The sequence below is a fragment of the Filomicrobium sp. genome, assembly GCF_025698805.1.
In the GTDB taxonomy this organism is placed as follows: Bacteria; Pseudomonadota; Alphaproteobacteria; order Rhizobiales; family Hyphomicrobiaceae; genus Filomicrobium; species Filomicrobium insigne.
In genome coordinates, this window is the sequence record NZ_JAILWT010000003.1 from 399374 (window position 1) to 513575 (window position 114202).

The following is a 114202-nucleotide window of genomic DNA, read 5'->3' on the forward strand; positions in this document are numbered from 1 at the left end:
TTCATCTGCGGGCAATGTATGTGCGGCCGAGCTGCTCAGGGCCCCGAACTACGATTGGAGCGGACCTTACATTGGTGCGCATGTCGGCAAGGCTTGGGGCGAGACCGGCAACTCGTGGCGCAATACGGTCATTACTGACTGGCAGCCCGATGGAGACATCTCCTACGACGGTACGGCCTCAGGTTTGCACCTGGGCTATCTGTGGCAGCGCGGCTCACTTGTATATGGCATCGAAGGCGACATTACTTGGTCCTCGTTGAACGGCGACGACAGCCAGTTTGCAGGTTTGGTCAACGCGCTGGAGATGGGCTACGTCGGCACCTTCAGGGCCCGGCTCGGATTTTCCCACAGTAACGCACTGATTTACGCGACAGGCGGCGTCGCGTTAGGCGAGATCGAAAAGAAAGACCTAACCCTCGGTTCATCCAACTCAAATGACGCTGTTGGTTGGGCAATGGGAGGCGGTCTTGAGTATGCCTTGTGGGATAGATTGCGAGTGCGCGTTGAGTATCAGTACGTCGACTTTGGCTGTGTCGTTTCCAGCCTTGGTTACGATCATCGGGCAGATGACATAAATATTCAGTCAGTGCGCGGCGGCATAAGCTACGGCTTTTGAATGCCTTGAGCGGCGGCACCTCTTCGCCTGTCTGGACTGCAAAGCGAGCAGATCGCCGTGAGCGGCGATACTCCGAGCTTGTCGCTTTCTGCGGTCGTGACGCCACGCATAGGCGTCTTCCAACGTGAACGTGCCATAGTATCTGCCCTTCGTCCGTGCTCGTCACTTAGCCGAAGATCCTGGCCGGTTCAACCTAGCGGATGCTCATCACAGGCTCGTTGGCGGCGCGAATGCAATTCGATCAAGCCATCCTTGCAGGTGCTCCAGCGTCGGCCCCTTGCCATACTTCGGGCGCTGGTGCTTGTGACCCATTAAGGTCGCAATAATCTTGTCGGGCGGATCAAGTGCCGTTAGCCGATCCTCGAAACTATGCCGCAATGAGTAGAGCGAGTGCGCTGGCGTCGGCCGCATGCCGTGGTTTCTAAAGAACTTGTTGATGTTCGCTGATAGCGTTGCGCCCTTATCGAAGTAGCGGGGAAATCCTTTCGGTTGAAGCTTCATCGCCTCCAGGGCGCAGCCCACGAGAGGCATCACTCGTTCGCTGTCGTTCGTCTTGAGCTTCCGGCCTTCCGGCTTGATCTCCAGATGCGGCACGTCTGCATCGAGGTGGATGTGGCTGGGTCGGAGGTTCACGATCTCGCTTGGGCGCAAGCCGGTATTCGCCATAACAAAAACCACGCGCCGGGCTTCGGGGTGAAGCGCGTCGAGCGCCCCGTCAGCCAAGATCACCTCCTGAATAAACTCCGGATCAAAGGGAGCACGCGGCACCGTCTTCTCGCCTTCCAGGCGTAGCTTGGCGAATACATCCAGCGGAATGCCGATCTGCTGCGCGTTCTCTAACGTGCGCAGCATCTTTCCGATGTGGCCGAATTGTTTGTTTGCGGTGCCGATCTCGGCCTTACCCTTGATGACGCGCTCGCGCCAATGGTCACGAAAAGCGAGCGCATCGGCGCGAGTAAGCGCTGTGACGTTCTTGTCTCCGACGATCTTAATGAGGTCGTTGACGGCGCGGTTCTTGGGGTTCCGCCAGCGTTTGAGCTGATCCGGTGAGAGGGCTTTCAGGCTCGCCGCTTGCTCTTTTTCAAATGCCGCGACTAGCCTGCTCAGTGTCAACGGAGGCGGTGAGACAACGCCAACGACGGCGTCGTAAACCGCTGAGCTGGGCTTCGGCTTGAACCTCTTGATGAGGGCCACACGCTTTTTAATTTCGATGGGACCGGCTCGCGCCCTTGCTCTAATTCCCTCCAGCCTTGTTCAAGCACCTCGTTGAGGTGCGCGACCACCTGCGCGGCACGGATGCCGCGTGGATCATCCACAACTGGAATGCGCGTCGTGAGATAGACGAAACTTCTGGTGTCTAGGTGGCGATATTTCTTTGGAACTCTGCGGATCAGATACCAGATCCCGCCACGGTTGAACGGCTTCGGGGGTCGCATGATGTACCGCAAATGTTATGCACTTTACGGTAATACAGTGCCGAACTGTTGGCAATTTTTTGGATTTTTATCCTGCACACTCAATGCCTTAGGTGTCAGGGTTCCTGGCGGAGACGGAGGGATTCGAACCCTCGATACGCCGTTGAGCGTATAACGATTTAGCAAACCGCCGCCTTCAGCCACTCGGCCACGTCTCCGGAGGTCGAAGGCATCCGTATAGTTGGGCGACTCGGCGATTGCAACCCGCCTGATAGATATCTTGTTCGAAGGCCTCGCCGGACCTGCTCTTTCGCGCTAGGCTGAGGCCGGGCACCAGGACTTTGAATGCAGGTTTCAACCCAATAAAGCACATGCGATGTACGGATCAGCACACGTTATAGTTCTGCGTTTTTGGCTGTGCCGCCGGTGGGCGTGGTCAATTATGGTGCTTGCCATTTTATCGAGCGCTGCTCTCCCCGCGGCCGCAGAGGAGCAGTGTGTTACTTGCGAAGAGCCGTTTGCGGTCTACCGCTGCGCGTTCGATCCGCAAAGCTCCCTCTCGATGACCGCTTCTGCGGCCCCCTTGGTTTGTGCCAAGGAGTTGGCGCAACGCGGCGGGCATGCGCGCTGCAGCATCAGGCGCAACGCGTCTGGCCCCTGCGAGGGAGAACTTGTGGTTGTGGCACCCTCTGCGGATACTCAGATGCCGGTTGCACCGCCCGCGAACGTCGTAGTGCCCGGAACTGTGCCGCCCGCTATAGGCACTGGGCAGGAGGACCCCAAGCTTGCGCCCATAGAGCCAATCGAACCGGCTGCGGCACCGGAAGATGCGTCTCAGGACGTTCCATCCAAGCAAGAAGAGGCCGAAGCAGAGCCAAAGGGGCCTCCAAAGACGGTGGAGGAGCTTGCGAAGCGCACGGCCAAGTCGTCCAAGAAAGGCCTTGAGGACGCAGGCGATGCGGTCGTTGGCGTTGCAAAAAAAACTGGCGAGAAACTGGGTGAAGCCGGTGATGCCATTGGCGGCGCCGCCAAATCGACATGGCGCTGCCTGTCATCATTCTTTTCAGACTGCTAGCCAGCGCCTCTCCAGGACGGCCAGACGCTTACTGGCGCGCCAGCCACGCGCGCGCTTGGCGCTGTGCCTCGGCAATCTCGCTCCGCGTCATCTCCATCGCGACTTCGCTGCGATAGATGCGTGCTTCGCGATTGCCGCGAAGCGCAGCAATATTGAACCACTTGTGCGCCTGGATCAGATCGATGTTCCGGCCGCTGCTGTACCTCAAGCCACGCGCAAAATAATCCGGCGTCTCAGCTTCCCAACCGATCGAGACCAACGCAATGGCGTCCGTTGAGATGTCCTCGAAATAGATTTCTTCCCTAAGCATTTGTGCTCTCGCTATCTGCTCTAGTGCCCCTCGAAAAACGCTTGCAGGAGCCGTTGTCAGTAATGCCGGGAGATCCTCCTTGAAGGACCGCCCCTCCCGGTACTGATGATGTCGCCGAAGAAATGATAACTGGTAAACGCCAAGCAGCTTTATCCATTTGAATGCGCAGGAAAATTGTTGATCAACGAGTCCTTGTTGTTCCGCCTTGGGACGAATGTTTCAGAGCGTTCCGCAAGATAAGATTTTCTTCACAGACAGCCCATGCCAATTGGCAACGGTTCAAACCCGGAACCTGGGGTGCGGCAATTCGCGCCATCTATTCGCCACAAAGTCAGAGTGGGCGCGGCGCTCAGCGACCTGTTGTGTCAAATGATCCGTTCAGCGCCAATTCATACGAGATTGTTTACTACTTGCGTCAGCTCTGGAACGCTTTACCTTGGCGAAACGGTCGGTGGGGAATGCGGGCCGCATGGGACAACTGCCAGCGAATTGGCGTCAGCTAGAGGGGGGCAATCTCGTGATTTTGCGTGCGTTTTCGACGACGACTGCCGCCGTTTTCTACTGCCTGTTGGGGCAAACCGCATTGGCGACACCTCTCGAGACGGGCAGCATTCGTCAAGCCGTGTCTGTCGACATCCTCGACGGCACTGATGCTTCGCCGTCCAAAGACTACGATGTCGCAGATCTTGTCCCGCGGAAAACGCTCGCCGGCAAGATTCTCGCTGCGATCGCTCTGGAACGGGTTACCGGCCGGAAGCCTGATCCGAGCCGTTTTTCAGAACTCAACTGAACCGTTTCCTTGCCTGCGCGCTGACCGTACAGCGCGCTCCTCTCACGGTCAGTTCCTTCGTTCCCGCTATCTGTCGCAGCTTCCTTATGGTGCATCGTTAATTATCAAAAGCTTCCATTCGGTGGTTCGGTAGCCGTCCTCCCGCCACAGATGGTGCCACGGCACCGTCAGGGTGTCCGCTTCATCGACTGATCGTCCCTCCGGCAGCATCCGTCCCATGAACGTGTGAGCCTGCTTTTGTGGAATGTTGGCGCCCCACACGTAGGCTCGGGAGCCGCGCGACCAGTCGGCGCCTTCCGGCGTAAACGTGGGGTAGCGGCGCGTTACAATCGTCGCTTCGGGGAATTGCGAACGCAGGTTGCCCGCCAGTTCGTCATCTATGCTGATGATCGTTCCCTTGGGATCGAAGCCACGGTCCTGCATGCTTTGAGCAAGAGTTGAATACGGGATACCCCAGCGGCAGGTTTTACACACCGGATCGAGGATGAACATGTTGGCCATACGCGCGACAAAGGCGATCACGGCGATCAGGATCGCCAAGCGCGTGAAGCGCTTCACGTGCAACGGCGTGCCTGAGGCTCGCCGCGCGACGCCAAAGAGCCAAATCGTGCTCGTTATATAAAGCGGCATCAGAACGTGGACCGCCAGCCCATGGATTGCGAACGCGAGCGCTCCCACAATCGAAAGCGCGTAAGCGACCAGTGCCGTATGCAATATCCACTGTTCGAGATCGGGGGGATCTGACTTGGTCGGCGCACGGCCTAAGTCCACCCACGCGGTCGGCAAGTACCGCGGAAAAATCAGCGGCAGAATAATTATCAATGGCGAGAGGTAGGCGAGCGGGCCTCGCAGTGCATCTACGAAGCCATCAAGCGCATACTTCCAGTTGTATGGATCTGCGTTCGTCAGCCAGCGCAAGCGCCGCGGATCTGAAAGCAGCCACCAAAGATAGGGTGATGCAATTGCCACCGCGATGACCAGCGAAAGCAAAAGGGGCGCGCGGAATAGTCGTCGGCGCAGTCCCGGCTGCAGCGAAGCGGCGAGGCAGAGGCTCGCCAAAAACACCGTGTAGGCAGGCTCGGTGAGAAAGCCCAAGCCTGCGATCACGCCCAGCAGGATGAAGTTAGCGATCCCGCCGTCCTCAGCGATGCGCAGAAACACCCACAGCGTCGCAGTGACCGCGACCATAGCGCCGACTTCGTGGGTGAAGCCTTCGTGGAACCGCCAGCTGATCTGATAGATCAGCGCCAGCGACTCGACAGTCAGGATCGCAAAGAGACGGTCTTTAAATACACGCAGCGCGGATAGATACAGAAAGCCTGCCGTCGCTATGAGTGCGGTGTACTTGATAAGCAGGAAGCTCTCGATGTGCGGGCCCATGACCTGCTGCACACCCCAGAGCACCCAGTCGTATAGCGGTGGCTGGCGCGGGAAGGCGTCGTACCCAGCCTGGAGATTTTGGACGAGGATGTTGTCGACTACGTCATCTTCGCCGAGCACGTTGGACGCCAGAAGCCGGAAGCCGACATGCAGGAACGAGTAGGTGAGGACAGCGAATAGAACCAGCGCCAATCCTTGAAGCGGCCGCCGGTCCTGTTGCACGCCAACGTTTGCCGCGTTGGCCTGAGCTTCTTGCGATTGTGCCAACGAGGTCTCCCCGAACGAATTTAAGGTACCAGAACTGTAGAGCCGGTCGTTTTTCGCGCTTCGAGATCACGATGCGCGTCGGCCGCCGCGCTCAGTGGATAGGTCTGATTGACGTTAATCTTGACGTGTCCCGCCGTTACCACATCGAACAGGTCATTCGCGCACGCTTCAAGATCTTCGCGCGTCGATGTATAGGCGAACAATGATGGCCGCGTGGCAAAGAGCGAACCCTTTTGGCCGAGTAAGCCAATGTCGAAGCCGGTCACCGGGCCGGAGGCGTTGCCGAAGCTCACCCACAAGCCGCGCGGGCGAAGGCAGTCGAGCGATGCAGGGAAGGTATCCTTGCCGACGCCGTCATAGACGACATCGCAACCGCGCCCTTCGGTGATTTCCTTCACGCGATCCACAAAATTTTCTATGCGGTAGTTGATGACGTGCGTGCAGCCGTGCGCCTTGGCCAGCTCTGCCTTATCCTGTGAACCGACCGTGCCGATGATGGTGGCCCCGAGATACTTTGCCCACTGGCACGCGATAAGCCCCACGCCTCCTGCTGCCGCATGGAACAAAAGGGTCGTGTTGGCGTCGACCGGGAACGTCATGCGCAGTAGATAGCGCGCGGTCATCCCTTGAAGCATCATGGCGGCCGCCGTCTGGTCGTCGATGGAATCGGGCACCTTCACGACACGATCCGCCGGTATCAAGCGCTCCTCCGCATAAGAGCCCATTGGATTGGCGTAGGCCACGCGGTCGCCGACCTTCAGCCCCGGGACATTGGGGCCGATGGCAATCACTTCGCCAGCCCCTTCCATGCCGATCGTGGCGGGGAGATCGCCCACGGGATACAGGCCGGTGCGGTGGTAGGTATCGATGTAGTTCAGTCCGACGGCGGTATGGCGGATACGGATCTGGCCGTCCCCAGGCTCGCCGATCTCAACGGCCTCCCACTTCAGTTCTTCCGGGCCGCCGTAGGCATGAATTCGGATCGCGTGGACCATCGCTCAACTCCGCTAGGGTGTGAACAAGTGCCGTGAAACGGCTCTGCCGATTTGACTGGTCGGGCTGTTCGCAGCTTTTGGGTTACACTCCCGCCACGCACATGCCTTGACCGCGCCATTCCCGCCTTCTATGGGCTCGTGCTCAGCTTCACAAGGGGCGATGATGGCAGCATTGTGTTCGACCGGAGGGCCGGCTTCCGCCGTGAGATTATTATTGGTCGGTTTTGCTCTGATGGCGATGGCTGGCTGCGCGGGGCAAGGGCCGGGCGTGAGCTCTCCGACGGCAGGCTTATCCTGCGTCGATGACTCGCCTGATTGCGTCGCCAAGCGGCAAGCAACTCTGGAACATTTCAAGAAGGACGATCAGCGGGCCTGGATTGGGCAGTCGGCGACGCCGGAAGCCTATGCGTCAGGCGTGAGATTGTTCGCCTACAGCCAGAAGAAGAAGCAGCTGTCGTGCGATGAGCTGAAGCGGGGCAAGATTGAAGCCGATGCCGCGCCCCGGATCCTGCAAGGCGCCAGCGGCAAGCTCTCGCTCAACCAGATCTCGCGCGGCAAGATGCTGGCGCATGAAGTCTCGCGAGAACTCGGGCGCGAGATTAAGAAGAGGTGTTGAGGCGAGATATCTAGCGCCTCGCCTTGTGCAGCTAGTCGCGATCTCTCAAAACTTGGTTTTGAACGCCAAAGCCTGCCAGCTTCGGTCGGCGGCTGGAGATGGTGCGGGAGTTGACGCCGGCCCAGGAAATCTCTCCTGAAAGACGGCCGTATTCGATCTTGGGGCAACGGTTCATGACGACCTGGAGCCCGGCCGCTTCAGCCTCAGCAGCGGCAGTATCGTTGCGCACACCAATCTGCATCCAAATCACTTTGATGCCGAGCCTGTCTTTCTCCGCGATGGCCTGCCGCGTGACGTCTAGCGCATCGTCAGAATTGCGGAAGATATCGATGACATCCACCGGCGCGGGCAGATCCGCGATCGTCGTGTAGGCAAGGCGGCCCAGGATCTCTTTGCCGGCTTGGCCCGGATTGACCGGGTGAACAATGTACCCCTTGCCCAGCAGATACTTCATTGCGAAGTAGCTAGGCCGGCTTTTATTGGCGCTCGCGCCGACGAAGGCAAAGACCCGAGCCGCGGCAAGAATGCCCTCGATGTAGTCATCCGAATAGTGTTCGTCGTGATTCATGGCGCTTTCTTCGGTTTCGGTAGCTGCATGCGGCCGTTTTCATCCAGGGGACACAATGGATTGTAGGCGACTTCCCAAAGATGCCCATCGGGATCAGCGAAATAACCGGAATAGCCGCCCCTCACTTTGCGCGCGGGCTTGATGATCGTTGCCCCGCAGCTTTCAGCATGGCGTAGAGCTTCGTCGACCTCGCCTTCGCTGGAGAGATTTATTGCAAGACTTACACCGCGGAAGCCCGCCCCGTCATGCGGCACACCGGCATCCTCGGCCAGATCCTCCCGCCCGAAGACGGCCAACACGGAGCCCTCGAGTTGGAAGAAAGCAACCGACTCCTCCTCGATCCCCGCCGCCTCGAAGCCCAGCCGTTCGTAGAAGGCCCGCGCTTGGGCGACATCGGCAACGCCCAGCGTCACCAGCGTCAGTCGCTTCGGCAGCATGCCGCTTAGCATCCCTGCCAGGTTGGCGGGCGCTTCTCGAGGAATGCACCGATTCCTTCTTTCGCGTCGGCGGTCATCATGTTGCGGACCATGACGTCGGCTGCGTAGTCGTAGGCTTCCGGTAAGGACATTTCGATCTGGCGATAGAAAGCCTCCTTGCCGATCGCAACGGTGGCCGAAGACTTGGCCGCGATGCGCCGCGCCATATCGAGGGCTGTCGTCATGACATGCTCGATGGGAACGGCTTGGTTGACTAGGCCATAGTCAGCAGCCTCGGTGGCCGGCAACATCTCGCCCAGTAGCAGCATTTCCATGGCGCGCTTGCGCGGCACGTTGCGAGATAGAGCGACCATGGGTGTCGAGCAGAACAAACCGATGTTGACGCCGGGCGTGCAGAACTGCGCTTCGCGCGCGGCGACCGCCAAATCACAAGTAGCCACGAGTTGGCATCCCGCTGCGGTCGCTGTCGCGTGCACGGCGGCGATCACCGGCTTGGGGCAAGCAACAATTGTGAGCATCATGTCGGCGCAGGCTCGCATCGTCTTTTCATAGAAGGCGCGGCCGCCGTCGGGATCGTTGCGGTGGCTTGTTAATTCTTTGAGATCGTGTCCGGCACAAAAGGCTGGTCCTTCCGCCGTCAGAACGATCGCACGGACATCGGCATCGGTACCGAGCGTCTTAAATGCTGTCGTCAACTCGGCGAGCATCTCCAAGGATAAGGAATTGCGCGCCTTCGGGCGGTTCATCCGCAATATCGCAATTCCTGTTTCGGGCTTCTCGACAACGAGAAGAGATGACGTCTCGCCAGTTGCTGCGTCAGTAACGCTGGTCGAAGCGGTGTTTTGCATGCTGGCCTCCTTCACGCATTTTAGTACAGCGTTTCAGCATTTAAATTCCAACGAAAAGCGCCGGTCCTGCGAGAACCGGCGTTTCCGAAATCCCGATCCTTGCGCGGATCTAAGTGTCCGCGCGGATCTTGAGGCTATTCGAGCGACTTCTCGATTTCCTTGCGGTGCTTTTTCACCAGATCAACGTTACCGGGATATTTCAGCTCAGGCGTCGCCGCGATCGCGTCCTCGATTTCCTTGATCATATCTTTCTTTTCTTCCTCAACCAGCTTCTTGTCCGCTTTCACCTCAGCAAGCTCAGCGTCGAGCTGCTTGCGAGGATCGGAATACTCGCCAGTCTCGTCGTCAATACCGGCTAAAACGAGGGCAATGTTCGCAGCAACGTCATCAAGTTCCTCGTAGTCCTTGAAGCCGTGCTTGGCCGCGATAGCATCCAGCTCTTTCTCAAGCTTTTCATCAACGGCTGCGTTATCGCCCTTGGCATCTTCTGCAGGCGCTTCCGTGTTTGTGTCGACCTTCGCCAAGTCTCCTTGTGCCGCGATGAATTTCGAGATTTGTTCTTCCGTCAGCTCAATCTGCTGGAATTCCTGCGCCGTTGCCGCCGTGGCAAGGGTTGCGCAGGCCACAAATACCGACATTGCCATCGTTCGAATAATCGAATTGACTTGCGGCATACGCCTTCCTCCAAAAAGTTCTGCCGCACCGTCCGGCGGCATTTTTTCCCATGATCACCTCGGCCGTAAGCCAAGGTCTGCCTACATCACTCATCGACGTCGGCAGGAGACGGGGTGATGTCCCGAGTCCTGCAACCGCTGAACGCGGCTCCGGGTTCGGACCCGTCGCTTTTTTTGTTTGGAACATGTTTGCGGCAGCCGCAAGTCAGCTTACGTGCAATCCCGTCATCCTCGCTGGCTTACTTTAGTCTCTCTGTCTGCGGGGTTAGTGGCCGCGGGACACGATTGAAATTGTTCGCAGCTCAAATGTATAAGGTATCTTTATACCACAGCATGACGGTATCATGATACCTCAAACCCAAGGCATTGTATTTTCGTCATTTCTCTTGGTTCACATACCATTTTAGATTGACATGAAGCTATGATTCACGTAGTAAACGCGCATCATACAGGCGTTTCGTGCGCCCGATGCGCATGGTCCTTGGGCCATGCGCTTTGTTTTTCAACATTCCGACAGGCAGGAGTTCTGCCCCATGAAAACCTTCGTCGCCAAACCCGGCGAGGTGGACAAAAAATGGATCGTGATTGATGCGGAAGGCCTCGTCGTCGGCCGTCTCGCGGTCCTCATCGCCACCCGTCTCAAAGGCAAGCACAAAGCGCTCTACACACCGCACGTCGATTGCGGCGATAACGTTATCGTCGTCAATGCCGATAAGGTTGTGTTCACGGGACGCAAGTTCGAAGACAAGCGCTACTACTGGCACACCGGCTATCCCGGTGGCATCAAGCAGCGCAGCCCTCGCCAGATCCTTGAAGGCCGCTTCCCGGAGCGCGTTATTGAGAAGGCGGTCGAGCGCATGCTGGCGCGCGGTCCGCTTCAGCGCAAGCTCATGCGTAACCTCAAAGTCTACAAGGGTGCGACCCATCCACATGAGGCGCAGAACCCGGAAATTCTGGATGTTGCAAAACTTAGCCGCAAGAACGCGAGGGCTTTGACGCACAATGGCTGAAGAAACAAAAACCCTCGAAGATCTCGGCGCTCTAGCGACGGCTGGCGCGAGCGAGACACCCGTTCACGTGCAGAAGCTCGACCAGTATGGCCGCGCTTATGCGACCGGCAAGCGCAAGGACGCCGTCGCGCGCGTCTGGTTGAAGCCGGGTCGCGGGCAGATCACCGTCAACGACAAAGACTTCAAGGCCTATTTCGCACGGCCGGTGCTGCAGATGCTGCTTCAGCAGCCTATCAATGCCGCCGAGCGGGCTGATCAGTACGACATCATGGTTACAGTGATGGGCGGCGGGCTTTCCGGTCAGGCTGGTGCTGTTCGGCACGGCATTGCCAAGGCGCTGACCTACTACGAGCCGGAACTGCGCACCGTGCTTAAGCGCGGCGGATTCCTGACGCGTGATAGCCGTACCGTTGAACGTAAGAAGTATGGTCGTGCGAAAGCTCGCCGTAGCTTCCAGTTCTCGAAGCGCTAGCAAGCCCCCCCCCAAAGAGGGGTTCTCAGACTGGCATACGATGGCCACAGTTTTGTATGCGTGGAGCATTTTTGCCACACGCTCTTACACTGAGGTAAATGAACTCACAAATGTGCCCCAGCGCGGCTCCGCATAGCAGAGCTGCGCTGGAACGGCCGGTGGGTTGCCAGCACCTTGTATTGGCGCGGTACCGGTAACGGAGGGCCCAATGATGCAATCGAGGTGCTTTAAAAGATGGACTTTCTACTTAACGTAGATCCAATCGCAATTGCGCAGTTTATCGGCGTTGAGTTCTCGCATCTGGTGTCACCTCAGTGGTACCGGGAGAACTACGCGGCCCTGTTGCAGATCATTATGATCGACGTCGTGCTGGCGGGAGATAACGCCATCATCGTCGGCTTGGCCGCCTCACGTGTCGCGCCGGACATCCGAGGACGGGTGATCTTCTGGGGCATCGCGGGCGCCGTTGTTCTCCGAATTCTGTTTGCATCCGTCACGACCCAGATTCTCGCGATCGTCGGCCTGACGCTGGCGGGTGGCATTCTTCTCCTTTGGGTCTGCTGGAAGATGTACCGGCAGATTACCGGCGGAGAAGAGCACAACATCGACGAGATCGAGAAAAATCTCGATGCGAAGAGCACCACTGGTCCGCCCGTCAGCTTCTGGGCTGCTGTTTCGCAGATCATTGTCGCTGACATTTCCATGTCGCTCGACAACGTTCTCGCGGTTGCAGGTGCTGCGAAGGGCGAGCCGCTGGTTCTTGTTGTTGGTCTTGCGGTCGCGATCGTCTTGATGGCGCTTGCTGCTCATTTCATCGCCAGACTTCTGGTCCGCTACCCCTGGATTACCTGGATTGGTCTGCTGATCATCGTTTATGTTTCGTTGGACATGATCTATAGGGGCTCGCACGAGATTACCTGTGAGGTGTTCAATTTCGGCTGCAGCGAAGATCTGTTCAGTGCAATTCTGCACCGATTGGGCCTTGGGCCAGGCGTTAGCGGAACACCATAGGCAAACTGATTGATCGGTTACGTTTAGAAGTCATCCGTGGCGTATCCAGTGCAAGCTGGATACGCCATTTCCACACCACCTATTTCTCGGGATCTTTTTGCAGGATATGGCCAAGCAGCCGAAAGTCTTCATAGACGGTGAAGCTGGCACCACGGGTCTCCAGATCCGCGAGCGGCTCAGCGACGGTATCGATGTCGAAGTCATCAGCATTGCGCCAGAGAAGCGCAAAGACGCTGAAGCACGTCTCGACATGATGCGCGCTGCCGATGTCATTATCCTATGCCTGCCAGACGATGCTGCGCGTGAAGCCGTGTCGCTGGCAGATAATCTTGGAGACAATGCGCCCCGCATTATCGACGCCTCCAGCGCACACCGGACGGCTGACGATTGGACCTACGGTTTCGCGGAACTTGTCGGCGGGCACGCTGATCAAATTCAGAATGCTCGACGGGTGACGAACCCCGGCTGCTATCCGACAGGCGGTATCGCGCTGATCCGCCCCCTGGTCGACGCCGGGCTTATCCCTTCCGACTTTGGCATTAGCGTCAACGCTGTCTCGGGGTATTCCGGCGGCGGGCGGTCTATGATCGAAGCCTATGAAGCAGGCACGGCCGAGCCGTTCGAGCTTTATGGCCTTGGCCTATCGCACAAACACGTCCCTGAATTGATGCGGTATTCCGGCCTGACGCGCCGGCCGATCTTTGTACCGTCGGTTGGAAATTTCCGGCAGGGCATGCTCGTAAGCATCCCTCTCCATCTCGATCTGCTTCCGGGCAAACCGAGCCTGCGCGATCTCGAACTCGCTCTCACCAAGCATTATGACGGCAGCACGATCGTTTCCGTGGTGCATGAGCCGCTTGAAACGGTTGGCCAGCGCATTGGTGCGGTTGCACTCAATGGAACAGACAAGATTGAGTTGTTCGTGTTCGGCAGTGAGACGCAGAAGCAGGCCGTTCTTCTGGCGCGTTTAGACAACCTCGGCAAAGGTGCGGCGGGTGCTGCCGTTCAAAACCTGAAGCTCATGTTCGGTCTGTAGACTGTAATCCGCCTTAAGCGCGGGACGACAGTCGCGGCGGCAACCATCGCTCGTACTTTGTTCAATACAGGCGGGCGTAGAGCGTCGCCGTGTGCGTTGGGCGCATCCGCGATGTATCGACGTAGCGTGAAAGCTCACGCAAGCGCCGACGCGTGAGAGCGAAATGAACCTGGCTGCGCTGGCATTGGAAAACGCCCGCGCAATTTGGCTTCGGAACAAATGAGAGACGGTAGTGCTTCGGCATGAAAGCGCAGGCGCTCTTGCCCGATGTCAACGTCCAACAGATCATGTCGCGATTATAACCGGCGGACACCGATACCGACATTGCGGCGAGCAAAACAGCCGCAAGGACAAATACAATACGCATGTACAAATGCCTCCCGAGACGCGGCAACGAAAGCTTTTCCGCACTCGTCTTAACGGGAGGTGGGGGCAGGCACCAGTAACAGGGCCTCATTCATCAGCATATCCTGCAACGGGCGCTGCAAATGAGGCACAGTTTCAATCACTCACCGCAGTTTTCTTTGGCCCGCGGTGAGCAAACCTCTCCCGAAGATTACGCGTCAATCATTGCGCGTTGGTCCGAGTCATATTGTGGAGATGCCAAACGCAGGCCACGACGACAATCGCCGCTCCAGCCTGATGCAGCAATCCTAGCGAGATCGGAATATGCCCCGCTACGCCGGCTTCCAACAGGGTCCAGATTCCAAGTCCCGCTTGGCAGAGGAGCGCAATTACGAAGAGCCGTGACGACGCAATGATCCGTTCGTCGTCCTCACTCAATGCCAATCGGATCGCCTGATACCCTGCCAAAACGAGCAGGAGATACGCCAATGTGCGATGGATGAATTGCACTGTGGTGACGTTTTCGACGACGTTCATGTACCAGGGGCTGAGCGTACCCAGGCCATTCGGGATCAGCCGACCATCCATGAGCGGCCAAGTATTGTACGTCATGCCGGCGTTCATACCTGCCACGAATGCGCCAATGATCACCTGAACCAGTAGGAGTGCACCCATGGTGTACGCTAAGCGTCGTTGACCGGATGTCACTGTTTGAAGGCGGATGCGATCCGTGTCGCCAAGTGTGGACAGGTCGAGTACAAGCCACGTTAGAAGCGCGAGAATAACAAGCGCGGTCGTAAGGTGGAGTGCGAGCCGGTAGTGGCTGACATCAATCCGTTCCACGAGACCGGATTGAACCATGTACCAGCCGAAGAAACCTTGCAGTGCTCCCAACGCCAACAGACCCCAAAGCTTTGGCACGAGGACCGGGCGAAGGCGTCCCGTCAGCCAGAACAAGATCAGCGGGAGCGCAAACACCACGCCGATGAAGCGACCGAGGAAGCGATGGGACCATTCCCACCAATAGATGAACTTGAACTCGGCAAGAGACATGCCGTGGTTCAAGAGCTCGTATTGCGGGATCTGCTGGTACTTCGCGAAGGCATCCGCCCAATCTGCGTCATTGAGCGGCGGAATGGCGCCGAGCAGTGGCAGCCATTCGGTGATAGAAAGACCGGAGTCTGTGAGCCGTGTCGCACCGCCGACAACGATCATGGCAAATACGAGGAGCGCAACCACGATCAGCCATAGGCGCACAGCCCGATCAGAAGCCGGAATGGCTTCATGAGCTGGACGCGCGCCAATATTTGACAGGGCTGAGCGTTGCGTCATTGATCATCCTCCACAAGTCGCTAGCCTTTTGTTATGAGGCGGCACCTGCAAGATCAACGCACCAAAGGCCGCAGGCTCGTCGTCACCGGTCAAATGCCAGTGAGACGGCGCCCTCAACGCATATATGGAACGTTTTTATGACTAGCCGAACGCGGAAGCTGATCGGGGCAATCGTCTTACTCGTGTTTCTCGCGATCTACGCCTTATTGGCGCTTGCCGTCGCTATCGTTCTTCAGGTCAACACTACGAGCAAGTTTGTCGAACTCGCATTCTACGTCATCGCAGGATTGATCTGGGTTATCCCGGCTGCGTTTATCGTCTCGTGGATGTCTCGTTCGGACGATGATCTGAAGGCCGGCAACTAACGTTAAGGTTAAGCCCGGCGCCGGAAGGTCCCGATGCTCGATGCCTGCCGCGCTGCGTCGATTAGAGCGAAGGGGAGACCGGACAAGAGCGTCCGGACAAAACCGATCTCCTGGTAGTCGCCATTTAGCGAAACTCGGGGCAAAGCGGTCAGCTGCGTCGCGTGGCTCGCGTGGATGAGACCCTTGCGCGTGGTTACCGCAGTCAACATTCCCAGCTCACGCGCCAGATCAAACTCACGTTGACCCGCCGCGGCGTCGTTTCCGTAAGGGTAGCTAAAGTGGCGGCAGGGTCGGTCGAGTTCACTCTCGATCCGGGCGATGCTGCCCGCCATTTCGCGGCGTGCACGCTCGATGGGTAATTTTGCCAGAGCGTAGTGACCGGTTGTATGAGCTCCGATCGTCACCAACGGATCGGCTGCGAATTCGCGCAATTCGTCCCATGACATGACAAGGTTACGACACAGGCCTGCGGGATCATAGCCTGCGCGCTCAGCCAAGCCCGCTACAATGCTTCGCGCATCATCTTCTGCGACAGCACGGAGAGCCCAATACAGCTTGTGGAACGCTGCGTTTTTCTCAGCGTCAGTGCGTGTGGCCAACGCAAAGGTTCGACCATCGATGTCGCATCGCACCGAGGCAGCTTGACGGATGGCGCTTTCCAGGACGAGCCACCACAAGTCGCCCTTTCCATCGGCGAAGTCTTCCGGCACGTAAACGGCCATGGGAAGGTTGCGCGACTTGAAGATGGGATAGGCGAGATCCCGATTATCACGATATCCGTCGTCGAATGTGAAGCACACGAACGGTGGAGCGCCTTCGTGTTCCGAGATGCGGGCGGGGACCTCATCCAAAGAGATGATGTCGTAACCCCATTCGCGGACCTGATCGACAACGGCTTCCAGAAATTCCGGCGTTAAAGAGAGAATGCGATTTGGCGCAAAGCCTTCACCAGTATCGGGCGTTACCCGATGCAGCATAAAGATTGCGCCGATGCCGCCGGTGAGCGGCTCAGCGAGGCTGTCCGTGCGCGTTGTCCGCAACGTCCGCAACGCAGCTTGGAGGAGCTTTGTGTTGGTACGGCTCATATGCTTTTCCCGGCTCTTTGAGAGCGCACACCATGGCCCAGAAAATCAATCTGCACAGTGATTAATGCCAAACTCATAAGAAGAAAACCCGCTTCTCATCACGAAGCCTCAGGCGATGCTCGCGGCGCGCAGCGCTTGGTTCCATCGCTTCTCCGCCTTACCGCCGCGGCCCTCCATCACCTCTGTCTCATAACGCAAGAGTTCGATGTCGCTCACGGTGAAGCCCAGAAATGTTCCGTGCTCAGAGAATGCGGTGCGCCTCGTCTCCGCGTTGTCCATAATTATCGCGATATCGAAACGCCCCTGTATCGTTTCGAAAATGGCCCGCGCGGCCTGCGCGCGTGCGACGACGAGGATCTGGTCATATGCCTCATCCAGGGCATCGAGGATCATGTTGAGCTGATCGGCGTCGACGTTTCCGTCCGATGCATTCACTGCGCCGCAGGCGATGATATGTACGCCGCTATCCGGCAAACTGCGCACAACATCGCTGAACGTCACGGCCCCGCTGATCAACTCTGTAAACCCCGGCGCGCGTGACATCTGGAACGCGTCCGCTAATCCATCGCCATCGAAGCTGCCGTCGATAATGAGGGTTTGGGCTCCAGCTTCTGTCATAGCGTTCGCTGCATCACGCACAACGGCCACCGTCGTCGCTGGGTCGGCGTGACTTGCCAGGATCGTCCGCTGTCCTGTCCTCGCTGTTCCGGCGCTATGGACAAGATGTTCGGCCAGTGCATCTGGGGAGCGGAATGCAGGCGCCAAGTCGGCTGCCTCGGCTGTTTCCGGATTTGGCCTTGGGAGAGGTGGCGGACTAGCTTCGACGGGTGCTGGATCGGACGCGGCGACCACGGCGATTTCCTCACGCAACCGACGCTCGCTCTCGTCACCTTTACGCGCACCTGCCGCGAGGCCAGCCGTAATAACGATGGCCGTTCCGAGGAGAAGTGTGCCGACCATTACCAGGACGGTGTACGGCACCTTGCGTGGAAAGACGGGGACACTCGAAGGCCGTGCCAACGCGATGATCTGAGCTTCAACCGGAACGACCCCGCCGTCGGCCCGGGCACGGTTGGCTTCGAATTGTGCTTGCAGCCGCTCGAGTTCGCCGCGCTTTGCCGCGGCCCTGGCCTCGAGTTGCCGCAGCTCGACATTGTCGGCGCCGCTGTCTGCGACTTCGATTTTGACGGCGTCCAGACGTTTACGGATCGCGGCTTCCTGCTCTGCAGCGATGAACGCCTCACGGTCGAGGCCCGCTACCAGATTAGCGACCTCGGCTGATATTTGCTGTTTCACCGCGTTCAGGTCAGCGTTGAGTTGGCGGATCACTGGATGGGCCGGCTTCATTGTTGCCGAGAGCTTCAGAAGATCGCGCTCAACCGTCACCCGTTGTTGAATGAGATTCTGAATGATCGGAGAAGCTTGGACTTCCGGGATGGCCTCGGGTGCCCGTTTTGACAGCAGCTGCCGCGCCGCCTTCGCCCGTGTCTGAGCCGCAGACGTCGTTGCACTTGCCCTAGTCAGCTCGGATGCGATGTCACCAAGTTGCTGCTCATTCAGCGGCGTCTGCTGCGCGCCACTCCGCAGCAAGCCGGCTTTGGCCCGGAAGTTTGCGACCTCGGATTCGGCCTTGCTAACTTCCTCGCTGAGAGCTTCGATCCTTGGAGCCAGCGACTTCTGGACGGTGTCCGTTTCGGCGACCGTCGCTTGCGCCAATTCCTCGCGATAGGTCTCAGCAACAGTGTTGGCGACCTTGGCCGCTAGCCCCGGATCAACCGAGGTGAACTGTATGTTGATCACGCGGCTTTCCGCCGGGCTGTAAACGTCCAGCCGACTGAAGAACTCTTTTAAAGCTTCATCTTCGTCGGAGATTCCAGGACGACTACCGCCAAGACCAACCAGACGCATAACGGTATCGAGGGAATCTACCGGCCCCAACGAAGCGTTGAACTCTCTGCGGCTGTCGAGTTGCAGCTCCTTGATGACCCTCGCTGCGAGATTGCTCGAGAGCAGCGCATGGACGTGCGTGTTCACCGCTTCCTTGTCCATGCGTGAGGGTAAGGTGTCGAGGCCAGCAGTTGGATTGTTGGGATTGCTGAACGGATTGGCCGTTCCCTTGGCGACAATCGCCATCTCCGCCTGCGAGGTGTAGCGCGGTGCCATCATTGACAGCACGACATAAGTGAGGATCCCGGCGGCAAGCGTCAGCACAAGCAGCTTCGGCATGGCGCGACGCAGGGTCGCCCATAAGGCCATTAGGTCAATATCGTCTGGGGAGGCGAAGCTCTTGTCACGCATGCGGTATCCATCGGGCGATTAACGTCCAATACGTCAACGGGATTAGACCGTGCGTGAGTAAGCAATCTCTTAACCGTTCAGAAATTGAACATGAGGTGAGTCTTTCTTAACCCGGTGCGGGCTACACCCGAGCTAAACGAGTTTTATTCGACAAGGTGACAAGTGATGTCGTTGCGTCTTTCCTGTGTGCCAATGGCTTTTGCACTGCTGCTTGGCGGCTGTGCCAGCGGTCATGGCCCAGCGCCTTTCGGCGAGGACGTGCGCGCAGCTATCAGTGAGCCCGACGCCCGAGTTGAGTATGTCACTTGGGGCGAACCGACTGTTCAGCCCGGTGATTTTGCCGGTCCGCAAGCCGTTGCTGACAGCGACGGGCCTTACCTGCTCGATACCGGCGATCGATTGCGTATCTTTGTCTACGGCCAGCCAAATCTTTCGCGGATTTACGTTGTTGACCATGCCGGACGGATTTCGGTGCCACTGATCGGCAACGTCAGCGCTCGGGGGTTGACCACCGACGGCCTTACGCGGGTGATCACACGCCGGCTTGGTGCCGAATACGTGCGCGACCCGCAGGTCACGGTCGATCTGCAGCAGAACCGGCCGTTCTTTATTCTGGGCGAGGTCCGGAACGCAGGTCAGTTTCCGTACGTATCGGGCATGACCGTCGAGACGGCGATCGCGATTGCCGGCGGTTATAGCGAACGCGCAAGCACGCGCACGTTCCGTGTGACGCGTCGGATCAACGGCTTGGTCGAGCAGCTTGAGACATCCGCGGACTATGTCCTCAAGCCGGGCGACACCGTGTTCGTTTACGAGCGGTTTTTCTGAGGTTTGGAGAGCTAAAGCGTTTGAGGTGAAACAATGATGGGCTGGCCGTTACGTATCCTGCACATCCTACGCGCGCCCGTTGGCGGCCTATTCCGCCACGTCCGCGACCTCGCCCTTGAGCAGGCAGCCCTTGGTCACGAGGTCGGCGTTCTTGTTGACTCCACGAGTTGCGATGGGCTCACGGGTGACCGGCTCGTGTCACTCGAAGCGTCTCTCTCTCTTGGGCTGCATCAGACGCCCATGCCACGTTCGCCGGGACCGGGAGACCTTCCTGCTGTCCTTTTCACCCGTCGCCTCGCACGCAGCTTGGACGTCGACGTCTTACACGGACACGGCGCCAAGGGTGGACTCTATGCGCGCCTCGGCGGCCGCATCTTGCCATGGTCACGCCGCGCGCCTGTTCGGTTTTATACACCGCACGGTGGAAGTCTTCACTACTTCGGCGGCGGCCTGAAAGGCCGCGCGTACGTTTATACGGAGGCCGCCCTCGCACGGATGAGCGAAGGCGTCATTTTTGAAAGCGCCTTTGCGGAAAACATTTATACGCGCGGTGTCGCATCGGTCGGCGTTGCCCAGCGCGTCATCCCCAATGGCCTAAGCCCGGAAGACTTTGATGTTGTTGTCCCCCATGAGGATGCGGCCGAGTTTGTATTTGTCGGTGAGTTGCGCGACCTGAAGGGCGTTGACCTGCTCCTGCGCGCCCTCTCGCGGCTACGGTTTGCCAAACCGCCGCGTGCCGTGATTGCCGGCGACGGGCCGGATGCGATGCCGCTGCGTGCCCTTGCGCGCGAGCTTGGACTAGGCACGCGGGTTTCGTTCACAGGAGCTCTCCCTGCGCGGCAAGCGTTCACGATGGGGCGCGCGCTTGTTATGCCGTCACGCGCTGAGAGTCTGCCTTATGTCGCCTTGGAAGCTGCCGCCGCGGGGTTGCCGCTGATCGCCAGCAATGTCGGCGGCATGCCCGAGATCGTTCGCGGAAGCGCCACACGCCTCGTAGCTCCAGATAACGTCGAGGCGTTGGCCTGCGCCATGGCGGCAACACTGGACGATATGGAAGATTCACGTAGCCGCGCAATCCAGCTACGCGGCCTCGTTGCTCAACGCTTCACCGTCGCCAAAATGACAGGTGCGGTTCTCGACTTCTATCGTGAACAATTGATACGCACGGCCATGTTCGATGTGCCAGATCGAGTCGCGTTGTCAGATGATCTTTACCCTAATCGATAACGTTGACGCGGACTCCGGTATCAGCGGCTGCTATGGCACAATCACTGCTTGCCTTCAGGGCAGTTGTCCAAATTGGGACAATGCCCAGAAGAGAAGATCATGTCCAAGTCTGTTGCCCGCGTTTGCACCGATACACCAGTCACCACGCTCAAAGCGCCGCGTTTATGGGATTTTTCAGTAGACGCAAAGTCGCCGCTGATCTCCGCTAACGTTGTCAGCGATAGCGTACGCTTCATCGAGTTCACGTTGTGCGCTCTGACGGGGCTCATTGTTGCAGCGGCATATGTCTCAGATTTGAACACCGCCATGCACGCGAGCTATCTGATCGCTGCTTTTGCGACAGCTGGTATCTCCATTTTAAGTTTTCACTACCTGGGTTTGTATCGAATTGACCGGTTGGTCGCCGGCGTCCGCAATTTGCCGCGTATCGCTTTGGGATGGATGGTTGCGTTTGCATTTCTTGCGGCTGGTTTGTTCTTCGCAAAGCTGGGTGGCGAATTTTCCCGCTTTTGGATGGCCGCTTGGTTTGTCGCCGGTGGCGCACTCCTTATTGCCGAACGGCTCGTTGTCGCTTCGCTCGCACAGAGCTGGCATCGTAGCGGCCGCCTTAGCCGTCGTGCCATTATTTACGGAACAGGTCCCGTTACGGAAGCGGCGATTGCTCAGCTTGAGGACGACCTGAATAGCGATATCCGGATCTGTGGTCTGTTTGATGAGCGCGGTGACGGTCGTGCGCCGTTGAGCACGAATGGCTATCCCCTGCTGGGTAAACTGCAAGATCTCGTGCAATTCACACGCTCGACACGGGTTGACCTGATCATTGTTGCACTGCCGATCACGGCAGAGGCACGCATCGACCAACTCCTGACCGAGCTCTCTCAGCTTCCCGTCGATATCAAGATGCCGGCTGGCGCCTCGCGGCTGCGCTTTGCGCCGCACGCGTACTCGCGGATTGGCGACGTGGCCATGATCGACCTTATGGATAAACCGATTGCAGCCTGGGGCGGCATCGCGAAATCTGTGTTCGACAAGGTGATCGCCGTTGCGGCTCTTGTCGCCTTGGCCCCGGTCATGGCTGCGGTGGCAATCGCCATCAAGCTCGACAGCCGCGGCCCCGTGCTGTTCCGCCAGAAGCGCTATGGCTTCAACAACGAGTTGATCGAAGTTTTCAAGTTCCGCTCGATGTACACTGACCTTTGCGATGCGACAGCGAGCAAGCTCGTCACGAAGGGGGATCCGCGTGTTACCCGCGTCGGCCGCTTCATTCGCAAGTCGAGCCTTGATGAACTTCCGCAGCTGTTCAACGTGCTAAAGGGCGAGCTTTCGCTCGTCGGGCCGCGTCCCCATGCATTGTCTGCAAAGGCTGGGACCGAACTCTACGACGACGTCGTGAAGGGCTATTTTGCCCGACACAAAGTCAAACCGGGCATCACCGGATGGGCTCAGATCCATGGCTGGCGGGGTGAGACCGATACTGAGCTCAAGATCGTCAAGCGCGTCGAGCATGACATCTATTACATCGAGAACTGGTCGGTATTTTTGGACCTCTACATCCTCGCTAAGACGCCGTTTTCGCTTATCAAAACCGAAAACGCATACTGAGGATCTGGTTAGGTATTGTAGAGCGTATTCATGGCACCCGCAGACGCAGCGTTTATCGGCAGAAGGCCGCTCCCACAGTCGCTACGTTTCGCGCCTAAGGAGCGGTCTGCGAGCGTCGTTCATAAGTTATCTCTCGTCTGCGTCTGGCTCGCGATCGGCAGCAGCGGGCTGGTGTTTAGTGAGCCTGCGCCGGTCGATGCGCTTATGATGGGGCTCATCGTGCTTCTTCCGGTCGTCGGCTTGGTGAGGACTACGCCGGTTCTCGTGCTCTATCTGTCAGCATGGCTGTTTGTGGCGGCAGGCGGATACATATCTTCTGCGACCATTCCGGATATCCAGGCCTCAGTTACCTTCACGACGATCTCGCTCTACCTGAGCCTCGCCTCGTTCGTCTTCGCTGGCTTTGTTGCCAAGCGTCCGGATGCCCACACACGTCTCATCCTGAATGCCTGGACTTGTGCCGCGTTGGTGGCCGCCTGCGCGGCTATTGTCGGCTATTTCTCCGTCATGCCGGGCGCCTATGATCTCTTCACGAAGTACGGCCGCGCCGCCGGAACCTTCAAGGATCCGAACGTGTTCGGCGCGTTTCTGGTTGCGCCTGCCTTGTACATGCTGCACCTCGTGATCAATCGCCCGCTCCGCTCGGCAATTGTACCGCTCGCTATCGCGGGAATTCTGGCGCTCGCCATTCTTCTCAGCTTTTCCCGAGGTGCTTGGGTTAACCTCGCGATTGCCGTTCTCATCTTCGGGTATCTGGCCTTTGTCACGGCGCCGACCAGCGGCCAGCGCGCCCGCGTCATCCTGCTTGGCTCAGCAGGCGTGGCTGCTCTCATCGCCATCGTAGCCGTCGCCGCTCAGTTCGATGGCGTTTCAGACCTTCTCAGCCAACGCGCCAGCCTCAGCCAGAGCTACGATTCCGGCCCAGACGGGCGCTTTGGCGGACAGGCGAAAGCGCTCAAGCTCATCGCTGAAAAGCCATTGGGTATCGGCGCCTTGACGTTCAGCACGCAATACCACCGTGAGGAAGTGCACAACGTCTATCTGAGCATCTTTCTCAATGCCGGATGGCTTGGCGGTAGCGTTTACTGGCTCATTGTTGCTGTTACAGCCGCATTTGGGCTGCGCCACGCCGCGCGCAAAAGCGAAATGCGACCGCTATTCCTAGTGATCTATGCCGCCTTTCTGGCAACCATTCTGGAAGGTATTATTATTGATACTGATCACTGGCGGCACTTTTACCTGCTCACAGGTATGACGTGGGGGTTGATGGCCGTGGGACGAGGGCACTGCGCGTCTGATATCAGCAACAGGCGCTCACTTGATCATCCATAATTCGGAAAACATACCGTTTTACGGGACTTTCTGAGGTATACTCATCCAACCGGAGATATCGGAAGGGGGCCGGTCCGAGCAGATAGTTACAATTTAACTTAATGCTCAGACATGCCTTTCATACTGTCTTAAACATGTGTTTGCCCGGATTGACTTATGGCCTCGTACAGATCGCGCATCGACATTGAGCCCCTGCGGGCGTCGACCGGTCGCCCAGATGTGGAGGCCGAACGCGCGCTTGCAGCATTGTGCGAAGTTGCCTCCAACATCAGCGGATGTCCCCTCGCAGCCATTTCGTTGGTTGATTCCGACCGAGAGCACTTCGTTACGGGTGTCGGCCTCGATGCGCTGGCGCACCCGCGCAAGAACCCGTTTTGCGCTTATACGCTTACTAATCGCGGCAGGACGTTCGTCGTTGGCAATGCGGCGAAAGACGAGAGATTTCGTGCAAGCGCGTGGGTCCGTCACGATCCCAACATTCGATTTTATGCCGGACTTCTTTTGGAAACCGGCGCTGAAAATGGCGCTGCGATCCTTTGTGTGATGGATACGCGGCCTCGGCGTTTGTCTGCCGCAGCGCTGTCGGTTTTGCAGCGTCTGGCCGAAACGGCTTCCGGCATCCTGAAACTCCGCCAACAGGCCAACCGTTCGCCCAAAAGCCGTCCAGTTCCTGCGGCACCGACAATGAAGTCCGCTGCACTTGTTGGAAGGGCCTCTCAAGCCCCAGAGACGAAAGATCGTCCAGCGCCTCGTCCGCGTGCCGCGCGCGCTCAAATTTCCCGCGCGCTGAGCGACGGTGAGTTCGTTCCTTTCTACCAGCCGACTGTGGAGTTGAAGTGGGGCCGCACCGTCGGCTTCGAGGTCCTGGCCCGCTGGAAGCACCCAACGCGCGGCCTGCTCGCTCCTAAAGACTTTAACCAGGCAATTTCGGATCGCTCACTCACGCCTCTTTTGACGCGTGCGATGTTGAATTCCGCGTTGAAGGACTACGCTGTGTGGCGCGCGCAGGGCCTTGCACCCGGACGTCTTGCCATTAACGTCACATCTGCAGACCTCATGAATAAGCGCTTTGCCGACGAAATCAGCAAAGCGCTCGATATGTACCGCTTTAACCCACGTGACCTCGTCGTTGAAGCGACGGAAGGCATCGCGATGGGGGCACCTGAAGGCCAGATCCATAAGAGCCTTTCGGAACTCCGCAGCCAGGGCATTCACATCGCGTTGGACGACTTCGGCACCGGCTTCGCAAGCCTTCAGCATCTTCGCAACTGGCCGATCGATGGCTTAAAGCTTGACCGCGGCTTCGTGCGCAACTGCCTTTCGAATAAAGAAGACCAGATCATCATTCGCGGGATCGTTCAGATGTGTCGCGCGCTTCGGCTGAGTATTGTCGCCGAAGGTATCGAAACCAATGCGCAGTACCTTTTCCTGGCGAATGTCGGTTGTGACTATGGCCAGGGCTTTTATTTCTCAAAGCCTATACCGGCTGCTAATGTCCCGAATTTACTGAACGGTGCCTTTGCCTCGTCGGCCGATCTCATGCCGAAAGCCGTCAAGATACCTTGAGCATTGGCGAAGATATTCTTAATTTATGTATTTCCATTGGTTATCCTATTTTCTTTCAAAATTTGTTGAAGTTCGAATTGAAAGACCAGAAGAGATTGGTCATCAAATATTCTCAATGCCCATGCCCCTAACGTCGCGACGTTCGTTTCGTCAGTAGGCGACCGGTTGTCGGCTACTCGATTACAATAGTGCTTGGCACGGTGTGATCTTCGTTGAGATAATGGTACCGCACTTCCGCGCTCTGTTTTGCGCGCGGAACGCAATGACTGATTCAACTGGGCAGACGGGATGTCTCAAGGAAGCGAGTACCGCTCGCGATCGCTCACCGCTCATCTCGTCGGCTTCGCTCTGGCGCTGGTAGCACCGCTCCTGCTTTTCGCAGCACTCGGTGCCATGGTGTTCACGCGTGCAGAGATGTCGGCCAATGAGGAACGCCTGAAGCGTCTATCGGTTGATGTCACCAATGACGTTGATCGCGAGATTAAGGGCTTTGTGACTTTGCTCAGCGCGCTGGCGCTCTCTGAAAGTCTCGCGCAGGATGATTACGCAGCGTTTCATGCGCAGACTAAGGCTGCCCTGCGTCATGCTCGTACATATGTCCTCCTGTTGGACACATCGCTGAAGCCCATCGTCGATACGCGCGTGCCTTACGGGGCACCATCTCCACGTCCCTTCGATCGCAACGTCGCACGTCATGTTGGTGAGACTCCGGGAGTTCATGTGTCCGGACTCGTTGGTATGGGCGCGCCCGGTGATGGAGATGCCATCGTCATAGGACTTCCCGTGATGCGGGATGGCGCTCTGCATTGTATCCTTATGATGACGATTACGACTGCGCGCGTGCACGAGACCATCGCTACGACTGCTTTACCTACCGGGTGGGCGATCGCAGTAGCGGACAAGAAAGGAGAGGTCATCTCCCGCTCCCCCGATGACGGGAGCGGGCCGGACATTGACCTTGTGAGGCATCCCGCCGGCGTCATGGTGGAGAGGCGAGATACGGATGGGGTTACCCGTCTTGAGATGCAGGACACCTCTACCCTGACTGGCTGGCGTACGATCATCAGCGCGCCCAAAAATTTGCTTGAAGCTTCGCTTTGGCAATCGCTCGGCTGGCTTGCGTCCGCCGCCGTTCTCGCCGGCATCCTGACGACGCTTCTTGCGATATTGGTGGGACGGCGTATGGCTCGATCAATGGGGCGTGTTACGCTCGCGACACGCAAGCTCGCGTCCGGCGGTGTCGTTGAGGCAGAAGGCTTACCACTTACCGAAGCCGATCAGGTCATGAAAACGTTGAGCCTCGCTTCGATGCTGATCCATGAACGTACGGAAGCGTTGAAGATCAGCGAGGAACGCTCGCGAGAACAGGTTGAGCACATCAAGATGCTGATGCGTGAGCTTGCGCATCGCAACAAGAACCAGCTTGCCGTTATCCAATCCATGGCCCGCCAAGTCGGCAAGGGCAGCGCGAGTATCGACGACTTCCTCGATGGCTTTACGTCGCGCCTGCATTCCATGATTCAGTCTCAGGAACTCGTATTCGGTCGAGACCGTGGCGACGCTCCTCTCGCGCGGCTCATTCGCGAACAACTTAAGCCCTTTACTGACGTGGAGGATGGCGGGCGCGTCGTCATAGAAGGGCCAGAGGTCTCATTGACGGCGGATGCCGCCCAGACCATAGGCCTAGCGCTCCACGAACTAGCAACGAACGCGACGAAGTATGGCGCCCTTCGTGGTCAGGAAGGGACAGTCTACATCGACTGGTCTCTTCCTAATGAAAACAATGTGGGCTTGCGCCTGAGCTGGCGCGAAAGCAACGGTCCGGACGTTGAGCAACCGCAGCGATGGGGCTTCGGGCGTATAGTCATCGAACGGCTTGCAGCTCAGACACTCGATGGAAAAGTCGTTTATGAGTTTCCTTCGACCGGCGTGGTGTGGATACTGGAAGCGCCGCATACTGTCATTGCACCATCCCACCATCTCAAGCGGCGCATCTCCTAACCTGGCAAAGAGGGCCGGATAGACCGTGAGCGATAAACCTGTTCTTTGGATCACCCGCAAACTTTCGCCAGCTACGGAAGCGCGCGCCGCACGCGACTATGAAGTTCGGCTCAATCCCGAGGATCGGGTTTATTCCGGCGATGAGATCGTCGCCATGAGCAGTGAGATTGACGCGATCCTCCCGTGCCATTCAGAGATCTTTTCTGCGGACGTAGCCTCCCGGCTTTCCGATCGCGTCAAGATCATTGCCAACCACTCCGTAGGCGTCGACCACTGCGATCTTGCAGCACTCAAAGCGCGTGGGATTGTCGTCACCAACACGCCCGACGTTCTCTCGCAAGCGACGGCTGAAATCGCCACTTTGCTGATGCTGGCCGCGGCACGGCGCGCAGGAGAAGGCGACCGGCTCGTGCGTTCCGGGCAATGGACGAGCTGGAGCCCGTCCTTCATGGTCGGAACCCAACTTACCGGCAAACGACTTGGGATCGTTGGCATGGGCCGCGTCGGACTTGCCTTTGCGCACATGGTCAAAGGCTTCGACATGGAGCTTCACTACTACAATCGGCGTCGTCTGCCGCCGGAAAAGGAAATGAATGGCGTCTATCATGAAACAGTCGAACAGCTGTTAGGACACTGCGACGTCGTTTCCCTTCACTGCCCCGCGAGTCCCGAAACGCTCAACCTGATGAACAGCGCACGGCTCTCGCTGCTGCCGGACGGCGCCATTCTCGTCAACACGGCCCGTGGTAGCCTTGTCGATGAGGCGGCCCTCATTGACGCATTGAAATCAGGGAAACTGGCAGCAGCTGGTCTCGATGTTTTTCAACGCGAGCCCGGAGGCAATCCAGAGCTGTCGAAACTCGACAACGTTTTCATGTTACCGCACATCGGCAGCGCGACGCGCGAAACGCGAGATGCGATGGGCTTTCGCGCCCTGGACAATCTGGATGCCTTTTTCTCAGGTCATGAGCCAAGTGACCGGCTTGTGTAACTCAGCTTAGTTAGCCAGTCGTAGTTCAACCCTTCGATCCAGCTGGTACAGGTCCTCTCGGGAGAAGTTCGAACGGTCGACACCGGTAAATGGCTCCGTTTTACCCTTCGGCAAAAGTAGCAATTCGCCCGTGAACCCACCGGCGCGGAGATAGTTCTCCACGGTTTTGAGTCTGTCCATAGAGAGCTCCATGTTCAGTTCGGGCGTCCCGCGTTCGTCGGCGTGACCCGAGAGCGTCACCGTGTCCAGTTTGCGGCGCTTGAGATACTCGAGCAGCAAATCGGCCGCCTTCTCACCATCGTGTGTGAATATCGCCTCGCGGTAGACGAACTGGATCGGAATTGGAATCTTCTTGTCTTCGGCGACGAGTGGCGTGCGCCCTGGCTGTTCGTCCGACATTGCTGCGAGCTTCATGACTTCGTCCGCGTCCGTTGCAGCTGAGGCAACAGATCCCGCATCTGCCGGCCCGGTTTCCGCTTGTTCGGCAGCCGAAGTATCGACACCTGCTGGTTCACGTTTTGGGCCGTTCTCGCTTTGGCGCGCATCATCGACGAGCCGTTGGAGATCGCTCAGCATCTTTTCGTTGACGTCGCGCGCGGTCTGACCGGGTTTTGACGTGCCCGGTGATTGCTTCGACGCGTCCGCGTTAGATGACGCGTCATCAACGGCCGCCATCCGCGCGGAGGAGTTTCCGTCAGCGGAAGTGGATGTCTCTGCCGGGGCCTCTCCGACTTCCAAGCTAAGTTTTGGATCGTTGCTCGCGAGCTTGCGTTCCGTAATTAGAACCCACTCACCATTGTCATCGACCTTCGCCGTGCCAACCAACTCACCGTCAGCAAGCACGCGAACAAATTGGCGGGGCTTACCCTGACCGGCAAAAACAGAAACGCCATCAGGTTGTATCCGCGCAATATCAAAGGCCAATCCGTCGGCTAACTTTCCTGCGCGCGGTGTTGAATCGCCCTGTGCAGAAGCGCGCGAGGAAGGATCGACGGCCGCGACCTTCTCCGCTTCGGTCTTTGCTCTGGACGTAGTCTGAGAAGTCTTGGTCGACGCTGCCGGTGTTGGCGTCGCCGCAGAGGCGGCCGCAACCGTTTCCTTGGTGTTTGCCGGAGCCGAGGTGCCGGCGTTGTCGGTGAATCTCAGGTTATTCAGGTCATAGTAGCCTTGCTGGACGAGTACCGCGGCGCCGACCGCGGTCGCCAACAGCAAAACCACCACAACAACTACGAGCCTCTTCATAACACAACCCTGCACCTACCTGCGGATACGCACGCGTACCCATTGCTTTGCGAGATCGGGGAGACCTCGCCATAACAGGCAGCGCTGCCCCGTGGGGCCTATGCCCCCAGCGCTGACCCGTGGGCTTTAATAGGTGAATATGCCGTTGCTTGGTGCAACGCAATCATTGCCTATAAATTTGGGAAACATTCCGGGGTGCCACAGCGTGCGTTTGTGGCTTCTAGTCCACGCTCTCCGCACAGCGGCCAAGCGTTGCCGCTTCCATTTCAGGATCGGGAGAGATTTTCACGCAGCCTTTTAGCGTACACAGGCTCCAAGGTGCAGTCGCGCCTGACGCAGCCAAGTGGAGCTCCTTGATCGGAGCCAAGGGCGGCTTGTAGTGCCACCACCCTTTTGACAATACGGCACCTTCGGGCGGTTCCATTCCTGCACCGGAGCCCTTGACTCTGGCTTCGACGATTTCAAGACCACGCGGCGTTAGCTTCCAATCTTCTTCCCAGGCGATCCGCTCGACGGAATGTGTCCACGCGAGAGTGAACGCGCTGGCGGCGATCACGGTGAGCTTTCCACTCGCGAGCAGGCAAAGGCTCAACCTGATCCTCCCGGTTCAACGGATGTGTGGCCGGATGTCCTGCGCCAGTGCAAAAAGATGACCACAGCTGCAAGCGCAAAACCGACTTCATCAGTCACGGGAAGCGCCGCGATCATTGTGACGGCTGCTGCTGCTGCCAATATGCGTTCGAGAGCGGACATGCTCCCGCGCAGATAGCCAATGATGGCCGCGCCCCATAGGCCGACGGCAAGCACGGTCTTGCCGACAATGTAGGCGACAGCGGCGGGATAGCCGATGGCTTCGGCAAGCGGCCCACCGTCTTGCAGCATTAGGGCCGGGGTGTAGACCGCGATGAAGGGAATGACAAAGCCGGCGGCGGCGATCTTCACGGCTTCAATCGAGATCCTGAGACCGGACTCCCGCGCAATTGGAGCGGCTGCAAAACAGGCCAGCGCAACGGGAGGCGTCAAGTCAGCCAGAATACCGAAATAGAAAACGAACATATGACTGACGATCAGTGGCACGCCTAATTCCAGAAGCGCCGGACCGGCGAGCGATGAAGTGATGATGTAGTTTGGGATCGTGGGGATACCCATCCCTAAGATGATGCATGTGATCATCGTAAGCAGGAGTGAGAGGAACAGGTTGTGCTCCCCAACTGACACGATAAAGCCACCGAACGTTGTTGCGGCCCCCGTCAATGTCATCGTGCCGATGATGATACCGACGATCGCGCAGGCAACGCCGACGGACAGTGCCGTTTTTGCCCCTTCAGCAAGTCCGATCACAATGTCGCTGAGGGTTTCGCGACCACCTTTAGTTAGGAAGTTCCAAGCGATGAGCAGCGCGATGGCCGCGCCAACGATTTGCAAACCGTATTCAAGAAAGAGTGCCGCGATAATTCCCAAGCCGATCCAAAAGATCGAACGGATTACGATATTTGGAAGCCCTAGAGCGACCGAACTGCCAAGTATCAGCAATAGCGTCAGAACTAAGCCAACCGTTCCGGAATAAAGCGGCGTGTAGCCGGAAAAAAGCAAGTAGACGAGCGCGGCGAGCGGCAGGATTAGATACCACTGCTGTTTGATCGCATCGAGCGCTGATGGTACTTCGTGATCACCCAAGCCCATCAGGCCGCGCTTGCCAGCTTCGAGGTGCACCATCCAGAAGGCGGACGCGAAGTACAAGACGGCAGGGACAATTGCGGCTTTGACGACCTCCGCGTATGCGACGCCTAAAGTTTCAGCCATGATGAACGCGACGGCGCCCATAACTGGAGGCATGATCTGCCCGCCCATGGAAGCTGTCGCTTCGACCCCACCCGCGAAAGCCGCCTTGTAGCCAAAGCGTTTCATCAGGGGAATCGTGAACTGGCCTGTCGTTACGACGTTGGCCACGCCGGAGCCTGAGATCGTTCCCATAAGGCCAGATGAGAATACCGCGACTTTGGCGGGGCCACCTCGACTGCGTCCGAACAGGCCCATCGACACATCGGTGAACAGCTGGATCATCCCTGCGCGCTCAAGAAATGCGCCAAACAGGATGAACAGAAAGATATATGTCGAGGAAACGAAGACCGGAATGCCATAAATGCCCTCGGTCCCGAAGGCCATGTGGTCGATCACCTGTGTGAGATCGTAGCCGCGATGATTGAGCGGCGCGGGCAGATATTGTCCAAACAAACAATAAAGAAGGAACAACCCCGCAAGGATAGGTAACGCCGGCCCCATGACGACAATGGTCGCGAGGAACACGACGGCCAGCGAGATGATGCCGACAATTAAGTCGATGTTGTTGGGATCGCCGGCGCCCAGGAGAAGGGGCTCGTATTCCCACCACTGGTAGATGGCGACTGCGAAGCCCGCGAGCCCGAGAAGCCATGCCAGACCCGTCAGCGGCCATTTTACCCGCGCAAGCGCGGCTCCTAACGGGAGCGACAGAAGTACGAGAAAGCCAACGTGGAAGCTGCGTACGAGTTGGCTCGGCAGATCAACAACGTGAGCGGCGGTCGCCAACTGGAAAAGTGAAAAGGCGACAGCGATAGCAAATAGCAGCCAGCCCACGGGGCCATGGGGAAAGGTATGGCTCAACGCTTCGCGCGGACCGGAGGCCGGGGACGCGGGGCTGGCGACACCTGCGGTATCGCGAGGCACGTGGCTGCTCACGCTCGTAACCCTCCAAGGTTTCCTGGCGGAGATCATTCAAGCAAAATGACCGACGCCCGCACAGTGGCGGGCGTCGGCAAATATTATCAGGGCAGCAAACCCTTTTCCTTATAGTAGCGCTCCGCGCCAGGGTGTAACGGCACGGGAACTCCCTTTGTTGCAGTGTCGAGCTTGATTGCGGCCGCAGCCTTATGCGCTGCGACCATGTCGGGAAGATTTTCGAAGAGCTGCTTTGTCATCTGGTAGGCAATTTCGTCGCTGACGCCGGAATGGGTCACCAGAATATTGCGAACTGCCAGGGTGGGGACGGCTTCCGTCTGGCCATCATAGGTGCCTGCCGGAATTTCCGCCGCAACATAAGGTGCTCCCAGTTTTTCAGCAACTTCTGCTGGGACCGCCACCATCTGAATAGGAACGGACGCAGCCAAATCGCGGATCGAGGCAACGCCCAGGCCCGCCGACTGCAAGGTCGCATCGAGCTGGCGGTTTTTAATCAGCTCAACGGACTCGGAAAATGGCAGGTATTCCGTCTTACCGAGATCATCATAGCTCATGTTCAGAGCGCCAAAGATTGCGCGTGCATTGAGTTCGGTCCCGGATTTTGGCGCGCCGACTGAAAGACCTTTACCCTTGAGGTCCTGGAACGATTTTACGCCGCTATCTTTAGAAGCAACGATCTGGATGTAGTTCGGGTAGATCGCCGCAATGGCGCGCAGCTTATCAAGCTTTTGAGGAAAGCCGGCCTCAGCATTGCCTTCCCAGGCCAACTTGACGGAGTCACCCAGGGCAAATCCGATCTCTCCGCGTCCCTTCTGCAGAAGGTTCAGGTTTTCGACGGATGCTTTCGTCGATTGAACCTGGGTGCGTACATCAGGAATCTTCTCGCCGTAGATCTTGGATAGTGCAACGCCCAAAGGATAATAGACGCCGCTTGTGCCTCCGGTAAGAACGTTAATAAACGTCTCCGCGCGCGCGGAGACGGCGGTTGAGGCTGCGAACAGTATTGCAGTTAGTGCGCACGTAGCTGTGCGACCCACCCTAAAACACATACGTATTCCTCCAACATCGTTCGTAATCGTTTTGCTTGTCCGCTCCGATTGAAGTGGCTTCTCTGGCCGCAACCGATGACGAACAGACGTCAGTTTGCCGACGTGAGCGGAAATTGCAATTGAACCTTGCGCCCAAACGCCCTTCAATTGTGACGTGCGGTGCTCCAGAAGGATCTCAAGATGCTCGAGCCGGATACCAAGAAGTCCAATCAGGAACAAACAACCCCGTTCCAATGGGCTGATCCCCTGTTGATCGAGGGTGCCCTGGAGGACGAAGAACGGGCAGTTCAGGATAGTGCCCGGGCGTTTGCACAAGACAAGCTGATGCCGCGGGTTCTGGATGACAACCGGAACGAGAATTTCGACCGCAGCGTCATGGCGGAGATGGGGGCAATGGGGTTGCTCGGCCCCACCATCCCCGAAACCTACGGTGGCGCCGGCGTTAACTCTGTCTGTTATGGGCTCATCGCCCGGGAAATCGAGCGGGTCGATAGCGGCTACCGTTCGGCCATGAGCGTGCAGTCCAGCCTCGTCATGTATCCGATTTATGCCTACGGCTCTGAGGCGCAGCGCCAAGCTTATCTGCCGGGCCTAGCAAAAGGTGAGATCCTTGGGTGCTTCGGGCTGACCGAGCCGGACCATGGCTCGGATGCTGGCGGGATGCGCACACGGGCGCGGGCGGTCAGCGGCGGGTATGAACTCTCCGGCGCGAAAATGTGGATCACCAATTCGCCACTCGCGGACATCTTCATCGTATGGGCGAAGACGGATGATGGCTCAATCGCGGGCTTCATCCTCGAGCGGGGTATGGCCGGGCTGACGTCTCCCAAGATCGAGGGAAAGTTTTCATTGCGCGCGTCGGCGACGGGCGAGATCGTCATGGATGGCGTCTTCGTGCCCGAAGCCAACATCCTTCCGAATGTGCGCGGATTAAAGGGCCCGTTTGGCTGCCTCAACAACGCCCGCTTTGGCATTGCCTGGGGCACTTTGGGCGCTGCTGAATTCTGCTGGCACGCTGCACGGCAATATACGCTCGACCGGCAACAATTTGGACGTCCTCTAGCGGCCAATCAGCTGATCCAAAAGAAGTTGGCGGACATGCAGACGGAGATCACGCTGGGGCTGACGGCCTGCCTCCATGCCGCACGTCTCAAGGATCAGGGGCGCCTCGCGCCGGAAGCTGTATCACTTCTGAAGCGCAACAACTGCGGCAAAGCGCTTGATATCGCTCGTACGGCGCGAGACATGCATGGCGGTAATGGCATTGCGGATGAGTTTCATGTGATCCGTCACGTCTTGAACCTTGAAGCGGTGAACACGTACGAAGGCACGCACGATATCCATGCGCTCATTCTTGGGCGTGCTCAAACCGGGATCCAGGCGTTTGGGTGAACTCATATACTCATCGTCAAAGTTCTGCCTTCCTAGGGGATGGAATTAATCAGCACTCGGTTCATGTCTGCAATTATCCGTCTAACGAGAGAAGAAGACATAGCGGCCCTCCCGGCCATTGAACGTTCATCGGGAGAGGCCTTTCGCGTGATCCCCGGTCTTGCCTGGATCGCCGATGACAATGGGCAATCCCCCGAGGGGCATCTGCATTTCCTCCGGAGTGGCACCTCATGGGTCGCTACTGATGAACAAAATCGTCTTCTCGGGTTCCTCAATGCGGAAGTGTACGGACAGGAGTTCCATATCTGGCAGCTCGCCGTGCGGCATCACCATCAGAGACGGGGGTGCGGAACGGCGTTGATCCGAGAAGTCATTGCCAGTGCAAAGGCGAGAAAACTGTTTGCTATAACGCTTACGACTTTCCGCAACGTCCCATGGAACATGCCCTTCTATCAATCATTAGGCTTCCAAACTCTTCGAGTTGATCAACTCGATGACCGCCTCATCGCGCTATTGCGAAAGGAAGTCGAGCACGGTCTTCCTGAGACGAAACGTTGTGCGATGCGCCTAGTCTTGGGCCACCCGCCCGTAAATGGCGACACGATTAGTTGAACCCCCTTCGTCCCATTAGTTGACCAATGTCAACGCGGCTGACGCCTCGGTTGCCGGACTGTTCATTAAATCCAGCAACACAGAGGATGTAACACCATGTGGAAACTAGCTTCTTCAACACTCGGCATCTGCGCTTTGAGCGCACTCCTTGTGGTGCCTGCACTTGCGCAGGACAATTCCGAAAACGCTCCCGAGATGGGCATGATGGGTGGGGACTGTCCCATGATGCGGATGATGGGCGGTGGCATGGGGCACGGCATGATGGGACAAGGAATGGGCAAAGGCCAGATGGGTCAGGGCATGATGCGCGGGCACGGTATGGGGATGATGCGCGGCGCACGAATGGGCGCGATGGTCGAGGCGCGCCTTGCCTACTTGAAATTTGAACTCGGGATCACCGACGCTCAAAAGGATGCATGGGCGGCCTATGCCGACGCCGTGAGAGCACGCGTCGCCAACATGCAAGGCGTACATCAAGCCATGATGGAAACTATGCAGACCGGCAACGCGCTGAACCGCATGGACGCGCGCATCAAAGGCATGGAGACAATGCTCTCGTCCCTCAAAGAGGTGAAGCCTGCGGCAGAGAAACTTTACGCGTCTTTAAGCGACGACCAGAAGAAAGTTGCAGATCAACTTATCGGCAGAGCCTGCGGCGCCATGTAATAGGGCCCGCACTAAATGACGCCCAACTTGGCGAGCAAAGCCTTGCCAATGGGAACGCGTTTTTTCACATCATCTTTTTCGAGGATGTCCATGTTGAGCGCGAAAGTGAATATCCCATTGTCGCGCTCCACCCAGCCGACCCACCAACCAAGTTGCGGTGTCCGTGAAAACAGCCAGCCTGTTTTGCCGTAGAGTGCCGGCCCGTCTCCATTCTTCAGCCGAAGGATGTCGTGCACCGTCTTTTGCGCGCGCTCGGAGGTGTCGAGTTCGCGCTGGACCAGACTTGCAAGAAACTGGGCCTGCTCAACCGCACTGATTTTAAGCGGCCCGTCGAGCCAGAATCTATCAACCTCAGACCCTGGGTCGCCGTTACCGTAGCCGATCCTCCGGAGCCATTGGTTATAGCGCTCAAGCCCGATCCGGCGCGCCAGTTCCTGATAAACAGGAACATTCGATACGACGATGGCCTCGCGTATCGGCATATCCCGTTCCCACTGCTTGAACGGTTGCGGTTTGCCGCCGTACGGGATGACCTCGTTTTCGTCTTTCACCACTCCGGTCTCAAGCGCGATAAGACTGTTGGCGATCTTAAAGGTGGAGGCGGGAACGAAACGCGTTTGGGCGCGCTCGGCGTTCACGAGCGTCATGCGATCGGCCGACACGTCGTAAAGAACGAACGTGCCGGTCGTGCCGTGCTCTTTAAAGATGGCGGTGAGGTCATCACGTACGTTGCGCTCTGTCGCGCTAGTGGGTGTTCCAAGGCAAGCAAGACATAGGAACGCCAGCGTCGACAGCAACCGTTGCCGCACGAGTTGGCGTGTTCCGGACGGGATCATGAGAACCTCATTGAGAAGTGCTGGAAATTCGCTCGGAACAAATCATCGGCTCGCGGCGCAATTATGCCGCCTGAGTCCTCCGAATGGACATCGTAATGCTTTAGGCATCCGTTGGTTCGCTGCAGATCCGAAAATTGGAGCTTCTCTTTCATGTCGAACGCCCGTCTCTTTTCCGCGCTCGCACGCGAGGGCAGTCCGATCACCGGTGAATCGCGGGCCCTGTTTCCGTGGTGGAGCATCACGAAGACGGTGCTTGCGGCTGCGGCGCTGCGTCTTGTCGATGAGGGAAGGCTTTCTTTGGATTCCCCGTTCAAGGATCGCCGTTATACACTCCGGCACCTGCTCCAACATACCGCCGGGGTGAACACTTACGGCGGGCCTTCCTATCATGGAGCGGTTGCTGCTGGAGATCCGGTTTGGCCAGTCGAGGACCTGCTCGCTCGGCTGGATGCCGATACGTTGTTGTTTGAACCCGGTAACGGCTGGTCATACTCAAACGTCGGCTATCTCTTTGTCCGACAGTTGATTGAGGAGACGACAGGTACCCACATCGACGCGTCTCTCCGCAAGCTTGTCTTCGAGCCCATGGACTTGCAGCACACGCGGATTGCAACGACGTTGGATGATCTGGGCCTGACGCAATGGGGCAATGCCAAAGGCTACGATCCGGGATGGGTTTATCATAGCCTTCTCATCGGGCCACCCTCCGATGCCGTCTCTTTCCTTCGGCGGCTGTTCGCTCGTGGCTTTCTCTCAGCCAAATCCGCTCGCGCGATGCGCCAAGTTTATGCTCTCGGCGACGAGGTGCCCGGTCGTCCCTGGCGTAAAACCGGTTACGGCCTTGGGCTGATGATCGGTACTATGGTCAGCGGCGGACAGGTCTATGGTCACACCGGCGGCGGGCCAGGTAGCACGTCTGCCCTCTACTGCTTCGCGGATCTTCCCGACCGGCCGATCGTCGCCGTCTTTGCGCAAGGCAACGATGAAGGCATTGCAGAATACGAAGCCGAGCGGCTGGCTCTTAGCCGATAAGCGCGGCGTGACATCGGCTTGGCGACGATGTTCCTGCGGCTTTCGGAGGTTTCTTCGCAAGCCTCAATTTGCTCAGAAGGTCTTGCGGTAGCCTACGGTGACGGTACGGCCCAAACCGTTGACCGTGAGGTTGCGCACGGAGGTCGCCGTCGGATTTTCGTCATCAGTATCCAGCAGGTTCGTTGCACCGAGATAGAACTGGCCACCTTCGTAGGGGATCGCAAGGCTGGCATTCACGAGGAAGGCCGGTTCGATCGGGTAGATGTCACCCGCGATGTTGATGGGCTCTTCGCGTCCCGTCCACCATTCGCCTTCTAAGTGAAGGATCCAATCGTTCTCGAAGCGATAATCTCCGTAGATCGTGCCGCGGAAAGGCGTTGCGATGCGGTTGTTGAGCAAATGGCTATCCAGGCCGCCATCCCCATCATCGTCGTAGCGACCCTCGCGCCACGTGAACACTGTTCCGAGTGACAGGTTCTGTGTGACGGCTACCTCTCCCGCGAACTCGACACCGTAGATCATCTCCTTCTGCTGGGTGATCGTGTTGGTCGCCGGATCGAAGCTTACACCCTTTTCGCTGGTGCTGATGAAGCCGGTCAGACTGCTGCGCCATGTCGTATCGGCACCACGGATGCCAAGCTCATACGGCGTCTGCACCTCGCGGCCATCGACAAGTTCTTGCCCAGCGCTCTCGCGAATGAGATCACCACCCCAGAAAAGCAACGCACCCGGCATCAGTGCATCCAACGACGTTTCCATCGTGGCATTCACACCTCCGCGCTGCGACGTCATCACCGTCTGATTGTATGGCGATGTCGGATTGTTGATGTCGCCGGAGTAGTACACGATGAAGTTATAGGTCGGGTCGAATTTCGCCATGTAGCAAATCCGTGACAACGGATTTCAGAGCCGGGCTTGCGCTGCGCATGATGCCACCGGTCAGATGGGCTAACTGCCTGTTTGATTTGTGTAATATTGCACCCCCACGCGACGTCTAGCTTGAGCGCAACCATGTCTCGACGTCGTCTGATGTCAGAATGTGGACGCCGATGCCTTGCAGCTCGGCTAAGCCTCTTTCGTAAAGTTCGGACATCGCGTCGGCTATGACGCAGAGCCGGTAATCACGATTGCTCGCGTCGTAAATGCTTGCGCGCGGACAGTTGGGAAAATTGCATCCCGCGAACGCAAGTGTCGTCACGTCGAGATCATCCAGAACCGCTTTGAGCATCGTGTCATGGAACGCGCTCCATCGCGGCTTATAGAGAATCCATTCGTTCGGGCCGATGCTTTGGAGGCGTCCCGCGAGGAGCGTATCGGCATCAAGTTGTATAGCATCGTCCGGTTTTAATGCGTCGACCAGCTCTGCGCCTTCCGTGGCCGGTCGCGCGATTACCGCTCCGCGTTGGATCAAGTGTCGGCGACACAGGTCCACATTCGAGCCGTCGGCTTTGTACAAGCGAACGACGTGGATGATTGGCCGTCCGGCTTTGCGAAACGCTTCAAGCGATTTGCGTACGGCGGGCACGATGGCAGCGGTGCCTGCGATCATTGCCGGCGCACCCTCAAGTGTAAAATCGTTTTGAAGGTCGATCGTGATGAGCGCAGAAGCGGCAGGCTCAGGCGTTGTGTAAGGATCGGACATGGGTCGGCACTCCAGAGCTGGAAACGGCTCTGGGAGTGGCACTGTTTGGCTTCGATCGTCTGGAATGAAATCGACTACGCCGGTTCAGAGGAACGCGGATCTATAAGCAGCGGGTGTCGTTCCATACGCCCTTACAAATGAGCGGCCCAAATGGCTTTGATCGGCAAACGCCGCATCATATGCCGCGTCGACGGGAGCCTCTCCAGATCTCAAGCACTTTCTCGCTACCGTCAGCCGGTGCGCCAGCCGATAGGCGGCAGGGGTTATGCCGACGTTACTTCTGAATGCGCGAATGAAACCGTCGGTCGAATATTCTAGCTGGCTAGCGAGATCCGCGATCCTTGCGTCTGTGCCGGCAACGAGGTCGCGCATAGCCATCCATGTTTCATCGTGCTCATTGGGTGTGTCGCGAATTTTCAATGAACCGATTGCATCCAGAATGTCTTCCGGTTTGCGGGCATTGGGACTGCGGATCAGTTGAGGTCGTGCGCGCACGCATACCGCCGCATGGTCCGCGGGCAAATAAACGTTTGTGACGGATGATCTTGCACTTGCCGAAGATGCGTGTGGCATTCCCGCGGGTAGCATTAGGATCACGCCTTCGCAAACGTGGAACACCTCTGCCGGTGTTGAAAACCTGCGCCATCCCCGCCTCACGGAGACAAGCTGCACTTCGTTATGAAAGTGAGGGACAAGCGAACGGGCGGCGGTCGCCTGCAGACAACCGATCTCCACCGAAGTGTCCGGTTGCCAACGCGAATATTTCCATCGGGGTGCCATATGTCCCGCGAAGCTCATAGATCCCTTGCGAGACTAATACTAAGGCGTCCCGAAGGGCGTGCGCAATTGGCTCGAACACCTCTTTCCTTCCGCACTTCCTGAATGAGATACTTCCATTCGCCCAGCGCAATGAGGATCGGGATAAGACTTGGCTCGCGCCCTTTTAGCCCGTAGGGAAGCGTATGCGTATTGCCCCTCACCGCATCAGGTGAAACCCACGGAGCCTTCGATGTCTCAGGAAGCTGAATGGATTGATCAGTTCGCGGGGCTTAAGCGTCTGCCGCCAGATGTGGTCGATATCCTGATGCGTAACAGCGCCGTGGTCTCACTCCCGTCCGGCAGTCGCATCTATGGGCCGGGTCAGGCTCCTAAGAGTTACCTGCTTTTGCTGGATGGTAGCGTGCGCGTCCAGCAGGTCTCGGAAACCGGCCGGGAAATCGTACTTTATCGTGTCTCTGCGGGCGAGAGCTGCGCGCTCACAACTGCCTGCCTCATGGGGTATGAAGACTATCCAGCCGAGGCGATCGCGGAAACGGATATTCATGCCGTTGCCATTCCGCGCACCACATTTGAAGAGCTTATCGCCCGTTCGCACGAGTTTCGGCGCTTCGTTTTCACAGCCTTTAGTACGCGCGTGACAAACCTCTTCCGGATCATCGAAGAGATCGCATTTTCGCGCATGGACATTCGTCTCGCTCATAAGATTCTGGAATTGTCCCACGGCGCGGACGATGTCACGAGTACGCAGCAGCAGATCGCCTCGGAGCTTGGAACGGCGCGCGAGGTCGTTAGCCGGATATTTGCCGAGTTTCAGCGTCGAGGCTGGCTTGTGGTGACGCGAGGGCACATCAAAATCAACAATCGCCCCGCACTCGAACGACTCGCATCTGAGCACTAGTCAGACCTGCCAATTCCCTCACTCCGGCTTTGTGACTTAGTCACATACTTCCGCTTACGCTCCAACTAGCTTGACCTCCATCAAAGAAAAATGGAGGCGACCATGAAATGTAATGTGGGTGGCATCGACCGGGCCATACGCGCTCTTGTGGGCGTCGTTCTAATCAGCCTTGTGTTCGTCGGGCCGCAAACACTATGGGGATGGGTCGGTCTTTTACCGCTTGCAACAGCCATCATAGGCTGGTGCCCGCCTTATACCCTGCTCGGTATCAACACCTGCCAGCCGCGGGCATCGAAGGAAGGAGGTAAGACGTGATGCGCTTATTCTTCTTGCCGGGTGACTTGATCTGCGACGCGTTCGGTGTGCCGGCTGAGAGTGATCATCGCCAGGTGCTACGTAGCTTCTTCAACATGATGATCTGGGGCGCGTTGACCGTCGGCGTTGCCCTAAAGGTCGCTTTGTAAGTCCAGAAGAAGAGTCACAAACAAACGACATGGAGGGGTTAAATGCTTAACCTCACTGATAAGGCGTGGTCTCCCTACGTTGCTGGCGTGATCATCGGCCTTCTACAAATCCCGACCTTCCTGCTCATGTCGACGGCGCTTGGCGCGTCATCGTCCTTTGTAACGGTCGGCGCTCACATCGCCTCACTGTTCGACAGCCAAGTCTCCGATGTCAGTTATCTGGCTAAGCATTTGTGGGGCGCAAAGAACTGGTGGCAGGTTGCCGTTGTCGGCGGAATTGCCGTCGGCGCATTTCTATCGATGCGCCTTTCCGGCGCCCGTCGGCAAACCATCTCTCCGGTGTGGGCGCGCGCAACCGGAACGTCGACGCTAAGTGCTCGCGCACCGGTCGCCTTCCTCGCCGGATTCATCATGCTGTTCGGCGCCCGCATTGCCGGCGGCTGCACGTCAGGTCACGGCATTTCGGGGATGGCGCAACTTTCCGTCGGATCGACGCTCGCCGTCGCCGCGATGTTCGCCGGTGGCATTCTGACCGCCGCCCTGTTCCGCCGTGCGTGAGCGAATTCACAAAGGAGAGATGACATGTCCGTGTTGAATGCCATTCTTATCGGATTGGCCACCGGCATTGTGTTCGGCTTCGTTTTGGAAAAGAGCCGCGTCTTTGAGCCCGGCGTCATTGTCGGTCAAATGCAGCTCAAGAATTTTCTGATGCTCAAAGTGTTCCTGTCTGCCGTGATTACAGGGCTCATTGTCCTTGCAGTCATGAACGGCATGTTCGGAGTGAAGCTCAGCCTCAAACCCTTATTGTATAAGGCCGACATGATCGGTGGGCTGATCCTTGGCATCGGCATCGCGCTTGCCGGAGCTTGTCCAGGTACGACGCTGGCCCAGATCGGTGCCGGCTACCGCGATGCAATCTTCACGCTCGTGGGTGGTATTGCCGGGGCCATCACGTACGGATATTTCGACGTCCCCATCAAGGCCTTCTTCAACGAGAAGGGTGAGAAAATCGGCTTTGATCAGCTCCTTGGCTTGCCCTTTTGGGCGACCGCAATCGGGCTCGCTGTAATTCTTGCCGGAGTGCTTTGGGCAGTCGAGCGTTGGCAGTCCTGGACTGTCGAAACAGGCACTGACTACGACGGGCTTATGGGCGGGACAGTCCAACGAGATAAGACCGCTGCTCACCTGCGTAAGATCTAAGAATAGATTCGCAGTCCCTCCGACCGAGGGATACCCGGCAAAGGCTCTTAGAGGTGGCGTTAGCCTGAACGCCGCCTCAACGCTTTGATAGATAGGCCCGCAAAACTTTGTGAAGCCATCCCCGCGGAAAGGTCTCGCCGTCGGACTTTGACGCAGGTCAAAGCAATCCAATTCCACAACAATGAACGTAGATCATTGGCACCTGCGAAACTCGGCAGAACGCATAGATCGTCCAACGATGGCTGCCGCGGATCACCTATGAACTCTCTCAGAAAAAGACCTCCGGCCGCTTCACTAAAAGCTTCACACGGAGATCATATATTTCCCGGAGGACGCGTGGTGACGCTGCCCTTTTTCTTGAGTGGTAGCGATCCAATTCGGGGCTGTGACGTTGTCTGGGATATGAAAGGATGCTGCGATGCCTAGAAAGGCTGTCGTCTCACCCATCCGTAAACATGAGAAATATGAGCACCTGATCGCGGCGACACAGGCTCTCGTCCCCCTTACCACTGCTGTGGCGCATCCGTGCGATGAGACGTCACTTCGGGGAGCTATTGACGCCGCAGAAGCCGGCATGATTGTCCCACTTTTGGTTGGCCCCGAACAGAAGATCCGTGCGGTGGCGCAATCGTGCGGTCTTGATATCAGTGGCGTGGAGCTCATCGATACTCCGCATAGCCATGCCGCTGCGGAAAGAGCGGTGGAGCTGGTTCGTGAGGGGAAGGCAGAACTCCTGATGAAGGGGAGCCTGCATTCGGACGAACTTCTCGCTGCAGTTACCAACAGAGAGAAAGGACTGCGAACTGGACGGCGGATAAGCCATGTGTTCGTCATGGACGTTCCGACACATGCGCAGACCCTGTTTATCACCGACGCGGCGGTCAACATAACGCCGGACCTGATGGCAAAACGGGATATCATACAAAATGCTATCGACCTGTTTGTCGCGCTCGGCATGGGCTCACCCAAAGTGGCCATTCTCTCCGCAGTCGAAACCGTGAACCCAAGCCTGCCGTCTACGATCGATGCGGCCGCCTTGTGCAAGATGGCGGACCGCGGCCAGATCACAGGGGGCGAACTGGACGGCCCGCTTGCCTTTGATAACGCCATCAGCCTTGAAGCCGCACGGATTAAGGGGATCAAATCCGCCGTTGCGGGACAGGCTCAAATCCTCGTTGTGCCCGATCTTGAGGCCGGGAACATGCTCGCCAAGAACCTCACCTTCCTCTCGAATGCAGACGCTGCCGGCATCGTGCTGGGCGCCCGCGTTCCGATTATCCTGACCTCACGAGCCGACAACCTGCGGACGCGTATGGCCTCCTGTGCCGTGGCCATGCTTCTTGCATATAGTCGGCGTGCACATGAGCCAATCCGAGCCTAAGCGATGAGCGAAACGATACTTGTGGTCAATGCCGGCAGTTCCAGCGTCAAGTTCCAAGTCTTTGCCGTTGGCCCGTATGACCAGCTCGAGCGGCGCATGAGAGGTCAACTCGAGGGGATCGGAACTCATCCCCGTCTGTTCGCCAGAGGGAGCGAGGGGGAGACGCTTGTCGATCAGAGATGGAGTGCTCAAGAGATCCCAGACGTGCCGACGGCGTTCGGGGAAGCTGTGTCCTTCCTGAGAGCCCATGGGAATGGCGAGTTGCCGATAGCCATCGGCCACCGTGTTGTGCACGGGGGACCTGATTTTACTGTCCCAACAATCGTGTCCGGCGAAGTGATTAAAAAGCTAGAGCCCTTTATTCCGCTTGCGCCACTTCATCAGCCCAACAATCTTGCACCAATAAAGGTGATCCACGAGAAGCATCCGCATCTCTTGCAAGTTGCCTGTTTCGACACGTCCTTTCATCGAGGGCATCCTGCGGTTGCCGATTACTACGCCATACCTGATGAGCTTCATACGGAAGGCGTGCGCCGCTACGGCTTTCATGGCTTATCGTACGAATATATCGCGGGCCAACTTCCAGATATCGCACCAGAAATCACCAGTGGGCGTGTCATCGTTGCGCACCTGGGCAGCGGCGCTTCGATGTGCGCCATGGTTGATCGCAAGAGCATCGACAGCACGATGGGCTTTACCGCACTCGATGGCCTTCCAATGGGAACAAGGCCGGGGCAGCTCGATGCTGGTGTTGTCATCTACCTCATGCAGCAGAAGGGCATGAGCGCGGACGAGATTGAACGCTTCCTTTACAAGGATTGTGGTCTCAAGGGATTGTCCGGGATCAGCAATGATGTCCGCGATCTGCTCGCAAGTTCGGAGCCGCGCGCTAAGTTCGCGCTTGAATATTTCGTTTACCGGATCGCCACTCTCACAGGCATGTTGGCCGCGGCCATGGGTGGCATCGATGGCTTCGTGTTTACAGCCGGAATTGGCGAAAACGCAGCGCCCATTCGCGCTGCAGTCCTACAGAGACTTGCGTGGTTGGGCTTTGACCTTGACGCGGAGGCGAACGCCGCTGGCGCATCCCGCATCACCACAAAGAATTCTCCTGCTGCCTGCTTTGTGATCCCGACCAACGAGGGCCTGATGATTGCTCGGCACACGCTGAACGCTTTGCGGGCCCAGTCGATCCCTCTTCGTGAGGAGAAACTTGCATGATTGATCTTTCTTCATTGGCGCTGCTCAAGGAGAAGAAAGCTCTCGTCACGGGTATCGCCAACGAGCATTCAATTGCATGGGGCTGCGCCAAAGCTTTTCGCGCGTTCGGTGCGGACCTTGCCGTCACCTATCTCAACGACAAGACGAAGCAATATGTGACGCCGCTTGCCGAGGAGATGGAGGCCTCCATTTTCATGCCCCTCAATGTGCACAACGAAGGCGAGCTGGAAGCCGTCTTTGACGCCATCGAGAAAAAGTGGGGCAAACTCGACATCATGCTGCACTCGATTGCATTTGCTCCTAAAGCCGACCTACAGGGCCGCGTCGTTGACTGCTCGAAGGAGGGTTTTCTTCTGGCAATGGAGCTATCGTGCTGGTCGTTCATCCGGATGGCGAAACTGGCAGAACCCTTGATGAAAGACGGCGGCAGCCTCTTCACGATGACCTACTACGGCTCTCACATGGTGGTCGAAAATTACAACATCATGGGGCCCGTGAAGGCTGCGCTGGAGTCCGCTACGCGTTACATGGCGGCGGAACTCGGGCCTAAAGGTATCAGAGTACACGCGATTTCTCCCGGTCCATTGAAGACACGGGCTGCCTCTGGGATCAGCGATTTCGACAAGCTGCTCCACAAAGCGCAGATGAAAGCACCAAGTCGCAGTCTCGTTTCCATTGACGACGTCGGTGTCGCCGTAGCTTTCCTGGCAATGGACGGTGCCAAGCTCATTACAGGCGATACGCTTTATGTCGACGGTGGCTATCACATCATGGATTGATGCTCCGGTGACGGACGATCAGCATATCCAATATTGAAGGACGTACCTTGATACTTCTCGTAACGGATACGTTGCGGACGCACGACGTCCACTTTTTTAACCACGCCTTTTGATTGAATTGACAAGCGCCGATAGTGCGTAAAACTATCTTCCATCGTTTAGGCTCGCCAAGGCGTACGATCATGTTGATCGCGGAACAGCTCGGTATCATGCCTGCCTCAGTTGCCGTTCAGCGCACGTCTTTAAACAGCGGCCCCTTACGAACTTTCGGCATTTGTGGCTGTCAGACAATGCGCCCAGTGCTGTTCACACCTTCCTCCACAATCCGCATTCCCATTTGCGCTGACACAGTCGTCCTGGCGGGATTTTCCGATGACGTTGCCTGGGTCGATTAAGGAGAACGTGTTCCCTAGCATTCAGCCACGGCATCGACGCCACCGGGGGATGAGCACACCTCTAAGCATACATTTCAGTTGTTAGTTCCAAACAGTGTGAGGTCACCATGGACACGATCACGACCACCGACGGAACCAGAATTTATTTCAAGGACTGGGGTCCGCGCGATGCCCAACCCATCGTCTTTCATCACGGCTGGCCGCTCAGCGCGGACGACTGGGACGCGCAGATGATGTTCTTTCTCGCTAACGGCTATCGCGTTATCGCACATGATCGCAGAGGACATGGACGCTCGACGCAGACGTGGACGGGAAACGAGATGGATACCTACGCGGCAGATGTCATCGAGCTGGCAGATGCTCTCGACCTCAAGAACGCGGTGCACATCGGTCACTCAACGGGAGGCGGCGAAGTCGCACGCTATGTAGCCCGCTCGAAACCGGGGCGCGTTGCGAAAGCCGTGCTGATTGGCGCAGTACCTCCAATTATGTTGAAGACGGAAAATAATCCTGGCGGCCTGCCCATCGAGGTGTTCGATGGGTTTCGTGACGCTCTTGTCGCCAACCGCGCGCAATTCTTCCTCGATGTCCCTTCAGGACCGTTTTACGGCTTCAACCGCCCGGGTGCCAAAGTGAGCCAAGGGGTCATCGAGAACTGGTGGCGCCAAGGCATGATGGGTGGCGCGAAAGCCCATTACGACTGCATCAAGGCCTTTTCCGAAACGGATTTTACAGAGGATCTCCAGCAGATCGAGGTTCCGACGTTCGTCATGCACGGAGACGACGATCAAATCGTGCCTTACGCGGATTCAGCGCCGCTCTCAGCCAAGCTCTTGAAAAACGGAACCCTTAAAACCTACCCAGGCTTCCCGCACGGGATGTGCACAACGCACCCGGAAGTGATCAACCCGGACCTTCTGGCCTTCGTTCGCACGTAGCGGCAGTTGCCCCGCGGCTCTGCCGTGCGAGCCGAGCCCTCTTGGATCTGACTGCTTTATCAGGCGGTGCGCCTCTATTCCGCCGTCATATCCCGCATTGCCCTTTCTCTACCCTTTGACCGTGGTGGCATAAGCAGCGGTTACGATCGCAGCGTATGACTTTGCTATTTCTGGGTAGTCAGCATCCTGCTCGAAACTTGCGGTTAGGCGGAAGCCTTCGCACTGACCGATCGTATAAGCCAGCAGCTTGGCAAACCGATCCTCATCGAAATAGGACGTGTGGATCAGTTCCTGCCAGGTCAGGTAATCGGCAAGAACATCGGATGTGGCCTCCGGTGTTTCCGCCGCAGCCAAACTCTCAACGATATTCCTGAATTTAGGGATCGCACGTCCAATCGCGTGATCGCTCTCTCGCTCGATCCCATCTGCGATCTCGGGTGGCAGCGGCGGGAATCCTTTTGTCAGCCATACAGGCCATTCTGAGGCATCGATTGCGAGATCTTCACGAGCGTCACTTCCGTAGGCCAAAGCCTTTAATTGCGACAGTGTCATCGGGTTAAGGACATGACTGAGCCCGTGACTGACCACGCGCGCGAGGCCATTGAACGCCCAGGTCAAAAAGACTGCGCCAACGAGCAACACGGCGATACCTGCAGCAAGCAATCCGAGTTCTCCGCCCATCGACATATCCCGAAAGGCTTCGGGAGGAAGGATGAGGCTTGTCGGCAAAACGAGAAGGCCAATGAACAGAACAGCAGCGTTCTCAAAGATGTTGCTTCCGCCAGATGGATACAGCTCGTCCACCGCTGCCCCATCGATCCGCGCAAATACATGAGACGCAATGGCATCCATCATCGGCTCGGAGGTCAATGTCAGAAGACAGAGAAGCGGTATGATCGCAATCGCCAGCAGGTTTAGACTTGATGCGGCGAACTCACGGGAGAAGATCTCGATGTCGAGGCTCTTGATGGCTTTCAAGCTTTGGACTGCTTCATCCTTAGCGTGCCAAAGTGAAAGCCAGCGATTGGCGTAGTGATCTGCCGCGAACCCCAGCAAGCCGCGGTTGAACCGCAATGAGCGACGAGATTCCATGTAGCGGAGGATGGCATAGAACACGGCGATTGGGCCGCCAAACGTCAATGCGGCCAGCGCCCACAGCATCGGCTCTCGGTCGTCGGCCCCGACAAAGACAGAGAGAATGCCGAGGATCAGGAACGTCAGCAGTGTGAGATAAATGGCTTTGCCGAAGATCCCGAGCCGCGAGAACAGGAAGCGCTGGCGTTCCGTTTTGATAAAGGGGGTGCCAACGGTGATCCATCGCTGCATGCCGCTGAGCGGCTCGCGTTGTTTTGCACTATGCAGGAGCGCCGCGCTGATTACAGAACCTCCGTGGCTGTGACCGACAACGACGAATGGCTCTCCCGCTGTTTCCAGCGCCGTCAGCTTTTCCATAAGTTGCTTGCCTGCCGCGCGCCGCGACGTCTCACTATTGAGACCGTCCCACACGCAGGGCTCGATTTTGAGCGTACCGTCGTCCCCCTCGACGCTGTTCTGCAATTGGGTTGTGAACCTGCTGCCGCGCTGCCACCACTTTGTGCCCTCCAGCGGCCCACTGGCGAACGTGCCGTGGACGGTGACGATGGTTGCCATACGCTTTTTCTCCCCCGTACTTAAAACTTACCGGCACGTGCTCTAGCACCCCTCGCAAATGCCGCTTGTCTTCGATAGCGCGCCAAAGGGCAGACGCCAACGGCCCGCTTCGTCAAAATCCGGCTTTGGGCGGTAGGAGGTTCTATCGTCACGCAGCGAACAAAATTGTCGACCTCTCAGACAAGCCCCGCATGCGAGTAACCGGCCCTCTCTGTGCGGGGGGCCCACATGACATGATCATCACAGGGTCGCGAGGTGTGTAACCCTTCCAGCTTCTATAGCGAAGTTAAGAACGTGTAGGCGGGAACCGCCACACGTCAGATAAAAAGGAGATGATCATGAGACGTATCCTCACTTCGCTTGTCGTCGCGCTCGCACTGGCGGCCGGCGTCTCTGCTGCGCAAGCAGACCCCATCACCGTGCACGGCTATCTCGGCACCAACTACGGCGGCAAGTAAGCTCACCAATCCATGGCGCGACATGGCCGTAGGGGAAATCTACTCTACGGCCATGTGCGTTGAGCCCTGACGGACGGCGTTCGTGACGTTTCTTTCACACCTTGGAGGCTGGCCAATATAAGGACCAAATGACCACTTTAGGGGGGTGACCTACGATCGAAGGTGATGACTACCGATGAGAAGATGAACCCCTTTCTCAGATCGTTGATTCGCCTTCGAACGGGACTCCAGCAATTGAAGCTTGGCGTTTTATGGCATTGATGAGTTCATCGAAGCTCACTTGAAGCGCGGCGGAAGGCGTCAGCATAAGAACAATCTGCTCTCCAGGTTGCCCCGCTCTAACGCCTCTGATCCAATTGGCCAGCTTCAACTGAATGGGGCCGGGCATCCAATCCATCTTCTCAGCATCCAGGAAGAAAATAACCCCACCCAACTTTCTGGAAACTCTCGTTTCCTTGATCCTCAGAATTGCTTGCCATGGGACCGTCGTACGCCCCCAGGATGCATCGCGTATGCCACTGTCACTTATTGTGATCGCTGGCGCCGGCTGCACGATTTTCAGAACCGCGCGGATCAATTTGAAAGCGTAGATCGGGATTGCCAGGACCACCACGTAATACAGCCATTGTGGAAACGAGGGGTCCTTCTCAATAAGGACGACGCTTACGGCTCCTGCCACCAGCAGCGCACTGATGATGATGGTGCGCCATATGATACGGTTGTCGTAGGCGAAGTGTATCGGATTCATTTTCCCCCCTTTATCGGTTGCCAATTTTCTGACCCTCATACGCAAGGGCGAGGTTGCAGCAAAGCTTTCTTCATCGATCACGCTAGTGGAGACCGAACGTCTATCGTCTCCATCCGCAATTTGTATGGAGCAAAAGGACCAATCAGTGACAGCGGAGAACGCTGCGCGCGCGGCAGCATCGGGCAGAGAGAGTACCAGATGGCACGCGCATCCGCCCACGCAGCGTCGCGGTCGGTGTAATCAAGTACCGTCCGTCAGCCGCGCGAGTGACAGGCCAATTTCGAAAATACTCAAAGCGGTTGCTAGATGGGACTGATATTGCGCAACCCTGCTGCGAAATCCAGAATGGCCAGCTTATCTTGAGATCAAGAAGAGACGCTGCATAGTCCCCAATGCTGACTGAACCACCTGGACATCTGGCGCATCATCAGCCCGCTAGCCGCGTGCACCGGCAGGATGTTGCACGACCTCTCTCGCGTGAAAGCGAAGTCGCTACGCCTAGAAGCGCGGTGGTCGGGGGTGCCGTCATCGGTATTACTCACTCTGTCCGGTGGACAGCAACGCGTGCGATGTATTCTGAGGTGCGGGGCTCACTTGCCCCGCTACAGAAGTCCTGTCGATTGCAGCTCGATTGACTGCCGCGATCGCTGCGTGTTCAGAAGGCAAAAGTTGTCACAACTTCGGCTTCGTCCTTTGGCGGCTGCGAGCGACCCGACATTGCCAGGGGATGATAGGACAAACCATGCTCCTGCATGAAGCCCTGCACCTGACTTTGGCTCCAGGACGCCAGCGGATCAATCCGGATCAGCCGGCCTTCCTGCACTACACGCGGGCCTGGCGTGTCAGGATACGGGCAATGGTATGCCGCGCGAATCCAGCAGTCGAAACCCGCAAGCGCCTCGTTCAGGTGGGCAATCATGTAGGCCCTGGTATGAGCATCCGGGTCCTCCGCCCACAGCCCTTCACTGTGATCGCAGTCACCGGGCAACACCCCATGGTCCTCGGCAGGTTCGCGGATGTCGCGCAAGCCAAGTTCACTGACAAGCTTGGCGAAATATTCCCGGCTTTCGGGAAAGAGGTTCGGCATGTGGCAAAATACGATGGGCGTGGCCGGGTCGATCTCCGAGATCAGCTTCAGCACAACGACACTGCGAGCTCTGAGCGAGCAAGTCACCACAGTTTTTTGCGGAAATCTTTCCCTGATCAAATATCGGAGGAAAGAGGATGTATCCATCTCCGCAGTTGTTCCGAGGATGTCATCAACTTGTGTCATAGCAATCTCCCTCAGGTTTGCTCACGTCATCGGAGGCGTTTTCTGGGGGTTAGTATTGCTTTTTCTTCACTGTACGCGCGATTTTCGTCCATCGTCAAGATGTTCTAGGCTTGTAGTACTTGTGCATTGCGATAACGGTCGCATTTTCGCAGGTTATCGAAAAAACGCTGAAAAGCCGATGTCGCGGCTCGACGTCTCAACGCGGATGCATCATGTGTTTCCGCGGAACTCGATGAAACTCCCTCCACCGCGCATGCCGTTGCGCACCATTCTGACCTTCTCCTCTGCGAACAGTTAGGTGCCGTTTGGTGGCGCGCACTGACGGTTTCTTCTTCGCTCTGCGGAGCCTGCGTTGTACGGATTGTGGGTGGGGAGCCTCCATTCATGGGGTAGCCAAGGACACTGCTGCCGAAGAATTCTTACTCGCCTGTCACGCGTCGCCCGCGACTCTTGTTTCCGTGCTGAAGCCCCGGACCGGATCAAAACGATGGACATAATACATGGGCTTCTGCTGCATATGAGGCGGGTAGCTGCCATATCGCAGAGCCGTCGCGATGCTCGGTGCCACTATTGCGGGGATGCCCTCGAGCTCACTAGAAACTGAGCGGTGAACATGGCCACTACAGACCGCAACGATCCGACCTGATCGACGCAGCAACGTGCTGAGTTCAGACATGACTTCCAAACTTTCAAAGTGAACAGGCTCAGGCCCTTCTGACACCACGAAAGGCGGGTGGTGGGCGAACACGACGATGGGCTTTGTCGCCTCTGCTGCAACTAAGCCGGCCAGATGTCTGAGTCGCTCGGGACAGAAGTCGCCCTTGTTGCCAACACTCGAGGTATCAAGAGCAAGCAGTCGTACCGGATATCTTTCGATCGCGTACTGGATGAAGTCGAGGTTCGGCGCCAGATAGCCATCCGCCGCGAACGTTTCGCGTAGCGCTGTCCTGTTATCTTTGTTTCCAGCCAGTACATACACAGGCGCACGTGCGTTAGCCAGAATGGCCGCTGCCTGAGCGTATTCGTCCTGCCGGCCGTTGTGGACGATATCGCCCGTATGCACGATTACATCTGGAAGCGGATCGAGCGCGTTGATGTCGGCGATGCTGAGCGCAAGATCCGTCGCCCGCCGATCCGCATCAGGTATATCCAGGGCAATATGGGTATCGGAGATTTGCGCGATGATCATGGTAGTGGTCTTGCCTGTCGATTGCGCGCGCGCTCAACGCGTCCCAACGGTCGCCATCGCCACATCCAGCTACACCCAATACTCATGATATGTTTGTGTCAGCAGCAATGCGTGCAGCGCGGTGATCACGCTGCACGCATTCTCAGCTACGCTGCGGTACGGCGCCTACGGCCGCTTCGGAGTCTTGTATTCGGCTTCCTTCTGGAAGGGTTCCCACACGGTCTCATAGCCAACAAACCCTTTTTCATTGGGCTGCTTTTGGCGCGTTGTCAGATAGCGCGAGTGGCCGTCGGGAACTTTAGTGATGGGTTTTGGGTCGCTCATAGGGCACCTTTTGAATTGGATACCGAAATGTTGCTCAGACAGGTCGCATAAGTGACGGATCAATGCCCTCCAGAGGCGCGTTGATCGGTCCACCTGCTTTTGCTTCTTCTTCGGTCGGCTCACGCACTGCAAGAATCTCGAGCGTAAAAACGATCTCCCTGCCGCAAAGAGGATTGTTGCCATCGACGGTCACCGTCTCATCGTCGACCTTCGTCACGATAAAACTGCGGGTCTCGCCCTTGTCGTTCTCCATAAGGATCGAGGTGCCGACTTCTCGATACTCTTCCGGAACGTTCTCAACGAGATCCGTAAATACTAAACTCTCATCGCGCGCGCCAAAAATAAGACCGCCGTCGAGCGGCACCTCGATGATTTCGCCTTCGGATCTGCCCTCCAGTTGGGCATGAACAGAAGGGGACAAAATTTCATTTTGCCCGTGAATATAGGCCAACGGGAATTCAACCATGGTGAGAACCTGACGAGTTCTCTTGTCGGACACCTTATAGGTGAGCTCTACAAACTTGCCATCGCGGATTGTGTCGTTCATGTCGAAGCCAGACTTCTCAGAATAGGGAGGCGCCGAAAATTTTGATCTTTCCGTCCTCATAGCCGAGGACGAGTCGACCAAGCCATTCACCCTCCTTTTTCGAGCTACGCTGCCGGTAGAGAACGGTCACATGCTCGCCGCGGCGGATAATACCGAGATAGTCACTGTCGGTGGTAAGGTTTCTGGCAAGTTCGCTATTGGCGAACTGATGGCCAGCCGTGACTTGGTTCATCGCACGCGCCATCGAACTGGAGAAATTCTTGACGAACTCTCCATATTTTCCTTCGTTGGAATTCGTGATGAGTTCGAGCCACAGCGGATCGGCTATGGCCTTTATTTCCTCGTCAGTTTTATCGATGATATTTGCGCGCGCATCTCCGGCGCGCGCAATGACCGGACCATCAGAAGACATCAACATCGACATGCTCGCCTAATCCTTAGTGACCAAATTGGACGTTAAACACAGTTACGCCGTCCAAAGGTCATTGTTACTTGTCCTCGACTAGGTGATAGCAGGGCGCTTTCTCCATGGTGTATTCCCCGGTTTGCGGATCGCGGCGGGAAACTGTCAGCACGTGCCAGTTCTCATCGTCCAGCTTCATGGCGTCACCGCGGTAGTAGTAGCCCGGCCAGCGGGTCTCCTTGCGGAACAAGGTATGCTGCGTGACGCATTCTGCTGCGCGGTGCCGATGTTTCAACTCCCAAGCTCGCAGCAACTCGTGAATATCCTTTGCAGCCACGCTCTCGAGATCTTCTTCCATAACCTTGAGCTTTTTAAGAGCGATATTCAGGAGCTTCTCGTTGGTCATGTAGCTGACGGTTACGCCGCCACAGTACTCGTCCATGAGCTTCTGCAAGCGTTCCAGGCCCTGCTTGGGATTGATGTAGTGGGGATTGACATCTCCTGCCACGACCGCATTGCGGAATATCTTATAGTGCTCGAGCGGTTTGTAGATCTCTTTTTTGCGGCGTTCGATTTGCGCGTCCGACACGACAATGCCCTCGGCCTTGCCGTCGTCGATATACTTGCAGGCGGCCTTTGCCGCGAGCCGGCCCTCAGTAAACGAGCCAGACGAGAACGCATGTGGCGTGCCGCCGACCGCGTCGCCGGCGCCGAACAGGCCTTCGACCGTCGTCATACGGTTGTAGCCCCAGAAATACTCGGGCGGCGAAACGTCCTCGGGACCCGAGCACCAAGCGCCCGAGCATGTCGCATGCGACCCCATAACGTAGGGCTCGGATGTAGTTAGTTCGGGGTTCTCGTTCTTGGGGTCGACGTCGGTGGAGGCCCACAACACGGCCTGGCCGATGGTCATGCCAAGAAAGTTTTCCCAGCCAACCTCTTCGAGATGGGGATCTTGGAATGCCTGCATCGTCACCATGTGGATGGGGCCGCGGCCCGCATTCACTTCACTGATCAGAGCATGGTTGCGCAGGCAGGTCGGGATCGGCCTGTGGGTCAAGTGCGAAGCTTCCGGATCCAGATATTCCTTACCCACCCTTTCTTGCAGCTCGGGGAACCACTTGGATTCATACTCCTCGCCCAAGCCGTTCTGAGTATAGGTCTTCAGATGCAGGAAGTAGGCACCGACTGGACCATAGCCGTCCTTGAAGCGCGCCAGGACGATACGGTTCTCCATCTGTGTCATCTTTGCGCCGGCTTCGATCATGAGGCCATAGGCGGATGCGGACGACCACGGCGCGTACCAAGTACGACCCGAACCTTCGCCGACCGAACGCGGCTTGAAGATATTGGACGCACCACCTGCGCCGCAGATCACGGTCTTGGACTTGAATACGTGGTAGTTGCCGGTGCGGACGTTGAAGCCGACGGCGCCGGCAACGCGGTTTGGTTTGCTCTCATCCATCAGCAGATGGGTGAGGCAGATGCGGTTGAAGACCTTGTCCGCGGATTTCTTGGCGGCCTCGGCAACGATGGGCTTGTAGGACTCGCCATGAATCATGATCTGCCATCGACCTTCCCGCAGATAGCGCCCGGTCTTCGGGTTCTTCATGATGGGCAGGCCCCACTCCTCGAACTGATGCACCGTCGAATCGACGTGACGGGCCATATCGAACAGCAGATCCTCACGCACCAATCCCATCAGGTCGATGCGCGCGTAACGGACGTGGTCTTCCGGATTATTCTCGCCCCACCGTGTACCCATGTAGCAGTTGATGGCGTACAGGCCTTGGGCAACTGCGCCAGAGCGATCGATATTGGCCTTCTCGGCGATAACGATCTTCTTATCCTGCCCCCAGAACCTGGCCTCCCAGGCCGCGCCGCTGCCACCAAGACCTGCACCGGCGACGAGAATGTCAATGTTGTCTTCGACGATTGTTTTGTAAGCCATCAGTAGTACACGCCTTTCTTCAAGACGAGACCGGCGTCCTTGAGGGTGCGCAAACCGTCGTCATCCATGCGAATCCACTTCGGCTCGTTGTACAGGAGCTCGCTATCGCGCATGTCCCTACTGGGCGCGGGAACGTCCGCGAGTTTCGGAATATGCTTTCCCCAGGGCTTGGTAGTGATCGGCGACAGAAATTCCTTCTCAGTGCCGTTGCGGTATTTAATTTTCCAAGCGATGGTGCCGCGCTCTTCGTCGCGCTGGACTCGAACACTGTGTCCCAATGGGGCGAAGTCGGCGTACCCACGCACGTCGATCGCATTCTGCGGGCAAGCCTTGACGCAGGAGTAGCACTCCCAGCACATATTTGGCTCGATGTTATAGGCGCGACGGTAGGTCGGATCGATGTGCATGATGTCGGACGGGCAGATGTCGACGCAGTGTCCGCACCCATCACACCTTGTCATGTAGACGAAGGTTGGCATAAGTCGACTCCTTAGCTCTGATTGTTCTTTTTAATGGTGCTGGGGCCTAATAGTGCCTGGGCGCTTCGCGCTTGATGCCAAGTCCCATGTTCATCGGAGCATCTCGCAACAGCTCCATGGAGTGCCGTTGCTGTTGCTTGGGGTCGTCACGGGTTATTGTCGGCAAGTTCTGGGCTGTACCATTGGCTTTCGACATGCGCTTCTCGAAAGCCGCGGCGGGCTTGAAGAACATGTGTGCCAGCTTCGACCAGGGCACCGACCCGAACAGCACAGTGGAAGCGATGATGTAGAGAACCAGGAATACCGTGGTCCAAACCGCGTTCCCGGACGCCTGCATGAATGCCCACAACAGAGCGAAGGTCGTGCTGGCAACCAGCGATACGACGAACAAATCCGCTTTCATCAGGCGGAAAGGCGACTGCCCCTCAGCGGAGACGTCAGCGCGAATAAAGAACCAAAACCAGTAGCCGCCGATGCAAACCATGAGCGCACCAAGCGACCAAAGTACGGGCAGGATAGCCGGCGTCGGAGTAGCATTGGTGGGGTACGCGAACACCATGATCGCGGTGGTGATGACATAGATGATAAATCCATACATCGTCAGCAGATGTGCAATCCTGCGTTTCGAATTGCAGAACTCGCCAGAGGTCAGGACGTCGACAACTGCAGTTTTGGCGGCGATCGACAGCATGTCTCCGCCGTCGAGCTGTTTCCGCGCTTTAGTTCGGCTCGCTCGCAAATTGTCGAAAAAGTACTTGGCGCTTTTTTTGTGAATGATGTCGAAGAGCGTACCCGCCACGACGAGAAGCGCCATCAGGACGACGTATGTCTGTATGATGCTAGGCGATATGGAAGTAGAAAGATCAGCGAAGGGATTGGTGGTGAACATAGCCCGACGTTCCCCCGAAACTTGTTGCCGCCACTTGATTTTTTTATGAACTATAGTGCAACGATAGCTCTCTGTGGCCGCGTTAGTCAATCATTGGAATAAATAAAAATTCTACGTTTGACGGCAGTTGTGCACGTCGATTGTCAAAGCCTGCATTCTGTTCGAATTTTTTTCATTTCGCTTCCGCGATCTGCGGCGCAGTCCCAGCCCAAGTTGCGCACCTGAAATCATGTAAAATAGGTCAGGCTCAACATTTTGGTGTGTTTGGGAGCTGCGCCGTTTACCCGGCAAGCGTGCCTGAACGCAGAGTGCTAGGTAGGCACGCATCAGTTTACGCTGAGACTCCTGCGTAGTACTCGCTGAGGATGGCTACGACCTCTGGACGGCTGAACTCGGGTGGCACCGGCTCGCCGTTCGCCAACATCTCGCGCTGGCGCGTGCCTGACACGGACAGATGCTCTTTCGGATCGTGCGGGCAGGTTTTACCAGTCGCCATTCCGCCGCAGCGGTAGCAGTAGAACGTTACATCGATCTTGAGGGGCTGGCACAGAAGCGCGCCTTCCCACAAGTCGTCGAAGATATGCTGGGCATCGTACGGTCCGTAGTAGCTTCCCACTCCCGCGTGATCGCGTCCGACCACGAGATGAGAGCAGCCGAAATTCTGCCGAATAAGCGCGTGGATGAGTGCCTCCCTCGGTCCTGCGTAACGCATCTCGATGGGATATCCAGCCTGGATCGCAATGTTTGGTTTGAAGTAGTTATCAATCATGGCTTGGATCGCGCGCGTTCTTACCTCCGCCGGTATATCGCCCGCTTTGAGCTTCCCGAGAACCTGGTGGATGAATACCCCGTCCGTCACCTCGGCTGCGATCTTGGCCAGATGCTCGTGGCTTCGGTGCATGGGATTGCGCGTCTGGAAAGCGGCGACCTTCGTCCAGCCGCGTTCGAGGAACTCCTGTCGTGCTTCCTCAGGCCGCAGATAAAGCCCTCGATATTTTTCGGGGTATTCGCCTTCGGAAAGGGCGATGACAGGACCGCCCACGTTGACATCGCCCTGGCCCATAACCTTCTGCACGCCTGGGTGCTGGGGGTCGGTCGTGCGAAATACATGCGCGCATTCGAGATTGCGATCGATGCGATACTTCTCTCGCACCATGAGCTGGCCGAGCACCTCTCCGGTCTCGGCATCGGCCAGCGCAACCTCCTCGCCAACAGCGATACCGTCGGCGACGCTGCTGTCCAGCGAAAGCGTGATTGGGATCGGCCAAAATACGCCGCTGGTGAGCTTCATTTCTGTAACCGAAGACTTCCAGTCGTCGTGGCCCATAAAGCCGTCAAGCGGCGTGTACGCGCCCATGCCGAGCATGAAAAGGTCAGAAACTTCGCGGGATGTGAGCGGGATCTTCTTCAGTCTCCCCGCGCGTCTGAGCGCTTCAGGACGCTCGTCGACTGGCACAAGTAGAGGCTTAAGAGACTGCGCCCCGTGCGGTGGTACGAGTTTCGACATGTAATTCTCCCTCCTGTGCACCCGGCTTCGGTGAAATTGTTCTACGCCTCGAGAAATTATTAAAACCACTTACCTCGCTTACTGTACATGCCGGAAGAGAACCCGTCTGCAGAACTGTACTCGAGGGGGAGAGGCAGTCGCCGCGCTCTTCGATAGCTCCGGCCACAAGAGGACGGTCGTGAAGCGACGTCTCGCAGTACGAATAGTAGCTAGCGGCGCAACCTTTTCAGGGCGGGATAGTGCGTTTTGTCTCGTGAGTAGAAGACTGCGTGGTCTCGTGACACAGTCGCGAAATTTGCCAACAAATGCGCTGATCGCTTGGAGCAGTTTGTGAGGCAAACCTGCAATTGCATACGCCCCCAAACGCTCGAACACCTCGGGGTGCACTGGTAAGTGAGACATCAATGCGAAGCGATGGATATCGCCGTGGTCTGCATGTCGACGCGTAGCCATCCACGCAGCCAGCCGCTCCACCACAAGTGTGCTTCTTTTAATTTTGTAGGGGGCTTCAACTCTCTGATGACGTCGACGGAAAGCCGCGCCCTGAGTTCGTGCTCGGATGCCGTGACGCTTTCGAAGAAATCAGCTTTCGTCCCGTGGACCAGATATGGGCCACGGCGGTTCCACCTATTTCATTGATTTAATGGTCGGAGCGGGGAGATTTGAACTCCCGACCCCCAGTCCCCCAGACTGGTTCAATTGAGAATTCCTGAAACAGCCTGATCCTGAGTGAGACCCGTAACATACTGTTTTTAATGCAATATTATTAACACTTCTGTCTCATCCATTCTCTCACAGCCCCTTGAAGGCCCGACTTTTTGGACCAAATATGGGCCAAATTTCTTATCAGGGGGAGATCTATGGGCAGCCGTCAACTTGCAGCCAATGCGAAGCTCATCCAGAAGGCCGCAAAGCAGGGAGCATCGGCCAAGACAGGTTTTGAGTACCGCATACAGGGCGCTCGTGGGCTGGTGCTCCTCGTCATGCCAAGCCAGCAAGCGAGTTGGTATTTCCACTACAATGTCTTGATCGGAAAAAAGCGCCTACGTCGGAAGCTCAAACTCGGCCGCGTAGACGCGGTGTCTCTCTCAAAAGCAATAGCGGCAGCTCAGAGGCTCCGTTCCGAAGTGGCTGAAGGCTCTGATCCAGCTGCAGTGAAAGCGACCCGACGAGATGCACTGACTTTTGCTGAGCTTGCAAACCAGCGTGTCGAAAACGGAGATCTTCGTCCCAGCACGAGACAAGAGTACCGCTCGTTCGGGCCAAAGACGTACTTCCCGTCTTGGGCAACATTCCCGCAGCGGAAGTCACCCGGGGGGATGTCGTCCGGGTGATTGATCCGATGTCACAACGAGGAGCTACACGTCGTGCTGACACGGCCCGATCGATGATCAGCACCATTTTCAGCTTTGGCATGGATCGGGTTCAGCTTTGGCATGGATCGGGGCCTCGTCACTAGTAATCCAACTGCCGGGCTCCGCCGACGGCACAACTATCAGCCGCGCGATGTCGTGCTGACACCTGCACAATTGCGACGACTCTGGCGTGCGATCGAAGCTGGCGACGCACCCATGTCAATCGGCGTCTCCAATATTGTCCGCCTCGCCGCTCTGACGGGGCAAAGACGTGCGGAAATTGCTGGCCTACGCCAAAGCGATATCGAGTGGACCCAAGATGCGCCCTGCCTCACAATCGCGCGAGCGCGAGCCAAGAACCACAATGAGCACCGCGTGCCGCTTTCCCGGCAAGCCTATGGCGTATGTTGCGCTGCGCGAATGGCGGCATCGGGCAGTGAGTTTTTGTTTCCTGGACCAGATGGCACGAGCATCCACCCACGCAGCGTCAGCAAGGCCATGGAGAGAACAAGGGTCTGCGTGGGCCTAGGAAACATCAATATTCACGATCTTCGGAGAACCGTCGGATCCCTGATGACTAAGTACGGGGTCCCAAAGGATGTCCGCGAGCGAGTCTTAAACCACGGGGGCAAGCGTACGAGCAGCGTAACCGAAAGCGTCTACAGCTGGTACGACTATGATCCCGAGAAGCGTGCGGCACTGGAATTGTGGGCTGATGTTCTTGAGGCAATCATCGGCGGAATAGATGCTGAACTGGCCGATTACCCGACAAGGCTAGCCCGAATAAAGGGGTCCGCGAAGGTGCTTGTCGTTGGCGAGCAATACGAGAGAAATTCTTACCGTGTCTAACGTTGGTTGTGCGTGAGGTATTTTTCCGGTTTAGGATATGGATAATCTATGGAACTGACTCTTCGGCCCTCGGTCCGCTCAATGATCCCCTGCCGCTATACGAAGACCGGCTATGGACGAGCACCGCCTAATCACTGTCTGGAAACGACGCTTCACTTACTGATCAGTCCTAGATACGGACCGACAATCAAGAACGCGCTCGACAAGATGATCCAAAGGGATGCGAAGGTCTTCAGCCAGAGCGGGCCGAGCCAGATGGCGAAATAGCGCGCGACGAACCCGCCGATCATTGCTCCGGGAATGGCTGTAAGCGCAACGGGCCAGATAATATTATTGTTGGCGATGTGATATCCGACGCCGAAAATGACAGTGACAACAGAGATGATTACCGCGATGGCAATCGCTGAAGGCGTCGGAAATTTCCGCAAGATGAGATAGACGGCGACCAATTCGCCCACGCCGACCGAGAAAAACGCGGTTATCACACCGCCAATCGCGCCAAGCCCGAGAAGCCAATAATAGTCCAACCTTTCGGGGTGAAAACGGTAAGGCTTCACACGTTTGAATGCCCACGTAAAAATCAGAAGGACTACGCCCAGGGTAAGCGAAAACCATTTGAATGCGACCAACAGGCCCCGGCCATCAACGTTGGAAAACAGTGCAAACTGCGTCACGAGCAGGGCTGGAAGCGTCGTCGCCAGAAGGGTAAAAATGATGAAGAGAAAGCTGTGGCCGTCTATTTTTTCCCGCGGCCCTGTCTGCCCGCCACCGTAGAACCTACGGATCCATACAGAAGCACCCACCGACATTCCGAAGCACTGAATCAGGAAACTGATACCAATCGTCTTGATGGGATCGATGGCAAGCTCCATAGGGATCGCGCCCATCTCGGAGGCGCCACTCAAGGTGTTGAACGCGGGAACAAAAACAACGCCCCCGCCTGTTCCCGTGGAGCTGGCGATAATGGCGCCGAAAACGCCAATCGGCCCAAAAATCCAGATAAACTCGAAGAAACGGGCTATGTCGCCGATATTGGTCAGCAGCAGCGTAATAAAGAGAGCAACCAACGCGCCAAGATACACACGTGTCGCAAACTCGACATGGGCTTCTACGGACTGCGGGGTCTTTGTGCTTGGAACACTTGTCATAGCAACAAACTCAATCCGTTCCAGATGATCGGCTAGTGCCGCCCAAGCTCACCACCTTTGAACCGCCATCGGATCAAGAAAATCTGGATTCCACCGAGGACGGCAAAGAAAGACGGGATGAAGATGAGCAGAAATTGCGTGGTGGCGATATCGGCAGGGATACGGTCAACCAGGAACGGATCCAGGAGACCAATGTTCATGAGGCCTAGAACAATAAGAAATTCCACGATGCTAAAGAAAAACTGAAACGCAAAAGGCCAGTCATTATCCCAACGAAAACGCTGAATTTGAATGTACGCGTAATCCAGCCCAAGCCCCACCAATAAAAGCGCGGTCAGAAAGACAAACGGATCGCCGTACCGTCCAATCTCATCTAGGCCAAGATAGCTGGCATAAAGTGCGGTAATCGGAAGTCCGAGAACAACATACAAAAGTATCCTCGTCTGCCAGCGACCGGAAAGCGTTGGTATCATTTTTTCCCCGTCCTACACTCGCTCTACTCTCAATTCGTTTGTCGAATGTCGCCTTCTAGGGCGTCACACCCTTGCACCACTTCAACCACTGGCTTGCAGAACGCAGCGGTCCCATAGAACTAACATCGGCCGCCCGGCTTCGTGCCAAATCATCGACGGAACGCAACGCCGAGTATTGCAGCCCAAGGAAACTATCGACAGCGGCGTACGGACCATTCAGCGTCATGACGCCAGCGGCATACGCCCGACCTGATCCATTCCGTAGGCCCTCAACCTCAAAGGTGTTCGCAACCTTCAGGCCGCTTAATCGCTGCTCAGGACCGCGTCCGCTGGCAGGATTGCGGGCAAGGGAATAGGTATCGATCATGTCCTTGAGCACGGTGTTGGCTTCGAGATCAGCAATAAGTCCGGTGCAATCGATCACGTAATCCGCATCAAGCCGGACCTCCTCTTTGAAATCCTGACTGGACTCCAGTTTGGTCTCGATTCGACCGTCCTTCAGCTTGATGCTTTCAACGTCTCCGAAAAATGCCCGATACCAGCCGCTTTCCTTGCCCTCCCTAAGGATCGCGTCCCAATCGGCCCGGTCGGCTGTCGTCGTCCCACCCCACGTTTTTAAAAGTGCCAACCGTTCGTCGGGCGTAGCCTTTTGCAAGCGCTCGCGTAGGGTGCCGCCCCAGCAGGCTTTAGGCCAGTTGAAGGGTTGATACTCTATGTCATGAGCCGCATACCGTCGCGCCAAGTCATATTTTTTTCCCTCAGCAATACGCGAACGCATAATGTGGAGGACGCGAATGTCCTTGTTCTTGGAGCGCGCTTCATTCACCCGCTGCAAAATACGTGACGCAACGATGCCGCGACCTCGGACCAGAACTATTCCGCCATTCTTTTCCAAGTCACCATAGATGGAATCGTGTTGCTCATACGCGTTTATGACTCGCTGAGAGGTCGGATATTCGCGTTTAAATGTTTGTAGATCGTCAAGATATCGAGACGCGGGGTATCCCATCGCGATATGGATGTAGCGCGCAACAACAAACTTGTTTCGCTGACCACCATCGGCAAATTCAGACGGCACGCGATAGGCAATCGCATACCGTCCATCATCGGTTTTGCGCACCTTGATGACACGGCCTGCAGTCCAAATCTTATCCCATGAAATTCGGCGCGCTTCTTTCTCTATGGACTCAAAAACGTCACCCGCCTGCGGGGTGTAGCTCTCAGCCAACGTTGGCTCGCCAAACACCTGCATGACGTACTTGAAGCCGCTCCAATTTCTTTTCTTCAAGGCCCTCCAAGTCTCACGGCTCGCATACCCGGGAAAGCCCCAAATATTATCAGGCGTCGAGATGGAGTTGGAACGCAATCGTTCATGCCGCGGAATTTGCGAATACCGGCAAAGCCGTTCATATTTTCCATGCGGCTCCGGGTCGACACCGATCGCCCTGATCTTGCTAGCGGGGACGCCGTAACAGCGCAGATGATCAACCCAAATAAAGCTGCCAAGTCCACCACCTATCGCGGCGTACTCGACCTCATCCACGACATGGCCAGTCGCTTTGAGAGCGCCGACGGACACGGCAACTTGGGAGAACTCAGGCGGTGGGAAATCACCCTGAGACGGTGCCACGCGAACAGATGTTCGCGCAGCCTCAACCGCACTCTCACCTTGGACGACCTCCAGAACGTAGTCGCCTATTTGGACTTTTGCGCCTTTTGGCCAGATCGCCTTCGTTATCTCGATGCCTTCAAGCAATGTTCCGTTGGCGCTTTCAGCATCGGTAATCTCGATCTCATTACCCTTTAGCTCGAGACGTGCATGGAGACGAGACGCCGCCGTATCGGCGATGACAACGTCACAATCGCTGGCGCGGCCGACTGTGACCGGAGTTGATCCATTGAAGCTCTTGCTTTGACGTGCAGGTCCATGAGGTTCACTTTTAGGATACCAAGTGACTTCAAAGCTCATGGTGGAAATTCCCAGTTTCTAAGCACGGAGCGCAGACTTGCATTGCTTTTGGGGAAGACGAGTTTGTGCACAGCATCACGGCAGCGTCACACGGGTAAAACTACCTGACGCCGCCAGATAATGACCACACCAGACGCAATTACCTTCAAAAGGAAGGTCGTTGAGCAAGTGACAAGATGGGTTTCCACAGACAATCTTCTTTTGATCCCGGCCTAACACCTCAAATCGCTCACCGCCGATTTCAACAACATCAGACATGCGCGCCGTCAAAGGCATGTCGCTGACGAGACGTTTGTTCACCGTTATAGGCATCGAAGCATCGTGCCCGTACAGGTCGAAGGTTACGGCAACACCATCGAAGTGAATGCGTCCCACAACGGAATGCTGATTTGATTCCGGCGTGTCCAGCATGACTTTAAGCGCATCGTCTGTCTTTACGATAACGAGCGCATCACCCGGCTCCGCCTCCTGCTCACCACGCACCTGCAATGTAGGGCCGGTTTGTTTGATCAAAGCAGATTTGGTCTCGAGAATTTTAATTTCGTAGTTTTCAATAATAATAATATCGGCGCTGCTTATTGCCTTGTTGCGCCCCTTGACAAAGGTGCCGGAAATCGTCGTCCCGTTCGAACTGCTGTCGATATAAATCAGTCCACTTTCAGCCTCTTCTACCTTTCCGTGAACACGCGAAATCGTCACGTAGCTCGGATCAAGGCGAATACAGCTTGCACTCTGTGGTTGTTTTCCGATCTCAAAAGGCAACTCGCACGCTTGAACGGTTCTTGTGCCTCTCGATCGGTCATAAATTTCGACGTGGAGTGTCCGCCCCATGAACCCTCGCCCGCGTTGCAAAATGGATTGATACTGACATTACTAGCACCAGCTTATCAGTCCGCAAACATTCATTCATTCACGGTGAATAACGCGAAGGCGTGTACTGTCATTCCCTTGAATTGGAAATCGCATTAGGATGATATTTTATGGGGCTGAGGTGTGATTGGGTCTGCGCTACGCAATCCCATTCGGTTGCACAATCTCCGTTATGGGTAGCGACAAGGCGACGTCCGAAATGAGCAACAGACAGGCGCTGGCACACGACACGATTGTCGGCGGTGACTACAAGATCGTACGCGTACTCGGCGCCGGTGGTTTCGGGATCACCTATCTCGCACGCGACACCAAGCTCAACACCGATGTTGCTATCAAGGAATATTTCCCTGCCTCTCTCGCTTACCGCGAAGACGGCTTGACCGTCTCAACCCTCCCCAGCCAGGGTGGTGCTGACTATCAGTGGGGCTTGGAACGATTTCTGGCTGAAGCCCAAACGCTAGCGCGTCTTCGGCACCCCAATATCGTACGCGTTTCCCGGTACTTTAAAGAAAACAACACGGCCTACATGGTGCTCGGTTTTGTCGAGGGTCAAGACCTCGAAGGCTGGCTGAACAATCTTGGCCGCAAACCAACCCAAGCTGAATTAGACAAGATCGTAGGTCCGTTACTCGACGCCCTGACAACCGTTCACAAAGCTGACGTTGTCCATCGTGATATTAAACCCCAGAACATTTACATTAGGGAGAATGATGGAAGCCCCATTCTTCTCGATTTCGGGGCGGCGCGCCAAGCGCTTGGAGAGCATTCTCGCGCCACGGCTGCGTTCGTATCGCCGGGATATTCTCCCCCTGAGTCTCATTTGAATGATCCCTCCGAACAAGGGCCGTGGACTGATATTTATGGCCTCGCAGCGACTCTTTATCGAGCTCTGGTTAGCAAGCCTCCTGCACAAGTCCTAAGCCGGGTTTCTCATGACAATTACGTGCCACTGGCAGCACAACTAGATAACGCGAGCGAATACCGCGCTGAATTTCTCAGCGGCGTAGATACCGGCATGCGCGTTAAACGCGAGGAGCGACCCAAATCGGTCGCGGCCTGGAAGGAGCTGTTGTTCAGCGCGAATGCAGATCAGGCCACGGTGCTAAAAAGTAGTCCTGCAACGGTATTAAACACGCCGTCACGAGCGGATGCGGCCGCGACAGTTGTGCGTAGGACTCCGTCAGATAGCACCGGAGCTACTACTGTCGGCGCACCACCCTCTGGCTCCGGCAGTTCCACAAAAAAATGGGCTATCGCGGCTTCCCTCGTGCTTGTGGCAGGAATCATCTTGTACCAAGTCTACTCCAGCTTCGAGAGTTCACCAGCACCATCGCGCCAACAACTGGCGGAACGCTTCCAACAACCTAACAACACCCCGCCGATGCCGCAGTTCGACAATGATACGAACGCTCAGCAGGCGACCGCGGCCAATTCCCTTCTTCGGATGGCAGCGTTTGCGTGGATTGCCAACGGACGACAGAATGGATTTTGGACGGGCGGGGTTAACGGCTCAAACGGTACCGGGCTCAATATCGGCTGCGGGCCGGGAACAGATCAACGACGCGACAGCTTCGTAGAACTCGATTTCATTCCCACCGGCAACAACCCCATAACCGGACGACATCAAGTCAACGTTCAAATCGGAAACTATTCCGGTGGAGCAGAGCTTGATTTTGTTCAGGAGGGTAGCGTCTCACACGGCCGCGTGCAGGCGAGCGAGACTGATCAAGATGCGGGTCAATTTCTGAACTTCTTGCATGAAGTTTTCAGTGGCCAGACGATGGCCTTGCAAATCCCGGATTTCAATTATCAAGAAACGTTCAATCTCGCCGGCGCGGAAGAGGCGCTTAGACCCTGTTTCGGAGGCTCCATCCAACGCCCTTGGGAGCCACAACCTCAATCCAACGGCGTGCGTGGCGCAACAGTACGTAATGCGCAGGGCGGTCGCTTTACGGTTCGCTGCGACGCGGCAACCGGATCTCGAGGGAACGCGGTCATTGCTTTCTCTGCGCAATCTCCGGTGCAAGTCCAGTCTGGCCAGAACGGAACTGTCACGCTGGCTGTGGACAGCCAAACCGTGAACTTAAATTTCACGCTCAACAGCAAACCTGATGTGGTCAGTGGATTTTTATTCCATGTGAACCAGAGTCCAGCTGACTTACAGGCACTCAATGATTTCGTGGCTCTATTAAGTAGTGGCAATCAACTCCAGCTATCCAGCAACCAGCTTAGAATCAACGAAACCTTTTCACTGACGGGATCCAGCCGGGCATTATCAGGTTGCGGCGGGCTCTGAGCTTATGATTTCATAGCCGAGTTTCTCAAAGCCCGACCAAGTTTGCCTCGGGTGCGTAGCGTTGTGTTCCAGCTCACACCAACGGGATTGAGAATGACAAGAAATTCTCCCGACGAGGCGCAAAACACATCAGCAAAAGATCTTGGTCCAACGCTCGTGGTCTCCCGGGCTGGCGGCACTGATCAAGACACCCAGGTTCCGCTCAAAGCCGGCACGATCCTATGCGACGATTATAGGATTCAATCCGTTCTTTTGCGGGATGACGCGAGCATTACCTACGAAGCCGATGACCTTCAACTTGGGGTTCCGGTTACCATCAAGGAGTATTTTCCCTCGGATGTCGCTCAACGCGACGGGGGCACGCAAGATATCGTCTTTGAAACTCACGGCACCCCGGAACATCAGTCGGCGTTGGATCGCTTCGTGCGGGAAGCACAAACGCTGGTGCGGTTGCACCACGCCAATGTTGTTCGCGCACATCGCGTGTTTGAAGCAAACGGTTCAGCCTATATCGTCCTAGACTATGAAGACAGCAAATCTCTCCAGCAATGGTCCGACGAACTAGGACGCAAACCATCTCAGACTGAACTCGACCGCATCGTCGGCCCCGTGCTCGATGCTCTTGCTGCAATTCACGCAGCGAGCGTACTGCACCGTGACATTTGCCCAGACAACATATTGATCCGCGCATCGGGCACGCCTGTTATCACAGGTTTCGGATCGGCACGTATCGAGGAGGGAACCCCCTCAAATGTCAAAAGCATTGTCATCGCCTCCGATTTCACTGCCCCAGAAGTCATGACGATTGATCATGCTAAACAAGGTCCCGCCACAGATATCTACGGACTGGCCGCAACACTGTATTATCTTGTGACAGGCAAACGGCCCATCAGCGGTGGCGCGCGTCTCATCAAGGACGGTCTTACCCCCGCGTCACAATTGGCGGGATCGGGTTACAGAGAAGAATTCCTCACCGCCTTGGACGCCGCTTTGTCCGTCGCCGTGCAAGCGCGGCCACAATCAATTGCGGCGTGGGAAGGCATCCGCGGGAGAGTAGACGACGCTCCGCCGATAGTCGGCGCAACGGTCTTGCATGAGCCGGTAAATTCCGAAGCGCAACGAACCCAGCCCCGAACCGCGTTCGCCAATGTGGCGACCCAAGTCGCAACGCAGCTGGAAAAATTGCCTGATCCGGAAAACCTTGGCTCCTCCGCCGAAAAACTCTTCCAGCCCGTCGCCTTAGCGAGCGCGTTTACGGGGCTCGCGCTGTACGCGATTGGCACAGGTTTTGGAGTTGCGGCAATGTTGGAGATTCTGGCCATTGCCATGATGTTTCTTCATGGCTTCCTCCCCATGCATCGCTTCTTGAACAGCGAATCCAGTCAGCCTGCGGCCATCCTGGAAAATGTGGAAACAGCGACAAAGCGTGGCGCTTGGAGCATTTGCTCCATACTTTTCCTCATGGCTGTTCTGCCTTTGCTTGCCAGCCGTTATCTGCCACAGAACCCCGATGCACCTTTTGAACTTCTGACGCTTATCGTCGGCGTGCCTGCACTGCTTATGATGATGTTCGCCTTGACGTCCACCCCGGCCAAGCCTGGCTTGCGCAGTCGCGTGTTCGGCATCTTCAACATCCTCATCATATTATATGTGCTGTTGCTCTGGGTTCTCTTCCTCGTAGCCACCACGTTGACGACAAACCAACCGTCCACGGTCGGCGCCGTGGGACAATTCAACCGGTATATTTATTTTGTAGGGCCCTTAGCGGCCGCCACTCTCGGCATCTACGTATTTCTATGCCGAATGGCTGCGAAGCAACGTTTCCGTCACGGAGCGTGGACCTAGTGGGCACCGTTAGTCATAGCATGCGCAGACATACGTTCTGTGGCGAACGCACGTTGTCGCTCGACGACAACGCACTCTCGATCTCCGGTGATGGCGAAACGCATCTTATTTCCTATCAAGATATTCAGAGCATCAAGGTTGCCTATCACGGCTTTGGTTCAAGTCGGTCGGAGTTCTTATTCGCCACGAAACACCACGGCAAACACAAGGTCACATCGCACCACTACGTAAGTCTCGGTTTGTTCGAAGACCGCAGCAGTACGTTCTACCCATTCCTGTCCGCCCTATGCGAACGCGTCGCGCGCGCCAATCCCTCAGCACGTTTTAAAGAAGGCAGCGTTCTGTATATCGTTATTGCCCTGACCGTGTTTCTGCTAACAGCGGGTGTCACTGGCGTGTTGCTCTATCAAGTTATCTTCTTCGGTTCTGAGGGAACGGACATATCCATACTTTTCGGTATTCTTGGATCAGCTACTGCCGCCTACTTATCCGCGAAAACAATCGTGACGAACCGCGTGCGCCGCTTTGATCCAATGAACGTTCCTTTCGAAGCGATGTAGCGTCACAATTTGGATCGCAACCTTGATCGAGAAACTTTTGAGAGTTGCCGCCATTGGCATGTTTGTCGTGACTGCCGGCCCGATACTGCTCGTCGGTGGCTTATTCGCGTGGAAGCTCATCTCCTCCGACGACTATGAGCGCACCTTTAACGCTCCGCACCAAGATTGGAGCATCAGGCTTGAAGAGGACTGTCTCATCGGCCCGTGCCACAAATACGGACATCTCATTGTCCCTAATGGATTTTTGTCCACTCAAACGCTGCAGTGTGAGCTTCCTCAATTAGATACCTCCCGAATTATTTTCCGCGAAATTCAAGACGTTCATTGGTCGGAGGACGACACAAAGTTCTCGTGGACATCGGCTGACCCCGCAAACGACGGCAGCCTGGACATTGCTAAGCAGTGTTACGACACCGCTGTACATGATGATAGGTCCAAGCAAATCAGCATTCGATTCCGTGAAAATTGCGTAACGGGAACCTGCGTCCGCTCCGCACGCTGGGCGAGCTGGCGTGGCGGGTTTGTTTACACGACGCCTTGCAGCGTAACGGCCACGGGGACCTCTCTAGTATTCACACTGCCTGGAGATGTGACGGGCCAGATTGACGTAGAAGTCGATGCCGGTGCGCAGACCGCCGACTGGCGAAGCACGGGCACAGGACAATCCGGTCAGATTGTTTTTGCCAAAGATTGCGATCTAAGTCTCCAAACCAAAAAACCGGTCCCTCCTTAGGACCGACGTCTTTGCAAAGTGCCCGTAAACCAATGCGGCAATTAACCCGTCATGGATATGCCCAACACACTGCGAGCGCTTGCCACGCAATCTGTAATCTGAGAAAAAAAACAAACTCGACCGAAGGCGATTTTTGCTGATGTTTTTAAAACTTGTTTGCCACGTTCAACTCATTGCGGCCTTGGCGCTTGGTATATTGTTCACTACCGCGCCATCAAGCCAGGCTGGCGATGATGGAAATAGTGGCCAGAACTATTACGCGGGACTGACCTGTCAGCAGCTCTGGCATGAGCGCAACGCCATTTTTGCCCGCCACGGATATTGCTTCGAAAACCCACGCGCAATTGCTGTCTTCGGTAAAGGCTGCCAGCCCCCCTTTGGCAAGCTTCCGAGCAACCTGCAATCGGTCGTCAATGAGATCAAAGCCTGGGAAAGCAAACGCGGCTGCTGAACCGATCATGTTATCGAATGAGTTCGGTCAATACGCCTACGTTTAACAGCTCCTGCTGCGTCGGGATCAGCAGGTCTGTGCTTGGTGTTGCGACGGCGCGTCGGACGAACTCAGGATCGAAGCCTGCTTCCAGATAATAATCTGAATTTAGACTGTCGTGACGCAGTGTGAAGGCATTCATCAGTCTCGTCATCATCTCGTCCATGAGAATAACCGATGTCGCATGAAAGCCAATTTGCGCTTGCGGCGCCGCGATGCGGCGAACTCCGGCCGCAAACATAATCGTACAGGCGCTGTGACAGAAATCAGCGACCGCTGTTGTCAGCTGCAACGGACGCAGGATGTCGTTTACGCGTCGACCGGCCACAACGTCACCACCCGGACTACGTAACACTACGGTGTTGATGTCAGGATTCTGCGCAAGCGTTTGCTGAAAGTCGGCAACAATCGGCCAGACGACTTGGCCATCAAACAACAACACGTTGTCATTCACACTGAGCTGATAGAGCGGGGTGCCATCCGAGGACGTTCCAATCTCGGACTCACTGATTTGGCTAAGACCATTGATCCACGTCACCCCAAGCGCCAGCACACCCAATACCAGAAAGATGCACACGACCCATCCGAAGATGCGCGAGATCAGCCACGCTCCGCGCTTCTTTGCTCCGCGCAACGACCGATACAGGCCAACGGCTTGCCATATGCCGAGCACCATCATGCCAAGGAATTCGATCGAAAAAGCGATACGGCGCGCGTCTGGTGCAAGGTCTGCCATAAGCGGAGCAACAACGTTCGCCGCAATCAGCACCCAAATGACATCAATAACCAGGATATTGATGAAGATTGATCGGCCCAGGCTGTATCCGCCTTGCCAATGTCGCACGAAAAGGTTCTTGGAAAATTGCGTCTGGTCCGGTACGGCGCCAGTCTTAGCAGGGTTAATTCTCGTATCGTCGCTCGTGCTCTTAGGCCGCGTTACCATCGTAGCCTGCTCGGCGACCGAGACTTCCAACGCAAATTCACAGGGCCCAACCATTAGAATTTGCCCTGGAGTCCAGGTTGTAGAGGTTATCGTATTGCCATCAAGCTGAGTACCGTTGCTGCTTTGCAGGTCAGTGACCTGCACCCTTCCCTGCGAACAGACTAGTTCTGCATGTCGCCTCGACGCTCGGTCTGAAGCAACGACGATGTCGGCCTCTGACGAACGGCCAATCACAGCCGTTGAACCATTTGTCAGTTCAAAGCGCTGCGGAGCAGCCTGCCCTGCACGTGCAATGACCGTAGCCACAGATCCAATCCTCAATACGAAAGCTCTATCGCCCTACGGCAACGTGCAGGTCTCGATCAGCAGCGTCCACATATCGTCGCCGACGAAAGAAACTTTGCCGCTGTCGCGCATCTGCCGGATGTAGTCCCGACCTGTCGCAGCTGTTGTTGCTCCATCAGCTCGAATCTGGTGCAGGCCAAGCACAAAATAGTAGTGCGCGCGTTGCTCCTCCGTCGTCAGTTTAGGCCCAATATCCTTCACCAGAGTCCGGCCTTCCTCGCCCGCGAACCACAGGAGCATCATGTAGCCGTGCGCTTGAAAATCTGGGCGTTCCGCTGTCAGAAATTGCTTGCCCGCCTTCTTAACCAGATCGCTTTCGCTCAAACTTTTGAGGCTTGGGTTTTCTTCGACGACCTGCTGAAGAATGTCACGGGTTGTACCTATCACGATGTCGTTCGCCACCGCCTTGCACGTCGGCGCAGCTTGCGCAGATGACATAAACACCGCCATGAAGAACAAAAATATCAATGACCGGACAAAAGACATCGCCGTCACCCCTGAAAATATAAAATTTTCCAGAGTATTGTGACGTGTGCCCCATAAATCAAGAAAACATCGGTGAACGGGATTAACGGACCAAGAAACGGGTTTGAATTGCAAGTGTGCGATCTATGAACCTTTAGAAGCCTAGGCAGGATAGCTGAATATCAGTATGCTTAGAGTATCGGCTGACCAAGGCGGAGAATATCTCATGATGACACAACGAATTTGCTCCCTTGTCTGCGCCATGCTGTTTGCTGCCACCGCGACAGCTGCAATTGCCTACGACGGCCTGGAGGCGGACTACGCAACCTGTACGCAAGGTGACGCCAGCACTCAAGCCGAGGCGATGGTTGGGGCATGTAGCCGCCTCATCAAGAATTCGAGTGCGGAGAATGAGCTTGTCGGAATGTTCTACGCATTGCGTGCTACGGTGAATACGGACAAGAGTGCCAACTGCCAAGACGCACGCAAAGCAATATCACTCATCAAGGACCCTGGTCTGCGCGAAAGCGCTCGAGAACTTGAGAAAATCAACTGCTGATCGAGGGTTGGCATTTTCTCAAATCTTCTTCTTGCTTAGCAGGCTTTGCGTAGACCAAGAGCCGGTAGATAGGCCATTTGACAGAACGGATCTCAATGTTCTTGCAGTACAGGATGTGGGAAATCGCACAGCCCGGGATCTGCCTCGTATCGAGCAGCGATCTCAGCCAGTGACACGCTGGAAATTTATGGCAGATCGGATGAACGCCCAAGCTTCATTCGACACCCACCAAAATACTGAATCGGCAGAACCTGCTCTGCATGTAACGCAAAACGCGTCTCAGTCAGCTCGATCTGTTCGATTCGACTGAGATGTGACGTTCGAAATAACCTTCCCTCAATCGGACGTCCGCTGCGATCACAATTCTCCGTCCGAAAAACTCCTTTGCGAGCCGTGCAGGCCGAGGGAAGGCTGACAAACGCCGAACTCGCCGTGCGGGTGAACGTTAGCGCTGCGACCTGCCACAGGCGGACACAGCGTCTGTTCGACGAGGGATTCATCACGGCGGTTCGGGCGCAGCTGGCGCCGGCAATGGTGGGCTTGGGCGCACTCGTGATGGTTGGCGTTGTGCTCGACAGGTCGACTCCTGAGAGTTTCGCGGCCTTCGAGGGAGCTGTGCTCAAGGTGAAAGACATTCTGGACTGCAGCTTGGTGGCGGGAGACTTCGACTACCTGTTGAAAGTCCGTGTGCGAGACATGGAGGACTTCAACAAACTTCATGGACAGATGCTGATCGCTCTTCCCGGTGTCAGACAAACCCAAACCTTCTTCGTCATGAAGGAGGTAAAGGAGAACGCTCTCCTGGCGTTCTGACAGCGCGTTTATCCAGAGCAGCAGCATCATCACCTCACCAGGACCAGGCTCAATTCGAACGTCAACGGACGCTCCGACGGAGCGGCCCGGCTTCGCCTAGACCGTCGGAACGGTTCCTCCGTCGATGACGTACTCGGTGCCCGTAATTGTCGCCGCACGGTCGGAGGCAAGGAAGGCGACGAGACTTGCGATCCCAGAGGGCTTCGATGGACGGCCGATCGGAATTCCGCCGAGGGACTCCATGATGATCTTCTTGCCACCCTCGACGTCCGTTCCCGCTTCTTTTGCGAGGCGCTTCGCGAGTTCGATAGAAGATTCCGTTTCAATCCAGCCAGGCGAGACCCGAACGACCCGGACACCTTGAGGAGCGACTTCCTTGGACAAGCTTTTGCTGTAGGTGGACAGTGCAGCCTTGGCCGCGGCATAGGCGGTGGTTGCATCCGGCAGGGGAAGTTGCCGCTGAATGGAGGAGACGTGTATTACGGTTCCGCTTCCTTGTGAGATCAGGTGCGGGATAAGTAGTCGGTCTAGCCGAACGGCAGGCAACAGATTTAATTGGAGCTCCTTATTCCATTCGGTATCACTCAGCGCCGCGAAACCTCCTCCCGGAGCCGATGAGCCGCCCAGCATATGCACGATGATATCGACGCCCCCTAACCGTTCGTGCGTAGCCTGTGCCACCAGTTCGCTGCCCTCCTTCGTGGTGAGGTCGGCGGCGACGAAAAGCTCCTCCGACATTGACTCCGGCCGAGAGCGAGCAGTCGTCAGTACCTTTGCTCCGAGTTCCCGGAAAAGGTTGACGGTCGCGGCCCCCGCTCCTTTTGTGCCGGAGGTGATAAGGGCTCGCTTTCGCTCCAGCGTAACGAACCCGGTCATGCGCCTATCTCCAGATGGACGACCCGATCGCCTTCAATCCGAAACGCGAATTTGAGCGTCGCAGGGCTTCCCGGGAATTGGCCTATCACCCTTGCGTGAACTTCGGTGACATCATTTTTCCGGTCCATATTTATCGGTTCGGCCGTGTGCTGATACTTCGCCTTTGCATGCCGCCACCACGCGACAATGGCTTTGTGGCCGGCATAAAGCTGGCCTTCATCTCTCACAACCGCATCCGGTGCGAAGGCCTGAATCAGGCTCTCGCCGTCGTGGGCTTTGTCCGCGTCGAAGTAGGCTTGGATCGCTCGAGGTAAATGCACGCCGCTGCTCCTTTCGTTCGATGACCATCTCTGTCCCATTCAATCTAAGTGTAGACCTTCATTTCGAATAGCGGGATAAATGCGGATGAGGCATTGCGGAAAGCAGGACAATGTATCGACCCGGGCTGAACGACCTTGACGCGGTCATCGCCATTGCGCGCAGGGGCTCGTTTCGCTCCGCCGCGTTGGAACTCGGCATGTCGACGACCGCGCTGAGCAACGCTATCGCCAAGTTGGAGGCGAGCATTGGGGTTCGCCTGTTCAATCGCACGACGCGCAGCGTTTCGCTGACGGACGCCGGCCGGCTGTTCGTCGAACAGGTGAGCCCGGCGCTGCAGGCCATCCACGGCGCCATGGAAACAGTGCGCTCGCAGCAGACAACGCCCTCGGGGACGCTCCGCATCAACGCGTTCGCCACGGCGGCGCGCGAGATCCTTTCGCCACTGGTGCTCGAATATCTTCGCCGCTATCCGGAGGTACATATCGACATCGTCACGGAAGGCCGATTGATTGACATCGTGGCCGAAGGGTTCGATCTCGGCGTTCGGATGGCCGGCCTTGTACCCACCGACATGATCTCGGTATCGCTGGGACGTCCACAGAGATACGCCGTCGTCGGTTCGCCGGACTATTTCGAGAGGCATGCCATACCGCGCGTTCCTCCGGACCTACTCAATCACCGTTGTATTCGTGTCCGCCTGCCCAACGGCGCCCTATATCGTTGGCAATTCGCGAAAGGCGGACAGGCCGTGCAGATCGATGTCGGCGGACCGATCACTTTGGATGAGGTAGGTGTAGCGCGGACCGCGGTGCTGGAAGGCATTGGTCTCGGCTTTTTTCTGGAACAGGACGTGCGCGCGGACATAGAGGCAGGACGCCTCGTCCGTGTGTTGGAGGATTGGACGGAGCCCTTTGACGGGCTCTGCCTTTATTATCCGGGACGCCGCAATCCTTCGGCAGCCTTCAAGGCCTTCGTCGACTTGGCCCGCGAACTTAGCGCCAACTCGAGATCGTGACCGGCTCGGCTCGCACGTGCCGGGATCACTTGTTTCGCGGATCGTCTTCCGGGTTCACGTAAATCAGGTCGAATGGACCGATGGCTGTAACCTGGATGATCGTCTCCTGCTCTTCGGACCACACGTAGTGTGGGTGATCGGCGGGCAATAGCAGGAGGGAGCCTGGGCCGAGCAACTTGCCCTTTGACTTTTCAACTGTATTTCCCATGCCGCTTCCCATGGTGCCGCTAAGCACGGTCACAGATTCGAAAACGGGATGAATGTGCGGTGGCACGAGGTAATTCGGGGCATCTTCAGGCGCAGAATGAACATTCCGGGTTTCGACGGATCGCCGTACACCACCACAGTTTGCGCGCCTTTTGGGAAGGCCGGATTGTCCTCGAATTTCATGTCGGCCGGAACCAGTTCTTTTGCGTCGTGCGCAGTGTTCTCGGCGTAGGCTGGACCTGCGAGTGCGATCAGAATGGCTGCGACTAGGCGCTTCATTATGTTGGCTCCTTGTTTGTTCAATTTGGGGTGATGCTTTGCGTGAGTTGAGCCGAGCAGCGGACGTTCGAGCCTTTCGGTAGGGCGTTCGACGCGCCCGCCCAACCGCCGAAGAAGGAAACCGACGAATTCCCGCACTTTGGTGCCTATGCCGGCATCTGGGATCGAACACCGCAGGACGTTCGGACGATTACGCTGCGCGTGGACGCCAGTTCGCTGGAGGTCCACGAAATCAAGGCGGTCAAATTCACGACGAGAAACAACAAGGTCCGAAGTCATCGAACGCAGCGTGTGCTCGACGAAAGCGACGACTTCTGATGAACGGCGTCGTCCCTTTTCGCTTCTGTGCGCCAGCGACCTGCGCATCGCAGTCTATGCCGCAATCGAGATAGCGGAGGAGATCGACTTCTCTCGACCGGTTCACCTCCACAAGCGGAGCTGGTCGGTGATCATTCACGAGGCGCTGACCGCAGAGAACGAAATGACTGCTATTGGGACGAACCCGCCGAAGCGGCGATGTCAGCGACCGGGCCAAAAGCTGTCGCCGCAGTTTGTTCAGCTCATTGCGAAAGCAGGCGAACTCGCACTTGGCGTTATTCACCTGAGTTAGCAAAAGTTAATCATGGAGCTGACTTTTGACGCACGATCACGATTGAATTCGCGCAAGTTTTAAAAACGACGCTAGACTGACGCGCTCACCATATTTCCTTTAGACCGAGGGGTCGAAATGAAACGCAATATTATTTTTGTCTTGATTTCAGCGTCTGTGATTGCTCTGGCGCCAGCGGCTTGGGCGGACAAACCGACTCCAGGTTATAATTACAAGATCCCCGACAAAATCATGACTCCCGACACCGTGGAAACCCGGCTCGGCACGCTGAAGTTCTTCGATGGCATGCCGGACAAAGAGACGGTTGACACGCTCTATGACGGGCTCGATATCATCCGGGGCGTTGAAACTTTCCTGAACGGTATCCCGGCCACATCCATTGAGGGACTCCGGCTCGGGTTCATCGACGCCGGCGCAGATGCCTCCCATAAAGTTATCGTCATGGACAAGCTGCTAGATTCAGCGCCACTGTTCCTAACGGGCAATACGGATACGGTTTACGCCATGACCGCGCTCGACCTAAAGCGCGACGGCCCTACAGTGATCGAAGTCCCGCCCGGATCCGGTCCCGGCACTGTTGACGATGCCTATTTCCGCTTCGTGATTGACATGGGAATCCCCGGTCCTGATCGCGGTAAGGGCGGCAAATACCTGATCCTTCCTCCCGACTACAAGGGCGATCTCGCCCCCCCGGAGGGCGGCGCGGAAGCTGAGGTCGACGGCGAGAAATACTTCGTCGCCAAGTCCACAAGTTACGTGAACCTGCTTATTCTGCGTGGATTTCTCGTGGATGGAAAGCCCGACGCGGCCACCGCAATGTTCAAATCAGGCCTGAAGGTCTATCCGCTGGCAAAGCGCAACGCCCCGCCGCCGATGGAGTTCATCAATGGATCGGGCAAACCCTTCAACACGATTCATGCCAACAATTTTGAGTTCTACGACGAGCTTCATACGGTCATCGAGCGCGAGCCCGTCGAAATGCTTGAGCCGGAGCTGCGCGGTATTTTCGCCTCGATCGGTATCGAGAAGGGCAAGGCCTTCGCGCCCAACGCGCGCATGAAGCAGCTTCTGACCGAGGCAGTGGCAATCGGCAATGCCATGGCGCGGGCCATCGTGTTCCGGCCGAGGCTCGAGGGCTTCGCCTATTACCCTGGCAGCGCCTGGGGCACTGGCTTCGTTGGCGGCAACTACCAGTGGCTCAAGGACGGCGGTACGGGCGGACGTAATCTCGATGCCCGCACCATGTTCTTCTACCAGGCGACAGTGAATACGCCGGCGATGGTGTTGAAGATGGTCGGCAAGGGCTCCCAGTATGCCATTGCGACCGTGGATAAACATGGCGAGTATTTGGACGGCTCCAAGGCCTACAAGCTGCATATCCCGGCAAACGCGCCAGCCAAGGACTTCTGGTCTGTGGTGGTCTATGATCCCCAAACCCGCTCAGAATTGCAAACAGGCCAGCCATTCCCAAGCAAGAATAACAAGCGTGACAAGCTGATGATGAACGAGGATGGGTCCGTCGATCTCCACTTCGCGCCGGAGGCACCCAAGGGCAAGGAGTCGAACTGGATACAAACCGTTGCAGGAAAGGGATGGTACCCGATCCTTCGCCTTTACGGCCCACTTCAGCCCTGGTTTGATAAAACTTGGCGTCCCAGCGAGATCGAGCCAATCGAGTAAACGAAAAGCCGCGTTCTGACGCCACGTGGCGTGAGGGGTGGAGGTCAGTGTTCTGCGCAGCAGAATTGTTCGCTTTGGGTCATCGGCGACAGTTCGCTGACGCTGTTGGATGTCCGGTCTTCACCTGAAACCGGACATGGATCGGCGGTTGCTTCCACGCGCGATCTCGGTAACGGCGATGTCAGCTTCTGGGACAAATTGCTCATCGCGTTCCTGCGCACGATGCCCGACGCGCACCGTTCCCTTCTCCAACGCAAACCCTCGGGCGGCAACGCCGCGAGGCCGTCGGCGCACAAATGCGCTACAGTCGGACGCGACCGCCGCAACGGAGCCGACCCGTGACCCAATTCGCAACGTCCGCACCCCCGCCGCGCCCTCCCTCCCTCATCAGCGCGGCGAGCGTGTTCGCGCTGGTCGGACCTGCCGCAGGGCCCTTCCTGTTCGCCCTCTTTCTCGCCATCGCCGGATTATGGAACATCTGGCCTGCCTCGCTCGTGGTGGGCGCGGGCTATTTCATCTGGTTCCTGCCGTTCTTCTACGTCCCGCTCGCAGTGCCGTTCGGGTTGACTGGCATCGCCTACGCACGCGCGGCCCGGCGCTTAGCGCGCCCGTCGCTGCTGGTGGCGCTCATCGCCGGCGCCGTCGTGTTCGTCGGCTGTATCGCCTTGCTCTATTTTGCCGGGTGGCTCACCGCCGTTGCCGGATACGAGCTGCGGAAGACGGACGAGGATATTTACGCTCTGCCCACGGCCTTCTCCAATCTCGGCGTCCTCACCGGCGTAATGGCGATCGGCGTCGTCCCATCGTGGTGGCTGACGCGCGATCGCAGCACGCGGACGATGTGGATCTGACGGGCTGCGACGCGGCGCGTTTGCGTGCTAGATGCGTTCGTCCCGCGTGCTGCCCCGCCCACCTTCTCAGCACCTCGGAAGACAGCTCGAAGCGGGGTGACGCTTCGAACGTCTGCTCCGGGTCATAAGCCCGCAAAAAGGTATCGGCGAATTCGGACGGTCTCAGCCACATAGCCGACGTGGTCGTGATGAGCTCAACCGTGCCGGCCGCACGTCGGCCGACTTCCGCTTTTGGGACCGAGCGCCTGCGCTCCCCTTCGCTGGTTGCTGAATGTCGCAATGATCCGATAGCTTCCTTCGACCGGCCGACACTAAGGGCCAAAAGCGGACGCGCCACGAGCATATTCGTCCGCATGCACGAAATCGCAGAGGCAGCCCCACTGTGGCGCGCCCAACACTATGCAACGTTGGAAGTTTCTCCCTGATTGCCAAAGCCAGGTTCCCCTGCTTAGCTTGCTCGCCTTAGGGGGACCTTCTGTGCGCAGACGCACGACCGTTAACGTGATCTTGCTGCTGGTGCTGGCTGTTCGCAGCCTGTTGCCGGCTGGGTTCATGCTGGAGGCTTCAAACGCCTCGGCAGGATCGTTCGAGATCGTTATCTGTACGAGCACAGGGGCGAAGCTCCTGACCGTCGATGCCGATGGCAAGCCGTCTAAGACAGAGCCGCAACACGACGGCAAGGGGCTTTGCCCGTTCGCTGCCTCAGGTGCTGCTGCTCTCGTATCGGCCGAGCCCCAATCCCTCGTCCACGAAGCCGAATATGCCGCCGTCACCTACACGACAGCGGTGGCACTCTTTGCCGTGAGACCCAAGCCGGGGGCAGCATCCGCCAGGGGGCCGCCGTCCTCTGCGTTGATCTGATTCAAACTCCTAATCAGTGACCGTGCGTCGCGTTCCCCGAGTGGAAGTGCGCCCGTCGCTCGCTTCAGACTCAATGCGGATTCTTGCCATGTACGCTTTACACTGGCCCCCCATCTCGGCGCGGCCTAATCCTGTTTCCATTCGCGCAGATGTGTTCGGGGTCGTATTCGTTTTCACGCTCTTAGCGGCGGCCTTGCCGTCGCACGCGCAGCAGAACACAGTCGAACTCCCCCCCGTGACTGTCGTCACAACGACGCCCAAGGCTAAAGTTAAGCCCAAGGCCACAACAGCGAAACAAGCTGCCCCCTCGATCATGCCGCAGCAGGCAGCAATTGGAGTTCCGGACAATGCAGGTCCGCCGGCTCCTGACACACGCGCCGGCAGCCTCACCGTTCCAGATACCGCCGAAGCAACCGTGGATATCAACCTCACACCCGGCGGTGTCGAGGTCGTGCCCGATACTCAATTCAAGAGCACGCCCGCAAATACGATCAAGGACGCTCTCGGCTGGGTGCCTGGCGTCACTATCCAGCAGAAGTGGGGCCCCGACGCCCGCGTATCGATCCGAGGTTCGGGGCTGACGCGGAACTACGGCAATCGCGGAATTAACGCCTTCATCGACGGCATCCCGATCAACACTTCTGATGGACTGTTCGATCTCTTCGAGGTCGATCCATCGGCCTATCGTTACGTCGAGGTGTTCAAGGGCGCGAATGCCTTGCGCTTCGGTGCCAACTCTCTTGGCGGCGCGATCAACTTCGTGACGCCCACAGGTTATGATTCCGATCTGTTTGGCGTGCGTGTCGACGTCGGCAGCTTCGGGTTCGTGAAGTCCGCCGTAAACTCCGGTGGCGTGTCAGGTCCAGTTGACTATTTCATCAACGTCTCGGCCTACCGCGAGGACGGGTACCGCGAGCATAGTAATCAGGACATGGTGCGCATCAATGCCAACCTTGGCTATCGCCTGTCGGAGAATGCCGAGACGCGCTTTTATGTGAATGCCAATACCTGGGACGGGGAGTTGCCCGGCGAGGTGACGAAGGAGGCAGCGCTGAAATCTCCGAAGGCAGCCAATCCCGAATGGCTACGCTTGGATCAGCAGCGCAACATCGATTCAGTTCGCATCGCGAACAAGACAACGCTGCGCCTTGATGGCACCATGCTGGAGTTCGGTGTTTTCACGCATCAGCGTCACGTGGATCATCCGATCTACGAGTACCTTGATTACGACGTTTCCGATTATGGGGGTTTCTTCCGAGCGACTGATGATCGGATGGTCGGAAGTTTCCGTAACCGTTTCATCATCGGCGCCAACATTCTCAACGGTACCACCGACTACTATCAGTACGTGAACGAGGGGGGTTCGAAAGGTGCGCTGACGACATCTCAAGTATGGGATGCCGAAAACTATTCGGCATACGCCGAGAACAGCTTTTACATATTGCCGAACGTTGCGCTCATTGCCGGGACGCAGTTCATGCATGCCGTCCGGGAGCAGCGAGATCGCTTCTTCGATGATCCTATCTGGGACACCCAACCCGACGACTCCGGCCGTCGCGAGTTTGATCTGTGGAGCCCGAAATTCGGCGTGCTATGGGATGTCGATCCGGGATGGCAGATATTCGCAAACATCTCGCGAAGTGCCGAAGTGCCAACCTTCGATGTGAACTCGTTCACATCGCCGGCGAACTCGAACGTCGATGCTCAGAGGGCGACAACCTACGAGATTGGCACGCGCGGCCGCAGGCCCGACTTTACGTGGGACCTCGCGCTCTATCGCGCCGAGCTTCGAGACGAGTTGCAGTGTCTGACTACGGCCGCGTGGGCTCCCTGCACCGTTGTCAATGCCGATCGTACAGTGCACCAAGGCATCGAAGCTGGTTTTGGACTAGCCTTTCTCAGGTCGACGTTCGACCTGGAAGATCGCGTCTGGCTTAACGTTGCCTACACCTACAACGATTTCTTTTTCGACAACGACGCGGTGTGGGGCAACAATCGTCTGCCCGGTGTGCCGCCCCACTATCTCCGCGCCGAGGTGCTCTATAAACATCCGAGTGGCTTCTATGCCGGTCCGAACGTTGAATGGATGCCGCAGGAGTTCTATGCGGACAATGCGAACAGCGTGGATGTCGATCCTTACGCACTCTTGAACTTCCGGGTGGGATTTGAGCAAGACAAGGGCTGGTCAGGCTACCTCGAAGGCCGCAACCTCACCGACGAGCGCTACATCGCAACGACGATCACTGCCGGAACCGCCACAGCCGCATCAGAGCTGTTCAACCCAGGCCTCGGCCTCGCGGTCTACGGCGGCATTCAATACAAATGGTGAAAACAATGCGGACTTTGTCTTTCACGCTCGGCTTTCGATTTTCCACGACGCTGTGTGTGTACGCGTATATGGCGTTCTTGTGCGCCATCCAATCTCCCGCCCGCGCCGTCAATGACGCGAATGAGATCCGTGCGCTCATCGGCGCGACCTGGGACAAGCCGGACAGCAAGGTCGAGATCGGCCCAGTGGTCATTTCAGGCTCCTATGCCGTCGCGAGCTGGACCCAGGGCGCTCACGGTGGACGTGCGCTTATGCGGCGCGGTGACAAAGGCTGGTCCGTCATGCTTTGCAGTGGCGATCCGCTCAAGGAATCCCGGTGGCTGGCGGAGGCTGGAGTTCCTTTGAGCGACGCCGAGCGGATCGCCAAAGATCTTGCTTCGGCCGAGGCGCTGATCCCTGCCGATCGGCGCGAAAAATTCTCACTCTTTGAGGGGGTGGTTTCAATGACTGGCGGACATCATTCTCCCTAACTCAAGTTCTCCTTCGGGTCAGACTCGACAGGCGTTAACCGTCACGCGGAAGATCTGGTCCGAAACCGGTCGTGATATCAGCAAGTAAGGTCCTCCAAAGTGCATACTCGTCTGTCTCTTAAACAAGGAGACAGATCATGGAAGACCCCACCATTATCCCCACCGTGGTTGAACCAGCTGCTAAGCCGAGCCGCGTGCCCTGGAACAGCCTCATCACGGGATTCGTCCTCGACGAGAGACTTTTCCGAGACGGAAGCCGCAGCAGCGACTTGGACTTCATCCTGGTTCATCTCGACTTCCATCCTTTGCTCAGCCGGCTACACGGTGATGCTAGTATGGAAGATCTGAATTGGTCTGCGATACGGTGAGAATTGACTGCCTAGGAGCTATATTCCCCCCGCCTGTCGGCTACGTCGGTATTGAGTAAGCCAGTCCTTGATGGTTTCGTCGGGCAGATGGCGAGGTTCAGCGTCTGAAGGTAAAACCACTAGAAACACGCGGAGGAAGCGGTGAAATCGACCGGATCGATCGATTGGAGGCGGCTCGCCAGTTACTTCGCGCCATATGTCGGCGATGATGAAAACAAGATCCTTATCCTGAGGTCTGCCGAGTGCCCCGCGTCTTACCGTGATGTCCTCTAATGTCGTTTCAATGCGTTCAAAATCGTCAATCCAGCTGTCTAGCTCGTCCAGCTTGTCCTCCACGCTACTCAGCAAACGTGCCTCCCTTACCTCTTCCAAAACCCCTTTTAGTTGCAATGCGTGATGACGGAGAAGCGGCAAGAGTTTTATGCCGGCCTTCCGTCTTTGCTGCCAGTAGTGATGGATATCGCCGCCTGCGTATCGGCGCGCGGCCACCCACACGGCGAGCCGCTCCAACAACAGCGTGATTCTCGTAATTTTGTAGGGGGCGCTCTGCTTGTTCAACTCTCTGATGACGTCGACCGAAAGCCGTGCCCTGAGTTCGTGCTCGGATGCCGTGACGCTTTCGAAGAAATCAGCTTTCGTCCCGTGGACCAGATATGGGCCAACGGCGGTTCCACCTATTTCATTGATTTAATGGTCGGAGCGGGGAGATTTGAACTCCCGACCCCCAGTCCCCCAGACTGGTGCGCTAACCAGGCTGCGCTACGCTCCGTATTCAGCTGTTCGTAAGCGAGGTATTTGACCTCGGATCAGCTTGTGTCGCTAATTTCACGTTGAGCATATCAGGCGAGTGAAGTCTTCAAAAACGCTTGTTAGGGGAAACAAGCAACTGCCTTATGCGAACGCTCACCGCGCCTGCCCACACGGTTCGATAACCGTGCCATGGGCTGGCTAAAATAGCGAGAGCGACTGCTAGCGCGAAACGGTTCGGCTTTCAAGGTTGTTCGACGCGTCCAGCGCGATTTGAGGCGACAAAAAAGAGGCCGCCTGAGTTCGAGCTTCGTTCTGAAGCTCAACCAACGGCGGCCTAACCCTATATCGTCGCAGAGACAATGCGGGGGTGCGACGCATCTTTTTCTGGTTAAAGGAGGTTAACCGGGATAGGGGTGCGCCTCTTGCAAGCACATTCAATCTAGCTGCGCCCGTGGATTTCCAGCGATGGGATATCTTCCCGATATGTCGGGAACTTCCTCACGATTTTGAGCCAAGAGATTTGGTTAGCTGCATTTACCGTGTGCGGTTTTCTACCGATATCCTAATAAGATCGGCGGTGCGATCGAGACCTAATTTTTCTTTCAGGCGGCTACAGGCATTCGCGACCGTCTTGTAGGCAATCCCAAACGTGCTCGCGATCTCCGACAAGCTCTTACCTTCGCCAAGCAGACGAAGAATTTCAGTTTCCCGGTTCGTTAGCTGTTGCATGGGATCGGTTTGATCGATGGCCGTAAAGGCTAGCTCCTTGGCCAGCTCCTGCTCGACGTATTTCTCCCCCGCCGCAACCTTCTTGATGGCTGTCACGAGTTCATCGATGGATGCACTCTTGCTCACGTAGGCCGAAGCGCCCGCGCGCAATGCCCGCATGGCGTAATGCGGGTCGGAATACATCGAGAACATGACGACCGCCGCCGAATGCCCCTCAGCCTTGATCCTCTGAAGCAACTCCAATCCGCTGCTACCACCGAGATTGATGTCGAGAACAACGACGTCAGGTTCCTCCGTGCGCAGAACGGCAAGGGCGTCAGCCGACGTTTCGGCTTCGAAAGTCACAACATCCGGAATTTGAGAAATAAGGCGCGTCACACCCTGCCGAACGACGGCATGATCATCGACGATGAGAACCTTCATACCGATGTTCCTGCTTCCATGCTTTTGCTATCTGACAGATACTCGGCGCCGTCGAGCGGCAAAATTGCTTTGACGCGTACACCATGCTCATCTTTGCGATCGATGACCTCAAGTGTCCCTCCGAGCAAGGCTGCACGTTCCTGCATTCCTATGATGCCATAACCGCTCGTCAATGTTGGCGCTAGTCCTATACCGTCGTCAATGATCTCAACACTGAGCAAATTTCCCGATTCAATGTCTATCGAAATATCTATCCCACGGGGGCTCGCGTGACGGATGGCATTTGCAATCCCTTCCCGGACAATATTTTGAATTGCCGCGTCCATCCGCACCCCGAAACTGCGCGGTGGAACATTCACGCTAAAGGCGATGTCGGGGTGACGTTTTTTCCAGAAGGCGACAAGATTCTCGATGGAGTTTGCCAGCCCCAGCGCGTGTAGTCCTGAGGGTCTCAGTTGCCCGAGGATGCCCTTGACGTTGCGCTTCATCTTCAGGACCGCATCGAGAATAGCCGCCGCACGTTTCTCCACATCCGGATCCCTGCTTGTCTCTTCCTGCTGTCGCAAAGCGGTTGCATCAACGTCGACTGACAAAAGCAGAGGGCTCATTTCGTCATGAAGAGCTCGCGCCAATTCTGCGCGCTCTTCTTCCTGGACGGTTTCAAGTTGTTCGCGCAGCCGCCTGTTGCGGTGCTCCATCTCGCTTAGTCGTTCGCTCATAGCGTTGAAGCCACTGCCCAGTTCGACCAATTCGCGCGGCCCGCCGATATCGACCCGACGGTCATAGCGACCAGCGCCGATTTCGGCGAATGCGCCTGTGAGATCATTGAGCGGCCGTAATGCCCGGCCCAGGGCAACCCATAAAATCAGAAGCACGACGCCGCAGAACGCAGTCAAGATCAACAGGTACAGCTTCGCGTCGCTCCAGACCTCCGCCACTTCGTTGTGAGAATCTGTTTCAAGAACGACGGTTCCGAATTTATGAAAGGCGTCTGGCAATTCGAGACGCACTACTTTGGGTTTGCCCGCGAGAAGCTCATAAAGCCATTCGGGGACGGCAGCTGATGGCGGCTGCAGAATTGACTGCCGGATAACGACGTTATCTGGATCGCGCAACGACGCTCGCAAATGCCGGTCATCGTCGAAATCAGCGACAGTCAGTTCAAGCCGACGTCGTGTGGCGGAAATCTCATCGACATCGTCAAGAGCATTGTGAGCAATGCGGCTCCCCACGACTATCGCTGCGCGCATCTCCGCTTCAATCCTCTGGACAGCATGCCAGTAGATTAAAACACCGCCCAAAATTAACGTGACGATCAATGCAAGCGTGATCGTACGGATTAGTTGAAGGCTTAGCGACTTCGGCGTTGGTGCTTGTTTAGCCATCCAAAGGAGTTTGGTCCAACCATGCGCGGAACTGTGTCAGTCCGCACACCTTAGTCTATCAGCGGCCCAAAGTGTGAATGGCTAATTTGTCGAAACCGTTTTGAGTGCCTTCAAGCTTGACGCCGTGCGCGGCGCGCCGGGGCCGGCTTTGCGGCATTCTCATTTGCGCTCTCTGGCGACTGGCTTAGCAGGGCGCGGCAGGCTTTTAACTCTGCGATGGCCTGTTCAACGGCTTTCGCGGCACCGGGTGGCATCGCAATAGGTTCAATGCCCCGCGCCTTACCGGCAGACGTCGCGACTTTAGCGGTAGCCGATCCGCGCGCAGCCACGCGCCCTTTCGCAGTTTTCCCGCGCGGCACAGTTTCATCTGACTTTATCGCAGTTCCTTCGGGCGCGGCCTTTACGGCATCGACCCCCTTCTCGCGCAAGATCTTCTGCACGCCTTTAATTGTGTAGGCCTCAGCATGAAGCAAATGGCGAATTCCACTAAGAAGCTCAAGATCTTCGGGACGATAGTAGCGTCGTCCACCACCACGCTTCATCGGCTTGATCTGGGGGAACTTCAATTCCCAGAAGCGGAGCACGTGCTTCGGCACATCGAGTTCATCCGATACTTCACTGATGGTACGGAATGCCTGTGCGGTCTTGCTCATTGTCTTACCCCGCTTGTTGGGTCAATCCACCGGGATTGCCCTAAGCTAAGGAGTTGCGATTTCCGTCAATTCGCTCGCTGATACGTCGTTAGCGGCTCTTGGCGCGTGAACTGGCCCTCATTTCACGCCGACGTCATGTAGCTTCAGAATCCGCCGCCTGTATGGCCTCAATCGGCGCGAACCCAGACACAAATCATGCAACCCCTTTACTCAATGTAGTGAAGGAATTTTCGCCCAATATTAATAAGACGGATATGGCTGGCTTGCGCTTTTGCACTGCTGAGCAGTGTCAATTGTCCAGTCAGCAAGGGTGTGTGTCTTTACGGAAACGCCCGGCTAGGTTGCCGTTTGGCTCTTTATGTGACTAGCGTACGGACGTCGCGTAAGCAGGTATCTGCGCGTTTTCATAAGAAAAGCCCGGATCTCATGCCATCCGGGCTTTAACAAGCTCGCAAATGCTTCGGGTTACTCCGCCGCGCGGCGCCGCCCCTTTTGACCGCCATTGATACGGTCCTTCATGATATTGCTGGGCCGGAATATCAAAACTCTACGCGGGGTGATCGGGACTTCTTCACCCGTCTTTGGGTTCCGCCCGACCCGTTCGCCTTTCTGGCGAATTCCAAAAGATCCAAACGATGATAATTTTACTGGCTCACCATCAGCCAAACAATTCGAGATCTCGCTCAGAACAAGTTCAACAAGTTCCTGAGATTCGTTTCTAGGTAAACCTACATTGCGCACAACGGCTTCCGCCAGATCGGCGCGCGTCAATGTCTTACCTCCCATACTGTCCTGCCTCCCCACTGCAACGGAGATTAATAATGCTAGTGGGGTTGTCAGCATCGGTCAACGAGATACTGTAACAAGCCGCTGAAATTGCGGACGATTTCTTGTTCCCCGGCGAGATATGGCAAATGGCGTGTTAGCAAAGCCACAGAATGCTTTAGCGCAGGGCGTGCTACCAGCGCACGAGGATGGCGCCCCAAGTGAAGCCACCGCCCATGGCTTCCAGCAATACAAGCTTGTTTTCTCCGAGCAAATGGTGCTCGAAGGCGTGGTTCAGAGCTAGGGGTATCGATGCTGCTGATGTGTTGCCATGGCGATCGAGGGTCATGACGATCCTCTCAGGTGGAACGTTTAGCTTCTTGGCAATGCCATCCAAGATTCGCTTGTTGGCCTGATGCGGAACGAACAAATCAATTTCGTCGCTCGCATAGCCAGCCTGCAGAAGTGTCTCTTCGATTACTCCAGATATTTTCTGGATCGCGTGTCGAAATACTTCGCGGCCGTTCATACGCAAATGGCCAACCGTGCCCGTGGAGCCCGGCCCGCCATCGACGTAGAGAAGATCCTCAAACCGGCCATCGGAGCGGATGCGCGTTGAGAGGATACCGCGATCATTGCGATCACCGTGCTGTGGCAGAGCTTCAAGCACGACGGCTCCGGCTCCATCGCCAAATAAAACGCAGGTGCTTCGGTCTTCCCAATCGAGAATACGAGAAAATGTCTCCGCGCCAATAACCAGCGCGCGGCGGGATTGACCTGCCTTGAGGAAATTGTCGGCAATACTCATGGCATAAATGAAGCCAGAGCAGACGGCCTGAACGTCAAAAGCGGCGCCCTTGGTGATGCCCAGCGCGGCCTGTATGCGTACCGCTGTCGAGGGAAACGTGCGATCCGGCGTCGCGGTGGCACAAATCACGAGATCGATGTCGACGGGATCGATCGCGGAGCGCACGAGAGCCTGGCGCGCGGCTGCCAATCCCAAATCGGACGTTGTCTCGTCTTTCGCTGCGATGTGGCGCTGACGTATTCCTGAGCGTTCGACGATCCATTCGTCGCTGGTATCAATACGTTCGGCGAGTTCAGCGTTGGTCACTACGCGGCTCGGGACATAGGCACCGACGCCACGGACGATCGACCGGATTACTGCCACAGGATTCCTCTACGCCTTATTGTTGGGGCACGTGCCGCTCGTCTCAGCGACTGCGCAAACGTCTTTCCGCACCGTGCCTGATTGTTTCCCTTTATCCGGCAATGGACTCACCAATTCTACGGTGAAATGCCTCAAGGTCAGCGGCCAGTCGTTCGATCAAGCCGCTCCCCGCCATCTCGTAGCCAAGATCGATGGCGCTGGCAAAGCCCAGTGCATCGGTCCCTCCATGACTCTTGATGGTGATGCCGTTCAGCCCGAGGAAGGTTCCGCCGTTAACTCTGCGGGGATCCATTCGCTCGCGCAAAATTTTAAAGCCGCCTCTCGCAAGTAGCGCGCCGAGGCGGGAAGTCCAAGTCCGACGCATCGCATCACGGAGATATTGGCCCATCTGACGCGCCGTACCTTCTGCCGTCTTCAGCGCGATATTTCCGGCAAACCCCTCCACGACGACAATATCGACGATGCCCTGGCCGATCTGATCGCCTTCTACAAAGCCATGGTAGCGGAAAGGCAGCCCTTCCGTCTCCTTAAGCCAAGCATGAGCTTTCTTAACCTCGTCCATTCCTTTGACCTCCTCAACACCGACGTTGAGCAGGCCGACGCTGGGGCGTTCAATCTGGAACAGAGCGCGCGCCATAGCTGCGCCCATGACGGCAAAATCAGAAAGTTGGCGCGCATCAGCTCCGATGTTCGCTCCGACGTCCAGCACAATGCATTCGGATTTCACGGTCGGCCATAATGCCGCAATCGCCGGGCGTTCAATCGCTGCCATCGGTCTGAGAATGAGCTTGGACATCGCCATAAGCGCGCCTGTATTCCCTGCAGACACGACGACGTGAGCCTCACCGTTGGCCACTGCGTCGATCGACAGCCACATGCTTGAGCCTTTACCGCGGCGCAGGGCCTGGCTCGGCTTGTCGTGCATCGCAACCACGGAATCCGTATGGACTACCCGCGAACGCGCAGCCAGATCCGGATAGCTTCTTAGTTGCTCCTTGATCGCGGCTTGATCGCCAAACAGCACGAAATCCAAGGCTGGATAGCGGATAAGCGACTGCGCCGCGCCGGAGACTACAACGCTTGGCCCGTGATCGCCGCCCATGGCGTCGAGCGCTATCGTACGTGGCGCTTGCATGGCCGGAATGTCGCCTCGTTTGTCGTATCGTCAGCCCGTCAGGATGGCGAGCGTTACCTCTGAAGTGCCGGGCACCAATAATTGTTGCCCTGAGACGCCGGAACATACGCCTTTGCAGTCGGGAAACAACCGATTTTTGGTGTTATGGGCCGTCTCACGCGTGCAACTCAACGTTGTCTGGAACTTATTCATCGCACCTCAATGCCTATAACATTTAGGATTTCTTCTTCAATTCGGCGAGAGCAGCAAATGGCCCTGTCGCGATTTCTCGCGCCGATGCCACATCGGACCATTGTGCGTCTTCGCGCCGCGGATAAGGATCAAGCCCTGTCGATATGACCTCAAAGACGATGCGGCCGACATTGATCCAACCGTTTTCGATCGGCTCTAGATCATCGATGCTCAGCACTTCTTGTTCATCTTCCCGGCTCTCTGGAAGAAGGTCCGACGGGATAAACGCGCAATCCAGCGTTTCGTCCTGGCTTGCGCGCACCGGCTCAAGAGACACGATGCAGCTCTGGATCACGCCGACCGTAACGTGACCGGTCAACTCATAACGATCGCGATTCTTGGCTTTGATCTGATAGGTTGCCGAGAGGTTCTCACAGGAAACGATCGAGAGGCTTGCCGCAATCTCCGCGCACTCCTCCGGCGTGGCCTTCCGCGTTACACGTAACCCGTTGGCGGGAATTTCATTCAGCCTATGTCGCCAGTCTGCCAGGGCCGTCACGAAAGTTCCTTTCTCTCCACGAAGCCGTTCGGGTCCGGCAATTTCAATATGCCGGCAAGCATATCCTCCGGATCGATCTCTTTCAGACCCCGCGCGGCTTCCAGAACATATGCTGCGAGCTCTTGTGCGCGAAACTCAGGTGTCGGCTCCGCGCAAATGAACTCAGACAGCGCCACGGCCAGTGCGTCCTGACCGAGACCACTCGCTTCGCGATATCTTTGCGCGCGCCCGTACAGCCCGGCGGCCGCCCCTTTAACCCTCTTAGGGACGGTCATATCGCCGACGCCGAGTTCGCGCATACAGTCATCCATGTCAGTCACGAAGCGTTCTATGAGGATCCGTGACCATCGCGTGTCGCCCGGAAAAGCCTCCCGCAACTTCTCCAGCACCAAAAACATGTGCAAGACGATGAGTTCGTAGCGACCTTCAAGTGTGTCGTTGATGCCAAAGTCGACGTAAAATGCCGGTTCGCGCGCCTGCGCCACGACGGCGCCATAAAGGTTCTCTGCCTTACGCGTAGCGTCTGCTCGTTTTGCTAACCATTTCAACATGCACTCTTCTCCCCTTTCCCGGCGTGGCGAGTACGGCAAGCAGTGTATGAGGGGGGGCTGAGCATTGCGTTCATATATACGACAGGTTAAGCGGGCCCAAGGGGGCGTCCGGACGTGATTCTCTATGGCGTGGTGCGGGCGCCGTGATTTGGCAAGGGTAATAGCAGATAATGCGTATAGCTGGGCTTATTCGCCAGTCCTCTAAAGGTGCCGTCGGTATTGGCTCTATCAGGCGTGTGCGCCGCCGCACGACTGGATTGTTGCTCACCATGGCGCTACTGGGAGGTTGTGTTGCCTTAGCCGGATGCAGCCAGCAGTTACTCAAGCATGGTCAACACTTCACGGAAGGTGATCTGCAGCAGATCCAGACTGGCATGAGCAAGGATCAAGTGCGCTTGACGCTGGGCACACCGTCAACGACGACAACCGCCACTGCAACCGGCGGCGAGACTTACTATTACATTTCGAGTACGGCAACCCAGACTGCGTTCTTCAAACCGACCGAAACCGACCGAAGAGTCGTCGCCGTTTACTTCAATCCGCTCGGCTCTGTCGATCGACTTGCGCACTATGGCATGAAGGACGGCAAGGTCTTCGATTTCATCTCGCGCACGACGCCTGCCCCTGGCGGTAATGACGAAGGCCTGCTGAAGCAGCTGTTCCGCAACCTGGGCACAAAGCAAATCTTCGGTGATTAAGCGCGTCCTCTACACAGCAACTTTCGATATCCCAACGCTCAAATTCAAAGGCCCCACCAAACTGGTGGGGCCTTCGCTTTTTATCGTCCTGTAGATCACTAGCCTTAGCCGTGCGAGAGAACGGCCAGGAGCAACAGCGCAACGATGTTGGTGATCTTGATGGCGGGGTTCACGGCAGGGCCTGCCGTATCCTTGTATGGATCGCCTACGGTATCACCTGTGACGGACGCCTTATGCGCTTCGGAACCCTTCTGGTGTTTCGTTCCGTCCTTATCCACGAAACCATCCTCGAAGGACTTTTTGGCGTTGTCCCAGGCGCCGCCGCCTGACGTCATAGAAATGGCGACGAACAGGCCGGTGACGATAACGCCAAGTAGCATTGCGCCAACGGCTGAAAACGCCGCGGACTTCCCGACGGCACCGCCGCCGGCCACCAGATAGATGACGAAGAACAGGACGATCGGCGACAGCACAGGAAGCAGCGAGGGTACGATCATCTCCCTGATCGCGGCGCGCGTCAGCAAGTCGACAGCGGCGGCATAGTCGGGGCGATCCTTACCTTCCATGATGCCGGGCTTTTCGCGGAACTGGCGGCGAACTTCCTCGACGATTTGTCCGCCTGCACGTCCCACCGCAGTCATCGCGATGCCGCCGAACAGATACGGGATCAGCCCCCCCAACAGCAGACCAACAACGACGTAGGGGTTAGAGAGCGAGAAGTCCGGGGTTACGCCCTGGAAGTACTGATAGCTAGTAGATCCAGCTGCGTTGGCTTGCGAGATGAAGTACTGCAGGTCGTAGTTGTAAGCCGCAAAGAGGACCAGCGCGCCAAGGCCCGCGGAGCCGATCGCATAGCCCTTCGTTACGGCCTTGGTCGTATTGCCCACGGCATCGAGCGCGTCGGTCGAGCGGCGAACCTCTTTAGGCAAACCAGCCATTTCAGCAATGCCACCGGCGTTGTCCGTTACGGGACCGAATGCATCAAGCGCGACGACCATGCCAGCGAGGCCGAGCATCGTCGTTGTCGCGATGGCAGTGCCGAACAGTCCGGCCAGGTTGTAGGTCGTCAAGATCCCCGTCACGATGACCAGCGTGGGGAGAGCGGTTGCCTCCAAGGAGACCGCAAGACCCTGAATGACGTTAGTCCCGTGGCCTGTGACAGAGGCTTGCGAGATCGCGCGCACGGGGCGGAAACCAATACCGGTGTAGTACTCCGTGATCCAAACGATCAGTCCGGTCACGGCCAAACCCACAAGCCCGCAGAGGAAGAGGTTCATGCCCGTGATTTCGACACCCGACGTCGTCGTGCCGATCATGCCGAAGCCACTCTCTTTGTCTCCGAACACGAGATAGTTGGCTGCTGCTAGACCAGCGACAGACAAGATGGCGGTAACAATGAAGCCGCGATAGAGCGCGCCCATGATCGAGTTATTAGATCCGAGCTTCACGAAGAAGCTGCCGATCACGGACGTGACGATGCATGCTGCGCAGATTGCCAGAGGATAGACCATCATCTGGGTGAGTTCGGGCTGGCCAACAAAGAAGATCGCGGCGAGCACCATCGTCGCGACGACCGTCACGGCATAGGTTTCGAAGAGGTCAGCCGCCATACCGGCGCAGTCACCGACGTTGTCACCAACGTTATCGGCAATCGTCGCCGGGTTGCGCGGATCATCTTCCGGAATTCCAGCTTCCACTTTACCGACGAGGTCCCCCCCGACGTCAGCGCCTTTCGTGAAAATACCGCCGCCCAGTCGTGCGAAGATCGAAATCAGCGAAGCGCCGAAGCCGAGTGCAACCAGCGCATCGATCACGGTCCGGTCAGCCGTCGCAAAACCCAGTCCGCTGGTCAGGAAGAAGTAGTAGGACGCGACGCCCAACAGTGCGAGGCCAGCAACAAGCATTCCGGTCACAGCACCCGACTTAAAGGCGACGTCAAGACCCGCAGCGAGCGATTGAGATGCCGCCTGCGCGGTTCTTACGTTGGCGCGAACGGATACGTGCATGCCAATGAAGCCAGCGGCGGCCGACAAAACGGCGCCGATCAGGAAGCCAATGGCAACAAGGCCGCCCAGCAGAACCCAAGCGAGAGCGAAGATGGCGACACCAACAATGGCGATGGTCTTATATTGGCGGCTTAAATACGCCTGCGCGCCTTCACGAATTGCGCCAGCAATCTCTTGCATCCGAGCGTTACCGGCATCCAAGGCCATCACCGACCGGATTGTGTAGATGGCGTAAACGATCGAGAGGGCACCGCAGGCGATGATCCCCCAAAGTAGTTCGTTCATGTGCTTGTCCCCTCCCGGGCGGGATTATTTCAGCTTCGGCGCGACGTTACGGCGCTCCGAACTCTTTTGTCGCACCAAACAGCGACTTAAGCGCGCAGACCATGCCAAAACCACCGATCCGTGGCAATACGGGCACAACGCATTCCATAGAAAGTCTGATGTTTTCTGCTTGTTTATTCTGCGGGCCGGACAGCACCGGATCAATCCGTTGTATCGGCTAACTCAAAGACTATCGGCCGGAGCGTGGGCATCGCTCCGGCCGATATTGCTTAGAGAAGAGAGAGAGAGAAACTAATACGATTTAGAACGGCTTAGCGTGGACGGCACGGAATTGCTTCCACTTCACACTTCCAGCCGCCGCTTCCTTGAGAACAACCACCAGATTTCGAAATAGCATACTTATAATATGCCCAGTCTGTGCCGTACTCAAAGGCCGTGAACCCCTGCCAGTCCGAGATTGCTGCCCGCTGGGCTGCCTTCTTAGAGCTGTGGCCGGCGCTGCTGCCGTAATGCTTGTGCTCCGTGAAGCACGTCTTGCGACCAACTTTTCTCCAATCGTGAATGCTGGCCAAACCTGTATCGTCTGCCATCACATGCGACGTGGAGAACACTCCAGTAACGCACACGGCCAATGCCAGGGCCAGAAACGCTCTGAGCGACATCGAGGTCTTCCTTGTTAACGTTTGTGGACGAACGGTGGAAAAGTGACAGATTCCTGCGCTCGAAACGATAATAACTGGGTTAGCGCAGGCAATTTCCGACGGGCAGCGGCAAAACCGACACATGTAGCGGTTTTGTCTTGGGTTGCCCTTGCACCCACACACATGCGCCGGTTCGAGATATTTTGACGTTCTTCGTCATGTTTTGATCTATAGAAGCGGTTCGTCGTAGACGCGGCGCCCCGCAATCTCCAAACCTTTGATCGCGCTTTCGCCGGATTCTCCAACGGCCACGATGACCTTCATCTCGCCAGCGCGAATGGTCTTTTCCAATTCCAGCCCTTCACCCTCCGGCACGAAGTAGCTCTCTATGCCGTAGTGCATACGGATTCTGGTTGGTTGATCGGCATGCGGCCGCCAAACGTGATCGACTCGGCCCTTCAGGACGACGTCTTCCGCATTCACGCGGGCCGGCTTGGTGACGGACGCCGCGACAGGCGCCCAGCCTTGCTCGGCAGAGCGCTGTAGGGTGACGTAGAGGTTCTGATCCTCGATAGGTGTCTCTTGCAATAGCGCCCCATCGAGTTGAGCGATGGTCCGATAATTCAGGATTACATAGTCCCCCCGAAAGAGACTGCGCGGGTCAATCGGCGCGACATCGAGGAGGATTTCTCGACCATTCGCGAGGAGGTTCGTACGCTCCCAAACCATGTAGCCGAGCGCTAACGTCTGGAGCCCTGCCACGATGATTACAGCGGTCAACGGACCGATGCGGTTCAGCATCCCTATGCCCTCCCCTGGACTTGCGCACTGAGATGCAGGCGATACGCGACGTAGGCCAACGCGATTACCACGATGCCGGCGGTGAGGAAGAATACGGAGGAGCCAAGCAATGTGCCGACACTCTTGAAGTAGAGCCCCATAACCTCGATCGAGAATGCGGTGTAAGCGACCCAAAGCGCCCCGCGATTGTCCGTCCGTAGCGCAAGGATAATCGCGCCAATGAGGAGGGCGAGCGTCCCGACTGCCGTTGCGATCAGTGTGTTTGTCATCGGATCTTCAATGAACTGTAACGCGAACAAAGCTGCATAACTGACGGCTATCGCGTACCCAAAGCTGGTGCGGGCCGGCTCTATGAGAGCCGGGATCGCATGCAAGGTCGTAATGAGAATGCCGACAGTCGCGACGGCCAAACCGATAATCAGGACAAGGCCGTGAGCATGACCCTCGTTCAGCAGATAGCCGAGCAACACGACGAAGATGGAAATGGCCAGGGCGGATACGTGCATGCCCGGATGCCACTTGTGCCATACGAAGCCGAGACTGATGAGACCCCATGCAATAAGGAACGGCCAGTGGACGTGTTCTGTGATGGATGTTTCCCAGCCGCTCCACAGTCCGGCTAAGAGCATGGCCAGCACGAGTGAAGGGTTAGACCGCAACAAAATTCCGGCCAGAACCGCGCCCGCACACCAAAGCAGAACCGCGTCCGGTGGGCGGCCCTCGATGTGGTACATCTGCGCGATAAGCATGATGGCCGCGCCAAATATGCCTACTCCGCCAAGGATAGCGGCGTGTGCAAAGGCTTCGAGATTTCGTGAAAACAACCAGCCGGCCAGTCCATAAAAACCCCAAAGGGCTGCGCCTAGCAGCCCCAGACGTGCGATCTTGGGCATTTCCTGCCAATTGGCAGCAACGAAGCTCATCGCCGCGAACCCCAGCAGGACGGCCCCCAATATCGCCAACACGGCGGGCAGCCGGAAGGCAGGGGTCTGGGCACGCAGCTCCTCTGCGATGGCCTTGGCCCCATCGGGCGTGACCCAGCCCGCCTCCTGCCAACGCTGAACGTCGGCTTCCAATTGACGACTATGGCGCCACATCACGGGAAAGATCCTCGAGGGACGGTGGGGAGGCTTGGCGTTCTTGGCATTATGATCTCCGGTCGGGTCGCCCCCGTTCAGCCCGGTCATGGTCGCGTTTTTCGGGCGTATTGGGTTTAACGCAAATGTAGCTTGGCAATTTTGTTTTTTGTGTAGAAAGCCTGTGGTGAGAGGGTGACCGACGCGGGCCCTTTGTCGCGATTGTGCGACGCCCGGCAAATGACTAGCGTGAGTTTATGAGCGACATCAAACCAATCCACATCATCGGCGGCGGGCTTGCAGGTTCGGAGGCCACTTGGCAGGCCGTTTCACGCGGCGTGCCTGTGGTTCTGCACGAGATGCGACCGGTGCGGGGCACAGACGCACATAAAGGCGACGGGTTGGCGGAACTTGTCTGTTCGAATTCATTCCGGTCCGACGAATGGCGAACCAACGCGGTTGGCCTTCTGCATGAGGAAATGCGCCGCGCCGGTTCGATAATCATGGCCGCAGCCGATGCTCACAAGTTACCGGCTGGCGGAGCGTTAGCTGTCGATCGCGATGGTTTTTCCGATGAGGTGACCAAGCGCCTTTCAACACATCCGCTCGTCAGCCTGAAACGCGAGGAGATTTCAGGTCTTCCACCAGCCGATTGGGACAGCGTCATCATCGCCACCGGCCCGCTCACCTCCCCAGCTCTGAGTGCCGTGGTCTTGGAGCTGACGGGGGAGAATGCGCTTGCCTTCTTTGACGCCATCGCTCCGATCGTTCACTTCGAGAGCATCGATCTTGACATCGCATGGCGCCAATCCCGCTACGATAAAGCAGGGCCTGGGGGAACGGGTGCTGATTACATCAATTGCCCACTCGACAAGGTGCAATATGAGGCTTTCATCGATGCGCTGATTGGCGGCGAGAAGACAGAATTCAAGGAGTGGGAAGCCAATACGCCCTACTTCGACGGCTGCCTGCCTATCGAGGTGATGGCCGAACGAGGCCGCGATACGCTGCGGTTCGGCCCAATGAAGCCCGTGGGTCTATCCAATCCGCATCGGGGCGGAGAACGTCCGCATGCTGTCGTGCAGCTCAGGCAGGACAATGCGCTCGGCTCGCTGTGGAACATGGTCGGGTTTCAGACCAAACTTAAATACGGCGCGCAGGCGGATATCTTTCGCATGATCCCAGGGCTCGGAGATGCGCAGTTTGCGCGCCTCGGAGGTTTGCATCGCAACACCTTCCTCAATTCTCCCCGACTGATTGATCCGCTTTTACGCCTCAAGGCTGATCCCAGACTGCGTTTCGCCGGCCAAATCACGGGCGTCGAGGGCTACGTTGAGAGTGCTGCCATCGGGCTGCTGGCGGGCCGCTTTGCCGCTCAGGAACGCTTGGGGCACAGCCCTCTGCGGCCCCCAGAGACAACTGCTCTGGGTGCACTGATCGAGCACATCACCGGCGGTCACCTAAGTGCCGATGAAGAAGGGCGGCGATCGTTCCAGCCGATGAACATTAACTATGGCCTGTTGCCAGAAGCCACGACCTTTGAGACAACCGCTGCCGATGGGCGCCGGCTCAAGGGTAAAGATAAGGGCTTTGCCAAAAAGCGGGCGGTGTCCGAGCGTGCCTTGCGGGATCTTGACGCTTGGCTTGGCCAAGAGCTTGGCGCGGCCGCCGAATAAGAACTTTTCCTCAATCATCTTTTTTGGGCCCTGTCGCGCAGGGAACAGCGCACCTTCCGTGATCGCCGCATATTCGTCTCATCGCTGGAGAGCAAGCCCGGTTGAAACCGCGCACGCCACGGAAAAAGGGACGAAGGCTATGCAGAAGTCATTCATCATCATCGGGACTGCTCTTTTCATTGCAACGAGCGCATTCTCGTCCGCGGCCACAGCTGGCGGTTGCGGCAAAGGTTTTGGCGGTTACCGCGGCTTCTCGCATCACTCTTACAACCAGAGCGTCTATGCGCAGCGCAATCGGCAGTTGGCCAAGAAGCGCGCTATTGCAAAGCAGCGCGAACTTGCCCGCATCAAAGCTGAAAAGCGCCGCGTGGCTCTTGCCGCAGCGAAGGCCCGTAAAGCTAAGCTCGCAGCTGCCGCTCAGGAGCGCCGTGCAAAGCTTACCAAAGCAGCGCTCGCCCAGACAAAGGCTGAGGTAGCAAGCAAGAATACACTGGCATCAACTAGCGTCGCAGCACTGGCCGGCCTTGAACGTTCTCTTCCCACCGTTCCGGTTACGCAGGTTGCTGAAGAAGTGGCGAACACTGCCGCTCAGATCACGACTGTTGAATCTTCCCACGTCGCATTGGGATGCAAACGGTATATTGCTTCTGCTGGGCTGACCGTGAACGTTCCCTGTGAAAACTAATTTCCACTGCAAGTTTATTCCGTAGAGAAGATAAAAGCCGGTGCGGTTTTCCGCTGCCGGCTTTTTTGCGCTTGCTCGCCTCGCGGCGCTTAAAAAATTCTGCGCCGGCGGAACTGTTGCCTTCCGACTGCGTTACGGAAACTCGTCGGGGCTTTGGATTGAACAGAAAAATTCCGGAACGTCTGTGTACGCAGGCTGCAGGTCACAATGAATTGACCGCATGCGTTTTTTCATTCGCTTTCGGGCTAACGTCGGATCTTGCTGGGGAACTGCGCAAGGCAACAGCTCAGGAGAGATACAGTGAAACGTTCCCAAGGATGGCGGCTCGTCGCACTCATCGCTGCGGTGTGTGCATTCGGGACAGTCGACAAGGCTTCCGCAGCGGCCGTTCCCGCTGCTGGGCAACTCGCTTCGACCACTAACGCTATGAGAGACAACGCCCGCAGCGGTGATGTCATTCTAGTTAGACGGCGCGGCTATCGTGGACATCGCGGCTTCCGAGGCCATCGCGGATTTCATCCCCGCGCTGGACGCCACTGGCGAGGAAATCGTCGTTGGCGTGGTCATCGTCGTTGGCGCGGACGGGGATGGCGCGGGTTCTACTACTCGGCTCCCTTCATTGGCTATGGGTACTATGGTTACTCACGTTCGTGCTACCGGAATTGCCGTTGGCGCGGCAATTCCCGGTACTTCTGTCGGCGCGTCTGCCGCTAATAAAGCTTATTCAAGGTCAGCGGATTGAGTGGGCTTGAGTCGATCCCGCCGGTTTTAAGACCAACGCCTAAAATCAAAGCGGATCCGTCTTCGGGTCTGCTTTGATCGTTTCCACGCATCGATAGTTTATTGTTTGCTCGCGCAAGGTCCGACACCGTTATAACGGCGCGGAGAGATCCGCCCGGTGATTGCGGCGGTGATAGCGATCAAGCACTGGTCGCGCGATTTCCAGTAGGGAATCCGCCATTGCCGCTTGCCCTTCCGCGGTTGGATGAAAGGCTCCCGAATAGGTCGATGCGAGCAGCAATTGGAACCAAGAAAAGGTATCGAATTTTAGTACTTTTTGCAGGAGCGACGGAGTGACGTGGAAATTTCCCGTCAAAAACGCGTCGTTCGGTGTACGGAACCACCTCTGTCGCGAGGCATATGAGCGATAATCCGCAGGGTTATACGGCACCCACTTGTTCTCCACTTTGCGCGGAAGGCGAAGATCGTCGGCGATAGAGAATGCGCTTTGAGTGAAGCCCGCGCAGATGCCGCGTCCGATGAATGCTGCGCGATGCCGCTGGGCAAATGACCAGCCGTAGCGCCGCGCGCTATCTTCCATCACATGATGCAACTTATCAGCGATCCAGATACCTTCCCGGGCACGCGCACTGCTGAGAGCGAAATCGCTGACGATTTCCATCCCGGCACGTCCATCCGGACAAACAGCGCTGCCGTCACCCATCAGAGCTAATCCGGGATACGCGGTTAGAATGATGCGATCGGGCTCGTCCCACGGGATATGCAAAATGTTGTGCAGGGCGCGGTTGAGGGATTTGTAGCGATCATCCAGTGCGCGCAGGGCAATAGTGGCTTCCGCCGTTCCGTAGACGCCTCCAATCCAACCGCTCAATTTTCGCAGCAACGACTCGTTGGCTAATATCGCGTTGGCCAGCAACCGCGCGAAGCCGATGTCGTTGCCCCCCACCGACAGAAAGAGCAAATCGATTTTGCGAGAAAACTGAGCATCACATTTGCGCAGAACCAGGCCGCCCTCTAGTTCTTTCAGTCGCCCGCGCATGTGGTAGGCTTCGGGAAGATCGTGAGGCTCGGCGTCATGCTTTCCGCACATGACCTCTGCTGCGGCGGAGATCTGCGATAGCTCCGGTGGATTCTCGACCCATTCATTGCCCTTGTAGCGCAAAAACAGCCCGAAGATTGTTTCGGCGCCAGAGCAGGCAAGCCCGACGTAAGTCACTGCCCGGTGAGGCTCTTCGATCGCCAATTGGAGCGCGGCTCTCGCCTGGTGCGAATACAGCGAGCGATGACAGGCCTGATCCAGCCAACGCGCATTTCCCTTAATGAAGGCTTTGTCGCCAATCTCATTCCAGTTACCGACGCGAGCCGGGAAACCAGCCAGGCTGAATTCTCCATCGCTCCCGTAGTCCGCGCTCCGCTCCCGGGAAAACTCCACGGGAATGTCTGGATTGCCATCGCCCGCCGCGAAGCTATCTCCCATACCGACAATGAACAAATCCGTGACGCTGGCGTCTGTCGTGGCGATGCGCCGTGATCCGATCTCAACTTCGATCGTCGCGCCGGCAGGATAGGGAATGGATAATTCCACGGGACGATGACACGGTGCGGTGATCGCGTCACCGCGTAAGCGGTCGCCACCATGGGGTGCGGTGAGCCACGTGCAATCCACCAAGCCGGCCTCAGGAATATTCTTGAGCGAAGCAATGATCGTGTGGCTCGTGGGCGTCGCGTAAGCCTCTTTTTTCCCGGGACAACGATAGCGATTGCGTTTTGTGTCCCAGCAAACGTCATCCACCATGGTGGCGGCCCAGCCATCTTCATGACGCGACGACAATGCGCGCTCTGCGGAAAGGACGGGCGTGCGCCGCTCGGCAGGCGACAAGGCCAACCATGTTGCGCGGTGAACCTCGGTATCACGTGGATTGCTGAAGAAGCGGAACGGATTTGCAACGCGCCACTCGATGGCGGGCAAATCGGGCATGGCTGCAGGGGGCAGCCCCGTAAAACCTTCAGGCTGCTCTATGGCAGGCAACGGCGCCTGCGTCACGTCGGGAGCGACATCAAACGTCTGCGCCTCAACAACGTGTGCCGAAAGCAAAAGAGCTGAAAGCAAAAGGACCGGATAGCGCAGTATTCGCGTTAGCAGCATGGCTCGGCGTCTACTCCGTCGGAGTTCAGTTCGATGGCAGCGCAAGCGAACCGCTGCCTGATTGCGTTGAGCGTTACAATTTCGCCCGCTGCCATGCACGCCACAGCCGCCATACGCGTGTCAGCGGCGAAATTTCGACTGGCGTTTGCAGCCAGTTGTCCTCTCTCTGCAAAGCCTGCAAATAGGGCTCGATGAGGGCAGCCGGCAAAAGAGCTGACAACAAGTCGCGGGAAAGCCTTGTATTATCAGCGCGAACATGAGCGAGTTCATCTCTGGCGATTTCTATCGCGACGTTACGCGTTCGTGCCGCCGCCAGCTTATTGTCCGCCTCTCCCAGCCGCGTAACGTCAATGTCGAGATATTCGGCTGGCAGGGGCCAACGGCCGCGGCTGATGGCGAATGGCAAATGGAGCAGGCATCGAACGGTGCCATACGCGCGCGCCGCTGCACATAACTTTGCGTCATCGGCCGGACTGAGATGCGCCCCGGTGATGCCGGTCGCTAGACGGAAGGGGCCTGTCTCCGAACGATCAACATAATGCATGAATGCTTTCGGGCCTGACACTGGGTCCGCGTAGAAGTCCTCGGTGCGCGCGTCGAAGAGATCGGCAAAAAACTTTCGCGGCAAGTTGTGGCGCCCGATGACCTCGCCCATGGCATCAGCCAAGGGATTGCCAGTTGTGGGCCGTGTTTCGAGGTTTTCGAGCCAATCACGCCACCATTGCAGACGGATTTCACCCAGCGCCGGTTCTCGCACAATCTTCGGGATACGTTCCATCTCACCGAGAAAAGCGGCAAGTATGATGAGGTCATCGCGGTAGGACTTGGGGGCCAAAAGGGCCGCCAGGTAGCGATCTGGCGCATATGTGCGGGCTGTGTCACGAACGTGCTGCAGCAGATCACTTTCCATCCTGATATCCCTACCACCCGGTATCCAGACCGGGCATGATCTCAGGGAACCGCGATCATCGCCGCGGCAACCGCTCGACCTTCTGCTAGCAACACATTGTAGGTGCGTGCTGCCGCGCCCGTTGCCATGGGTTCCAGCGACATGCCGCTTTCAGCAAACCGAGCGCGCAACTCTGGCGTGGCGAACACCTGCGTCGGCCCCGTCCCCAGTAGAAGGATCTCTATACGTTCGGCCTCGTCAAGTACGGGCTGTAGTGTCTCTACGCTGACCGATACCGGATCGTCCACGCCCCAAGCGTAAATTCCGCTCGGCAAACAAAGCAGCGATCCTCTGTGGCTCATTTCGGCGAAGCGAAAGCCTCCACCGCCATATGCAGTTATGGCGGTGGGATAGGGATAGCGAGCCAGGTCGGTCTGCGTCATCGCGGTTCCTGCCCATCCGGCTAAGCACGCCTGCGCATGCGCCGTGGCAATCCGAGTTTACGCTTTGGCCGCAGCCGCCGCTCCTCGGCCGGCGACCGCTGTGTCCGTACCGGACCAATCGCGCTTCACGCCAACCCAAACAAGAAACGGTGCCGCGATTACGATCGTCGACCACGTACCGGCCACGATGCCGAACAGCATGGCGAACGCGAAGTTATGGATGACCTCGCCACCGAACACGTAGATCGCAAAAACAGCCAGGAACGTCGACAACGACGTAATGATCGTGCGCGACAGCGTTTCGTTGACCGACAGGTTCACGAGCTGGGCGAGCGGCATCTTCTTGTACCGCCGCAAGTTTTCGCGAATGCGGTCAAATATGACCACGGTGTCGTTAATCGAATAGCCCGCCAGCGTGAGCAAGGCCGCGACCTCGTTCAACCCGAAGTCCAGATTCAGAAGACTGAAGGCTCCGAGCGTCAGAGAGATATCATGAACGGTGGCGATGATCGCAGCGACACCGAACTGCCATTCGAAGCGGAACCAAACATAAAGCAGGATCCCAATACTGGCCAAACAGACTGCGATCATACCAGCTTGTTTCAGTTCACCCGAAACACCAGGCCCCACGACTTCGACGCGTCGGATCTCAATGTTATCGCCAAGCGCCGCGCGAACTTTATCGGCCGCCGCCTGCTGGGCCTGCTCGACTGACAAATCTGCACTCGCCGCCTGCTGTTCCACACGGATCAAAGCGTCTTCCGGACGATCCAACCCCTGAATCTGGACGTCGCCCAGCCCCAGGCTAGACAACTTTCCACGCAAGTCCGCGATGTCTACGGGACCGGATTTGGATTGGATTTCGAGGAGCGAACCGCCCTTGAAGTCGATGCCGAAATTGAGCCCTTTGCTGAACAGCGAGCTCATCGCGACGAACAGCAAGAAGGCCGTGAGAATGACGAGCGGCCTGCGCAGGCGCAAGAGGTCGAACTGTCGACGGTGGGGCCAGAAATCAACGCCTTTGAACATGGTGCGTGGCGCCTCCAGATTAAAGCGGTGCAGGGATTTTGCGGGTCTTCTGGCTCGCAATCCACAGCGATACCATGAGGCGCGTGACAGTGAAGGCAGTGAACATCGTGGCCAAAATTCCGAGACACAAGGTGACGGCAAAGCCGCGAACCGGTCCGGCTCCGAGCCAGAACATAACTAGGCCCGCAATCATCGTGGTGAGGTTACTGTCGACAATGGTTCCCAACGCACGTTGGAATCCGCTGTCGATCGCGGAAATTGGCTGCTTACCGTTTCGCATCTCTTCACGAATGCGCTCATAAATCAGCACGTTAGAATCGACGGCCATGCCGACGGTCAAGACGAGGCCAGCAATACCGGGAAGCGTCAACGTGGATCCGATTGTCGACATCAAGCCGACGATCAAACACAGGTTTATCGCGACCGCCAGGATCGCAAATAGCCCGAAGAGCCCATAGGCGAAAATGATGAAGCCCGAAACGGCGATACTTCCAATGATGCCCGCCAGGATTCCGGCCTCAATGGAGTCCGCGCCAAGCGAGGGACCAACGGTCCGTTCTTCGATCACGGACAGTGTTGCCGGCAATGCGCCGGAGCGAAGCTGAATCGCCAGATTATTCGCTTGGTCCACCGTGAAACTACCGGAAATCTGACCCGTGCCGCCGAGGATCGGCTCACGAATAACCGGCGCTGACAGCACCTTCACATCGCGCTTGCCGTTGATCACACCATTGTCGAGGACGATGGCGAACGGCCGGCCAACATGGCGAGAACTGTATTCGCCAAAGATGCGCGCCGCTCTTTGATTAAATCTGAAGGTAATGATCGGTTCGTTGGTACGGCTATCGAACCCAGGTTGTGCATCGGTCAGGTCTTCGCCGTAAACGACCGGTGTTTCCTGCACCAGGTATTCATGGTTCGGATCGTCCTGATCAGGATAGATCACATAGCCTGGAGGGACGCGCGTTTGCCGGGCCTCTTCGGCGCTCATCTGCTGATGCACGTCGTGGAAGCTCAAACGCGCTGTCTGTCCGATCAGGTCTTTCAGCTTTTTGGTATCGTCGAAACCAGGCACCTGAACGAGAATGCGGTCGGTGCCCTGCCGTACGATATCGGGCTCGGTCGTGCCGATGGCGTCAATACGGCGGCGAACGACTTCGATAGCAGCTGCTGCGGCGTTCGTTGAGCGTTGGTGGATGCCCGCTTCGGTAGGGGCGACAGTAATGAAGCCATCCCCCGACTCGCTGACGGCGATATCGTTGTCCGCTCCGGCAATCATGCCGCCGCCAACCGGCTGCGCCAACTTACGAAGTTGTGACAACGCCTCGTTTGTCTGCGCGGGATCGACCAATTTTACCCGAACAGCATCTGCCGTCTGCCCTAGCCCTGTGTAGCGGATCTTGGCGTCCCGCAGGATCTTGCGGACTTCGCCGCGCAGGTTATCGAGCCAGTCCTTTTTCAACTCCTTGGTGTCCATCTGCAAAAGCAGATGCGCACCGCCACGAAGATCCAAGCCCAAATTCAGCTGCTTCTTAGGCAGAAAGTCTGGCACCCAGGCCAGCGTTTCTTTGCTCAGGAAATTGGGCAGTGCGGTCAAAACGCCCGCCAAGCAAACGGCCGCGATGACGGAGATCTTCCAGCGAGAGAAGTGCATAGGGCTATGGCTTTCTACTTGCCGTGTTCTGAAGCCCTGTCCGGGCTCATGGCGATTAGGTCGATCGGCTGCGCCTAGTCCGCGGCCGGCATCCGAAAACGTAGGTCATGCCAAGTCCGCAGACGAATTCAGGCCGCGCCGCTTAAGGGAATGCGCTCAGCTCGCATCCTTCTCCTTGACCGGTTCGCCCTTATTGCGCACGTCCAGGAGTGAAGACTTGAGCACACGCACACGCATCGTCTCGTTCAACTCCACCTCGATCTCATCGACTCCGTCCGGCGCTTTGGTAACGCGCCCGATGAATCCAGCCGATGTCACGACAGTGTCACCGCGCCGCACCTTCGTAACCATTTCCTGATGCTGCTTCGCGCGCTGCTGCTGAGGGCGGATCAGCAGGAAATAAAAGATAACGATCATGAGGAGCATTGGGAAAAGAATCCCAAGGCCGCCGAATGGGTCGCTACCGCCGGCGCCCTGTGCAAGAGCGGGTGTGATGAACATGTAATATCTCGCGTTTCTGAGGGCGACGATGGCCCGATAGAGGCAAAGTCTCGAATACAGACAAGCCGACGGTGGCCCTCCCGCAAGCCCCTTATGGGTCAAGCACGATCGCCCGGTCGTCGTCGTTGAAGCGCGAATATATAGGCGCGCGGCTCGTTTGCAACCGCCCCGCACTGAGCCGAGGCGGCCTCCTCCCTTCTAAAGTGTCGCTGGCTGCGGTCTTGACGGACTGGGAAGGCTTAGCGCATGTCTCGATCAAGCCCACAAAATCACAGCGAACGCGTCGCGATCCGCAAGCGTCCGCCTGCGTTCTCAAGGACTTGCCTTATGACGAAGCTGAATGATGACGCCGCTATCCTCGAGCGGATCGCGGCAGCGTTGGAGCGATTGAGCCCTCCGCCACCTAAGGCTCCCGACTTCGATGCTGCAGATGCGTTCGTCTGGCAGTCAGAGCCGGAAGGTTTCCAGCCGGTTGCACACGTGAACCGGGTCCCCTTATCCCTGCTTAAGGGTGTCGACCGCACGGCGGAAGAGCTTCTCGCTAATACTGAACGATTTGCGCGTGGCTTACCGGCCAATAACGCTCTTTTGTGGGGCGCACGCGGCATGGGTAAGTCCTCGCTCGTGAAAGCGGCGCACGCAGAGGTCGGACTGCGGCTGAAGGCTGAGAGCAATGGTGGGACTTCGAGTGGCGCGCTCAAACTTGTCGAAATTCATCGGGAAGACATCGCAACGCTGCCTCGCTGCCTTCACCATATGAAGGCCGCCGCTGACTGCCGCTTTATCGTCTTTTGCGACGATCTCTCATTTGATCACGATGACACGTCCTACAAGTCTTTGAAGGCTGTTCTCGACGGTGGCATCGAAGGCCGCCCGGTGAACGTGATCTTTTACGCCACATCCAATCGCCGGCATCTCATGCCACGCGACATGATGGAAAATGAGCGTTCTACAGCAATCAATCCTTCTGAAGCGGTGGAAGAGAAGGTCTCCCTCTCGGACCGTTTCGGCCTTTGGCTCGGCTTCCATAATGGCTCGCAGGACCAGTATTTGGACATGGTCCGGGGGTACGCGAAATACTTCGATCTCGGCATCGAAGACAATGAATTGCGCCGCCAAGCGCTGGAGTGGAGCATGACCCGCGGAGGACGCTCAGGCCGCGTCGCATGGCAGTTCATTCAGGATCTCGCAGGCCGCCTCGGTAAGGATACCCGCGTCGAATAGCAATAAATTCATTACTTTTGACCAAAAATGGGATCGGAAAACACGAAACCGCAACTATTGTAGCGGAGTTTGCGTGTTAGAGGCCCGCTTTGACTTAAAGGTTAAAAAGCGGGGGTGGTTCACGAGGAGGGTGAGGCCCATGCGGCTGGCCGTTTTGTTCGTTTCTAGTCTGGTTCTGGTGGCGGGGAGCCCTTTGGTAGATGCTCGCGAGAGCAGCTCCGTTGATCCAGCGATAGACGTTACGGTCGGTGAGCAGGACGATCTTAAGACCGCCATTCTGCGTGACATCACAGAGCGTAAGCCGCGCGCCGATGAGACGATGACCCGGTGGCTCGATGAATTGGGCACGCTTTATGCGACCGAGTTCGATGCACCTCTATGGGTCAGCTATGATGGGCTGACAGCTGCTGGAAAGTCCGTTATAGCTGAACTCAAGCGCGCCGATGAATGGGGGCTCGACCCAAATGCGTTCACCGCCAACATTCCTGTCAGCATCGCAAAGTCCTCGGAAGAGATGGCTCTCGCCGAGGTTGAGATTACCCTTGCGGCCCTGACTTACGCTGTCCAGGCACAGGGTGGCCGGCTCGATCCCACCGAATTGAGTTTGTGGTACGAGCGCGCGAAGGTGTCGGTGGACGCCGCCGCTCTCATGCGCGGCATGAAAGAGGCGAGTGATCCGGCCACGGTTCTCGTCGCGCAGCAACCTCAGCACCCGCAGTTCCTTTTGCTCCGTCAAGCCTACCTGAAACGCAAGTTTCCAGAACGTTTTGCGTCGGCTGAAGAGAAACCCACCGAGGCCGAACCGGAACCTATCAAATTCAGCTACGGTAAGCGGGTAGCGCGTGGCCAGCGGAATGAGCAAATTCCGCAATTACGTGAACGTCTCGAAGTACCGGCCGCCGATCCGGAAGATGAGGACCTGTATGATCAGGAACTTGTCGACGCCGTTACGAAGTTTATGCGAACCCAAGGCTGGCGCCGGAAGACGGTATTCGACGATAAGGTACGTACAGCGCTCAACAATCCCAAGGACGGCGATTCAGAGGAGACGGAAACGGTTTCTCTACAGCAGATCTTGGTCAACATGGAGAAATGGCGGTGGTTGCCGCGCGATCTTGGCGAGTTGCGCATCTGGAACAATTTGCCCGCCTATACGACCGAGCTGATACGTGGAGACCAAGTCCTTTTCTCCGAGCGGATCATCGTCGGTAAGGAGAGCACTCAGACGCCCGTCTTCTCCGATAAGATGTCTCACGTCATCTTCAAGCCAGAATGGGGCGTCCCGAGTTCGATCAAGATCAAGAGCCTGCTTCCAAGCTTAGCTTCCGGCGATTACGACGTCTTGGCCCGCCGCGGCATGCGTATTCAGCATGAAGGTCGGCCAATCAGCCCGGCACGCTACAATTGGGCGAAAACCGACATTCGATCCATCCCGATTGTGATGGGCGCCGGTGCGAGCAATCCGCTCGGACGGGTGAAGTTCATGTTTCCCAACCATCATGCGGTCTACATGCACGACACGCCGGACAAGCACCTGTTCGATAACTCAAAGCGCAACTTCAGCCATGGTTGCATCCGCGTACGAGACCCCCTGCAGTTTGCTGAATTGCTCTTGCGTGAAACCGCTGGCTGGTCGCGTGATGACGTGGCCGCCCAGTTGAGCCGGGGCGCCGAAGAAAACCATCGCGTCGACCTGCCAACCCCGGTGCCGGTTCACAATGTCTACTTCACGGTGATTGCCGAGGAAGACGGCACTCTGAGTACGTTGAAAGACGTCTATGGTCACGACAAGCGGATAACCCAAGCGCTCCAAGGGAAGTCGCTATCAGCTATCGCTGCATCTGACCCAGCCCGGGCGCAGAAGCGTGAAATGGAACAGCTTGCGAAGTCGGGGGCCGCCTATGCCATGGCTCGTGAGGATTACGAGTTCTACGATTATCAAGGTTATAATAATGGCGGCGGCTACGGTGGCGGTTATTACTTGTTCTCCTCGAGCTCCGGCTCCTCTTACGGTGGTCCATCGCAAGGAGCGAAGCCAAAGAAAAAGAAGTCCGTTCACACTTGGTCTCTTAATCCGTATCAGCACGGCTTTAACAGCGACTGATCCGTCAATCCAGATGACCTGAACCCAACATGAGCGCCCGATAGTGTCTTTCACTATCGGGCGCTTACTTTTTTGAGGTGTCTTTCGTTTTCACGTTTAGTTGGGTGACGTGAACGCTTTTGGTTTTGGGTTGTTCAGAGCGAACGCATCAGCAGCAACGCACGGATCCGATCTCGGACAAAAACCTGCTTGTCCTCGAGGGTGTTTTGTTTGGTTCGTTCTGTTTTCCGAAAACTGCAAAAAAAGCAAAGGGCTCGCAGCCATCACATGCCGCAAGCCCTTTTTAAAAAGGTTCGTTTTGTGTTTTAGAAGCCGCTCGCTTCCGCGACTACAACGTTTCCAAGTACGGAAGCGGATCTACCGGCTTTGAGCCCATACGCAATTCAAAGTGAAGCTGTGGCTGGTCGACTTGGCCAGTCTTGCCCGCCTTAGCGATAACCTGGCCACGCGTGACCTTATCGCCGCGCTTCACATTCATCGCATCGTTATGGGCGTACGCGGTCACCCAGCCATTGCTGTGGCGCAGCAAAATCAGGTTTCCATATCCACGCAGCTCAGATCCAGCGTAGGCGACCACGCCCTCTTCAGCCGCATGCACGTCCGTACCTGCAGGAACGGCGAGGTTCACGCCATCGTTGTGAGTTCCATCGCTACGCGGCCCGAAGTTATCGATCACGCGACCACGCACCGGCCACCGCAGCTTACTCGCAGACGAACTCGTATCTGCGCTTTGGGTCTGCGTATGAGTGGGTGGCGCGATAGATACCGTGCGAACCCCCCGCGGCTGCGTTACCTGCCTGGATTGACTGGCCGATGGTGCTGCTGGGCTCGCTGAAGGTGTCGCGTCGGTGCGCGTGTAGTTGTTGTCGAGCGATGCGACACGCTGCGGCCGCGGCTCAGAACGCGTTTGCGCCACCGTCGACGTGTCCGAACCATAGCCAGGCACCCTCAAAACCGTGCCAGGCATCACGCGGCGCGGATCGGAGATACCGTTGTGACGCTGTAGCTCTCTCGTGGTTGTGCCGTGGCGACGTGCGATATTGTAAAGGGAGTCGCCGGACACAACCGTATAGCTCCCACCCCAATCGGACTGCGTTGCGGGCCGTGTCGTCGTCGGAGCACTGTAGGTTGATGGCTGTTGAACTGACGCCGTTTGTGATGGCGAATTATAGGAGCGCGGTGCAGCTGATGCGCCGCCGGGTAATGTCAAACGCTGGCCTGGATGCAGCTGCGAACTGGTCAATCCATTAACGGACATCAACTCCGCAAGTTCAACACCGTGACGCCGCGAAAGCCCATAAAGCGTATCGCCGGATTGAACGACAATGGTCTGGCCCGATGATGAACGCCCGGAGTCGTACTGGCGTTGCGGAGACGGTGCGCGGTATCCACTGTCGGCATAGTTGTTGTTGCGGCCGCCGGAATAGGGAGAGCGCTGGTTACCGTAGCTATTATCGGAGTTCTCTGCGACGTCCGGCAATCTTGATGAGCGAACGTTCGGTTCCGTGCTCGTTACGGGCCCGGTGTAAGAACGACCGTAATCGGCACCCGGCGACTGGTCGGACAGGTTCGTTGCACCGTAACCAGACGACCGATCTACAGAACCGGTACTGTCATTAAATGCGAAGCTGGGGCTGTCGAAGCGGGTAATGTCGGCGCTGCAGCCTGCGAGAAGGGGGCCACTCAATGCCAAGGCAACCGGCGTAACGACGCGGAGAATGTGGCGTCGGCCGGCTCGCAAATATAGCAACTCATTCATGATACGCACCTCTATACCAGCCTATTTGTTAACCCTTAATCAGTTAACGAGCGATTAACGCTTGGCTGGTCCCGCTTAATAAACCGCCTCGATTCGCGCTTGTGCCGGCTCGGCTGCGACCAACTTCGCCGCCACAGCGAAGCCGGGGTGCAAGATATCGGCACGTCTGAACGTCAGACATACGATTTGATTGTGAGGGGGACTTGGCGTGCGTGCGACGCGGATTTGTCAAATGCGTGACTACTCTGCGTCTTGGTTCGTGTGTCGGGGGATGTTCCCCCGACAAAAATAATTCAGCCGAGTTTGCGAGGTTTGCTACGCGTATCCGAGAAAATTCCCGTGAGCGCCGCATGCGCGGCCGCATGGGTCAAATCGGCATGCAACGGCGTGACGGAAATCAATCCATTGGCGATCGCCCACAAATCACTTCCCTCGACGGGGTGAGAGAGACGCCGCTCAAAGCCAAACCAGAAATAAGACCGCCCCCAAGGATCAAGCCGCTCGTCGATGTTGAGTAGGTTTTGATCTCGATGTCCCTGGGTCGTGATCATCATGCCGGAAACCTCATCCGGCGGGAGATCGGGGTAATTAACATTGATCAAGACGCCCGCAGGCAGCTGGTTCTTCAGCAGCCTTCTGATGAGTTCCGGGCCATGGGAGCGCGGAGTGTCCCAATGGATGTCACCGTTCTTGTCGAAGCCGCATGTAAGGCTCATGGCGATCGAGGGGATACCGAGCATCGCGCCTTCCATGGCGCCGGCAACAGTGCCGGAGTACGTCACGTCTTCCGCGAGATTCGAACCATGGTTCACTCCCG

At 57.0% G+C, this 114202-nt stretch carries 115 protein-coding genes, 2 tRNA genes and 1 pseudogene (2 of these 118 cut by a window edge); 54 read left to right on the forward strand and 64 right to left on the reverse strand.

The features are described 5' to 3' along the window. Window positions 1–616 carry the 3' portion of an outer membrane protein gene (locus K5845_RS09235; RefSeq protein WP_287958848.1) on the forward strand. It extends 35 nt beyond the left edge of the window, so 616 of the gene's 651 nt are visible here — the last part of the coding sequence; its start codon lies off the left edge, out of view; its stop codon occupies window positions 614–616. A gap of 207 nt (window positions 617–823) precedes the next feature. On the opposite strand, the gene K5845_RS09240 is transcribed toward K5845_RS09235, so the two are convergent. Together K5845_RS09240 and K5845_RS09245 are read right to left on the reverse strand one after the other, a co-directional pair. Further along, window positions 824–1810, reverse strand: a complete 987-nt coding sequence (locus tag K5845_RS09240) for a tyrosine-type recombinase/integrase (protein WP_287958849.1) — start codon at window positions 1808–1810, stop codon at window positions 824–826. A gap of 347 nt (window positions 1811–2157) precedes the next feature. After that, window positions 2158–2249: transfer RNA gene (locus tag K5845_RS09245), tRNA-Ser, on the reverse strand. A gap of 224 nt (window positions 2250–2473) precedes the next feature. Here K5845_RS09245 and K5845_RS09250 point away from each other — a divergent pair. Next, on the forward strand, window positions 2474–3106 hold the full coding sequence (locus K5845_RS09250) for an NADH-quinone oxidoreductase subunit E (protein ID WP_287958850.1): 633 nt from the start codon (window positions 2474–2476) through the stop codon (window positions 3104–3106). A 28-nt stretch (window positions 3107–3134) separates the two neighbouring features. On the opposite strand, the gene K5845_RS09255 is transcribed toward K5845_RS09250, so the two are convergent. Next, entirely contained in the window at window positions 3135–3416 is a 282-nt protein-coding gene (locus tag K5845_RS09255) for a hypothetical protein (RefSeq protein WP_052743916.1), read from the reverse strand. Window positions 3417–3885: 469 nt separating this feature from the next. On the opposite strand from K5845_RS09255, the gene K5845_RS09260 reads away from it, so the two are divergent. Continuing rightward, window positions 3886–4206: a hypothetical protein gene (locus tag K5845_RS09260; protein WP_046479036.1), complete on the forward strand. Its 321-nt coding sequence runs from the start codon at window positions 3886–3888 to the stop codon at window positions 4204–4206. A gap of 84 nt (window positions 4207–4290) precedes the next feature. On the opposite strand, the gene K5845_RS09265 is transcribed toward K5845_RS09260, so the two are convergent. Both K5845_RS09265 and K5845_RS09270 read right to left on the reverse strand, forming a co-directional pair. Further along, window positions 4291–5853: an ArnT family glycosyltransferase gene (locus K5845_RS09265; protein ID WP_287958851.1), complete on the reverse strand. Its 1563-nt coding sequence runs from the start codon at window positions 5851–5853 to the stop codon at window positions 4291–4293. A 20-nt stretch (window positions 5854–5873) separates the two neighbouring features. Next, window positions 5874–6848 carry a quinone oxidoreductase family protein gene (locus K5845_RS09270; protein ID WP_287958852.1) on the reverse strand — a complete coding sequence of 325 codons (975 nt, stop codon included), beginning with the start codon at window positions 6846–6848 and terminating at the stop codon, window positions 5874–5876. A 202-nt stretch (window positions 6849–7050) separates the two neighbouring features. Here K5845_RS09270 and K5845_RS09275 point away from each other — a divergent pair, with 202 nt between their 5' ends. Beyond that, window positions 7051–7464 (forward strand): hypothetical protein, encoded by a 414-nt coding sequence (locus K5845_RS09275; RefSeq protein WP_139165341.1) that lies wholly within the window; start codon window positions 7051–7053, stop codon window positions 7462–7464. 31 nt (window positions 7465–7495) lie between these two features. On the opposite strand, the gene K5845_RS09280 is transcribed toward K5845_RS09275, so the two are convergent. The 4 genes from K5845_RS09280 to K5845_RS09295 all read right to left on the reverse strand — a co-directional run bounded on the left by K5845_RS09280 (window position 7496) and on the right by K5845_RS09295 (window position 9991). Next, window positions 7496–8032, reverse strand: coding sequence for a CoA-binding protein (locus tag K5845_RS09280; RefSeq protein ID WP_287958853.1), 537 nt, complete (start codon window positions 8030–8032; stop codon window positions 7496–7498). Then, on the reverse strand, window positions 8029–8469 hold the full coding sequence (locus tag K5845_RS09285; RefSeq protein ID WP_287958854.1) for a VOC family protein: 441 nt from the start codon (window positions 8467–8469) through the stop codon (window positions 8029–8031). The genes K5845_RS09280 and K5845_RS09285 overlap by 4 nt, the downstream gene beginning before the upstream one ends. A 5-nt stretch (window positions 8470–8474) precedes the next feature. After that, window positions 8475–9317, reverse strand: a complete 843-nt coding sequence (locus K5845_RS09290) for an enoyl-CoA hydratase (protein WP_046479042.1) — start codon at window positions 9315–9317, stop codon at window positions 8475–8477. A 134-nt stretch (window positions 9318–9451) separates the two neighbouring features. Further along, window positions 9452–9991 carry a hypothetical protein gene (locus K5845_RS09295; RefSeq protein ID WP_052743915.1) on the reverse strand — a complete coding sequence of 180 codons (540 nt, stop codon included), beginning with the start codon at window positions 9989–9991 and terminating at the stop codon, window positions 9452–9454. Between the two features lie 533 nt (window positions 9992–10524). Between K5845_RS09295 and rplM the strand changes: the two genes are divergently transcribed. From rplM to argC, 4 genes are all read left to right on the forward strand, one after another. After that, the gene (gene rplM, locus K5845_RS09300; RefSeq protein ID WP_090228951.1) at window positions 10525–11001 is read left to right on the forward strand and encodes a 50S ribosomal protein L13; all 477 of its coding nucleotides are present in this window, start codon (window positions 10525–10527) and stop codon (window positions 10999–11001) included. Beyond that, the gene (gene rpsI, locus K5845_RS09305; RefSeq protein ID WP_090228948.1) at window positions 10994–11473 is read left to right on the forward strand and encodes a 30S ribosomal protein S9; all 480 of its coding nucleotides are present in this window, start codon (window positions 10994–10996) and stop codon (window positions 11471–11473) included. The genes rplM and rpsI overlap by 8 nt, the downstream gene beginning before the upstream one ends. Window positions 11474–11707: 234 nt before the next feature. Then, window positions 11708–12484: a TerC family protein gene (locus tag K5845_RS09310; protein WP_287958855.1), complete on the forward strand. Its 777-nt coding sequence runs from the start codon at window positions 11708–11710 to the stop codon at window positions 12482–12484. Between the two features lie 106 nt (window positions 12485–12590). After that, entirely contained in the window at window positions 12591–13520 is a 930-nt protein-coding gene (gene argC, locus K5845_RS09315) for an N-acetyl-gamma-glutamyl-phosphate reductase (RefSeq protein WP_046479046.1), read from the forward strand. A gap of 61 nt (window positions 13521–13581) precedes the next feature. Here the strand turns inward: argC and K5845_RS09320 are convergent, their stop codons facing one another. Together K5845_RS09320 and K5845_RS09325 are read right to left on the reverse strand one after the other, a co-directional pair. Then, on the reverse strand, window positions 13582–13887 hold the full coding sequence (locus K5845_RS09320; RefSeq protein ID WP_046479047.1) for a hypothetical protein: 306 nt from the start codon (window positions 13885–13887) through the stop codon (window positions 13582–13584). Between the two features lie 200 nt (window positions 13888–14087). Next, complete coding sequence (locus K5845_RS09325; protein ID WP_046479048.1) at window positions 14088–15197, reverse strand: COX15/CtaA family protein; 1110 nt, start codon at window positions 15195–15197, stop codon at window positions 14088–14090. 137 nt (window positions 15198–15334) lie between these two features. Here K5845_RS09325 and K5845_RS09330 point away from each other — a divergent pair, with 137 nt between their 5' ends. Beyond that, window positions 15335–15562 (forward strand): DUF2842 domain-containing protein, encoded by a 228-nt coding sequence (locus K5845_RS09330; protein ID WP_046479049.1) that lies wholly within the window; start codon window positions 15335–15337, stop codon window positions 15560–15562. 8 nt (window positions 15563–15570) lie between these two features. Here K5845_RS09330 and K5845_RS09335 read toward each other — a convergent pair whose 3' ends face one another. Both K5845_RS09335 and K5845_RS09340 read right to left on the reverse strand, forming a co-directional pair. Beyond that, window positions 15571–16647: a polysaccharide deacetylase family protein gene (locus K5845_RS09335; RefSeq protein ID WP_287958856.1), complete on the reverse strand. Its 1077-nt coding sequence runs from the start codon at window positions 16645–16647 to the stop codon at window positions 15571–15573. A 108-nt stretch (window positions 16648–16755) separates the two neighbouring features. Beyond that, entirely contained in the window at window positions 16756–18945 is a 2190-nt protein-coding gene (locus K5845_RS09340) for a GumC family protein (RefSeq protein WP_287958857.1), read from the reverse strand. Window positions 18946–19110: 165 nt separating this feature from the next. On the opposite strand from K5845_RS09340, the gene K5845_RS09345 reads away from it, so the two are divergent. The 7 genes from K5845_RS09345 to K5845_RS09375 all read left to right on the forward strand — a co-directional run bounded on the left by K5845_RS09345 (window position 19111) and on the right by K5845_RS09375 (window position 28492). Further along, a complete protein-coding gene (locus tag K5845_RS09345; protein WP_046479052.1) occupies window positions 19111–19773 on the forward strand; it encodes a polysaccharide biosynthesis/export family protein in 663 nt (220 codons plus the stop codon). Window positions 19774–19806: 33 nt separating this feature from the next. Next, window positions 19807–21000 carry a glycosyltransferase family 4 protein gene (locus tag K5845_RS09350; protein WP_287958858.1) on the forward strand — a complete coding sequence of 398 codons (1194 nt, stop codon included), beginning with the start codon at window positions 19807–19809 and terminating at the stop codon, window positions 20998–21000. A gap of 99 nt (window positions 21001–21099) precedes the next feature. Then, complete coding sequence (locus K5845_RS09355) at window positions 21100–22602, forward strand: undecaprenyl-phosphate glucose phosphotransferase (RefSeq protein ID WP_046479053.1); 1503 nt, start codon at window positions 21100–21102, stop codon at window positions 22600–22602. Between the two features lie 30 nt (window positions 22603–22632). Continuing rightward, window positions 22633–23934 carry an O-antigen ligase family protein gene (locus K5845_RS09360; protein ID WP_090228930.1) on the forward strand — a complete coding sequence of 434 codons (1302 nt, stop codon included), beginning with the start codon at window positions 22633–22635 and terminating at the stop codon, window positions 23932–23934. 156 nt (window positions 23935–24090) lie between these two features. Next, complete coding sequence (locus tag K5845_RS09365; RefSeq protein ID WP_287958859.1) at window positions 24091–25500, forward strand: sensor domain-containing phosphodiesterase; 1410 nt, start codon at window positions 24091–24093, stop codon at window positions 25498–25500. A gap of 288 nt (window positions 25501–25788) precedes the next feature. Next, window positions 25789–27501: a sensor histidine kinase gene (locus tag K5845_RS09370; RefSeq protein WP_046479054.1), complete on the forward strand. Its 1713-nt coding sequence runs from the start codon at window positions 25789–25791 to the stop codon at window positions 27499–27501. Window positions 27502–27526: 25 nt separating this feature from the next. Then, window positions 27527–28492 carry a 2-hydroxyacid dehydrogenase gene (locus tag K5845_RS09375; protein WP_287958860.1) on the forward strand — a complete coding sequence of 322 codons (966 nt, stop codon included), beginning with the start codon at window positions 27527–27529 and terminating at the stop codon, window positions 28490–28492. Window positions 28493–28498: 6 nt separating this feature from the next. On the opposite strand, the gene K5845_RS09380 is transcribed toward K5845_RS09375, so the two are convergent. The 4 genes from K5845_RS09380 to K5845_RS09395 all read right to left on the reverse strand — a co-directional run bounded on the left by K5845_RS09380 (window position 28499) and on the right by K5845_RS09395 (window position 33501). Next, the gene (locus tag K5845_RS09380) at window positions 28499–29734 is read right to left on the reverse strand and encodes an OmpA family protein (protein ID WP_287958861.1); all 1236 of its coding nucleotides are present in this window, start codon (window positions 29732–29734) and stop codon (window positions 28499–28501) included. 220 nt (window positions 29735–29954) lie between these two features. Continuing rightward, the gene (locus tag K5845_RS09385) at window positions 29955–30326 is read right to left on the reverse strand and encodes a DUF1850 domain-containing protein (protein WP_046479057.1); all 372 of its coding nucleotides are present in this window, start codon (window positions 30324–30326) and stop codon (window positions 29955–29957) included. After that, on the reverse strand, window positions 30323–32488 hold the full coding sequence (locus K5845_RS09390) for a TRAP transporter permease (RefSeq protein ID WP_502814130.1): 2166 nt from the start codon (window positions 32486–32488) through the stop codon (window positions 30323–30325). The genes K5845_RS09385 and K5845_RS09390 overlap by 4 nt, the downstream gene beginning before the upstream one ends. Before the next feature lie 50 nt (window positions 32489–32538). Beyond that, on the reverse strand, window positions 32539–33501 hold the full coding sequence (locus tag K5845_RS09395) for a TAXI family TRAP transporter solute-binding subunit (protein ID WP_090229429.1): 963 nt from the start codon (window positions 33499–33501) through the stop codon (window positions 32539–32541). 180 nt (window positions 33502–33681) lie between these two features. Here K5845_RS09395 and K5845_RS09400 point away from each other — a divergent pair, with 180 nt between their 5' ends. From K5845_RS09400 to K5845_RS09410, 3 genes are all read left to right on the forward strand, one after another. Beyond that, on the forward strand, window positions 33682–34893 hold the full coding sequence (locus tag K5845_RS09400) for an acyl-CoA dehydrogenase (protein ID WP_090229425.1): 1212 nt from the start codon (window positions 33682–33684) through the stop codon (window positions 34891–34893). Between the two features lie 63 nt (window positions 34894–34956). After that, on the forward strand, window positions 34957–35505 hold the full coding sequence (locus K5845_RS09405; protein ID WP_287958862.1) for a GNAT family N-acetyltransferase: 549 nt from the start codon (window positions 34957–34959) through the stop codon (window positions 35503–35505). A gap of 96 nt (window positions 35506–35601) precedes the next feature. Next, window positions 35602–36171: a Spy/CpxP family protein refolding chaperone gene (locus K5845_RS09410; RefSeq protein WP_287958863.1), complete on the forward strand. Its 570-nt coding sequence runs from the start codon at window positions 35602–35604 to the stop codon at window positions 36169–36171. Window positions 36172–36182: 11 nt separating this feature from the next. Here K5845_RS09410 and blaOXA read toward each other — a convergent pair whose 3' ends face one another. Next, window positions 36183–36965: a class D beta-lactamase gene (blaOXA, locus tag K5845_RS09415; RefSeq protein ID WP_502814133.1), complete on the reverse strand. Its 783-nt coding sequence runs from the start codon at window positions 36963–36965 to the stop codon at window positions 36183–36185. 192 nt (window positions 36966–37157) lie between these two features. Between blaOXA and K5845_RS09420 the strand changes: the two genes are divergently transcribed. Continuing rightward, on the forward strand, window positions 37158–38039 hold the full coding sequence (locus tag K5845_RS09420) for a serine hydrolase domain-containing protein (protein WP_090228911.1): 882 nt from the start codon (window positions 37158–37160) through the stop codon (window positions 38037–38039). A 72-nt stretch (window positions 38040–38111) separates the two neighbouring features. Here K5845_RS09420 and K5845_RS09425 read toward each other — a convergent pair whose 3' ends face one another. The 3 genes from K5845_RS09425 to K5845_RS21205 form a co-directional block, all read right to left on the reverse strand. Beyond that, entirely contained in the window at window positions 38112–38918 is an 807-nt protein-coding gene (locus tag K5845_RS09425) for a TonB-dependent receptor (protein WP_046479061.1), read from the reverse strand. A gap of 115 nt (window positions 38919–39033) precedes the next feature. After that, on the reverse strand, window positions 39034–39681 hold the full coding sequence (locus K5845_RS09430) for a cysteine hydrolase family protein (RefSeq protein WP_046479062.1): 648 nt from the start codon (window positions 39679–39681) through the stop codon (window positions 39034–39036). An 84-nt stretch (window positions 39682–39765) separates the two neighbouring features. Then, the gene (locus tag K5845_RS21205) at window positions 39766–40479 is read right to left on the reverse strand and encodes a helix-turn-helix domain-containing protein (RefSeq protein ID WP_082101122.1); all 714 of its coding nucleotides are present in this window, start codon (window positions 40477–40479) and stop codon (window positions 39766–39768) included. 211 nt (window positions 40480–40690) lie between these two features. Between K5845_RS21205 and K5845_RS09440 the strand changes: the two genes are divergently transcribed. The 9 genes from K5845_RS09440 (at window position 40691) to K5845_RS09480 (ending at window position 47737) form a co-directional block, all read left to right on the forward strand. Further along, window positions 40691–41359, forward strand: coding sequence for a Crp/Fnr family transcriptional regulator (locus K5845_RS09440; RefSeq protein ID WP_046479064.1), 669 nt, complete (start codon window positions 40691–40693; stop codon window positions 41357–41359). Between the two features lie 102 nt (window positions 41360–41461). Then, window positions 41462–41674, forward strand: a complete 213-nt coding sequence (locus K5845_RS09445; protein WP_287958865.1) for a YgaP family membrane protein — start codon at window positions 41462–41464, stop codon at window positions 41672–41674. After that, window positions 41671–41823 carry a hypothetical protein gene (locus tag K5845_RS09450; RefSeq protein ID WP_160298708.1) on the forward strand — a complete coding sequence of 51 codons (153 nt, stop codon included), beginning with the start codon at window positions 41671–41673 and terminating at the stop codon, window positions 41821–41823. The genes K5845_RS09445 and K5845_RS09450 overlap by 4 nt, the downstream gene beginning before the upstream one ends. A 42-nt stretch (window positions 41824–41865) precedes the next feature. Then, a complete protein-coding gene (locus K5845_RS09455; RefSeq protein ID WP_287958866.1) occupies window positions 41866–42381 on the forward strand; it encodes a YeeE/YedE thiosulfate transporter family protein in 516 nt (171 codons plus the stop codon). Window positions 42382–42405: 24 nt separating this feature from the next. Then, the gene (locus tag K5845_RS09460; RefSeq protein WP_046479067.1) at window positions 42406–43023 is read left to right on the forward strand and encodes a YeeE/YedE thiosulfate transporter family protein; all 618 of its coding nucleotides are present in this window, start codon (window positions 42406–42408) and stop codon (window positions 43021–43023) included. A gap of 418 nt (window positions 43024–43441) precedes the next feature. Continuing rightward, window positions 43442–44404 (forward strand): bifunctional enoyl-CoA hydratase/phosphate acetyltransferase, encoded by a 963-nt coding sequence (locus K5845_RS09465; protein WP_287958867.1) that lies wholly within the window; start codon window positions 43442–43444, stop codon window positions 44402–44404. 3 nt (window positions 44405–44407) lie between these two features. Continuing rightward, window positions 44408–45625: an acetate/propionate family kinase gene (locus K5845_RS09470; protein WP_287958868.1), complete on the forward strand. Its 1218-nt coding sequence runs from the start codon at window positions 44408–44410 to the stop codon at window positions 45623–45625. Further along, complete coding sequence (gene fabI, locus K5845_RS09475; protein ID WP_287958869.1) at window positions 45622–46404, forward strand: enoyl-ACP reductase FabI; 783 nt, start codon at window positions 45622–45624, stop codon at window positions 46402–46404. Before K5845_RS09470 ends, fabI begins: the two co-directional genes overlap by 4 nt. 502 nt (window positions 46405–46906) lie before the next feature. Next, window positions 46907–47737 carry an alpha/beta fold hydrolase gene (locus K5845_RS09480; RefSeq protein WP_046479071.1) on the forward strand — a complete coding sequence of 277 codons (831 nt, stop codon included), beginning with the start codon at window positions 46907–46909 and terminating at the stop codon, window positions 47735–47737. Window positions 47738–47845: 108 nt separating this feature from the next. Here K5845_RS09480 and K5845_RS09485 read toward each other — a convergent pair whose 3' ends face one another. The 11 genes from K5845_RS09485 to sat form a co-directional block, all read right to left on the reverse strand. Then, window positions 47846–49387, reverse strand: a complete 1542-nt coding sequence (locus K5845_RS09485) for a lipase family protein (RefSeq protein WP_287958870.1) — start codon at window positions 49385–49387, stop codon at window positions 47846–47848. A gap of 654 nt (window positions 49388–50041) precedes the next feature. Further along, entirely contained in the window at window positions 50042–50593 is a 552-nt protein-coding gene (locus K5845_RS09490) for a hypothetical protein (protein WP_139165339.1), read from the reverse strand. Window positions 50594–51248: 655 nt separating this feature from the next. Further along, window positions 51249–51866, reverse strand: a complete 618-nt coding sequence (locus tag K5845_RS09495; protein WP_046479074.1) for a phosphoadenosine phosphosulfate reductase domain-containing protein — start codon at window positions 51864–51866, stop codon at window positions 51249–51251. Between the two features lie 430 nt (window positions 51867–52296). Beyond that, complete coding sequence (locus K5845_RS09500; RefSeq protein WP_287958871.1) at window positions 52297–53055, reverse strand: metallophosphoesterase family protein; 759 nt, start codon at window positions 53053–53055, stop codon at window positions 52297–52299. Window positions 53056–53220: 165 nt separating this feature from the next. After that, complete coding sequence (locus tag K5845_RS09505) at window positions 53221–53379, reverse strand: hypothetical protein (protein ID WP_170832461.1); 159 nt, start codon at window positions 53377–53379, stop codon at window positions 53221–53223. Window positions 53380–53413: 34 nt separating this feature from the next. Then, complete coding sequence (locus K5845_RS09510; protein ID WP_046479075.1) at window positions 53414–53926, reverse strand: FKBP-type peptidyl-prolyl cis-trans isomerase; 513 nt, start codon at window positions 53924–53926, stop codon at window positions 53414–53416. A 16-nt stretch (window positions 53927–53942) separates the two neighbouring features. Next, a complete protein-coding gene (locus tag K5845_RS09515; RefSeq protein WP_197540862.1) occupies window positions 53943–54350 on the reverse strand; it encodes a hypothetical protein in 408 nt (135 codons plus the stop codon). A 64-nt stretch (window positions 54351–54414) separates the two neighbouring features. Further along, on the reverse strand, window positions 54415–56280 hold the full coding sequence (aprA, locus tag K5845_RS09520; RefSeq protein WP_046479076.1) for an adenylyl-sulfate reductase subunit alpha: 1866 nt from the start codon (window positions 56278–56280) through the stop codon (window positions 54415–54417). Continuing rightward, the gene (gene aprB, locus K5845_RS09525; protein WP_046479077.1) at window positions 56280–56759 is read right to left on the reverse strand and encodes an adenylyl-sulfate reductase subunit beta; all 480 of its coding nucleotides are present in this window, start codon (window positions 56757–56759) and stop codon (window positions 56280–56282) included. The genes aprA and aprB overlap by 1 nt, the downstream gene beginning before the upstream one ends. A 46-nt stretch (window positions 56760–56805) precedes the next feature. After that, complete coding sequence (locus tag K5845_RS09530) at window positions 56806–57648, reverse strand: adenylyl-sulfate reductase (protein WP_090228884.1); 843 nt, start codon at window positions 57646–57648, stop codon at window positions 56806–56808. A gap of 331 nt (window positions 57649–57979) precedes the next feature. After that, complete coding sequence (gene sat / locus K5845_RS09535; RefSeq protein ID WP_046479079.1) at window positions 57980–59155, reverse strand: sulfate adenylyltransferase; 1176 nt, start codon at window positions 59153–59155, stop codon at window positions 57980–57982. Window positions 59156–60015: 860 nt separating this feature from the next. On the opposite strand from sat, the gene K5845_RS09540 reads away from it, so the two are divergent. The 3 genes and pseudogenes from K5845_RS09540 (at window position 60016) to K5845_RS09545 (ending at window position 61359) form a co-directional block, all read left to right on the forward strand. Continuing rightward, window positions 60016–60489 (forward strand): integrase arm-type DNA-binding domain-containing protein, encoded by a 474-nt coding sequence (locus K5845_RS09540; RefSeq protein WP_287958872.1) that lies wholly within the window; start codon window positions 60016–60018, stop codon window positions 60487–60489. Then, window positions 60429–60614 (forward strand): annotated as a pseudogene (locus K5845_RS21270) (phage integrase central domain-containing protein); the annotation flags it as partial. The gene K5845_RS09540 and the pseudogene K5845_RS21270, both read left to right, overlap by 61 nt. Further along, complete coding sequence (locus K5845_RS09545; RefSeq protein ID WP_287958873.1) at window positions 60592–61359, forward strand: site-specific integrase; 768 nt, start codon at window positions 60592–60594, stop codon at window positions 61357–61359. The pseudogene K5845_RS21270 and the gene K5845_RS09545, both read left to right, overlap by 23 nt. A 152-nt stretch (window positions 61360–61511) precedes the next feature. Here the strand turns inward: K5845_RS09545 and K5845_RS09550 are convergent, their stop codons facing one another. From K5845_RS09550 to K5845_RS09565, 4 genes are all read right to left on the reverse strand, one after another. Beyond that, window positions 61512–62507, reverse strand: coding sequence for a sulfite exporter TauE/SafE family protein (locus K5845_RS09550; protein WP_287958874.1), 996 nt, complete (start codon window positions 62505–62507; stop codon window positions 61512–61514). A 32-nt stretch (window positions 62508–62539) separates the two neighbouring features. Further along, entirely contained in the window at window positions 62540–62980 is a 441-nt protein-coding gene (locus tag K5845_RS09555) for a hypothetical protein (protein ID WP_052743910.1), read from the reverse strand. Between the two features lie 55 nt (window positions 62981–63035). Then, on the reverse strand, window positions 63036–64949 hold the full coding sequence (locus tag K5845_RS09560; protein ID WP_287958875.1) for an FHA domain-containing protein: 1914 nt from the start codon (window positions 64947–64949) through the stop codon (window positions 63036–63038). Between the two features lie 75 nt (window positions 64950–65024). After that, window positions 65025–65780: an FHA domain-containing protein gene (locus K5845_RS09565; RefSeq protein ID WP_287958876.1), complete on the reverse strand. Its 756-nt coding sequence runs from the start codon at window positions 65778–65780 to the stop codon at window positions 65025–65027. A 238-nt stretch (window positions 65781–66018) separates the two neighbouring features. Between K5845_RS09565 and K5845_RS09570 the strand changes: the two genes are divergently transcribed. The 5 genes from K5845_RS09570 (at window position 66019) to K5845_RS09590 (ending at window position 71704) form a co-directional block, all read left to right on the forward strand. Continuing rightward, window positions 66019–68115, forward strand: coding sequence for a serine/threonine protein kinase (locus K5845_RS09570; RefSeq protein ID WP_287958877.1), 2097 nt, complete (start codon window positions 66019–66021; stop codon window positions 68113–68115). 93 nt (window positions 68116–68208) lie between these two features. Beyond that, complete coding sequence (locus K5845_RS09575) at window positions 68209–69960, forward strand: serine/threonine protein kinase (protein ID WP_287958878.1); 1752 nt, start codon at window positions 68209–68211, stop codon at window positions 69958–69960. Next, window positions 69960–70520: a hypothetical protein gene (locus K5845_RS09580; protein ID WP_287958879.1), complete on the forward strand. Its 561-nt coding sequence runs from the start codon at window positions 69960–69962 to the stop codon at window positions 70518–70520. The genes K5845_RS09575 and K5845_RS09580 overlap by 1 nt, the downstream gene beginning before the upstream one ends. A gap of 22 nt (window positions 70521–70542) precedes the next feature. Continuing rightward, window positions 70543–71253 (forward strand): hypothetical protein, encoded by a 711-nt coding sequence (locus tag K5845_RS09585; RefSeq protein ID WP_287958880.1) that lies wholly within the window; start codon window positions 70543–70545, stop codon window positions 71251–71253. 139 nt (window positions 71254–71392) lie between these two features. After that, a complete protein-coding gene (locus tag K5845_RS09590; RefSeq protein WP_076605344.1) occupies window positions 71393–71704 on the forward strand; it encodes a YARHG domain-containing protein in 312 nt (103 codons plus the stop codon). A 10-nt stretch (window positions 71705–71714) separates the two neighbouring features. Here K5845_RS09590 and K5845_RS09595 read toward each other — a convergent pair whose 3' ends face one another. Beyond that, complete coding sequence (locus tag K5845_RS09595) at window positions 71715–72992, reverse strand: FHA domain-containing protein (protein WP_287958881.1); 1278 nt, start codon at window positions 72990–72992, stop codon at window positions 71715–71717. Window positions 72993–73025: 33 nt separating this feature from the next. Then, the gene (locus tag K5845_RS09600) at window positions 73026–73631 is read right to left on the reverse strand and encodes a hypothetical protein (protein ID WP_152025016.1); all 606 of its coding nucleotides are present in this window, start codon (window positions 73629–73631) and stop codon (window positions 73026–73028) included. 91 nt (window positions 73632–73722) lie between these two features. Between K5845_RS09600 and K5845_RS09605 the strand changes: the two genes are divergently transcribed. Both K5845_RS09605 and K5845_RS09610 read left to right on the forward strand, forming a co-directional pair. After that, complete coding sequence (locus K5845_RS09605; protein ID WP_046479087.1) at window positions 73723–74055, forward strand: hypothetical protein; 333 nt, start codon at window positions 73723–73725, stop codon at window positions 74053–74055. Window positions 74056–74439: 384 nt separating this feature from the next. Further along, a complete protein-coding gene (locus K5845_RS09610; RefSeq protein WP_287958882.1) occupies window positions 74440–74868 on the forward strand; it encodes an Lrp/AsnC family transcriptional regulator in 429 nt (142 codons plus the stop codon). A 96-nt stretch (window positions 74869–74964) separates the two neighbouring features. On the opposite strand, the gene K5845_RS09615 is transcribed toward K5845_RS09610, so the two are convergent. Together K5845_RS09615 and K5845_RS09620 are read right to left on the reverse strand one after the other, a co-directional pair. Then, window positions 74965–75744 carry an SDR family oxidoreductase gene (locus tag K5845_RS09615; RefSeq protein ID WP_287958883.1) on the reverse strand — a complete coding sequence of 260 codons (780 nt, stop codon included), beginning with the start codon at window positions 75742–75744 and terminating at the stop codon, window positions 74965–74967. Further along, window positions 75741–76064, reverse strand: coding sequence for a nuclear transport factor 2 family protein (locus tag K5845_RS09620; protein WP_287958884.1), 324 nt, complete (start codon window positions 76062–76064; stop codon window positions 75741–75743). The genes K5845_RS09615 and K5845_RS09620 overlap by 4 nt, the downstream gene beginning before the upstream one ends. A gap of 110 nt (window positions 76065–76174) precedes the next feature. Here K5845_RS09620 and K5845_RS09625 point away from each other — a divergent pair, with 110 nt between their 5' ends. Further along, on the forward strand, window positions 76175–77080 hold the full coding sequence (locus tag K5845_RS09625; RefSeq protein WP_287958885.1) for a LysR family transcriptional regulator: 906 nt from the start codon (window positions 76175–76177) through the stop codon (window positions 77078–77080). A 25-nt stretch (window positions 77081–77105) separates the two neighbouring features. Here the strand turns inward: K5845_RS09625 and K5845_RS09630 are convergent, their stop codons facing one another. Continuing rightward, complete coding sequence (locus K5845_RS09630; protein ID WP_353736540.1) at window positions 77106–77288, reverse strand: cupin domain-containing protein; 183 nt, start codon at window positions 77286–77288, stop codon at window positions 77106–77108. A gap of 29 nt (window positions 77289–77317) precedes the next feature. Then, window positions 77318–77566, reverse strand: coding sequence for a cupin domain-containing protein (locus tag K5845_RS09635; RefSeq protein ID WP_287958886.1), 249 nt, complete (start codon window positions 77564–77566; stop codon window positions 77318–77320). Window positions 77567–77855: 289 nt separating this feature from the next. On the opposite strand from K5845_RS09635, the gene K5845_RS09640 reads away from it, so the two are divergent. From K5845_RS09640 to K5845_RS09675, 8 genes are all read left to right on the forward strand, one after another. Continuing rightward, window positions 77856–78176 (forward strand): hypothetical protein, encoded by a 321-nt coding sequence (locus K5845_RS09640; RefSeq protein ID WP_287958887.1) that lies wholly within the window; start codon window positions 77856–77858, stop codon window positions 78174–78176. 117 nt (window positions 78177–78293) lie between these two features. Continuing rightward, the gene (locus K5845_RS09645) at window positions 78294–79856 is read left to right on the forward strand and encodes a DUF1254 domain-containing protein (protein ID WP_287958888.1); all 1563 of its coding nucleotides are present in this window, start codon (window positions 78294–78296) and stop codon (window positions 79854–79856) included. A 30-nt stretch (window positions 79857–79886) separates the two neighbouring features. Further along, window positions 79887–80198, forward strand: a complete 312-nt coding sequence (locus K5845_RS09650) for a hypothetical protein (RefSeq protein WP_287958889.1) — start codon at window positions 79887–79889, stop codon at window positions 80196–80198. Then, window positions 80195–80707, forward strand: a complete 513-nt coding sequence (locus K5845_RS09655) for a hypothetical protein (protein WP_287958890.1) — start codon at window positions 80195–80197, stop codon at window positions 80705–80707. Before K5845_RS09650 ends, K5845_RS09655 begins: the two co-directional genes overlap by 4 nt. Before the next feature lie 477 nt (window positions 80708–81184). Then, on the forward strand, window positions 81185–81568 hold the full coding sequence (locus tag K5845_RS09660) for a DUF2946 family protein (protein ID WP_046480632.1): 384 nt from the start codon (window positions 81185–81187) through the stop codon (window positions 81566–81568). 88 nt (window positions 81569–81656) lie between these two features. After that, window positions 81657–83897 carry a TonB-dependent receptor family protein gene (locus K5845_RS09665; RefSeq protein ID WP_287958891.1) on the forward strand — a complete coding sequence of 747 codons (2241 nt, stop codon included), beginning with the start codon at window positions 81657–81659 and terminating at the stop codon, window positions 83895–83897. Window positions 83898–83902: 5 nt separating this feature from the next. After that, complete coding sequence (locus K5845_RS09670; RefSeq protein ID WP_076605415.1) at window positions 83903–84367, forward strand: copper uptake system-associated protein; 465 nt, start codon at window positions 83903–83905, stop codon at window positions 84365–84367. Window positions 84368–84504: 137 nt separating this feature from the next. Continuing rightward, on the forward strand, window positions 84505–84735 hold the full coding sequence (locus K5845_RS09675) for a hypothetical protein (RefSeq protein WP_287958892.1): 231 nt from the start codon (window positions 84505–84507) through the stop codon (window positions 84733–84735). An 18-nt stretch (window positions 84736–84753) separates the two neighbouring features. Here K5845_RS09675 and K5845_RS09680 read toward each other — a convergent pair whose 3' ends face one another. The 10 genes from K5845_RS09680 to K5845_RS09725 form a co-directional block, all read right to left on the reverse strand. After that, window positions 84754–85245 (reverse strand): hypothetical protein, encoded by a 492-nt coding sequence (locus K5845_RS09680; RefSeq protein WP_287958893.1) that lies wholly within the window; start codon window positions 85243–85245, stop codon window positions 84754–84756. A gap of 181 nt (window positions 85246–85426) precedes the next feature. Then, window positions 85427–85504 (reverse strand) — tRNA-Pro (locus K5845_RS09685). A 515-nt stretch (window positions 85505–86019) separates the two neighbouring features. Further along, entirely contained in the window at window positions 86020–86637 is a 618-nt protein-coding gene (locus tag K5845_RS09690; protein ID WP_046479098.1) for a response regulator transcription factor, read from the reverse strand. Continuing rightward, window positions 86634–88022 (reverse strand): HAMP domain-containing sensor histidine kinase, encoded by a 1389-nt coding sequence (locus K5845_RS09695; protein WP_046479099.1) that lies wholly within the window; start codon window positions 88020–88022, stop codon window positions 86634–86636. Before K5845_RS09695 ends, K5845_RS09690 begins: the two co-directional genes overlap by 4 nt. Window positions 88023–88132: 110 nt before the next feature. Further along, on the reverse strand, window positions 88133–88675 hold the full coding sequence (locus K5845_RS09700) for a MerR family transcriptional regulator (RefSeq protein ID WP_046479100.1): 543 nt from the start codon (window positions 88673–88675) through the stop codon (window positions 88133–88135). Between the two features lie 465 nt (window positions 88676–89140). Continuing rightward, complete coding sequence (locus tag K5845_RS09705; protein WP_046479101.1) at window positions 89141–89461, reverse strand: integration host factor subunit alpha; 321 nt, start codon at window positions 89459–89461, stop codon at window positions 89141–89143. Window positions 89462–89633: 172 nt separating this feature from the next. Beyond that, a complete protein-coding gene (locus K5845_RS09710) occupies window positions 89634–90611 on the reverse strand; it encodes a beta-ketoacyl-ACP synthase III (protein WP_046479102.1) in 978 nt (325 codons plus the stop codon). Window positions 90612–90702: 91 nt separating this feature from the next. Beyond that, the gene (gene plsX / locus K5845_RS09715; protein ID WP_046479103.1) at window positions 90703–91746 is read right to left on the reverse strand and encodes a phosphate acyltransferase PlsX; all 1044 of its coding nucleotides are present in this window, start codon (window positions 91744–91746) and stop codon (window positions 90703–90705) included. 214 nt (window positions 91747–91960) lie between these two features. After that, a complete protein-coding gene (locus K5845_RS09720) occupies window positions 91961–92476 on the reverse strand; it encodes a YceD family protein (RefSeq protein ID WP_046479104.1) in 516 nt (171 codons plus the stop codon). Next, a complete protein-coding gene (locus tag K5845_RS09725) occupies window positions 92473–93027 on the reverse strand; it encodes a ubiquinol-cytochrome C chaperone family protein (protein ID WP_287958894.1) in 555 nt (184 codons plus the stop codon). The genes K5845_RS09720 and K5845_RS09725 overlap by 4 nt, the downstream gene beginning before the upstream one ends. A gap of 170 nt (window positions 93028–93197) precedes the next feature. Here K5845_RS09725 and bamE point away from each other — a divergent pair, with 170 nt between their 5' ends. Continuing rightward, a complete protein-coding gene (gene bamE, locus K5845_RS09730) occupies window positions 93198–93725 on the forward strand; it encodes an outer membrane protein assembly factor BamE domain-containing protein (RefSeq protein WP_046479106.1) in 528 nt (175 codons plus the stop codon). 104 nt (window positions 93726–93829) lie between these two features. On the opposite strand, the gene K5845_RS09735 is transcribed toward bamE, so the two are convergent. The 4 genes from K5845_RS09735 to K5845_RS09750 form a co-directional block, all read right to left on the reverse strand. Next, the gene (locus tag K5845_RS09735) at window positions 93830–96016 is read right to left on the reverse strand and encodes a sodium-translocating pyrophosphatase (protein WP_046479107.1); all 2187 of its coding nucleotides are present in this window, start codon (window positions 96014–96016) and stop codon (window positions 93830–93832) included. Between the two features lie 311 nt (window positions 96017–96327). Next, window positions 96328–96678, reverse strand: coding sequence for a hypothetical protein (locus tag K5845_RS09740; protein WP_046479108.1), 351 nt, complete (start codon window positions 96676–96678; stop codon window positions 96328–96330). Between the two features lie 207 nt (window positions 96679–96885). Continuing rightward, entirely contained in the window at window positions 96886–97458 is a 573-nt protein-coding gene (locus K5845_RS09745; protein WP_046479109.1) for a GDYXXLXY domain-containing protein, read from the reverse strand. Window positions 97459–97460: 2 nt separating this feature from the next. Continuing rightward, window positions 97461–98645, reverse strand: coding sequence for a DUF2157 domain-containing protein (locus tag K5845_RS09750; RefSeq protein WP_287958895.1), 1185 nt, complete (start codon window positions 98643–98645; stop codon window positions 97461–97463). A gap of 146 nt (window positions 98646–98791) precedes the next feature. On the opposite strand from K5845_RS09750, the gene trmFO reads away from it, so the two are divergent. From trmFO to K5845_RS09765, 3 genes are all read left to right on the forward strand, one after another. Next, a complete protein-coding gene (gene trmFO, locus K5845_RS09755) occupies window positions 98792–100210 on the forward strand; it encodes a methylenetetrahydrofolate--tRNA-(uracil(54)-C(5))-methyltransferase (FADH(2)-oxidizing) TrmFO (protein WP_287958896.1) in 1419 nt (472 codons plus the stop codon). A 139-nt stretch (window positions 100211–100349) separates the two neighbouring features. Continuing rightward, a complete protein-coding gene (locus tag K5845_RS09760; RefSeq protein ID WP_090228876.1) occupies window positions 100350–100895 on the forward strand; it encodes a hypothetical protein in 546 nt (181 codons plus the stop codon). A gap of 481 nt (window positions 100896–101376) precedes the next feature. After that, window positions 101377–101637 (forward strand): hypothetical protein, encoded by a 261-nt coding sequence (locus K5845_RS09765; protein ID WP_046479112.1) that lies wholly within the window; start codon window positions 101377–101379, stop codon window positions 101635–101637. Between the two features lie 129 nt (window positions 101638–101766). Here K5845_RS09765 and K5845_RS09770 read toward each other — a convergent pair whose 3' ends face one another. From K5845_RS09770 to yajC, 6 genes are all read right to left on the reverse strand, one after another. Continuing rightward, window positions 101767–103782 carry an SGNH/GDSL hydrolase family protein gene (locus tag K5845_RS09770; protein WP_287958897.1) on the reverse strand — a complete coding sequence of 672 codons (2016 nt, stop codon included), beginning with the start codon at window positions 103780–103782 and terminating at the stop codon, window positions 101767–101769. Window positions 103783–103855: 73 nt separating this feature from the next. Then, a complete protein-coding gene (locus K5845_RS09775; protein WP_090228870.1) occupies window positions 103856–104692 on the reverse strand; it encodes a phytoene/squalene synthase family protein in 837 nt (278 codons plus the stop codon). A 41-nt stretch (window positions 104693–104733) separates the two neighbouring features. Beyond that, window positions 104734–105114: an Mth938-like domain-containing protein gene (locus K5845_RS09780; RefSeq protein WP_046479114.1), complete on the reverse strand. Its 381-nt coding sequence runs from the start codon at window positions 105112–105114 to the stop codon at window positions 104734–104736. 57 nt (window positions 105115–105171) lie between these two features. Beyond that, window positions 105172–106143, reverse strand: coding sequence for a protein translocase subunit SecF (gene secF, locus K5845_RS09785; protein WP_046479115.1), 972 nt, complete (start codon window positions 106141–106143; stop codon window positions 105172–105174). A 19-nt stretch (window positions 106144–106162) separates the two neighbouring features. Then, window positions 106163–107797 (reverse strand): protein translocase subunit SecD, encoded by a 1635-nt coding sequence (secD, locus tag K5845_RS09790; protein ID WP_046479116.1) that lies wholly within the window; start codon window positions 107795–107797, stop codon window positions 106163–106165. A gap of 156 nt (window positions 107798–107953) precedes the next feature. After that, the gene (gene yajC / locus K5845_RS09795; protein WP_046479117.1) at window positions 107954–108298 is read right to left on the reverse strand and encodes a preprotein translocase subunit YajC; all 345 of its coding nucleotides are present in this window, start codon (window positions 108296–108298) and stop codon (window positions 107954–107956) included. A gap of 327 nt (window positions 108299–108625) precedes the next feature. Here yajC and K5845_RS09800 point away from each other — a divergent pair, with 327 nt between their 5' ends. Together K5845_RS09800 and K5845_RS09805 are read left to right on the forward strand one after the other, a co-directional pair. Beyond that, complete coding sequence (locus K5845_RS09800; RefSeq protein ID WP_046479118.1) at window positions 108626–109522, forward strand: ATP-binding protein; 897 nt, start codon at window positions 108626–108628, stop codon at window positions 109520–109522. A gap of 139 nt (window positions 109523–109661) precedes the next feature. Further along, window positions 109662–111626, forward strand: a complete 1965-nt coding sequence (locus tag K5845_RS09805; RefSeq protein ID WP_287958898.1) for a L,D-transpeptidase family protein — start codon at window positions 109662–109664, stop codon at window positions 111624–111626. Window positions 111627–111954: 328 nt separating this feature from the next. On the opposite strand, the gene K5845_RS09810 is transcribed toward K5845_RS09805, so the two are convergent. Further along, on the reverse strand, window positions 111955–113385 hold the full coding sequence (locus K5845_RS09810; RefSeq protein WP_287958899.1) for a peptidoglycan DD-metalloendopeptidase family protein: 1431 nt from the start codon (window positions 113383–113385) through the stop codon (window positions 111955–111957). A gap of 293 nt (window positions 113386–113678) precedes the next feature. Further along, window positions 113679–114202, reverse strand: partial view of a 5'/3'-nucleotidase SurE gene (surE, locus tag K5845_RS09815; protein ID WP_046479120.1) — the 3' portion only. 268 nt of this gene lie beyond the right edge of the window; 524 of the gene's 792 nt are visible here — the last part of the coding sequence; its start codon lies off the right edge, out of view — the gene reads right to left on this strand; the stop codon is at window positions 113679–113681.

Coding starts and splice junctions, on each gene's coding strand:
- K5845_RS09250 (WP_287958850.1), top strand. CDS start 2,474: ATGGTGCTTGCCATTTTATCGAGCGCTGCTCTCCCCGCGGCCGCAGAG.
- K5845_RS09255 (WP_052743916.1), bottom strand. CDS start 3,416: ATGCTTAGGGAAGAAATCTATTTCGAGGACATCTCAACGGACGCCATT.
- K5845_RS09260 (WP_046479036.1), top strand. CDS start 3,886: ATGGGACAACTGCCAGCGAATTGGCGTCAGCTAGAGGGGGGCAATCTC.
- K5845_RS09270 (WP_287958852.1), bottom strand. CDS start 6,848: ATGGTCCACGCGATCCGAATTCATGCCTACGGCGGCCCGGAAGAACTG.
- K5845_RS09280 (WP_287958853.1), bottom strand. CDS start 8,032: ATGAATCACGACGAACACTATTCGGATGACTACATCGAGGGCATTCTT.
- K5845_RS09285 (WP_287958854.1), bottom strand. CDS start 8,469: ATGCTGCCGAAGCGACTGACGCTGGTGACGCTGGGCGTTGCCGATGTC.
- K5845_RS09290 (WP_046479042.1), bottom strand. CDS start 9,317: ATGCAAAACACCGCTTCGACCAGCGTTACTGACGCAGCAACTGGCGAG.
- K5845_RS09295 (WP_052743915.1), bottom strand. CDS start 9,991: ATGCCGCAAGTCAATTCGATTATTCGAACGATGGCAATGTCGGTATTT.
- rplM (WP_090228951.1), top strand. CDS start 10,525: ATGAAAACCTTCGTCGCCAAACCCGGCGAGGTGGACAAAAAATGGATC.
- rpsI (WP_090228948.1), top strand. CDS start 10,994: ATGGCTGAAGAAACAAAAACCCTCGAAGATCTCGGCGCTCTAGCGACG.
- K5845_RS09310 (WP_287958855.1), top strand. CDS start 11,708: ATGGACTTTCTACTTAACGTAGATCCAATCGCAATTGCGCAGTTTATC.
- argC (WP_046479046.1), top strand. CDS start 12,591: ATGGCCAAGCAGCCGAAAGTCTTCATAGACGGTGAAGCTGGCACCACG.
- K5845_RS09320 (WP_046479047.1), bottom strand. CDS start 13,887: ATGCGTATTGTATTTGTCCTTGCGGCTGTTTTGCTCGCCGCAATGTCG.
- K5845_RS09325 (WP_046479048.1), bottom strand. CDS start 15,197: ATGACGCAACGCTCAGCCCTGTCAAATATTGGCGCGCGTCCAGCTCAT.
- K5845_RS09330 (WP_046479049.1), top strand. CDS start 15,335: ATGACTAGCCGAACGCGGAAGCTGATCGGGGCAATCGTCTTACTCGTG.
- K5845_RS09335 (WP_287958856.1), bottom strand. CDS start 16,647: ATGAGCCGTACCAACACAAAGCTCCTCCAAGCTGCGTTGCGGACGTTG.
- K5845_RS09340 (WP_287958857.1), bottom strand. CDS start 18,945: ATGCGTGACAAGAGCTTCGCCTCCCCAGACGATATTGACCTAATGGCC.
- K5845_RS09345 (WP_046479052.1), top strand. CDS start 19,111: ATGTCGTTGCGTCTTTCCTGTGTGCCAATGGCTTTTGCACTGCTGCTT.
- K5845_RS09350 (WP_287958858.1), top strand. CDS start 19,807: ATGATGGGCTGGCCGTTACGTATCCTGCACATCCTACGCGCGCCCGTT.
- K5845_RS09355 (WP_046479053.1), top strand. CDS start 21,100: ATGTCCAAGTCTGTTGCCCGCGTTTGCACCGATACACCAGTCACCACG.
- K5845_RS09360 (WP_090228930.1), top strand. CDS start 22,633: ATGGCACCCGCAGACGCAGCGTTTATCGGCAGAAGGCCGCTCCCACAG.
- K5845_RS09365 (WP_287958859.1), top strand. CDS start 24,091: ATGGCCTCGTACAGATCGCGCATCGACATTGAGCCCCTGCGGGCGTCG.
- K5845_RS09370 (WP_046479054.1), top strand. CDS start 25,789: ATGTCTCAAGGAAGCGAGTACCGCTCGCGATCGCTCACCGCTCATCTC.
- K5845_RS09380 (WP_287958861.1), bottom strand. CDS start 29,734: ATGAAGAGGCTCGTAGTTGTTGTGGTGGTTTTGCTGTTGGCGACCGCG.
- K5845_RS09390 (WP_502814130.1), bottom strand. CDS start 32,488: ATGATCTCCGCCAGGAAACCTTGGAGGGTTACGAGCGTGAGCAGCCAC.
- K5845_RS09395 (WP_090229429.1), bottom strand. CDS start 33,501: ATGTGTTTTAGGGTGGGTCGCACAGCTACGTGCGCACTAACTGCAATA.
- K5845_RS09400 (WP_090229425.1), top strand. CDS start 33,682: ATGCTCGAGCCGGATACCAAGAAGTCCAATCAGGAACAAACAACCCCG.
- K5845_RS09405 (WP_287958862.1), top strand. CDS start 34,957: ATGTCTGCAATTATCCGTCTAACGAGAGAAGAAGACATAGCGGCCCTC.
- K5845_RS09410 (WP_287958863.1), top strand. CDS start 35,602: ATGTGGAAACTAGCTTCTTCAACACTCGGCATCTGCGCTTTGAGCGCA.
- K5845_RS09420 (WP_090228911.1), top strand. CDS start 37,158: ATGTCGAACGCCCGTCTCTTTTCCGCGCTCGCACGCGAGGGCAGTCCG.
- K5845_RS09425 (WP_046479061.1), bottom strand. CDS start 38,918: ATGGCGAAATTCGACCCGACCTATAACTTCATCGTGTACTACTCCGGC.
- K5845_RS09430 (WP_046479062.1), bottom strand. CDS start 39,681: ATGTCCGATCCTTACACAACGCCTGAGCCTGCCGCTTCTGCGCTCATC.
- K5845_RS21205 (WP_082101122.1), bottom strand. CDS start 40,479: ATGAGCTTCGCGGGACATATGGCACCCCGATGGAAATATTCGCGTTGG.
- K5845_RS09440 (WP_046479064.1), top strand. CDS start 40,691: ATGTCTCAGGAAGCTGAATGGATTGATCAGTTCGCGGGGCTTAAGCGT.
- K5845_RS09445 (WP_287958865.1), top strand. CDS start 41,462: ATGAAATGTAATGTGGGTGGCATCGACCGGGCCATACGCGCTCTTGTG.
- K5845_RS09455 (WP_287958866.1), top strand. CDS start 41,866: ATGCTTAACCTCACTGATAAGGCGTGGTCTCCCTACGTTGCTGGCGTG.
- K5845_RS09460 (WP_046479067.1), top strand. CDS start 42,406: ATGTCCGTGTTGAATGCCATTCTTATCGGATTGGCCACCGGCATTGTG.
- K5845_RS09465 (WP_287958867.1), top strand. CDS start 43,442: ATGCCTAGAAAGGCTGTCGTCTCACCCATCCGTAAACATGAGAAATAT.
- K5845_RS09470 (WP_287958868.1), top strand. CDS start 44,408: ATGAGCGAAACGATACTTGTGGTCAATGCCGGCAGTTCCAGCGTCAAG.
- fabI (WP_287958869.1), top strand. CDS start 45,622: ATGATTGATCTTTCTTCATTGGCGCTGCTCAAGGAGAAGAAAGCTCTC.
- K5845_RS09480 (WP_046479071.1), top strand. CDS start 46,907: ATGGACACGATCACGACCACCGACGGAACCAGAATTTATTTCAAGGAC.
- K5845_RS09485 (WP_287958870.1), bottom strand. CDS start 49,387: ATGGCAACCATCGTCACCGTCCACGGCACGTTCGCCAGTGGGCCGCTG.
- K5845_RS09490 (WP_139165339.1), bottom strand. CDS start 50,593: ATGAATCCGATACACTTCGCCTACGACAACCGTATCATATGGCGCACC.
- K5845_RS09495 (WP_046479074.1), bottom strand. CDS start 51,866: ATGACACAAGTTGATGACATCCTCGGAACAACTGCGGAGATGGATACA.
- K5845_RS09500 (WP_287958871.1), bottom strand. CDS start 53,055: ATGATCATCGCGCAAATCTCCGATACCCATATTGCCCTGGATATACCT.
- K5845_RS09505 (WP_170832461.1), bottom strand. CDS start 53,379: ATGAGCGACCCAAAACCCATCACTAAAGTTCCCGACGGCCACTCGCGC.
- K5845_RS09510 (WP_046479075.1), bottom strand. CDS start 53,926: ATGAACGACACAATCCGCGATGGCAAGTTTGTAGAGCTCACCTATAAG.
- K5845_RS09515 (WP_197540862.1), bottom strand. CDS start 54,350: ATGTCGATGTTGATGTCTTCTGATGGTCCGGTCATTGCGCGCGCCGGA.
- aprA (WP_046479076.1), bottom strand. CDS start 56,280: ATGGCTTACAAAACAATCGTCGAAGACAACATTGACATTCTCGTCGCC.
- aprB (WP_046479077.1), bottom strand. CDS start 56,759: ATGCCAACCTTCGTCTACATGACAAGGTGTGATGGGTGCGGACACTGC.
- K5845_RS09530 (WP_090228884.1), bottom strand. CDS start 57,648: ATGTTCACCACCAATCCCTTCGCTGATCTTTCTACTTCCATATCGCCT.
- sat (WP_046479079.1), bottom strand. CDS start 59,155: ATGTCGAAACTCGTACCACCGCACGGGGCGCAGTCTCTTAAGCCTCTA.
- K5845_RS09540 (WP_287958872.1), top strand. CDS start 60,016: ATGGGCAGCCGTCAACTTGCAGCCAATGCGAAGCTCATCCAGAAGGCC.
- K5845_RS09545 (WP_287958873.1), top strand. CDS start 60,592: ATGGATCGGGGCCTCGTCACTAGTAATCCAACTGCCGGGCTCCGCCGA.
- K5845_RS09550 (WP_287958874.1), bottom strand. CDS start 62,507: ATGACAAGTGTTCCAAGCACAAAGACCCCGCAGTCCGTAGAAGCCCAT.
- K5845_RS09555 (WP_052743910.1), bottom strand. CDS start 62,980: ATGATACCAACGCTTTCCGGTCGCTGGCAGACGAGGATACTTTTGTAT.
- K5845_RS09560 (WP_287958875.1), bottom strand. CDS start 64,949: ATGAGCTTTGAAGTCACTTGGTATCCTAAAAGTGAACCTCATGGACCT.
- K5845_RS09565 (WP_287958876.1), bottom strand. CDS start 65,780: ATGGGGCGGACACTCCACGTCGAAATTTATGACCGATCGAGAGGCACA.
- K5845_RS09570 (WP_287958877.1), top strand. CDS start 66,019: ATGAGCAACAGACAGGCGCTGGCACACGACACGATTGTCGGCGGTGAC.
- K5845_RS09575 (WP_287958878.1), top strand. CDS start 68,209: ATGACAAGAAATTCTCCCGACGAGGCGCAAAACACATCAGCAAAAGAT.
- K5845_RS09590 (WP_076605344.1), top strand. CDS start 71,393: ATGTTTTTAAAACTTGTTTGCCACGTTCAACTCATTGCGGCCTTGGCG.
- K5845_RS09605 (WP_046479087.1), top strand. CDS start 73,723: ATGATGACACAACGAATTTGCTCCCTTGTCTGCGCCATGCTGTTTGCT.
- K5845_RS09615 (WP_287958883.1), bottom strand. CDS start 75,744: ATGACCGGGTTCGTTACGCTGGAGCGAAAGCGAGCCCTTATCACCTCC.
- K5845_RS09625 (WP_287958885.1), top strand. CDS start 76,175: ATGTATCGACCCGGGCTGAACGACCTTGACGCGGTCATCGCCATTGCG.
- K5845_RS09630 (WP_353736540.1), bottom strand. CDS start 77,288: ATGGGAAATACAGTTGAAAAGTCAAAGGGCAAGTTGCTCGGCCCAGGC.
- K5845_RS09635 (WP_287958886.1), bottom strand. CDS start 77,566: ATGAAGCGCCTAGTCGCAGCCATTCTGATCGCACTCGCAGGTCCAGCC.
- K5845_RS09645 (WP_287958888.1), top strand. CDS start 78,294: ATGAAACGCAATATTATTTTTGTCTTGATTTCAGCGTCTGTGATTGCT.
- K5845_RS09665 (WP_287958891.1), top strand. CDS start 81,657: ATGTACGCTTTACACTGGCCCCCCATCTCGGCGCGGCCTAATCCTGTT.
- K5845_RS09670 (WP_076605415.1), top strand. CDS start 83,903: ATGCGGACTTTGTCTTTCACGCTCGGCTTTCGATTTTCCACGACGCTG.
- K5845_RS09675 (WP_287958892.1), top strand. CDS start 84,505: ATGGAAGACCCCACCATTATCCCCACCGTGGTTGAACCAGCTGCTAAG.
- K5845_RS09690 (WP_046479098.1), bottom strand. CDS start 86,637: ATGAAGGTTCTCATCGTCGATGATCATGCCGTCGTTCGGCAGGGTGTG.
- K5845_RS09695 (WP_046479099.1), bottom strand. CDS start 88,022: ATGGCTAAACAAGCACCAACGCCGAAGTCGCTAAGCCTTCAACTAATC.
- K5845_RS09700 (WP_046479100.1), bottom strand. CDS start 88,675: ATGAGCAAGACCGCACAGGCATTCCGTACCATCAGTGAAGTATCGGAT.
- K5845_RS09705 (WP_046479101.1), bottom strand. CDS start 89,461: ATGGGAGGTAAGACATTGACGCGCGCCGATCTGGCGGAAGCCGTTGTG.
- plsX (WP_046479103.1), bottom strand. CDS start 91,746: ATGCAAGCGCCACGTACGATAGCGCTCGACGCCATGGGCGGCGATCAC.
- K5845_RS09725 (WP_287958894.1), bottom strand. CDS start 93,027: ATGTTGAAATGGTTAGCAAAACGAGCAGACGCTACGCGTAAGGCAGAG.
- bamE (WP_046479106.1), top strand. CDS start 93,198: ATGCGTATAGCTGGGCTTATTCGCCAGTCCTCTAAAGGTGCCGTCGGT.
- K5845_RS09735 (WP_046479107.1), bottom strand. CDS start 96,016: ATGAACGAACTACTTTGGGGGATCATCGCCTGCGGTGCCCTCTCGATC.
- K5845_RS09740 (WP_046479108.1), bottom strand. CDS start 96,678: ATGTCGCTCAGAGCGTTTCTGGCCCTGGCATTGGCCGTGTGCGTTACT.
- K5845_RS09745 (WP_046479109.1), bottom strand. CDS start 97,458: ATGCTGAACCGCATCGGTCCGTTGACCGCTGTAATCATCGTGGCAGGG.
- K5845_RS09750 (WP_287958895.1), bottom strand. CDS start 98,645: ATGACCGGGCTGAACGGGGGCGACCCGACCGGAGATCATAATGCCAAG.
- trmFO (WP_287958896.1), top strand. CDS start 98,792: ATGAGCGACATCAAACCAATCCACATCATCGGCGGCGGGCTTGCAGGT.
- K5845_RS09760 (WP_090228876.1), top strand. CDS start 100,350: ATGCAGAAGTCATTCATCATCATCGGGACTGCTCTTTTCATTGCAACG.
- K5845_RS09770 (WP_287958897.1), bottom strand. CDS start 103,782: ATGCTGCTAACGCGAATACTGCGCTATCCGGTCCTTTTGCTTTCAGCT.
- K5845_RS09775 (WP_090228870.1), bottom strand. CDS start 104,692: ATGGAAAGTGATCTGCTGCAGCACGTTCGTGACACAGCCCGCACATAT.
- K5845_RS09780 (WP_046479114.1), bottom strand. CDS start 105,114: ATGACGCAGACCGACCTGGCTCGCTATCCCTATCCCACCGCCATAACT.
- secF (WP_046479115.1), bottom strand. CDS start 106,143: ATGTTCAAAGGCGTTGATTTCTGGCCCCACCGTCGACAGTTCGACCTC.
- secD (WP_046479116.1), bottom strand. CDS start 107,797: ATGCACTTCTCTCGCTGGAAGATCTCCGTCATCGCGGCCGTTTGCTTG.
- yajC (WP_046479117.1), bottom strand. CDS start 108,298: ATGTTCATCACACCCGCTCTTGCACAGGGCGCCGGCGGTAGCGACCCA.
- K5845_RS09800 (WP_046479118.1), top strand. CDS start 108,626: ATGACGAAGCTGAATGATGACGCCGCTATCCTCGAGCGGATCGCGGCA.
- K5845_RS09805 (WP_287958898.1), top strand. CDS start 109,662: ATGCGGCTGGCCGTTTTGTTCGTTTCTAGTCTGGTTCTGGTGGCGGGG.
- K5845_RS09810 (WP_287958899.1), bottom strand. CDS start 113,385: ATGAATGAGTTGCTATATTTGCGAGCCGGCCGACGCCACATTCTCCGC.